Origin of the sequence: Actinomadura sp. NPDC048394 (assembly GCF_040651755.1) — a bacterium.
GTDB classification, from domain to species: Bacteria; Actinomycetota; Actinomycetes; order Streptosporangiales; family Streptosporangiaceae; genus Spirillospora; species Spirillospora montaniterrae.
This window is the reverse complement of record NZ_JBEZJL010000020.1, coordinates 1-114782: the sequence shown is the minus strand read 5'-3', so window position 1 is coordinate 114782 and position 114782 is coordinate 1. Positions and strand designations below refer to the sequence as shown.

General features: G+C 70.9%; 101 protein-coding genes and 1 pseudogene (1 of these 102 running past the window's edge). 57 read left to right on the top strand and 45 right to left on the bottom strand.

Annotated elements, in window-relative coordinates; all coding sequences use genetic code 11:
- The 17 genes from AB0C78_RS16735 to AB0C78_RS16655 all read left to right on the top strand — a co-directional run.
- Positions 1-1099: the 3' portion of an ATP-binding protein gene (locus AB0C78_RS16735; protein ID WP_360748086.1), read on the top strand. The gene continues 524 nt to the left of window position 1, outside the view; 1099 of the gene's 1623 nt are visible here — the last part of the coding sequence; its start codon lies off the left edge, out of view; it ends in the stop codon at positions 1097-1099.
- A 76-nt stretch (positions 1100-1175) separates the two neighbouring features.
- Entirely contained in the window at positions 1176-1817 is a 642-nt protein-coding gene (locus tag AB0C78_RS16730) for a roadblock/LC7 domain-containing protein (protein ID WP_360748083.1), read from the top strand.
- On the top strand, positions 1810-2283 hold the full coding sequence (locus AB0C78_RS16725; protein WP_360748080.1) for a DUF742 domain-containing protein: 474 nt from the start codon (positions 1810-1812) through the stop codon (positions 2281-2283). The genes AB0C78_RS16730 and AB0C78_RS16725 overlap by 8 nt, the downstream gene beginning before the upstream one ends.
- Positions 2284-2305: 22 nt before the next feature.
- Complete coding sequence (locus tag AB0C78_RS16720; protein ID WP_360748077.1) at positions 2306-2851, top strand: ATP/GTP-binding protein; 546 nt, start codon at positions 2306-2308, stop codon at positions 2849-2851.
- Positions 2852-2883: 32 nt separating this feature from the next.
- Entirely contained in the window at positions 2884-3471 is a 588-nt protein-coding gene (locus AB0C78_RS16715; RefSeq protein WP_360748074.1) for a GAF domain-containing protein, read from the top strand.
- Between the two features lie 68 nt (positions 3472-3539).
- Complete coding sequence (locus AB0C78_RS16710; RefSeq protein WP_360748071.1) at positions 3540-4757, top strand: acyl-CoA dehydrogenase family protein; 1218 nt, start codon at positions 3540-3542, stop codon at positions 4755-4757.
- Between the two features lie 177 nt (positions 4758-4934).
- Positions 4935-5192 carry a hypothetical protein gene (locus AB0C78_RS16705; RefSeq protein WP_360748068.1) on the top strand — a complete coding sequence of 86 codons (258 nt, stop codon included), beginning with the start codon at positions 4935-4937 and terminating at the stop codon, positions 5190-5192.
- 133 nt (positions 5193-5325) lie between these two features.
- Positions 5326-6180, top strand: a complete 855-nt coding sequence (locus AB0C78_RS16700; RefSeq protein ID WP_360748065.1) for an endonuclease/exonuclease/phosphatase family protein — start codon at positions 5326-5328, stop codon at positions 6178-6180.
- Entirely contained in the window at positions 6177-6815 is a 639-nt protein-coding gene (locus tag AB0C78_RS16695) for a hypothetical protein (RefSeq protein WP_360748062.1), read from the top strand. Before AB0C78_RS16700 ends, AB0C78_RS16695 begins: the two co-directional genes overlap by 4 nt.
- 131 nt (positions 6816-6946) lie before the next feature.
- Positions 6947-8407, top strand: coding sequence for a S53 family peptidase (locus tag AB0C78_RS16690; RefSeq protein ID WP_360748059.1), 1461 nt, complete (start codon positions 6947-6949; stop codon positions 8405-8407).
- Between the two features lie 87 nt (positions 8408-8494).
- On the top strand, positions 8495-8932 hold the full coding sequence (locus AB0C78_RS16685; protein WP_360748056.1) for an HIT domain-containing protein: 438 nt from the start codon (positions 8495-8497) through the stop codon (positions 8930-8932).
- Positions 8929-11565 carry a Helicase associated domain protein gene (locus AB0C78_RS16680; RefSeq protein WP_360748053.1) on the top strand — a complete coding sequence of 879 codons (2637 nt, stop codon included), beginning with the start codon at positions 8929-8931 and terminating at the stop codon, positions 11563-11565. The genes AB0C78_RS16685 and AB0C78_RS16680 overlap by 4 nt, the downstream gene beginning before the upstream one ends.
- Positions 11566-11727: 162 nt before the next feature.
- The gene (locus AB0C78_RS16675; protein ID WP_360748050.1) at positions 11728-12249 is read left to right on the top strand and encodes a hypothetical protein; all 522 of its coding nucleotides are present in this window, start codon (positions 11728-11730) and stop codon (positions 12247-12249) included.
- 524 nt (positions 12250-12773) lie between these two features.
- On the top strand, positions 12774-13508 hold the full coding sequence (locus tag AB0C78_RS16670) for a hypothetical protein (RefSeq protein ID WP_360748047.1): 735 nt from the start codon (positions 12774-12776) through the stop codon (positions 13506-13508).
- Positions 13509-13626: 118 nt separating this feature from the next.
- Positions 13627-14331, top strand: a complete 705-nt coding sequence (locus AB0C78_RS16665) for a hypothetical protein (RefSeq protein ID WP_360748044.1) — start codon at positions 13627-13629, stop codon at positions 14329-14331.
- Positions 14332-14417: 86 nt separating this feature from the next.
- Complete coding sequence (locus AB0C78_RS16660; RefSeq protein WP_360748041.1) at positions 14418-14903, top strand: hypothetical protein; 486 nt, start codon at positions 14418-14420, stop codon at positions 14901-14903.
- A gap of 34 nt (positions 14904-14937) precedes the next feature.
- The gene (locus AB0C78_RS16655; RefSeq protein WP_360748038.1) at positions 14938-17169 is read left to right on the top strand and encodes a hypothetical protein; all 2232 of its coding nucleotides are present in this window, start codon (positions 14938-14940) and stop codon (positions 17167-17169) included.
- Between the two features lie 734 nt (positions 17170-17903).
- Here the strand turns inward: AB0C78_RS16655 and AB0C78_RS16650 are convergent.
- The gene (locus AB0C78_RS16650; protein ID WP_360748035.1) at positions 17904-18485 is read right to left on the bottom strand and encodes a hypothetical protein; all 582 of its coding nucleotides are present in this window, start codon (positions 18483-18485) and stop codon (positions 17904-17906) included.
- Positions 18486-18540: 55 nt separating this feature from the next.
- Complete coding sequence (locus AB0C78_RS16645; protein WP_360748032.1) at positions 18541-19617, bottom strand: lytic transglycosylase domain-containing protein; 1077 nt, start codon at positions 19615-19617, stop codon at positions 18541-18543.
- 376 nt (positions 19618-19993) lie between these two features.
- Here AB0C78_RS16645 and AB0C78_RS16640 point away from each other — a divergent pair, with 376 nt between their 5' ends.
- The 12 genes from AB0C78_RS16640 (at position 19994) to AB0C78_RS16585 (ending at position 31101) form a co-directional block, all read left to right on the top strand.
- Positions 19994-20593 (top strand): DUF6668 family protein, encoded by a 600-nt coding sequence (locus AB0C78_RS16640; protein ID WP_360748164.1) that lies wholly within the window; start codon positions 19994-19996, stop codon positions 20591-20593.
- Complete coding sequence (locus tag AB0C78_RS16635) at positions 20586-20906, top strand: hypothetical protein (protein ID WP_360748029.1); 321 nt, start codon at positions 20586-20588, stop codon at positions 20904-20906. Before AB0C78_RS16640 ends, AB0C78_RS16635 begins: the two co-directional genes overlap by 8 nt.
- The gene (locus tag AB0C78_RS16630) at positions 20906-21637 is read left to right on the top strand and encodes a hypothetical protein (RefSeq protein ID WP_360748027.1); all 732 of its coding nucleotides are present in this window, start codon (positions 20906-20908) and stop codon (positions 21635-21637) included. The genes AB0C78_RS16635 and AB0C78_RS16630 overlap by 1 nt, the downstream gene beginning before the upstream one ends.
- Complete coding sequence (locus AB0C78_RS16625; protein ID WP_360748024.1) at positions 21634-23082, top strand: hypothetical protein; 1449 nt, start codon at positions 21634-21636, stop codon at positions 23080-23082. Before AB0C78_RS16630 ends, AB0C78_RS16625 begins: the two co-directional genes overlap by 4 nt.
- Positions 23069-24562: an SCO6880 family protein gene (locus tag AB0C78_RS16620; protein ID WP_360748021.1), complete on the top strand. Its 1494-nt coding sequence runs from the start codon at positions 23069-23071 to the stop codon at positions 24560-24562. Before AB0C78_RS16625 ends, AB0C78_RS16620 begins: the two co-directional genes overlap by 14 nt.
- Positions 24559-26229 carry an ATP/GTP-binding protein gene (locus AB0C78_RS16615; RefSeq protein ID WP_360748018.1) on the top strand — a complete coding sequence of 557 codons (1671 nt, stop codon included), beginning with the start codon at positions 24559-24561 and terminating at the stop codon, positions 26227-26229. Before AB0C78_RS16620 ends, AB0C78_RS16615 begins: the two co-directional genes overlap by 4 nt.
- A complete protein-coding gene (locus tag AB0C78_RS16610) occupies positions 26226-28013 on the top strand; it encodes a TraM recognition domain-containing protein (protein WP_360748015.1) in 1788 nt (595 codons plus the stop codon). The genes AB0C78_RS16615 and AB0C78_RS16610 overlap by 4 nt, the downstream gene beginning before the upstream one ends.
- Positions 28003-28488 carry a DUF4913 domain-containing protein gene (locus tag AB0C78_RS16605; protein ID WP_360748012.1) on the top strand — a complete coding sequence of 162 codons (486 nt, stop codon included), beginning with the start codon at positions 28003-28005 and terminating at the stop codon, positions 28486-28488. The genes AB0C78_RS16610 and AB0C78_RS16605 overlap by 11 nt, the downstream gene beginning before the upstream one ends.
- A gap of 78 nt (positions 28489-28566) precedes the next feature.
- Positions 28567-28854 (top strand): hypothetical protein, encoded by a 288-nt coding sequence (locus AB0C78_RS16600; RefSeq protein ID WP_360748009.1) that lies wholly within the window; start codon positions 28567-28569, stop codon positions 28852-28854.
- 564 nt (positions 28855-29418) lie between these two features.
- On the top strand, positions 29419-29661 hold the full coding sequence (locus tag AB0C78_RS16595) for a hypothetical protein (RefSeq protein ID WP_360748006.1): 243 nt from the start codon (positions 29419-29421) through the stop codon (positions 29659-29661).
- A complete protein-coding gene (locus AB0C78_RS16590) occupies positions 29658-30086 on the top strand; it encodes a hypothetical protein (RefSeq protein WP_360748003.1) in 429 nt (142 codons plus the stop codon). The genes AB0C78_RS16595 and AB0C78_RS16590 overlap by 4 nt, the downstream gene beginning before the upstream one ends.
- Before the next feature lie 376 nt (positions 30087-30462).
- Positions 30463-31101, top strand: coding sequence for a hypothetical protein (locus AB0C78_RS16585; RefSeq protein ID WP_360748000.1), 639 nt, complete (start codon positions 30463-30465; stop codon positions 31099-31101).
- A 193-nt stretch (positions 31102-31294) separates the two neighbouring features.
- On the opposite strand, the gene AB0C78_RS16580 is transcribed toward AB0C78_RS16585, so the two are convergent.
- The 7 genes from AB0C78_RS16580 to mobC all read right to left on the bottom strand — a co-directional run bounded on the left by AB0C78_RS16580 (position 31295) and on the right by mobC (position 55803).
- On the bottom strand, positions 31295-32689 hold the full coding sequence (locus AB0C78_RS16580; protein WP_360747997.1) for a toprim domain-containing protein: 1395 nt from the start codon (positions 32687-32689) through the stop codon (positions 31295-31297).
- A complete protein-coding gene (locus AB0C78_RS16575) occupies positions 32689-32925 on the bottom strand; it encodes a hypothetical protein (RefSeq protein WP_360747994.1) in 237 nt (78 codons plus the stop codon). The genes AB0C78_RS16580 and AB0C78_RS16575 overlap by 1 nt, the downstream gene beginning before the upstream one ends.
- Positions 32925-37589, bottom strand: coding sequence for an AAA family ATPase (locus AB0C78_RS16570; protein WP_360747991.1), 4665 nt, complete (start codon positions 37587-37589; stop codon positions 32925-32927). Before AB0C78_RS16570 ends, AB0C78_RS16575 begins: the two co-directional genes overlap by 1 nt.
- Before the next feature lie 76 nt (positions 37590-37665).
- Positions 37666-51573 (bottom strand): hypothetical protein, encoded by a 13908-nt coding sequence (locus AB0C78_RS16565; protein WP_360747988.1) that lies wholly within the window; start codon positions 51571-51573, stop codon positions 37666-37668.
- Between the two features lie 145 nt (positions 51574-51718).
- Entirely contained in the window at positions 51719-53701 is a 1983-nt protein-coding gene (locus tag AB0C78_RS16560; RefSeq protein ID WP_360747985.1) for a hypothetical protein, read from the bottom strand.
- A 54-nt stretch (positions 53702-53755) separates the two neighbouring features.
- A complete protein-coding gene (locus AB0C78_RS16555; RefSeq protein ID WP_360747982.1) occupies positions 53756-55396 on the bottom strand; it encodes a hypothetical protein in 1641 nt (546 codons plus the stop codon).
- On the bottom strand, positions 55393-55803 hold the full coding sequence (gene mobC, locus AB0C78_RS16550) for a plasmid mobilization relaxosome protein MobC (RefSeq protein ID WP_360747979.1): 411 nt from the start codon (positions 55801-55803) through the stop codon (positions 55393-55395). The genes AB0C78_RS16555 and mobC overlap by 4 nt, the downstream gene beginning before the upstream one ends.
- A gap of 591 nt (positions 55804-56394) precedes the next feature.
- Between mobC and AB0C78_RS16545 the strand changes: the two genes are divergently transcribed.
- A complete protein-coding gene (locus tag AB0C78_RS16545) occupies positions 56395-56835 on the top strand; it encodes a hypothetical protein (protein ID WP_360747976.1) in 441 nt (146 codons plus the stop codon).
- A 124-nt stretch (positions 56836-56959) separates the two neighbouring features.
- On the opposite strand, the gene AB0C78_RS16540 is transcribed toward AB0C78_RS16545, so the two are convergent.
- From AB0C78_RS16540 to AB0C78_RS16505, 8 genes are all read right to left on the bottom strand, one after another.
- Positions 56960-57544, bottom strand: coding sequence for a Gfo/Idh/MocA family oxidoreductase (locus AB0C78_RS16540; RefSeq protein ID WP_360747973.1), 585 nt, complete (start codon positions 57542-57544; stop codon positions 56960-56962).
- A 419-nt stretch (positions 57545-57963) separates the two neighbouring features.
- Positions 57964-58455 carry a hypothetical protein gene (locus AB0C78_RS16535; RefSeq protein WP_360747970.1) on the bottom strand — a complete coding sequence of 164 codons (492 nt, stop codon included), beginning with the start codon at positions 58453-58455 and terminating at the stop codon, positions 57964-57966.
- A 152-nt stretch (positions 58456-58607) separates the two neighbouring features.
- On the bottom strand, positions 58608-59339 hold the full coding sequence (locus AB0C78_RS16530) for a hypothetical protein (RefSeq protein WP_360747967.1): 732 nt from the start codon (positions 59337-59339) through the stop codon (positions 58608-58610).
- A 151-nt stretch (positions 59340-59490) separates the two neighbouring features.
- Entirely contained in the window at positions 59491-59904 is a 414-nt protein-coding gene (locus AB0C78_RS16525) for a hypothetical protein (protein WP_360747964.1), read from the bottom strand.
- A complete protein-coding gene (locus tag AB0C78_RS16520; RefSeq protein ID WP_360747961.1) occupies positions 59901-61712 on the bottom strand; it encodes a 3'-5' exonuclease in 1812 nt (603 codons plus the stop codon). Before AB0C78_RS16520 ends, AB0C78_RS16525 begins: the two co-directional genes overlap by 4 nt.
- A gap of 226 nt (positions 61713-61938) precedes the next feature.
- Entirely contained in the window at positions 61939-62928 is a 990-nt protein-coding gene (locus tag AB0C78_RS16515) for a hypothetical protein (protein ID WP_360747958.1), read from the bottom strand.
- Positions 62929-63479: 551 nt separating this feature from the next.
- Entirely contained in the window at positions 63480-63866 is a 387-nt protein-coding gene (locus tag AB0C78_RS16510) for a hypothetical protein (protein ID WP_360747955.1), read from the bottom strand.
- A gap of 486 nt (positions 63867-64352) precedes the next feature.
- Positions 64353-64721, bottom strand: a complete 369-nt coding sequence (locus AB0C78_RS16505; RefSeq protein ID WP_360747952.1) for a hypothetical protein — start codon at positions 64719-64721, stop codon at positions 64353-64355.
- A gap of 215 nt (positions 64722-64936) precedes the next feature.
- Here AB0C78_RS16505 and AB0C78_RS16500 point away from each other — a divergent pair, with 215 nt between their 5' ends.
- The 3 genes from AB0C78_RS16500 (at position 64937) to AB0C78_RS16490 (ending at position 66260) form a co-directional block, all read left to right on the top strand.
- A complete protein-coding gene (locus AB0C78_RS16500) occupies positions 64937-65470 on the top strand; it encodes a hypothetical protein (RefSeq protein WP_360747949.1) in 534 nt (177 codons plus the stop codon).
- A gap of 137 nt (positions 65471-65607) precedes the next feature.
- Positions 65608-65874, top strand: coding sequence for a hypothetical protein (locus tag AB0C78_RS16495; protein WP_360747946.1), 267 nt, complete (start codon positions 65608-65610; stop codon positions 65872-65874).
- A complete protein-coding gene (locus AB0C78_RS16490; RefSeq protein ID WP_360747943.1) occupies positions 65871-66260 on the top strand; it encodes a hypothetical protein in 390 nt (129 codons plus the stop codon). The genes AB0C78_RS16495 and AB0C78_RS16490 overlap by 4 nt, the downstream gene beginning before the upstream one ends.
- A 46-nt stretch (positions 66261-66306) precedes the next feature.
- Here AB0C78_RS16490 and AB0C78_RS16485 read toward each other — a convergent pair whose 3' ends face one another.
- On the bottom strand, positions 66307-66543 hold the full coding sequence (locus tag AB0C78_RS16485) for a hypothetical protein (RefSeq protein ID WP_360747940.1): 237 nt from the start codon (positions 66541-66543) through the stop codon (positions 66307-66309).
- Positions 66544-67020: 477 nt separating this feature from the next.
- Between AB0C78_RS16485 and AB0C78_RS16480 the strand changes: the two genes are divergently transcribed.
- From AB0C78_RS16480 to AB0C78_RS16470, 3 genes and pseudogenes are all read left to right on the top strand, one after another.
- Positions 67021-67746: a hypothetical protein gene (locus AB0C78_RS16480; RefSeq protein WP_360747937.1), complete on the top strand. Its 726-nt coding sequence runs from the start codon at positions 67021-67023 to the stop codon at positions 67744-67746.
- A pseudogene (locus AB0C78_RS16475) lies at positions 67743-67802 on the top strand (hypothetical protein); the annotation flags it as partial. The gene AB0C78_RS16480 and the pseudogene AB0C78_RS16475, both read left to right, overlap by 4 nt.
- A 75-nt stretch (positions 67803-67877) precedes the next feature.
- Positions 67878-68378 (top strand): hypothetical protein, encoded by a 501-nt coding sequence (locus AB0C78_RS16470; RefSeq protein WP_360747934.1) that lies wholly within the window; start codon positions 67878-67880, stop codon positions 68376-68378.
- 49 nt (positions 68379-68427) lie between these two features.
- Here the strand turns inward: AB0C78_RS16470 and AB0C78_RS16465 are convergent, their stop codons facing one another.
- Positions 68428-69114, bottom strand: a complete 687-nt coding sequence (locus tag AB0C78_RS16465; RefSeq protein ID WP_360747931.1) for a hypothetical protein — start codon at positions 69112-69114, stop codon at positions 68428-68430.
- Positions 69115-69261: 147 nt separating this feature from the next.
- On the opposite strand from AB0C78_RS16465, the gene AB0C78_RS16460 reads away from it, so the two are divergent.
- On the top strand, positions 69262-72426 hold the full coding sequence (locus AB0C78_RS16460; protein WP_138637869.1) for a Tn3 family transposase: 3165 nt from the start codon (positions 69262-69264) through the stop codon (positions 72424-72426).
- Between the two features lie 209 nt (positions 72427-72635).
- Here the strand turns inward: AB0C78_RS16460 and AB0C78_RS16455 are convergent, their stop codons facing one another.
- Complete coding sequence (locus AB0C78_RS16455) at positions 72636-72845, bottom strand: sigma factor-like helix-turn-helix DNA-binding protein (RefSeq protein WP_240807865.1); 210 nt, start codon at positions 72843-72845, stop codon at positions 72636-72638.
- 628 nt (positions 72846-73473) lie between these two features.
- Between AB0C78_RS16455 and AB0C78_RS16450 the strand changes: the two genes are divergently transcribed.
- Positions 73474-73887: a hypothetical protein gene (locus AB0C78_RS16450; protein WP_301175878.1), complete on the top strand. Its 414-nt coding sequence runs from the start codon at positions 73474-73476 to the stop codon at positions 73885-73887.
- A 55-nt stretch (positions 73888-73942) separates the two neighbouring features.
- Here AB0C78_RS16450 and AB0C78_RS16445 read toward each other — a convergent pair whose 3' ends face one another.
- The 3 genes from AB0C78_RS16445 to AB0C78_RS16435 all read right to left on the bottom strand — a co-directional run bounded on the left by AB0C78_RS16445 (position 73943) and on the right by AB0C78_RS16435 (position 76310).
- Positions 73943-74161: a histidine kinase dimerization/phosphoacceptor domain-containing protein gene (locus AB0C78_RS16445; protein ID WP_171069410.1), complete on the bottom strand. Its 219-nt coding sequence runs from the start codon at positions 74159-74161 to the stop codon at positions 73943-73945.
- 239 nt (positions 74162-74400) lie between these two features.
- Positions 74401-74856 (bottom strand): pyridoxamine 5'-phosphate oxidase family protein, encoded by a 456-nt coding sequence (locus AB0C78_RS16440; protein ID WP_171069411.1) that lies wholly within the window; start codon positions 74854-74856, stop codon positions 74401-74403.
- A gap of 191 nt (positions 74857-75047) precedes the next feature.
- Entirely contained in the window at positions 75048-76310 is a 1263-nt protein-coding gene (locus AB0C78_RS16435; protein WP_360747924.1) for a GAF domain-containing SpoIIE family protein phosphatase, read from the bottom strand.
- 576 nt (positions 76311-76886) lie between these two features.
- Here AB0C78_RS16435 and AB0C78_RS16430 point away from each other — a divergent pair.
- Together AB0C78_RS16430 and AB0C78_RS16425 are read left to right on the top strand one after the other, a co-directional pair.
- Entirely contained in the window at positions 76887-79910 is a 3024-nt protein-coding gene (locus AB0C78_RS16430) for a Tn3 family transposase (RefSeq protein ID WP_138641310.1), read from the top strand.
- A gap of 285 nt (positions 79911-80195) precedes the next feature.
- Positions 80196-81536 carry an IS256 family transposase gene (locus AB0C78_RS16425; protein ID WP_138642364.1) on the top strand — a complete coding sequence of 447 codons (1341 nt, stop codon included), beginning with the start codon at positions 80196-80198 and terminating at the stop codon, positions 81534-81536.
- A gap of 139 nt (positions 81537-81675) precedes the next feature.
- Here AB0C78_RS16425 and AB0C78_RS16420 read toward each other — a convergent pair whose 3' ends face one another.
- Positions 81676-82272, bottom strand: coding sequence for a TetR family transcriptional regulator (locus tag AB0C78_RS16420; protein WP_138641309.1), 597 nt, complete (start codon positions 82270-82272; stop codon positions 81676-81678).
- Positions 82273-82394: 122 nt separating this feature from the next.
- Here AB0C78_RS16420 and AB0C78_RS16415 point away from each other — a divergent pair, with 122 nt between their 5' ends.
- The 4 genes from AB0C78_RS16415 (at position 82395) to AB0C78_RS16400 (ending at position 85504) form a co-directional block, all read left to right on the top strand.
- A complete protein-coding gene (locus AB0C78_RS16415; RefSeq protein WP_138641308.1) occupies positions 82395-83066 on the top strand; it encodes a DUF6230 family protein in 672 nt (223 codons plus the stop codon).
- Positions 83057-83542: a DUF6114 domain-containing protein gene (locus tag AB0C78_RS16410; protein ID WP_138641307.1), complete on the top strand. Its 486-nt coding sequence runs from the start codon at positions 83057-83059 to the stop codon at positions 83540-83542. The genes AB0C78_RS16415 and AB0C78_RS16410 overlap by 10 nt, the downstream gene beginning before the upstream one ends.
- 316 nt (positions 83543-83858) lie before the next feature.
- Positions 83859-84257, top strand: coding sequence for a hypothetical protein (locus tag AB0C78_RS16405; RefSeq protein ID WP_171069428.1), 399 nt, complete (start codon positions 83859-83861; stop codon positions 84255-84257).
- A complete protein-coding gene (locus AB0C78_RS16400) occupies positions 84254-85504 on the top strand; it encodes a cytochrome P450 (protein ID WP_301175875.1) in 1251 nt (416 codons plus the stop codon). The genes AB0C78_RS16405 and AB0C78_RS16400 overlap by 4 nt, the downstream gene beginning before the upstream one ends.
- Before the next feature lie 190 nt (positions 85505-85694).
- Here AB0C78_RS16400 and AB0C78_RS16395 read toward each other — a convergent pair whose 3' ends face one another.
- The 3 genes from AB0C78_RS16395 to AB0C78_RS16385 form a co-directional block, all read right to left on the bottom strand.
- Positions 85695-86303 (bottom strand): recombinase family protein, encoded by a 609-nt coding sequence (locus AB0C78_RS16395; protein WP_240808530.1) that lies wholly within the window; start codon positions 86301-86303, stop codon positions 85695-85697.
- A 360-nt stretch (positions 86304-86663) separates the two neighbouring features.
- On the bottom strand, positions 86664-86963 hold the full coding sequence (locus tag AB0C78_RS16390; protein WP_360747917.1) for a hypothetical protein: 300 nt from the start codon (positions 86961-86963) through the stop codon (positions 86664-86666).
- Positions 86964-87031: 68 nt separating this feature from the next.
- Positions 87032-88222, bottom strand: a complete 1191-nt coding sequence (locus AB0C78_RS16385; protein WP_360747914.1) for a hypothetical protein — start codon at positions 88220-88222, stop codon at positions 87032-87034.
- Positions 88223-88488: 266 nt separating this feature from the next.
- On the opposite strand from AB0C78_RS16385, the gene AB0C78_RS16380 reads away from it, so the two are divergent.
- The 5 genes from AB0C78_RS16380 to AB0C78_RS16360 all read left to right on the top strand — a co-directional run bounded on the left by AB0C78_RS16380 (position 88489) and on the right by AB0C78_RS16360 (position 92229).
- A complete protein-coding gene (locus AB0C78_RS16380; RefSeq protein WP_360747911.1) occupies positions 88489-88725 on the top strand; it encodes a hypothetical protein in 237 nt (78 codons plus the stop codon).
- Positions 88722-89126: a hypothetical protein gene (locus AB0C78_RS16375; RefSeq protein ID WP_360747908.1), complete on the top strand. Its 405-nt coding sequence runs from the start codon at positions 88722-88724 to the stop codon at positions 89124-89126. The genes AB0C78_RS16380 and AB0C78_RS16375 overlap by 4 nt, the downstream gene beginning before the upstream one ends.
- Positions 89123-90481 carry a tyrosine-type recombinase/integrase gene (locus AB0C78_RS16370; RefSeq protein ID WP_360747905.1) on the top strand — a complete coding sequence of 453 codons (1359 nt, stop codon included), beginning with the start codon at positions 89123-89125 and terminating at the stop codon, positions 90479-90481. Before AB0C78_RS16375 ends, AB0C78_RS16370 begins: the two co-directional genes overlap by 4 nt.
- A 108-nt stretch (positions 90482-90589) precedes the next feature.
- Entirely contained in the window at positions 90590-91120 is a 531-nt protein-coding gene (locus tag AB0C78_RS16365) for a hypothetical protein (RefSeq protein ID WP_360747902.1), read from the top strand.
- Positions 91121-91386: 266 nt separating this feature from the next.
- Positions 91387-92229, top strand: a complete 843-nt coding sequence (locus tag AB0C78_RS16360; protein ID WP_360747899.1) for a TIGR02391 family protein — start codon at positions 91387-91389, stop codon at positions 92227-92229.
- A gap of 22 nt (positions 92230-92251) precedes the next feature.
- Here the strand turns inward: AB0C78_RS16360 and AB0C78_RS16355 are convergent, their stop codons facing one another.
- Both AB0C78_RS16355 and AB0C78_RS16350 read right to left on the bottom strand, forming a co-directional pair.
- Complete coding sequence (locus tag AB0C78_RS16355; RefSeq protein ID WP_360747896.1) at positions 92252-93367, bottom strand: hypothetical protein; 1116 nt, start codon at positions 93365-93367, stop codon at positions 92252-92254.
- Positions 93368-93564: 197 nt separating this feature from the next.
- Positions 93565-94047 carry a hypothetical protein gene (locus AB0C78_RS16350; RefSeq protein WP_360747893.1) on the bottom strand — a complete coding sequence of 161 codons (483 nt, stop codon included), beginning with the start codon at positions 94045-94047 and terminating at the stop codon, positions 93565-93567.
- A 312-nt stretch (positions 94048-94359) separates the two neighbouring features.
- Between AB0C78_RS16350 and AB0C78_RS16345 the strand changes: the two genes are divergently transcribed.
- The 3 genes from AB0C78_RS16345 (at position 94360) to AB0C78_RS16335 (ending at position 96589) form a co-directional block, all read left to right on the top strand.
- On the top strand, positions 94360-94668 hold the full coding sequence (locus tag AB0C78_RS16345; protein WP_360747890.1) for a hypothetical protein: 309 nt from the start codon (positions 94360-94362) through the stop codon (positions 94666-94668).
- 189 nt (positions 94669-94857) lie between these two features.
- The gene (locus AB0C78_RS16340; RefSeq protein WP_360747887.1) at positions 94858-95295 is read left to right on the top strand and encodes a DUF4406 domain-containing protein; all 438 of its coding nucleotides are present in this window, start codon (positions 94858-94860) and stop codon (positions 95293-95295) included.
- Between the two features lie 922 nt (positions 95296-96217).
- Positions 96218-96589 (top strand): hypothetical protein, encoded by a 372-nt coding sequence (locus tag AB0C78_RS16335; RefSeq protein WP_360747884.1) that lies wholly within the window; start codon positions 96218-96220, stop codon positions 96587-96589.
- Between the two features lie 114 nt (positions 96590-96703).
- Here AB0C78_RS16335 and AB0C78_RS16330 read toward each other — a convergent pair whose 3' ends face one another.
- A complete protein-coding gene (locus AB0C78_RS16330) occupies positions 96704-97225 on the bottom strand; it encodes a helix-turn-helix domain-containing protein (protein WP_360747881.1) in 522 nt (173 codons plus the stop codon).
- Positions 97226-97689: 464 nt separating this feature from the next.
- The gene (locus AB0C78_RS16325; protein ID WP_360747878.1) at positions 97690-98211 is read right to left on the bottom strand and encodes a hypothetical protein; all 522 of its coding nucleotides are present in this window, start codon (positions 98209-98211) and stop codon (positions 97690-97692) included.
- 400 nt (positions 98212-98611) lie between these two features.
- On the opposite strand from AB0C78_RS16325, the gene AB0C78_RS16320 reads away from it, so the two are divergent.
- On the top strand, positions 98612-99448 hold the full coding sequence (locus AB0C78_RS16320) for a hypothetical protein (protein ID WP_360747875.1): 837 nt from the start codon (positions 98612-98614) through the stop codon (positions 99446-99448).
- A gap of 131 nt (positions 99449-99579) precedes the next feature.
- Here the strand turns inward: AB0C78_RS16320 and AB0C78_RS16315 are convergent, their stop codons facing one another.
- Positions 99580-99945, bottom strand: coding sequence for a helix-turn-helix transcriptional regulator (locus AB0C78_RS16315; protein WP_360747872.1), 366 nt, complete (start codon positions 99943-99945; stop codon positions 99580-99582).
- A gap of 205 nt (positions 99946-100150) precedes the next feature.
- On the opposite strand from AB0C78_RS16315, the gene AB0C78_RS16310 reads away from it, so the two are divergent.
- Both AB0C78_RS16310 and AB0C78_RS16305 read left to right on the top strand, forming a co-directional pair.
- Entirely contained in the window at positions 100151-101431 is a 1281-nt protein-coding gene (locus AB0C78_RS16310; protein WP_360747869.1) for an IS110 family transposase, read from the top strand.
- Positions 101432-101863: 432 nt separating this feature from the next.
- Complete coding sequence (locus tag AB0C78_RS16305; RefSeq protein WP_360747866.1) at positions 101864-101998, top strand: hypothetical protein; 135 nt, start codon at positions 101864-101866, stop codon at positions 101996-101998.
- A 172-nt stretch (positions 101999-102170) separates the two neighbouring features.
- On the opposite strand, the gene AB0C78_RS16300 is transcribed toward AB0C78_RS16305, so the two are convergent.
- Together AB0C78_RS16300 and AB0C78_RS16295 are read right to left on the bottom strand one after the other, a co-directional pair.
- Positions 102171-102404 carry a hypothetical protein gene (locus AB0C78_RS16300; protein ID WP_360747863.1) on the bottom strand — a complete coding sequence of 78 codons (234 nt, stop codon included), beginning with the start codon at positions 102402-102404 and terminating at the stop codon, positions 102171-102173.
- 211 nt (positions 102405-102615) lie between these two features.
- A complete protein-coding gene (locus AB0C78_RS16295) occupies positions 102616-102888 on the bottom strand; it encodes a hypothetical protein (RefSeq protein WP_360747860.1) in 273 nt (90 codons plus the stop codon).
- A 346-nt stretch (positions 102889-103234) separates the two neighbouring features.
- Here AB0C78_RS16295 and AB0C78_RS16290 point away from each other — a divergent pair, with 346 nt between their 5' ends.
- On the top strand, positions 103235-103501 hold the full coding sequence (locus AB0C78_RS16290; RefSeq protein ID WP_360747857.1) for a hypothetical protein: 267 nt from the start codon (positions 103235-103237) through the stop codon (positions 103499-103501).
- 167 nt (positions 103502-103668) lie between these two features.
- Here AB0C78_RS16290 and AB0C78_RS16285 read toward each other — a convergent pair whose 3' ends face one another.
- The 6 genes from AB0C78_RS16285 to AB0C78_RS16260 all read right to left on the bottom strand — a co-directional run bounded on the left by AB0C78_RS16285 (position 103669) and on the right by AB0C78_RS16260 (position 108367).
- On the bottom strand, positions 103669-104109 hold the full coding sequence (locus AB0C78_RS16285) for a hypothetical protein (RefSeq protein ID WP_360747854.1): 441 nt from the start codon (positions 104107-104109) through the stop codon (positions 103669-103671).
- Positions 104110-104283: 174 nt separating this feature from the next.
- Complete coding sequence (locus tag AB0C78_RS16280) at positions 104284-104754, bottom strand: hypothetical protein (RefSeq protein ID WP_360747851.1); 471 nt, start codon at positions 104752-104754, stop codon at positions 104284-104286.
- Between the two features lie 18 nt (positions 104755-104772).
- Positions 104773-105210: a hypothetical protein gene (locus AB0C78_RS16275; protein WP_360747848.1), complete on the bottom strand. Its 438-nt coding sequence runs from the start codon at positions 105208-105210 to the stop codon at positions 104773-104775.
- Between the two features lie 88 nt (positions 105211-105298).
- The gene (locus AB0C78_RS16270) at positions 105299-105688 is read right to left on the bottom strand and encodes a hypothetical protein (protein ID WP_360747846.1); all 390 of its coding nucleotides are present in this window, start codon (positions 105686-105688) and stop codon (positions 105299-105301) included.
- Positions 105689-105788: 100 nt separating this feature from the next.
- On the bottom strand, positions 105789-106442 hold the full coding sequence (locus tag AB0C78_RS16265) for a hypothetical protein (protein WP_360747843.1): 654 nt from the start codon (positions 106440-106442) through the stop codon (positions 105789-105791).
- A gap of 203 nt (positions 106443-106645) precedes the next feature.
- The gene (locus tag AB0C78_RS16260; protein ID WP_360747840.1) at positions 106646-108367 is read right to left on the bottom strand and encodes a hypothetical protein; all 1722 of its coding nucleotides are present in this window, start codon (positions 108365-108367) and stop codon (positions 106646-106648) included.
- Positions 108368-108848: 481 nt separating this feature from the next.
- Between AB0C78_RS16260 and AB0C78_RS16255 the strand changes: the two genes are divergently transcribed.
- A complete protein-coding gene (locus AB0C78_RS16255) occupies positions 108849-109895 on the top strand; it encodes a YaaC family protein (RefSeq protein ID WP_360747837.1) in 1047 nt (348 codons plus the stop codon).
- A 558-nt stretch (positions 109896-110453) separates the two neighbouring features.
- Here AB0C78_RS16255 and AB0C78_RS16250 read toward each other — a convergent pair.
- The 5 genes from AB0C78_RS16250 to AB0C78_RS16230 all read right to left on the bottom strand — a co-directional run bounded on the left by AB0C78_RS16250 (position 110454) and on the right by AB0C78_RS16230 (position 114665).
- Complete coding sequence (locus tag AB0C78_RS16250) at positions 110454-110828, bottom strand: hypothetical protein (protein WP_360747835.1); 375 nt, start codon at positions 110826-110828, stop codon at positions 110454-110456.
- Positions 110829-110858: 30 nt separating this feature from the next.
- Positions 110859-112544: a PadR family transcriptional regulator gene (locus AB0C78_RS16245; RefSeq protein WP_360747832.1), complete on the bottom strand. Its 1686-nt coding sequence runs from the start codon at positions 112542-112544 to the stop codon at positions 110859-110861.
- Between the two features lie 124 nt (positions 112545-112668).
- Positions 112669-113106 (bottom strand): hypothetical protein, encoded by a 438-nt coding sequence (locus tag AB0C78_RS16240; protein ID WP_360747829.1) that lies wholly within the window; start codon positions 113104-113106, stop codon positions 112669-112671.
- Positions 113107-113235: 129 nt separating this feature from the next.
- Positions 113236-113691: a hypothetical protein gene (locus AB0C78_RS16235; protein ID WP_360747826.1), complete on the bottom strand. Its 456-nt coding sequence runs from the start codon at positions 113689-113691 to the stop codon at positions 113236-113238.
- Positions 113688-114665 carry a hypothetical protein gene (locus AB0C78_RS16230; protein WP_360747823.1) on the bottom strand — a complete coding sequence of 326 codons (978 nt, stop codon included), beginning with the start codon at positions 114663-114665 and terminating at the stop codon, positions 113688-113690. The genes AB0C78_RS16235 and AB0C78_RS16230 overlap by 4 nt, the downstream gene beginning before the upstream one ends.
- Positions 114666-114782 lie beyond the last annotated feature (117 nt).

Sequence of the window (114782 nt, the reverse complement as noted above, 5' to 3'; positions counted from 1 at the left end):
GGAAGACACCTACCTCCTGCACGAGTTGCTCAAGATCGACCATTTGACGACGCGGGTGCTCCGGGGGCTGGAACGGCAGGCTGCGCTGGGCGGCGCGACGGCGCGGAGGGTGAACGAGCCGCTGACGCTGGCCAAGGTGATGCGCCAGGCGGTGACGCAGGTCGAGCAGTACCGGAAGGTGCGAGTTCAGGTGCCGCCCCCTGATGAGGATGCGGATCTGCCCGGCTACGCGGGACCGGAGATCACGCTGCTGCTGGCCGAGCTGGTGGAGAACGCCACCAAGTTTTCCCCGCACGACACCGAGGTGCAGATGGCGGCGGTCCCGGTGCCCGGAGGGGTGAACATCGAGATCACCGACCGGGGCCTGCCGATGACGTCTGACCTCTACACGTCGCTGAACCGGCTGCTGGCCGACCCGGACGGTGTCAGCCTCCGCGAGCAGATCCTTGCGGGCCCGATCGGGCTGCTGGTGGTGTCCGCTCTCGCCCGCCGCCACGGAATCCAGGTCACGCTGCAGCCGGCCGAGCCCGAGGGGACACGGGCCGTGGTCGCTCTGCCCGCCGCTCTGCTCACCGCACCCCGGCCCGCCGGGCGGCGGTCGCTTCCGGACGCTTCGGCCCGGCGTGCCGCTTCCGGCACCGACGCGCAGTTTGCCCATGGCGGCGCCCCCGGACCGGCAGTCCCACCCCAGCAAGCGCCGCCGCAGGATGCGGTCAACCCGTCGGATGCGTCCCCGGACACCGGCAGCCTCGACGCTCCCCCTGGCGTCGACAGCGAGGGGCGGCCCGCTCTTCCCCAGCGCCGTCGAAAGTGCGGTCCGGAGGGCGCGGCACCCGCCGTCGCGGCAGATGCCGAGGGCGGCCATCCAACCGCCGCGAGTCAGGTGGCCACGAGTCAGGCTGGCGGGCGGAGTGGGGAGCCAGGACAAGGGACCAAGCGGGGACCGGCCGCTGGCCTGCTGAGCGACTTTGCCGGTGCGGCCCGTCCCCGCCCCCAGACCGGCGGCTCTGCCGACCAGGGACCCGAGGGCTCCAAGCCCCCGAGCATCGAGCCCGCCATCCCGCCGAGCGACCCGGCCGCCGGGCCCGCGCCGCAATGACCACGCCAGCATCCCGTTCCAAGGCCGATCGGCCGCTCCCAGCCGCATCCGCCGACCTCTACCAGGAGATTGTGTAATGACGATCCCCCCGGCCTCTGCCGTGTCGTCTTCCGCCGCGCCCGTCGGCCCGCCCGTGTCCCGTACGCCGGCGGGTGAACCGGGCCAGGACCTGGGATGGCTGCTGGACAACTTCCGCGTCGAGGTGCCCGGTATCCAGGCCGCGTTCCTGCTGACGCGGGACGGGCTGGTGCTCGCGGCCTCTGGCCTGACCACCGACGAGGCCGACCACGCCGCCGCGGTGGCCGCAGCGTTGTACTCCCCCGCCGCCGCTGCGGGAAAGATCACTTCTCCGCATCGCGGTGACGTTCAGCAGGTCATCGTCGAGCACGACGACGGATTCACGATCTTGATGAACACCCCCGGCCAGGACCTCGGGCTTCCCGCGGATCGTGGTCCCACCGTCGTCTCGAACCTGCCGACGCCGCAGGCCGGGCCTGCGGTGGTCGGGTGCGTGCTGGGCGTGCTGGCGGGACCGGATGCGCAGACCGGGCTGGTCGCGGACGGGATGGCCATGCTGATCGAGAGCGTCGCCCGGCACATGGTCGCCGCAACCCGCACCAGCACGCCCGGCGCAGACGCCGCCGCTGCAGCCATCCCCACCCCGAACGCCCCCGGGGAGGGCTCCGGGCGGGGAGAGGGAGGCCGCGGCGATGAATAGTCCCCAACGTGACCGCGCCCACGGCCCTCACGGCGACCAGGCCGACGCCGCCTCCGGCTCCCCGTGGGTCGATGAGGACGTCCAACCGGTCCGGCCCTACCTGGTGGTGCCCGACATCCGCGCCTGCCCCCGGCACGAGATGCGGCTGGACACGGTCCTAACCGCCACCACCGCCGGTATCGCCGGTACGGCTGCGAACACCGCTGGGGCGGGGGCCTTGCCGCCCGAGGCCGCGCACGCCCTCGAACTGTGCCACGGGGCCGGCTGCTCGGTTGCCGAGATCGCCGCCACCATCGACCAGCCCATCCTGGTCGCCAAGACCCTCCTGACCGCTCTGATCGACACCGGCGCGCTGGTCATCGAGCCGCCCGCCGTACGGCCTGACCCCTCCACCGAAGGACCGGACGAGCGCCTGCTAAAGGCACTGCTGGAAGGGCTGGAAGCTCTTGACTTCGCCGCCGCCTGAACTCGATCACACGGCTCGCCGGGTGGCCCTGAAGATCCTGATCGCCGGCGGGTTCGGCGCCGGGAAGACGACCATGGTCGGCGCGATCAGCGAGATCCCGCCGCTGTCCACCGAGGAACGCCTGACCGCCGCCGGCGCGCAGGTCGACTCGCTGACCGGGGTGGGCGGCAAGACCACCACCACGGTGTCGCTGGACTTCGGCCGCCGCACCTTCACCCGGCCGCTGCCGATGACGCTATTCCTGTTCGGCACCCCCGGCCAGGGCCGGTTCGAGTTCATGTGGGAGGAACTGGCTCTGGGCGCGGTCGGCGGCGTCGTCCTGGCCGACACCCGCCGCCTCCCCGACGCTTTCCCCGCGCTGGACTTCTTCGAGCAGCACGGCGTCCCGTTCGTCGTGGCGGTCAACCAGTTCGACGACGCCGCCTACCGCTACCCCGGCGACGCGGTCAGCGAAGCCCTCGACCTGCCCGTCGGCGTTCCGGTGGTGGACTGCGACGCCCGCGATCCCCACTCGGTCATCACCGTACTGACCACCCTGGTCCGCCACGCCTTGACCGCGCGCACCTGACCACCGAACCCCTCTTCACCGGGAGCCCGCCCGTGCCTTACGACCTCCCCTCCGGCGACGACGACGCCGAGCTCCAACAGCGGATCCAACTGCTGACCGACCGGGGCCTCGGCGAGGCCACCGAGCAATTCGACGCCTTCGCCGCCGACCTGGCCACCGCCTTCGCCGCCCAGCTCGGCGCAGGCGCCGAGGTCCCCTACGCCATGGTCAACCTGGTCACCCACCAGCAGCAGTACTTCGTTGGCCTGCACTGCCCGGCCGACAAAGACCAGGTCGGGCGGACCATGTCCCGCGACCACGGCTACTGCCCCGAGGTCGTCCGCCGCGGCAAGGCCCTGGTGCTGCCGGATGTGTACGCCCACCCCCGCTTCGCCGCAAACCCCGTGGCCGACAAGATCGGGATCCGCACCTACGCCGGCGCCCCGCTCATCTGCGACGGCGCCCTGCTGGGGACCGTCTGCATCGTCGGCACCACGCGCCTGCCGCTGTCCACCGGCGAGCCCTCCCGCGCGCTGATCAAAGACCACGCGGCCCGGCTGATGAGCCTCATCGCCAACGACACCAGCCGCGGCCGCCACGCCAGCAGCAGTACCGGCGACCCCGCTCGCGCTCCCGGATAGCGGCCGCCACGGGGGGTGATGGATGTCTGCCGGACCGACCACCGGCAGCAGCTCCACGAGGAAAGGGGATGTTCGTGTTCGAGACCGACGACCACCGACAACTTCGCCGGACCGTCCGCGACTTCGCGCTCGCCGAGGTCGCGCCCCGGGTTGCTGAGATGGAATCCTCCGCCGACGTCGACACCGTCCTTCCCGACCTCATCGCCCGGCGGGGATGGATCGGGGTGACCATCCCCCGCCGATACGGCGGCATGGCCGCCGGCCATGTCGCCAAGACGATCATCATCGAGGAGCTGTCCCGGGTGAGCGGGGCGGCGGGCGCGATCGCCCAGGCGTCCCAGCTCGGCGTCGCCAAGATCATCCACTTCGGGAGCGAGCAGCAAAAGCAGCAGTGGCTGCCGCCCATCGCCGCCGGTGCCTGCCTGCCCACCATCGCGACCACCGAAGAGGGCTCGGGCGGGCACGTGCTGGCGATGCAGGCCACCGCCACCCGTGACGGCGACCACTACATCCTCAACGGACGCAAGAAGTACATCGGCAACAGCCACGTCGGCGACGTGCACGGCGCGGTGTTCCGCGCCGTGCCCGAATCCGAGGCGCCCCGGAGCTTAACGGCGTTCCTGGTGGAGGCGAACCGGCCCGGCGTCCGGGTCGAGCCTTACCAGCCCGCGCTGGGTCTGCGCGGGTTCTCTTTCGGCGACGTGGTGTTCGAGGACGTGCGGGTCCCGGCCGCCAACCGGCTCGGCGCCGAGGGCGACGGCCTGGACGTCGCCTACTCCTCCAGCGTCCTGTACGGGCGCCTCAACCTGGCCGCGGTCGCCCTGGGCATCCTGGCCGCAGCCGTCGAAGACACCGTCGCCTTCGCCAAGGAACGGCACCGCTACGGTCGGGAACTGGGCCGCCACCCGGTCATCGGCGGGCGGATCGGGCAGCTCGAACACCGGCTGCGGTCCGCGCGCACGGCGGTCTACCAGGCCGCGCACCTGCTCGACCACGGCAAGCCGTGCGACGCCGACCTTTTCGACGCCAAGTACGGCGCCGTCGAAGCCGCCATCGCCTCCGCCGCCGACGCGGTTCGCATCCACGGCGGAGCCGGGCTGCGCGCCGACCGCAGGGTCGGGCGCTACTACCGGGACGCCATCTGCATCGACGCGCCCGCCGGCACCGCCGACATCCAGCTCCACCGCTTGGCCGAGCACGCCCTCGGCATCGACCACGGACCCCAGTGGTCGCAGCGGTTCGCGCACCTGACCGCCCTGTCCACCGCCAAGGAGACCGCCGCATAACCCCAGCCCTCCAGGCCCGCTCCTGCTCCGCGTGGCGCGGAGCAGGAGCGGCCCCTCCACTCGCACGCCGAGCCGCCGCGCGGCCCGCAGGCCCGGTCTCCACGGCCCCTGGCCGGTCCCGGGCCGCACGGCCCCCGACTCGATACCGCCTTCGCAGCCTCGCCCACCGGAGTTTTGATGCCCAACGTCTCGCTCAACATCGTCGACCCAGACACCGGCCACATGCGCACGGTGGTCGACGCCATCCAGGACGCCTCGGTCGGTGACCTGCTCGCCAAGGCGCGTGCGGCGGAGGACGCGGGGCGCGGTCCTCTGCGCATCGTGTTGATCGTTCCCCGCCAACACAACACTCCCCACATCATCGCCCGCTGGGCGAATCAGCAGGTCATCGACTCTATAGAGCACATGATCACCGGGATCCCCGTGAACGTCTGATAGCCCCGGCCCGCCCTGCTCTTCTGCCATGACGCTGCCCTGTCCGCGGACCTCACTGAACCGAGATGACCACTCACTTCCCAAGAAATCCATCGCGACCGGAGCACCCGGCCGGCGTCTGCTGGGAATCACGATGACCGCGCCAGCGATCCGAGCCGACGACGAGCCGCTGGTGATCGGTGTGGGCTACCAGAACCTTCGCGAGGGCGGAGTCGACGGCGCTGACGACGCCCGGCTCCGGCAGATGGTGGACCGGCTCGCCGATGCCGACCTCGACGCCGTGCTGCTGGGTGAGGCCAGGTGGCTGGACCGGGGCGATCGGCAGCTCCACCAGATCGCTCAGCGGCTCGGGGCGAGTTTCCGGTGCCGGGTGCGCTCCAACTACTACGGGTGCGACATGGCCGTCTTCATCTGTGAAGACAAGCTGTGGGTCGCCGAAGAGCGCCACGAGAACGGGTCGATGAAACCGTGGTTTCACGGGCTGGGCCGGGTCGAGACCCGCGTGCCCGGCTTCGGGCGGCTCGACATCGCCGTCACTCATTTCGCGCCGTCCATGCCCATGCAGCGCCTCTTGGAGGCCGAGGCGTTCCATCTGCTCGGCAAGGCGCCGATGATCGCCGCAGGCGACTTCAACGCCGTCGCCGTCAACGATCCGGCCGACCGTGCCGCCTTCGGGCCCGACAAGGAGCACAAGCTCAGGGACGAGCCCGCCCAGACCATCGCCTCCGCCGGGTTCCGCGACGCCGGCGCCGCCTACGGCGACCTGTCCCCCACCGTCGGCATCGGGGACGGCCAACCCGCCTACCGGTGCGATCGGATCTACTGCAACGTGCCCGGAGTCCGGGTCGCCGACTTCACAGTGCTTCCGCCGTTCTCCTCCGGCCCAGGCCGGATGCGCCTTTCCGATCACGCCGCAGTCATCGCCCGGTTCATCCTCCCCACGATCCCCGGGGCGACGGACCCATCGGTATCCAGAGGTGGCCGGTGAGCGGGCTCTGGCCGGACCACTACCAGCGGCTCCTGCGGGCATTGGCGGCCGCGGCCATCACCCTGGTGCGCCGTGAACCGCGATGCGGCGACCTGCCCGCCGGTGAATGGCCCTATGTCGCCCAGCCGGCACTGGCCGCGCGCGAGCTGCTGGAAGAAGTGCTGCTCGCTGACGCCCGCTTCACCGGCGACCCCGCATTGGCGTGCCCGCCGCTCCCGCAGCACGTCGTCCTCGCGCGAGCAGCACGGTCGGCATCGGAGCTGATCGAGGCCGCCGCGCACTCCACCTCACCCACGCATTGGGCAGGCGAGGCGACCACGCCCGACCTCTACGGCCACCGAGACCGCGCCGACCAGGTGTTACGCGCCGCCGCGTCCCTCTACCGGACCGAACATGCACGATCCCAGCGGCCGGGCCTCTCCCAGTCCCAGACCCGGCTGGCCTCGGCCTACCTAGACGGGCTCGATGCGGCCGTCGACGCGCTCGCCGCGTCGCTGGCCGGCACCAGCGGTTTCCAGCACACCCTGGCCGCCCTGGACCGCCTGCGGGAACGCCCCCGCGCTCCCCATGGCGAGCCGGCGCCCGGTGCCCGCGACGGCCCCAATCCCGGACGAGCCGATCCCGGACGAGCCTGACCGGGCACCGCCGCCCGCCGCGGCCGCGCCCATGGGTCCCCACTCGGGCGCGGTATCCCGCGCACCCCCCGATCTCCGGGACATCCCGGTCCCGGTTGTTCCACCCCTCCTTCAACCTGGAAAGAACCCACGTGACCCCTCAATCGACTTCTGGACGGCTGGCGGCCGGCGTCGCGGCCGCAGCCCTGCTGGCGGCCGGTGCCGCCATGGCGATCGGCACCGCCGCGCCGGCCCACGGCGAACCGGCCCGCGCCACCCTGGTCGGCGAAACCCTGATCAAGGGCGCCTCACCGGCCATGCTGGGCCGCGGGGTGGTCTCCACGCTGGACATCGCCCCGGCGCCGAGCGCGCCGCGCGAAGGCGCCCGCACCATGCAGGGAACGGCCACTCCCCCGGCCGGCCCGGTCGTGCCGGTGCCGCCGTCGCAGTGCCCGCAGCTCTACAACACCACCGGCTGCTACGGGCCCCCGCAGATCAACCACGCCTACGGCGTCGACCGCCTCCACCGGCGAGGGCTGACCGGCAAGGGCCGCACCGTGGCCATTCCGATCTGCCTCCACAACCCCCACCTGCGCAAGGACGTGGCCACCTACTCCCGGCACTGGGGACTGCCCCCGGCCGACCTGGAGGTCCTGCAGTACGGGCAGGTGCCGACCGCCGACCCCGGCGACCCGGGCCAGGCGGGGTGTGCCGCCGAGGCCGCCGTCGACGTCCAGTCCGTGCACGCCATCGCCCCCGCCGCGAAGATCATCGTGGTCGAGACCGGCGGCGGTCTGGACGAGATGGTCAGCGCGATCGGGTGGGTCACCCGCCACCGCCGCGTCGACGCCATCACCGCGAGCTGGGGCATCTCCGAGGCCAACTTCCCCGAGCAGGCCGGGCGTGAGGGCGACTACCGGCCACTCACCCGGCTGCGCGGCCCGCTCAAGGCCGCGCACCGGCGCGGGACGACGCTGATCGCCTCGTCGGGGAACTGGGGCCCGACCGGCCCGAACCTGGCCGGGACCGCGTTCTACGACTTCCCCACGGTGGCGTGGCCGGCGTCTGACCCGCTGGTCACCGCCGTGGGCGGCACCCGCGTCCACCTGACCGACACCGGCCGCCGGACCGCACCCGACCAGGTATGGGACGACGAGGGCGGAGTCGCCACCGGTGCCGGCCTGTCGGCCGCCTTCCGCCGCCCGGCCTACCAGCGCCACGTCGCCAGCGTCGTCGGTGACCGGCGCGGCAGCGTCGACATCGCGCTGAACGGCGCCGGCACGGCCCGCGAATGGTTCAACAGCACCTACAACCCCCTCGCGGGGCAGCAGCCGGGCTGGATCCGGGTCGCCGGGACCTCGATCGCCGCGCCCAAGATGGCCGGGATCGTCGCGCTCGCCGCGCAGCGCGCCGGGCGGCCGCTCGGCGACATCCACCGGGTGCTGTACTCCGCGCCGGGCTCGGCCCGGCTGGGGCTGACCGACCTGACCACCGGCACCAACACCGCCAACGGCGTCACCGGCTACGGAGCCCGCCGCGGCTACGACCTGCCGTCGGGGGTCGGGACCGTCCGGGATGCCGGACGCCTGGTCAACGCCCTCGCCGCCCGCTAGGGCAGCCCGAACTCTTCGCCCCTTGTGCCGCCGAGCCCACGGAACCCGTGGCTCGGCGGCACGAACCCCATGCTCGGAGGCCTGGCAGTGATCGACTGCCTGTTCTGTGATCCGGCCCTCTCCCGCATCCTGGCCAGGAGCGGCGGCTGGTATGTCCGCTTCGACAACTACCCGGCCACGAAGGGCCACGTGGAGGTCGTGCCGTTCAAGCACGTGGGCTCGTGGTTCAGTCTGTCTCCGGTTGAGCAATTGGAGGCGTTCAGCCTGCTCGCCGAGGCGGCCGACGTCATCGCGTCCAGGCGGCAGGTTGACGGCTGGAACATCTTCATCAACGACGGCCCGGCCGCTGGCCGCACCATCGGACACCTGCACGTCCACCTGGTCCCACGCCAGTTCGGTGACCAGAAGGACCCTCGCGGCGGCTGCCGCCGAGGGCTGCCCAATGGAGATCCTACGAAATGGGTCACCCCCCAGGTGCAGGCAACAGCCGTAGCGCGAGACGGCTCCACCGGGAGCGGCACGTGACCAGCGAGCAGGTGAGCGCGGCGGTGTCGAATGCCGATCGTTGGGCGCACCAGCCCGTCGCGGTCGAGGCGATCGTCCGGCAGCTGGGCGGCGGGGGCCGCGCCACGCTGGGGTCGCCGTGCGGGTCGGGGAAATCGGTGATCGCGGCGAAGTCCGCTCGGGCGCTGGTGCCCGATGGGCCGGTGCTGGTCACGGTGCCGACCCTGGAGGTGGCCGAGCAGATGCTCACCACGTTCCGCACCGTCGGCGGGGCGGGGCGGCTGGTGGCGGTGTGCTCGGACGCCGAGGTGCTGGAGGCGGCGGGGGCACGGCAGCCGGGCGACCCCGACGAGCTGGAGAACGTGATCACGACCAGGCCCGACCAGGTCGCCGCCGCGGTGGCGGCCCCGGGCCGGGTGACCGCGGTGTGCACCTACGCCAGCGTCCCGATCGTGGCGGCCGCGCACGCCCGGCACGCGATGGGCCCCTGGCAGCTCGTGGTGTGCGATGAGGCCCACCGGCTCGCCGGACGTGCCGGCAACGCCTGGCAGCAGATCCACGACGACGTGGTCATCCCCGCGAAGCGGCGGCTGTACATGACCGCCACCCTGCGGATCTTCACCGGCGACGACGGCCAGACCATCAGCATGGACGACGAGAAGGTCTTCGGCCCGGTGGTGTTCCGGCTGACCGTCGCCGAGGCGATCAAGCGGGGGCTGCTGGCCGACTACCTGGTCCTGATGGCCGTATGCGACCCCGAGCTGCTCACGGTCGCCGAGCACCTGCAGGTCGGGCGCGCGGCGCTGGCACCGGAGGTACTGGCCCAGCAGATAGCCGTGCTGCGTGCGGCCGCAGAACACGACATCACCGCCATGGTGACCTACCACCACCGGGTCGCCGCGGCGCGCACTTGGGCCAACACGCTGCCGCAGACCTGGAAGACGATGCCCGAAACCCTGCGGCCGGGGTCGCTGTGGACGCGATGCGTGCACGGCGACCAAGACCTGTGGCTGCGGCGTTCCCTGCTCCGGTCGCTGGCCGGGGCCCCCGCCCCCGACGTCGGCGACAGCGACGGCGACGGTGGGCTGCGCGTGGTGACCAACGCGCGGGTGCTGACCGAAGGGGTGGACGTCCCGGCGGTGGACGGGATCGCGATGATCGACCCGCGGTCATCGGTGGTCGACATCATCCAGATGATCGGCCGGGCGCTGCGGATCGGAGACCGCCCCGGCAAGGTCGCCAAACTCGTCGTGCCGCTGCTGCTGAGCCCCGGCGAATCCGCAGGCCAGGCGCTGGCCGGATCGCAGTACCAGCACCTGTGGAGAGTCCTGCTGGCCTTGCGCGCCCAAGACGAGCGCCTGGAGCAGTCGCTCGACCAGGCCCGCGCCCGCAACGGCGCGGCCGCCGCGTTCCCCGTCCTCGGCGGGGAAGGCCCCGACTCCGACCTCGTGCGGGAAGCCGCGAACCCGATGCCGCAGTGGCTGAGCTGGACCGGCGCGAAGATCCCCGCCGGGTTCGCCGAGGCGGTCTGGGTCAAGGCACTGGAGAAGACGACCTCGTCATGGATGGATTATTACGGCGCGGCCCTGGCCTACAAACAAGCCCTCGGCCATATCCAGGTCCCCGCGAAATACCACACGCCCGGCAGCAATCTCCCGCTGGGCTGGTGGCTGCCCAGACAGTACGGCTTTCTCCACTCGACGCTGACCCAGCAGCAGCAACGGCTTCTGGCCGAACTGGGCCCCTACGAAAACGCCCATGAGAGGTCCTGGCGCAAGGGAACGGCGGCAGCCGATGCCTGGCTATCGCGCCACCCCGAAGGCCTGTACGGATTCTCCGCGACCTGGACCCATGACGGCACCAACCTGCACCGCTTCCTACGCGGCCAGGGCGACAGGCGCCGCGCGGGAAAGATGACCGCCGCAGAGGACGCCGAACTGACCGCCCGGGACCCGAACTGGTACCTGACCCTCACCCAACGGCACCTGCGAGCAGCCCGCGCGTTCTACCGCGCGCACGGCCACCTGCTCCCCGAACCCGGCTACCGCACCGCCGACGGCCTTGACCTGCACACCTGGCTGGACCGCTGCCTGCGGCGCCACCGCGACAACGACCTACCCGAACCGCTGCGCCGCGGCCTCGCGCGAGCCGGCATGTGCTTCGCCAAGATCGGCGCCCGCCGACGGCGCGGAATCATCGCCGCCCGCCGGCACGCCCGCACCCACGGGAACCTCCAAGTCCCCGCCGATCACGTCTGCAGCGACGGATACGCGCTCGGGGCTTTTCTCGCGGCACTCAAAGAGCAGATCAGAAAAGGAACCCATCCTCGCTGGGTCGTCGACAACATCGCAGCCATCGACCCGGATTTCTACAAGAGCAAACACGACCGCCGCGCCCACAAAATAGCCCTCGCCAAAGCCTACTTCGACGCTCACGGGCATCTGCCCGCCCCAAGAAGGTCATGGCGGCCCGCCGACCCCAAACCCGACGGCGAGGACTTCCGCCCCTGGCTGGCCGAAATGCGGCAGCACGCCCGCCAGAACGCCGTCTCCCCCGAGATACGGGCGTGCATCGACCAACTCGACGCGATGGACCCCAACTGGCGCGACCGCTCCCCCGACCAGGCGACCCCCGGCCGGGAGCACACGCGATGACCCGGTATCGGCGACGGCCCCGACCGGCCGCCACACCCACCCCGGCCGCAGCGGCAGCGGATGCCCGACGGCTCGAACCCCGCCCGCCCTGCCAGCCCCAGGCCTCGGCGCCGCACCCCGACCCAAATCCCACACAGCCCTCATGGAGCAGGGACCCGCGATATGACCAGATCACGTTCCACCAGCAAAGCCGACATCCGCGCCCAGTGCCAGAAGGTCATCTCCGTCAGCATCAATGATCACTTCGGAGGGTACGAGGCCTTCGCCGCGCTGCGGAACTCGCCCGACCTCCCCAGGATCGGGCCGGTGATGGCCGAAGTCTTCGCCGAATCCATCCAGAAAGGCTGCCGCGTGCTCGGCGCCGTCACCGCCGGCGACCTGCCCAACGTCGAGGCGTTCCTGCCCGACGAGCGCAAGAGCATCGCCCGCGCCCGCGAGGCGGTGCCCGGCATCACGGCGCAGACCATGCTCGGGGCCCGCCGGATCCACCGCACCAACGCCCGCGCCGTCCAGGACCTCATCGAGACCTACGCCACGCACGGCCCCGAGAAGGCCCGCGCGTTCTACCAGCAGCAGACCGCGACCGAGGGCAGCGCCAGCAACCTGCTGATGATGCTGTGGGCGACCGCGATCACCGTGCAGCGCCAGGTCCAAGGAGCCAGACCCGACGGCAAGCAGGGCTAGCGGCCCGATGCGCCAAGCAGACCGAGGCACAGATTCTGCGAACGCGGACACCGCCGCCCATCCCGTTCGGGCATCCGGCAGGCCAACGCGCAGCCGGTCCCGGTGAACCTGTCCCGGCGCACCTCCGACGGCAACCCGCTACCAGCAACAACAGCCCACTGATGACGCTGTGCGGCCGGCCATCCCCCTAGCTCGGTACCCCCGGGCTGACCGGCCGCACCGCCAGACCGTACCGGATACTCTCTGATGAAACGCACCAAACACAGGGTGAACACCCTCGCCGCATCCGGCCATTCACCAGCAGCGCGTCTGCCTGCCCCCAGAGCCCAACCCCTGCCAGGCCCTTCGCTGAGCCCGGCCCTCGACCTGCTGCTGGTGCCCGACGACGGCCCTCGCCTCCTCCGCTCGGGCCGCGCCCTCCCCGTGGAAGTCCGGGGCTCGGCGCGGGTACGGCGCAGGACCGGCGTACTGCGCCAGGTGCGGCGCCCGCTGGCCAGGTGGCTGCGGCGGCGGGGGTGCTCGCGGTGACCGCCGATCAGAGCGCCGCCGCCCCGCTGTTCGTCCGCCTGACCGCCGCACGCCTGACCGCCGCGACCGGTCATCCGGCCGACCTGGAACCCCTCGGCACGACCAAGTGGCGGCTCAGCATGCACCCTCACCCGGGGTCGACGGGAGCCCGGCTGCAGCTGGACTACTCGCCCAACGGACGCGGCATCATCCGCGATCCCAAGGCCCGCCTCACCACCGCCGACGGCACCCTGTGCAAGCCGCCCAAGACCTTCTATGAGTTCCTCAAGGTCTACTACGACCTCGACAAGGACGGCGCATTCCCCCGCTCCGCGCCGACGGCCATGCCCGACCAGCAGGCGCCCGATCAGGCACCGCCGGCCCTGCGGCTCTTCCACACCACCCTGGCTCAACGGCTGCCCGACGAGGTGAGGATCAGCCTCGGATTCTCCCCCGACAGCGGCTGGGCCATCGGCGTCGACGGTGCCCGCGGCGGGCTGCGCTTGTACTTCGTCCCCACGCCGTACGGATCGTCCTGGGCCCTCGATCCGCTCTACGGCATCCAGGTGGTCGCCGACGGCCGTGACCTGTCGGCCCAGGCCGCCGGGAACATGGCCAAAGCGGTCAGGCTCATGAACCCCCGCACCCGCACCGCGCCCCCGCCCGACTCCGCATCCGCGATCGGCGCACCCAGCGGCCCGGCCGCCACCACCTCGACCCAGGTCCGCGACACCGTCGTCATGCGCAACTGACCCGCACCGGTACCGCCCGCCCGGCGCGCCCCCGACACCAGGCACGCCCTCACGGGCCGCACCGCCATATCCCCGACCGCCACTGGCCACGCGCTTCCGTCCAGGAAGGGAACCAGCATTGCGACTCATCGGGCCAGACGCCCCGACCAGCACAGACAAGCGCGTCCCGCTCGGGGACGACCAAGCCCGGCTGCTGCTGGCCAAGGCGATGACCGACCCGGCGCGGGTCTGGGCCTACGCCTGCGCGGTGCCCGGACCGGGCACCACGCCGGGCGATGAGATCCTCTACACCGAAACCGGCGGCGACACCTTGGTCGCGGTGTGGCTGCGCCACCCCGGCTCGTTCACCGGCAGCACCGAGCACCTGCTCGCCGGCACCGGCTACCACAGCTCCAGCCTGCTGCTGCACTGGGCGGGCCTGGTCTACGACCTGGCCGACCTGGTCGAGCAGCGCGCCGAACCGGGCACCGCGAGCGTGGCGAGCGCCGCACCGGGCGATCGGCCGGGACCGGGTGCGGCTGATCTCGTACAGGCCGGAATCCTGCGATGGACCGCCTCGTACGCCCTGACCACGATGTTCCGCCAAACCGTCAGCGACATCGCCTACGACGAGTACGGCTCCGCGACACCCCCGCACGATCTCGGGGAACTCACCGCCGCCCAGGTCGCCCGGATCGCCACCAGGCCGGACAGCCCGGAACCCGACGGGCTGGTCCCGCCCGGCTGGAATCGGGACGGCTGGGACCACGCCCGCCCTCGCGCCCATCCCATCCTGGCCGCGCTGCGCCCGCCCATCGGCCCCGGGCGGCGAGCGGGGCGATGACTGACGAACCCCGCCCCGGCGGCCGACGCGCCGACCCCAACCGCGCCCTGCCCGGACGCCGCCCATCCGACCTCACTGGAGCCGCAATGACCTGGCCGTCCCCTCGGCCCGGCCCCCGCCCGGAGCCGACCGCACCAGTCACTCCTTCCGTCGCAGACGACCTGCTGGCGGCGGCCATCCAACGGTGGGAGCAGACCGACGACATCGCAATCGAGCTGCACCCGCTACTCATCCCCGCGATCGGGAAGGGCTTGCCCGAGTTCGCCCACGCCTCGTCGATCCCCGCGCAGCTGCGGGAACTGCTGACCGCCGAAGGGAATCGGCTAGAGCAGTTCTCACCTCCGGCGGGGTCTGGGCCGCTGGGGCTGCCCCCGGTCTCCGTCACCGTTCCGCGGACGGTCGCCCTTCTGATCGTGGGTGTCCTGCAGATCCTTTCCTCTCTCCCCACCCAGCCCACGGACGTTCGGGTGCTCGCCCGGATCGACGGGCGGCGGCTGCAGGACCACGTCTGCGACACCGACAGCCTGCGCGCTCTAGTCGACACCGGATGGCGATCCAGCGAGCACACCTGACGACTCCTCGCTCCCTCGACCACTGGGACCGCTTGTGACCATTCCCCCATCCCCGCCACCGGGCCCGAGCGGGTACGGGCACCGCAACGACTTCACCGGCGACGCCCACACCGCGCTGCAGGCCGGAACGGTCTACGGCGGGCTGCACCTGACCACCACAGCCGAGCCCACCTGTGCGCCGGTTCCGGCCCAGTTGCGCGCCGCCCCCGCCTGCTGGGCCGACCGCGTCGCCGAACTGCATGCACTCACCGGCTTCACCGCGCCGCCTGCCACCCGCGCCCACGATGGCCGCACCGACAACGGCGACGGCGTCCCTGATGACGATCAGGACGCTGACGCGCGGGCCCTGATCGTGATCACGGGCCAGGGCGGGGTCGGGAAGACGGCGCTGGCGCTGCGGTGGCTGCACCAGCTCCGTGCCCGGTACCGCGACGGGCAGTTGTTCGCCGACCTGCGCGCCTTCTCCGGCTATGCCCCTCGTGACCCCGCCCAGGTCCTGGAAGGTTTCCTGCGTGCCTTGGGGATCGCGGTCGTCCCCCCGCACATCGAGGAGCAGAGCGCACTGTTTAGGTCGGCCGCCGCAGGGCGGCGGCTGATCATCCTGCTCGACAACGCCGCCTCCGCCGCGCAGGTCCGGCCGCTGCTGCCCGGCGCGGGCCACTGCCTGGTCGTGGTGACCTCCCGACGGACTCTCCCCGGTCTGCGGATCGAGGGCGCCCAGTACCTGGAGCTCGCGCCGCTGGACGAGACCGGCGCCTTGGACCTGCTCACCGCCGTGGGCGGACACGGCCGCACCTCCGACGCGCCCGCCGCGCGCGCTCTGGTCGCCCAGTGCGGCCGGCTGCCGCTGGCGCTGACCGCCTGCGCGGCGCACCTGGCCACCCGCCCCCACACGACCGTGGCCCAGCTCGTCGACCGCCTCGCCGACGAACGCACCCGCCTGACCCAACTACACGCCCTGCTGGAGGACGACGACATGAACGACCCCACCAACGGCGGCACCGGCGCCGACCCGTCGGTCACCGCGGCACTCACCACCTCCTACAACGCCCTGCCCAGCGGCGGCGCGCAGCGGATGTACCGGCTCCTGGGCCTGCACCCCGGCCCCGACATCAGCGTCGACCTGGCCGCTGCCGCCGCCGCAGTGCAGCACCGGGAGGCCGAACGGCTGCTGGAGACCCTCACCCGCGCCCGCCTCCTGGCCGAGGACCCGCCGGGCCGGTTCCGCTTCCACGACCTGGCCCGCCTGCACGCGCGCAGCACCAGCGAAGACGTCGACTCCGACATCATCCGGCGCAACGCCGTCGACCGCATCACCACCCGGATGCTGCAGGTCGCCGTCGCCGCCCAGCAGACGATCAATCCCGGCCGCTGGTACCTGGGGACGCTCTTCAACGAGCCTCCGGTGATCGGCTTCTCCGATCCCGCCTCGGCGCTGGACTGGCTGGATACCGAGCGCAGCAACCTGATGGCCGCCCTCCAGCAGGCGCACGACCAGGGCGACCACACCAGCGCGTGGGAACTGGCCGAGGCGATGTGGGGGCTGTTCACCCACCACAAGCGCTACACGCTGTTCCTGAAGGCGCACCAGATCGGGCTGGCCGCCGCCGAAGCCATCGGTGACCTGCGCGCGCAGGCCCGGATGCTCGAAGGACTGGCCAGCTACTACAGCAACGTCCACGACTTCACCGAGGCCGCCGCGTCCGCTCAGCAAGCCCTGGAATTGGAGCGCCGCGCCGGGCACCGGATCGGTGAGGCTTCCGCCTACGACATGCTCGGCATCGCGCAGCTGGCCCTCGGCCAGCTCGACCTCGCCGGCGACTCCTTCGGCCGGGCGCGCGACATCCACGACCAGCTCGGCCGGCCACGCGGCGCGGCGCTCATGACCCGCCACCTCGGCGAAGTCGCCGCCCGCGCCGGGGACCACGAACGCGCCGTCGAGCACTACACGCAGGCCGCGGACTACTTCGGTACGCACGACGGCGAGCACTACCTGCACGCGCGGGCCCTTAGCCACCGGGCCCTCAGCCTCCTCGAACTCGGGCGCTTCGACGACGCTCGCGCCGACCTGCTCCAGGCCATGGACCTCGCCCAGCAGGTCGACGCCCCTCACGAGCAGGCCAACATCCACACTGCTCTGGCTCGCCTCGCGAAACTACGCCGCGATCCCGCAGCCCGAGACCGTCACCTGCGGCAGGCGCTCGACCTCTACCGCCAGATCGGCGCTCCCCAGGCCGACCTCATCGCCGAACAACTCTCCGAATAGGTCGCTGGCCGGGCCCCAGAGCCCGGTCGGTCCTCAACGGGGAGTCTCGGGCGGGAGACCCCGCCGTGCGGCGGGCCGCGTTGTCGGGGCTGATCACTGTTGGTAGTCAATTGGGGATGGGAGAGGAAGAAGCCCAGACGATCGCCGGCGTTCTCGGGGATGAGCCTTGGCTCATCCCCAGAGATCGGCGAAGGCGCACCCGACGTGGCGTCATGCTGGGCGCCGCTGGTGCGTTGGCGGCCGGCGCGCTCGTCACCGTCGGCGCAGTCGTTACGTTCTCCAGTAGCGGCCCGGTGAGTCGGACCACCCGGCATCCAAGCACGGTGAGTAGTCCCGCTCCGGGTGTCCAGGGGGATCAAGGGCGGCTCGTGACTCCTCCTTCGATGGAGGGCTCACCATCGCGGCAGCCGCCGCGCCCTCGGTCTGGTGACGCCAAGCGCGGGGGCGGTCCTGGCCGGATCCAGAGCAGCCAGTCGGAGCCGGCTCCTGCTCCCACTCGTACTCGACGCCATCCTCGGGGCGGGAAGAAGCAGGGGCATCGCGCTCCCGAGCATTCCCGTCCGGAGACTGGGGCCCCGCGGCGGCCGCAGCGTCCCCCGGGATGGGTCAGGGCCGAGTGCCGCCGCCGCTTCCCGCATGATGCGACCCGGCAGGCTGCTTGTGTGGCTGCGGTGCGCGGATACCTGTGGTGAGGCGGCTCATCGCCCGCCGGGGCGCTGTGCTGGCCTTGATCATCAGTTGGTGCCCACGTGGGAGATACGCCAGGGCGTTGAGGCGTTGGGGCGTTTCAGCGCGACGAAGGCGATCGCATGGACGGGAGTCCCTGTCCAGCCGTCGCGTCCGGTGGGGGTGACGGTGATGGCCCAGCCGCGGTAGGCGGTGGTGGGGGTGTCCTCATCGACGTCGCCCTCCGGGGTGCGAGGAGCCAGATCGACCTTGGCGTAGGCGCGGTGGTCCGTCCAGGCTGTCGGGATGGCCCCTGCGGCCGCGTCGGCGGCGAGGGCGGCGGCGTACTCGCTGGTGCAGAGGGGGCGGGCCCGCAGGTAGGCATCGCGCTGGCTGCGATCGGTTGCGGCGTCAACGGTCCACATCACCCGTACAGCCGCCCGGGAGACGGCGGTGGCGTCGCGCTGGTCGATCTTGCGCAATTCGAGGGGCCCGCCGTATGGCGTGCCGGTGGGGGCCGCCTTTTCCGTCGGGGTGCTCGACGCCGATGGTGCGATTGCGGCAGGTTGCTGCGCCGTGTTCGGCCCGCACGCGGCGATCGCTGGCGCGAGCGCTATGAGCAGCGGCAGAATGCGGCGGCATCTGGTCATGAGGCCTCACACCCTTTCATCGCAGGTGAACACAATAGCGCGGTCGGCTGGGCTGCTAGTTCACGACCGAAATATGTACGTGATCGAAATGGTTTTGGGTGATGCTGCCGCGGTCTTCCATTTTCCGCCAGCGCTTGTCCCCCAGTGTGATGTTCCAGATGTGTTGCTTCCAGATGATGTATTTGATGCCGAGGCGCTTGCCGTTGGCGATGGCGTAGGCGGCCACAGAGTCGCCGTGGGCCAGGGCGCTGGGGCTGGGCATCCGGCCGGTTGTGGTCTCCATGAAATCGCAGGCCTGGCCGAGGCCGTGATCTTGGGCTCCGGCGCCGCCGCGAGTGCAGCCGATGGTGGGAAATGGACCGAACTTTCCGTCGATGTCGAGCATGACCTTGCGCATGGTGTCGGTCATGTTGGTTCCGGTGACCGGTGATTTGGCGCCCGCGCCGTCCGGGCGTCCATGGGCGCCGCCCGCGCCGGGCAGGCATGCCGAGGTTCCGGCGTTGTTGGCGTCGGAGACGGAGAAGTCTCCGTCGGCGTATTTCTTGGCCCAGCTCAGCACAAGGTCGACGTAGTCCCACGAGTGGTTGTAGAACCAGATCGCTTTGCGGAGTTTGTTGCCGCCCTCGTTACCGTGGTTGTGGCGCAGGTAGTTGGCCGCTGCGGGGATCGCGTCGGCCGGGTCGTAGCGGTCTTTCTTTCCGTCGCCGTTTCCGTCAACGCCGAACTGGTTCCATGTCCCTTGCAGGAACTGCATGGGACCGCCCGCTCCGGCGAAATTCTCTCCGGATTGCACGCCTGGCAGTTTGGAGGTGCCGTGCCCGCTCTCCACCTTTCCGATGCCTGCCAGGACGTTCCAGGGGATTCCGTAGTCTTCCCCGGCCTTCTTGTAAAGCGCCAGATAGTTGGCCGGGATGCCGTTGGCGGCATCGGAGGCGCCGGGTTGCCGGCCTCCGACCTGGACACACGCCATGGACCGCCCGCCAGCGAACAGGACGACCAGCAGGACGACCAAGAGCACGATCCCCAAGAGCCCGGCAACGACCATGACCCCGGCCTGCGCCGCGCCCCCGTCCGGGCGTGCGGACAGATGCTCCCACCGCTCCCGCAACCACAGCGGCCGCCCGCCGCTCATGCTCCCTGCCCACAGCAGCCCGCCTCCGGACGGCCCAGGCACCCGGTCGCACAGGCACGCCGTTGCGTGCCGCCGACTCGCCCGTTGCCCCAGGTCCGCCGAGGGGACGGCCAGCGTCGCCCAGGCAGGCCCGGTCCGGCGATGGAACGCGCGGCGGCGGCGGAATGGTGCAGGTGAAGCGGGTGGAAACGCATCGCGTCCATGGCTCGGCCCCGTTGATCATGTCGGCGGTTCGTCAATTTACTCGGTGCTGATCGGTGTGTGACAGATGTGGTTGTCGGGACTGGTGCGGCAGTCTTAATGCTCTACCATGTCACCTTGACTTTGCTTGTGGATCTTGCTGGGGGCTGCTCTGACCGCGAATCCAGTTGCCGGTATGCCGGGCCCGCCGAAGCCATCGGGGGCAGCTTCCCCACGTCCACAAACCCGCCAGCAATACCGACAGCCGCAGGTCAGCGCATCACCGGGCTCGCCCACCGCCCAACGAGGCGGTCTGCCCGCCTGGCCGCTTGGCACGTTCCTGCACGGCCGCAGCGGACCGCCTTGGTGGTTCCTGGGCTGCCACGGCGGCGCCGGCGCTACAACGCTGAACTCAGTGATCACCGGCGGGGTGGACGCGGGACGGTACTGGCCGGTTCCGGACGCACCGGCCGTCGCCAACGTCGTGCTGGTGACGCGTTCGCACGCCAACGGCCTGCGTCAAGCGCAGGCCGCGGCCTGGCAGTGGGCGTCGGGGGCGCTGCCGACCGTGCGGTTGCTGGGGTTGGCGGTGATCGCCGATGCGCCCGGCCGACGCCCCAAGCCGCTGCGGGATCTGCTGCAACTGATCGCGGGCGGGGTGCCGCAGGTCTGGGATCTGCCCTGGGTCGAAGAGCTGCGGCTGGGTGATCCCCCCGAGCAAATCCAGTTCCCGGCCGCCTTCTCCTCGATGGCCGCCGATCTAGAGAAAACCGTGACCGGAGGAACCCATGCTTGAGGCATTCGTGATCGCGGCCAGCGGTGCGGCGGATCACGTTGCCGCTCACCTCTCCGCGCTGGTGGCGGCCATCCCCAACCCCGGCCAGGGCGAGAAGCCCCCTGGCGCGGACAAGCTAGAGCTGATGCTCAAGTGGGTGGCGTGGGTGGTGTTCGGCCTCTGCGTGACGGGGATCTTGATCGTGGCGGGGCGCATGGCGGTCTCCCACCGGCGTGGCGAGGGCGGTGAGCACGCCTCCGGCCTGGCCTGGGTCTTCGCCTCATGCATCCTGGCCGGGTCAGCTTCGGCCATCGTCGGGGTGCTGGTGAAGTGATGTCCGACGACGGGTCCGACAACGCCCCCAGCCCGTTCCGGCGTCCGATGTTCATCCTGTCCGCCGGGTTCCTCGCGGTGATCGTCGTGCTGGCCGCCTTCATGGTCCGGTCGAGCCTGGGCGACGATTCCGGCACGCCGGAGGCCACACCACCGGCGACCGCGGCCGCGCCCCCGAGCGGGGACGGGGCGTGCCGCCCGACCGACACCAACCAGCAGATCCCCACGTCCTCGCCACCAGGGGTGAGCTGGCAGGTCTTCAAGGGCCTGGCGCTGCCCGTCTCTGCGGCGGCCGGGCCGCTGGTCACCGACGGCGACGTCGTGCGCTGCTTCGCCCGCACCCCCGCCGGCGCGCTGATCGCGGCAACCCAGATCAGCGCCCGGGTGGAATTCGCCGACGGCTGGCAGCAGGTAGCGGCCCAGTCCGTCATCGCCGGGCCGGGCCGAAGCGCCTTCCTGCGCGAGCACGCCAAGGCCACCGCCAGCCAGCCCACCGGGCCGGGCAGCCTCGCCCAGGTGACCGGGTACAAGTTCGTCACCTACACCACCGACGTCGCGGTGATCGACACCGTGGTGCGCGCGCCGACCTCCGGCAGCCTCGCCTCCAGCATCACCACCGTGAAATGGGTGGACGGCGACTGGAAGCTGGAGCTCCAACCGGACGGCTCGGTCAACTCCCCGCCCCGCCTCATCCAGACCCTGGACGGCTACGTCCCCTGGGGCGGCGTGTGATCGTCGCAGAGACCGCCCAGCTCACCGCCCCCACGGGGACGGGCTGCTCCAAGTTCAACCCCACCTGCTGGGACGACAAGTTCGGGGAGTGGCTCGGCAAGGTCGGCGGCAACGTGGTGGACGAGGTCGCCCAGTCGTTCGCCAAGGCCTCGATCGAGGTGCTGAAGACGCTGATGACCTGGTGGGTCCAGGTCCCCTCCCCCGGCATCAGCGACAACCCCGACGACCCGGTCTACTTCATGCACGCCTACACCGGGTGGCTGGTGACGTGGGTCGCGGTACTGGGGCTGCTGCTGGCCGCCGGCCGGATGGCCTGGCAACGCCGCGGCGAGCCGTTCCGCGAGGCGGTCTCGGGGCTGCTGACCATGGTGATCGCGGTGGGCTGCGGCGTGGCGGCGGTGAACCTGGCGGTCAAGGCCGGGGACAGCTACTCCAAGTGGATCCTCGACGCCGCCACCAACGGCGACGTCAAAGGCAACCTCGGCAAGATCGGCGCTCTGTACAGCGCCGGGCTGCTGCCGACGATGTCCGGCGTCATCCTGATCGTCTCGCTGCTGGCCATCCTGTCCGCGGTGGTCCAGCTGGCCATGATGGTCGTGCGAAGCGCGATGCTCGTGCTGCTCGCGGGCGCGCTGCCGCTGGCGGCCGGGGCCGCGATCACCCCCGAAGGCCGCCAATGGTTCAAGAAGATGGTCGGCTGGCTGATCGCGTTCGTGCTGTACAAGCCAGTCGCCGCCACCATCTACGCCGTCGCGTTCCGCGCCATGATGGGCGACTCGATGTCGCAACTGCAGGGCATCATCTTGATCATTTTCGCGGTGGTCGCGCTCCCCGCTCTGATGCGCTTCACCGTCCCCATGGTGTCGGCCGTCGGCGGCGGCGGCGCCGGAGCGATGGCCGGTGCCGTGGGCGCCGCCGCACTCGGCGCCCGCATGGTCCCCAGCCTGGGCAGCGGAGGCCGCGGCGGGGGCACCCCCGCATCTTCTACCCAAGACTCGCCCGACGACGGTCCCGGCGGTGCAGGAACCGCCGGGACCGCCGGGCAAGGCGTACCCGGCGGCGGCCCCGCCGATCGGAGCAGCCCAGGAGGCACGGGAGGCGATGAGTCCGCCTGCCCGCGCTGCGGGCAACGCTGGAGCCAATGCCGCTGCGAGCCCTGGCAGGGCGGAAGTTCCGGCGGCTCGGGAACCAGCACCGGCGGTCCGGGCGGCGCCGGCGGCGTCGGTTCCGCCACCGGCGGTGGTATCGGAGGTGGCACGGGCTCGGCCGGCGCGGGAACCGGTGGCGTGAGCGGCGCGGCCGGTGGTGCCGCCGCAGGAGCCACCGGCGGTGCCGCGGCCGCGGCCACCGTGGTCAAGGACACCTACGACAAGGCCAAGGGCGCCGCCCAAGACGCGGCGCAAGAGGCGACCGGCGACGAGGGAGGCCCACGTGGCAGCACCTAACCGTGCCGACCGTACCTACGGGAACTGGCGCAAGCCGAGGTCCCCGGGGCTGGGAAAGCTGGGGCTGCTCGGCACGATGATCCTGCTGGGCGGTCTGGTGGCCGTGGTGCTGTCGATGATGTTCGCCGGCCTGATCGCCGCCGGGGTGGTCGCCCTGGTCCTGGCGGTCGTGCTGACGCCGCTGCTCATCCAGGATCGTCACGGCCGCACCGCCTTGCAGGCGGCCACGGCGCGGATCGCGTGGTGGCGGGGGCGGTCGGCGGGACAGCACCTGTATCGCTCGGGTCCGCTGGGCGTGGTCCCGAGGGGGACCCACCGGCTGCCGGGGCTGCTGGCGGCCTCGCGGGTCGTCGACGCGCACGACTCCTACGGTCGGCCGTTCGCGTTGATCGTGCTGCCGCAGGTCGGTCACTACACCGTGGTGTTCGAGTGCGGAGCCGACGGCGCCTCCCTGGTCGACCAGGACCAGATCGACACCTGGGTCGCCTACTGGGCACAGTGGCTGTCGGCGCTGTCGTTCGAGCCGGGTCTGGTGGCGGCGTCGGTCACCGTGGAGACCGCGCCCGACCTGGGGCACCGGCTCAACCGCGAGGTCCGCGGCAACCTCGACCCCGGCGCCCCGGCCCTGGCCAAGAAGGTCCTGGAGCAGATCGTCCATAAGTATCCGGCCGGGTCGGCGCAGGTCAGCACCAGGGTGGCGCTCACCTACGCGGCCGCGCCCCGGCCCGGGGCCAAGAAGCGGTCGCAGGAGGAGATGGCCCGCGAGATCGGGGCGCGGTTGCCCGGCCTGGCCCGCAACCTGGCCATGACCGGCGCGGGGACCGCCCGCGCCCTGTCGGCCGCCCAACTGTCCGAGGCGGTCCGGGTCGCCTACGATCCCGCCGCGCAAGCGCTGCTGGAGGACTCCCACGCCGCGGGCGAACAGCTGGACTGGAACGACGCCGGGCCCGCCGCGACGCAGGAGGCGTGGGACCACCTGGTGCACGACTCCGGGGTCTCGATCACCTGGGCGATGTCGGAGGCGCCGCGCGGCGAGGTGCTGTCCAACGTCATGACGGGCCTGGTGGCCCCTCACCAGGACATCTCCCGCAAACGGGTGACCTTCCTGTACCGCCCGTATGACCCGGGCACGGCGGCCACGCTCGTCGAGCGGGATCGCAAGGACGCGCGGTTCCGCATCACCAACAACAACGCCGCCGCTCGTGACACGGTCGCCGTGGCGGCGGCCGACCAGTCCGCCCGCGAGGAAGCCAAGGGCGCCGGGCTGATCCGGTTCGCCATGCTGGTGACAGCGACGGTCCGCTCCAAGGAAGAACTGCCAGCGGCGGCCGCGGCGATCGACACCCTGGCTCCACCCGCCCGGGTGCAGCTGCGGCGCGTCTACGGAGCACAAGCTTCGGCGTTCGCCGCTGCGCTGCCGCTGGGCATCGTGCTCCCCGACCATCTGCAGGTCCCCGCTCTGGTGCGGGAGGCGATGTGAACGCTCCGCCCGAGACCCCGCAGGCCGGACAGCCGTCCGCCTCCCCCGCCGAGTCAACCGCCGAGGCCTCGGGGGCGCCGACGCTCAAACGGCAGGCGGCGCCGAGCAGCGCCCGCGCCCGCAAGGCCGCCAAGGCCCGCGCCGCCGCCGAACGCCGGGAGCGGCGGGCCGAGCAGCGGCGGCAGAACAAGGAACGCGCGGCGGCCCGCAAGAGCAGGCTTCGCCCTGGGCCTCGCGGGTTCCCCGGCAGGGGCGCAGGCCGCGCGTCCTACGTGGAGGCTCCCCAGGAATGGCGCGGGACGACCGTTCAGGTCTGCGGACTGTGGCCGTTCGGGGCCGGGTCGGGCACCCCCATGGTGGGGGTTCCGGTCGGCCGGGAGTTGGGGGGCGGCGCGGCGCTGTGCTGCGACCCCATCAGCTGGTTCCAGCGCGCCGGCTTGATCCACAACCCGAGCGTGCTGGTGCTGGGCAAGCCCGGCCTGGGCAAGAGCACGCTGATCCGCCGGATGGTGGTCGGGCTGGCCGGGTACGGGGTATTTCCCATGGTCCTGGGCGACCTGAAACCGGACTACGTTGACCTGGTCCGCGCCATGGACGGCCAGATCATCAAACTCGGCCGGGGGCTGGGCTCGCTCAACGTGCTGGACCCGGGCGAGACCGCCGCCGCAGCGGCCAAGCTGTCGGGCCGGGCCCGCGAGAAACTCGCCGCCGACGCGCACGGCCGCAGGCTGAACATGGTCGCGGCGTTGATGACCGTGCTACGCGGCGCGCCGATCGCCGACACCGAACGCACGATCCTCAACGCCGCACTGCGAGTCCTGGACGACCGCCACGACGGCGTGCCGATCCTGCCCGATCTGATCAAGGTCGTCGACGAGGGCCCCGACCCGGTCCGCGCGGTCACCCTGGCACGCGGTTCCGAGGACCGCTACCGCACCGCCGTCGACCCGCTGCACGCCTCGCTGCTCGGCCTGCTGGACGGGCCGATGGGCGAAACGTTCGCCCGGCACACCACCACCCCGATCAGGTTGGACGCCCCCGGCGGGGTGTGCATCGACATCAGCGGAATTGACGACGCCGATGCCGAACTCCAGGCCGCGGTGCTGCTGGCCTGCTGGTCGGACGGGTTCGGCGCGGTGGAGGCGGCGCACGCCCTGGCCGACGAAGGCCTGGGGCCGCAGCGGCACTTCTTCGTGGTTCTGGACGAACTGTGGCGCGTACTTCGCGCCGGGCGCGGCCTGGTGGACCGGGTCGACGCCCTCACCCGTCTCAACCGCCAGCGCGGGCTGGGCCAAGCGATGATCACCCACACCATGGCCGACCTGCTCGCACTGCCCGACGAGGCCGACCGGATGAAGGCCAAGGGCTTCGCCGAGCGGTCCGGGATGGTGATCTGCGGCGGGCTGCCGATGGCGGAGATGGCGACGCTGAACGAGGTCGTGCGGATGTCCTCGGCCGAGCAACACATGATCGTGGACTGGTCCACTCCCCCGAGCTGGGATCCCACCCTCAACCGCGACGGCGAACCCCCCGGCCGCGGCAAGTTCCTGGTGAAGGTGGGCGGCCGCCCCGGCATCCCCTTCCACGTGGATCTCACGCCCGCAGAGTCCGCCGTGAACGACACCAACAAGCGGTGGTCCAACTCCACCACGCGGATCCAGACATGAGCGCACCCCGCCGCCGCAGCGGCCCTCCGGACATCACCCCGTACCTGGTGCTGGCGGGGCTGGCCGCGCTGGTCCTGATCGCCTTCTCGGTATGGGGCGCCGCGGTCCTCGCCCACACCGTCACCAGTACCTCGCGGGCGCCGGCGGACAACCCGGTCGCCTACCTCATCCGCGTCATCAGCGGGCAGACACCCTGGCCGGGGACGGCCGCCACCGTGGCCCTGGCCATCGAGCTGACGGTCCTGGCGGTCGTCGCGGCCGGGGCGGGCAGCTGGTGGTGGCGGCGCGACAGCCGCCGGACCCGCGTCGACGTGGCCGCCAAACATCTGGCCGGACGCCGCGACCTGGAGCCGTTCTCCCGCGACGGCGCGGCCGCGACCGCGCAACGCCTCGGAGCCCAGACCCCCTCGCCCGGCGTCCGCGTCGGCCGTGTCATCGGCACCGGCCGCGAGTTCTTCGGGTCCTGGGAGGACATGCAGGTCGACATCTGGGGCCCGCGCACGGGCAAGACCACCTCCCGGGCGATCCCGGCGATCCTGGAGGCTCCCGGCGCCGTCCTGGTCACCAGCAACAAGAGAGACGTGGTCGACGCCACCCGGCTGCCGCGAGAAGCGGCCGGGGACGTGTGGGTCTTCGACCCACAGAACGTCGCCGGCGAGGCCCCCGGCTGGTGGTGGGATCCGCTGTCCTACGTCACCGACGTGGACCGGGCGACCCGGATGGCCTCGGTGTTCGCCGCCTACTCCCGAGACCCCGGCGCCAAGACCGACTCCTATTTCGACCCGGAAGGCGAGGCGCTGCTGAGCTGGATGTTGCTCGCGGCGGCCGAGGCCAACGAACCGATCACCACGGTCTACCGGTGGCTGAGCGATGTCACCGAGGCCGCCCCCGTCGACATCCTGGAGAACGCCGGCCACAGCCTGCCCGCCGAACACGTGCAGGGCGTGATCAACTATCCGGATAAGCAAAGGGGCGGAATCTACGGTACGGCGCGCAAGTCCGTCGGCTGTCTGGTGAACCCGGCGGTGACGCGCTGGGTCACCCCCGACCCCCGAAACCTGGACCGGCCGCAGTTCGATCCGCGCGCATTCGTCCGCCAGGGCGGCACCCTGTACAGCCTGTCGCGCGAGGGACGGGGGACCGCCGGTCCCCTGGTCACCGGCCTCACCGTCGCCACCATCGAGGCCGCCGAGGAATACGCCACCCAGTCCCCGTCCGGGCGGCTGCCGGTGCCCATGATCGGCGTCCTGGACGAGGCCGCCAACGTGTGCCGCTGGAAGGACCTGCCGGACCTGTACTCCCACTACGGCTCGCGCGGGATCGTGCTGATGACCATCCTGCAGTCGTGGGCCCAAGGCGTCGAAGTGTGGGGCGAACACGGCATGCCCAAGCTCTGGAGTGCGGCCAACGTCCGCGTCTACGGCGGCGGCGTCTCCGACCCCAAGTTCCTGTCCGACCTGGTCCAGCTGATCGGCGAGTACGAGCCCACGACCTACTCCACCACCGTGCAGAGCGGCCGGGGCCAGCACTCCCGCAGCACCAGCGCATCCACCCGCCAGGAGAAGATCCTGGAGGTCGCCGACCTGTTCGCGATGCCCCGCGGCCGGGCGCTCGTCCTGCCCTCCGGATCTCCTCCGGTGCTGATCCGCACCCTCCCCTGGCAGACTGGTGATCACGCCGATGCGGTCAAGGCCTCGCTCAAGGCCTACGCCCCGCCGACCCAGTTGGCTCACCACGAACTGCAGGAGGTCCCTGACGCGATGAACCCGGACGATGAGCGCTGACCTGGACAGCAGCTGGACCCCGCCCGACCTGGAGGACGACGCCGACGGCCTCGACGACGGCCAGCCGGCCCAGGAGGAAGAAGAGCGCACTCCGGCGTTCAGCACCCCCGAGGAGTTCTTCACCGAGTTCCTCTCCCCGCACATCCAGCGGCGGCTGGGCGGTAGCTACACCTGGTGCCCGGAGTGGTGGAACCATCCCGAGGGCATCAGCAGGATCGTGGCGATGTGGACCGCGTTCGAGCACCTTCGGTGGGAGGGCGCGCTGGGCATGTCCACCTGGTGGCTCCATCACGCCGACCCGCATCTGGCGGTGCTGATGTCCAAGGACGGGGGCCCCTTCGCCGCCTGCAAGAAGGACGGGCACAACGGCACCGCGCTGCCGCCGCTGCCGCACCATCCGGCGCCTGCGGGGCTTTGGGAGGCGGCCGGCTATGCCGAGCCCGGCCCGGAGGCCTCCCCCGAAGCCGATTCGTAGAGCCTTCGGCCACGTCCTCGCCATCACGCACCGTCTACCCCCGATGTTCACTCGAACACATGTGCGACCATGAGGGTTATGCGCGGGCGGCACGTCATCGTGGCGATGGAGGGGTGGCACAAGGCCCCGTCCCTGATCAGCGGTCATGACGGACTGCAGTGGAGCGTGCTGGAAATCGTGGACTTCTGGGAGCATCCCCGGTACCGCGAGCACGGCCGCGTACCCGATCGGCCCGGAGCCGAGGGCCGCCGCTACCGGCTGCTGGTGCGAGGGCCGCTGCCCGGCCGCATCCGCCAGATCGCCGAACAACACGTCGTGATCAGCCAGTTCGGCGACGGGCGCGGCTGGTACATGCGCCCCGGCTAAAGCAAGGCCGGCATGCGGCTCGCCGCGAATCGGGGTGTCGGTAGATGCGTCCGGGGTCCCGCACCACCCCCGGCCCCAGGCAGGAGAGTCCTTGCCCGAGGCGCAGTACGCGCGTTCACCGGCCCGCGAGGAGGCTGGGTGCAAGACGACCGCGAAGTGCCCGTTCTCCCGCCCTGCGAGGCGGGAGAGCGGGCACTCGCGTCTCATTTCGTGTTGCGAACCCTCATTAGGGGCGATGAAGGACGAGTCTGCGGACGCGTATCCGGCGAGAAACTCGATCAGTTGCGAATCCTCAGAGGCAGTCGTCGTGGCGCTACCTCCCCCGATCACGGCCGGGGTAAGAACGATGAGGTCATCGTAGCATCGGCCGCGCTGGCGCTACGGGATTCAGGCTAAAAGGCCTGTCTACGGCGCCCCACTGGATTCGCTCCCCGACGACCTCGCCGACGCCGACCAGATCTTAAGCGCGCCGAGGCGCGAGAGACCTGCTTGGTGACGACCTTCCTTTCGGAAGAGAGATCGGACGCTCCTGCGGGAGATGGAGGGGCAGCGTAGACTCGCGTCATGGCCGACGTGAGTGAGGTCCTGAGCCAGGTGATGCCGGGGCGGATGTCCCGTGAGGAGGGCTTGGCTGCGCTTGAAGATCTGTGGGGCGCGCCGCCGCAGTCTGCGGAGCAGGCCCGCGCCGACGCCTGGGCTCGACGCGCGACCGGTCAGAGCGCAGAGCCCGGCGATGAGCGGCTGCTCTCCGAGGTGGACACGGAGCTCGCCGCGAAGTATGGCCGTTCGGTGCGCCGCGCTTCATGACCGCTGATTCTCCTCGAAGGCTTCCCTCCGGCGTCCACGGCCGCGTACTCGACACCTCCGCGCTGGTCGATCTTGCATCGGGGCGCACCCTGTACGCTCAGGCGTTCGCTCGGCATTCCACCGTTACGGGTCTGGTGTGGGCGATCCCCACCACCGCTGTCACCGAAGCCTGGTCACGTCTTCCAGATAAGGGGCGGCTTGGGCTCGCAGTGCTGGTCCAACTCGGCCACAGCGTGATCGAGCCGCTTGGGCTGGATCAGTCGGGTCCGGTGGGCGAGGTTTTGGAGGGCGCCGAAGCAGGCGCCGACGTCTGCGCGGCGCACGTGGCAGAAGTCGCCACCCGCCGCGGCTGGCCGGTCCTCACTGATCGGGGTGTTCGGCTCCGTTCGATCATCCCTGGTCTGGAGATCGAGCCCCTTCCGTAAGGAGGTCCCGGTAGCAATATCCGCTCTAAGTGATAGTGGCCCTGACCTGGGATTGCAGCCTCGCCGGTCGGTTTCGAGTCTCGGCAGGGACCCGAATCACTCAAGGGCCAGCGCCAATGCATTGGCCTGGGGTTGATGCCCCGCCAGGGACGGGCCAGAGCCCGCAGAGCGGCGCGCGGCCGCCGACACGGGCCCGAGGCTCCGTGCAGCGGACGCTCGGGAGCAGGTCGGCGAGCCCAGCACAACTCCACCAGGAACGCACCGAACAGCTCTGCTCTGCAGCGCGACGGGCCAAAGTTTGCTTGCGGTGGTGGGCGCCCCTCTCAGGCTCTAAGCTGGAATTGTTCCGATCACCTCTAGCAGAGGAGCGGCCTAAATGGCAGACTCCGAATCTCGGGAACCTTATTCGGAAAGCATCGATGCCCGCTTGGGCGTGATCTGGATAGGGCGATCGCACGTCGAGCAGTTCCTGCGGGAGACGCTCCAGGACGATTCAATCGCTGTTACGCATTCCGTCGATACGGGATGGTCGGTCCATGGAGGCCGCCGTGGCGGGAACATGGCTACCGCCACCTGGGGGACCCCGCAGATGTGCGCCGAAGACATCGCGCAGCTTCTTCTCCAGCAACGCCCCATCAGAGTAGGGGACGATCGGTTCGGCCTCGACGGCCCGGCCACCGCTGCCGCGCAACAGAAGGCGAACGAGCTTAACGTTCGTTTTTCTGAGTGGGCCTGGGAAGACCCAGAGCGCGGCGCCGAGTTGGCACGTCAATACAACGAACTTTTTAACATCGAACCAACTCCGCACTCTTATGAGGGTGTGGAAATATCGATGTCAACTGTTGTCCCTCTTTCCAAGCCCGATCCTCAGATGATCGAAGCAGCCAAGGCGGCGCTTACTGCAGCCCATGCTTTCCCGGGCCGCCCCACCAGCCGCCGGAACTCAAGTCAGCAGGAACTCGGAGCCCCACCACCGGGCGTGGCGCGCCCAGCAGACCGGGGTGTTGAACGCTAGCTGCACCGTTCAGCTGCGCACTGCTTGGGCAGCTCGTTGGGGAATTGCCCCGTCGGCCGCTGGCAAAGACGACAGCATCGGCCACGTCTACGGACTCGCGTTGTAGTACGGCACGGGCCACAGGACCTACAAGCCGTAATGGGTGACAGCGGAAAGCCACCCAGGTAACACCTGTAGCGCTCCTGGTGCGGGTTCAGCGTTCGGGCGCGGGGCCGCGAGGCGCCCTGCGGGTGGGTGGCGCGGGTGCTGTGTGGCTGCTGCCGCGCTGCTGGGTGGTGGTGGCTGTGATCGGCTTTGGGAAGGCCGTGCGTATGGCGGTGACGGCGGGATGGGTCTGCGGGCTGGTGGGGTTTGGGCCTGGCCCGCCGTCCAGATCACGAGCAAGGCGGGCGACCCGTTTTGGGGCGTTGTCGGCGTTGGTGATGGTGTCGACGATGGTTTCGGCGACGAGTTGGTAGGGCATTTCCAGCCGTTCGGCCAGCCGTGAGGTTTGCCGGAGGACCTCGTGGCGGGGCATGTCGATCAGTGCCTCTGCGCTCGCCCGCAGGCCGGCGAGTTTGCCTTCGGTGAATCCGTTGTCCCATCGTTCGAGGACATCGTTGATTACCAGGTCGGCGAGGGGGCGGGTCTGATCGAGGACGTCGGCGAGGGCGGCGGGGCTCTGGGTCCGGAGGATCTCGGCGGGGTCGACGCCGGCGGGCAGGCTGGCGGCGTCGATGGTTCCTTGACCGCTCGTGCGAGTCAGCGCGGCTAGGAGCGGGTAGGCGGCGATCATTCCCGCGCGTCCGGCGTTGTCGCTGTCCAAAGCCGTGAGCACCCCCGCGCCTGGAGGTGCTGTCCGGGCGAGCGCGGCGACGTGATGGGTGGAGAGCCGGGTTCCGCACAGCGCCATTCCCGCGTAGCGCAATGGGGCGGCCCTGCTTACCGCGATGGCGTCCAGCGGGCCTTCGACGATGACGGGCCGGGCCCCGGCGGCGAGCGCGGCGCGCGCTTCGGCGAGCCCGAACAGCAGTTGGTCCTTGTGGAAGATCGGCCCGTCGGGGGTGTTGAGGTACTTGTCGGTCTGGGCCTCTTTGGATCGGGGCGCGGCCCGGCCGATGAAACCGCGGGTGCGGCCGTTCTCGTCGCGGATCGGGAAGATCGCGCGGTCGCGGAACAGGTCGAAGATGTCGGTGCCGTCGCGGCGGGCTTTGGCCAGTCCGCCCGCCACGATCGCCTCGTCGGGGTAGCCGCGGCTGCGCAGATGGTCAGTGAGGGTGCGCCAGCCGCCGGGGGCATAGCCGATGCTCCAGCGCTGTTGGGTCGCGGGGTCGATGCCGCGTTCGGCCAGGTACCGCTGGGCTCCCCCGCGCGGCAACTGGGCTTGGAAGAAGTCCTCGGCCTCGGCGTGCATCTCCAGGAGTTGTTTGACCAGGTTCGGGTCGGCCTGCTGCTCGGGGTCGGTGAGGGTGGCTTGGAAGGTCTCGGCGCCGGCGCGCAGGGCGGCGGCGCGGTGCCGGGCGGTGTCGGCTTGGCGGCGCAGATCGCCCGGCGGTCCATCGGTGTCGCCGACGCGCCGCCATCCCGGTTCGACGGGGACGTCCGTCATCAGGTCTCCCCCGGGTCGTTCCTCACCTGGGTGGAGGGGCTCGGCGAGGGGGAGCCGGGTGAGGGGTCGTGTCGGCGTTCGAGTGTCTCGATCCGCTGGGTCAGGCCGCCGACGGCGTTCTGCATGGCCGCCAGTGCGGAGACCAGGTCGTTGATGGTGGCCTGCTGGTCGGCGACGATGCGGAGGAGCTCGTCACGGTCAGGGCCGGGCGGGTTGTTGTCCGGTGGCGTGTCCATCACTCTCCCCGCCCTTGGGGTGCCCGGTCGCCCGGCGCTCTGCGGGGGGCGGGAGCACTCCGCAGTGAGGCCGCGGGCGCTTGGGGTCCCTTGCTGTTGAGCTGCTGGGCGACGCGTTTCGGGAAGGCAGCCGCGGCGATGGCCGCTGCGCTGCTCGGCCGGCTGGTGGACGGATTGGCCTGGGGCTCTCGCTCGGGCGTCGTCGGTCCTTCGGCGCCGTTGCCTTGCTGTTGGCCGACCCATTGGGTCCAGGTCAGCGGCCCGGTGTAGGCGTCGTATGCCTCCAGTTTGGCGATGATCGGCCCAAGCACCTTGGGGTCGGTGGGGCGCACCAGTTCCCGCTCCCACTGCGGGTACATCTGCGCGACGTGCTCGTTGCGCGGCGGTCGACCGACCAGGAACTCGGTCCGCGCCCAGTTGCGGTCGACGGGGCGGGCGTCGTTCTCCGGCCCGGGAGGCTCTGCCGCTGCAGCGACGGCCGGGAGCTCCGGGAGCGGAGGTGCGGCCTCGGGTTCTGGCTGCACGGGGACAGTTCGCTCCGGTGCGGCTGGGAGCTGCTCGCCGGTCTCGCGCGGTTCCGGCGGGGTCGGGGGCCGCGAGCGTTCGGCCGCCGGTCGTGGTGGCGGAGCGGTCGCCGGAACGTCCTGGTCGGTTGCCGTCCCGTGGGCCGCGGCGGGGACGGGCGCGGGGGCGGTCACGATGCTGGTGGTCTGAGGGTCGTAGGTTCCCAGCGGGGCCCGCTGCCCGGGGGGCAGGTCGCCGCGCAGGTGCGCAAGGTTCTGCTCGGCGACGTGGTGGAGAAGACGCATGGCGTGCCATCCCGCGCCTACGTCATCGGGAGAGGCCGTCTCCAGGCGGTTCATGCCGTGCCGGGCGGTGGCCGAGGCCAGTTCGCAGGTGCGTGACCATGCGGTCTTCAGGAGTCCGAGGTCGGCGGCGTCCTCTTCGAAGCGCAGCACTTCTCGGTGGATCTGGGCCATAACGGGAAGGGCGCTGTTCCAGATGCCGGAGAGCCGTTGCCACGCGCGGCCTTCGGTCACCCGTTCGCCGGCGGCGCGGCCGCCGGCGGCGAGCGCTGTGCGCAGCTCGGCAATGGCGGTGCGGCTGACCGGGGCGGCCTGCGTGGCGTCCTGGGCGGGACCGGTCGGGCGGATCCGTCCGCGCAGGGACGCCCAGTCCTGGCGCAGCCCATCGAGGGTTTCCAGGGTCCATCCGGGCGGCAGATGCCCCATGAGCTGGTCGGCGAAGTCGGCGGAGCGGGTGTGGAGGGTTTGCGCGGCCAGCCACGCCGGGGTGTCCCTGTATCCCGCTTTCTCTATCACCGCGGCGATGCCGCGGCATGCCTGGGAGATCACCCGGGAGACCCGCGCGGTCACCATCCGCAGGAAACCGCGGGTCCGGACGTCCCGCGCGACTCCCTCCAGGTAGCTGCCAGGCGCCGCGGTGATCGCGTCAGTGAGATCGCGCAGGGCGGTGGTGACCGCCCTCACCTGCTGCCATTGCGGGGTGCCGTAGTACCAACTGGAGTGGGCTTGGGCATCGCTCAGTGGCGCCCGCAAGGGCTCCAGGCCGGGCGGCATGCTCAGGGGCGCATTCCGTGCGGGTCCGGAGCCGTTCTCCTGCGCCGCCGCGGCGTTGATCGCGGCGATGAGCGGGTTGTTCGGGTTCTCGTCCGCCAGCGCCCGCTTGAGCTGCTCGAAGGCCCGCGTGAGACGTTCGGCGTGTGGTGAGGAGTACGGGCCACTCGGAACCGGATCGTCGCTGGACAGGTCGCGGTCGGCGTGTTCGGCGAAGACCGCGAGCACGTCCTCATAGCCGCGCTGCAACTCGTCGGTGGACGGCGCGTCTTCGACCGTCTCGACGCCGGTGTCGTGTGCAGGTGGCGAAGGCTCGGTCTCCGGGGAGCGCTCAGCGGTAGCGCTGGAGCCGATGTCTGCCAGGGTCTCCCGGTCGAAGTAGGGGTAGCCGACGTCCGGGTCGGAGGCACGCCACAGCAGTTCGCGGTGCGCATCGAGCATCCAGGCGCGAGAGCTGCTCGACAGCAGCCTGGGGTAGGTGCGGTCTACCGCTTGTTGCAGTTCCTGGAACACCAGGGCCGCCCGGCCGATGTCCTCTGGTGACGGCCGCCCCGTCGCGGTTTCGATCATCGAGAACGCACCGGCGGCGGCCAGGCCGACGTTGCGGGCCCCGATGCGGTGCAGTCCTTCGGTGATCTCGGCGGAGGTGAGTTCGCTGGTGTCGGGCAACACCATGAAATCCGGTGAAGCCGGCTGGAGATCGGGGGTTCCCTGCTCCACGGCAGAGGGGGCCAGTTCCTCGTGCGCAGGCACTTGCGGGGTGAGCGCGGAAGGGACCCGGTCGTGGTTGCCTTCGGGCTCGGGCTCTTCGGGTTCGGGGCTGGACTCGACGCCGGCGTCGCCGGACGGGGCGCTGTACGCCGACTCGCTGGCCTCGGCGGCCCCGGTGGCCGGGGTTGCGGCGCGGCCGTTGGAAGCGGCGAGGGGCGGCTCGGTTTCCGCCGGTCGCGGCGGAACGTCTTCCGCGGCCGGGACGTCGAGCAGCGGATCGGGTGGCAGATCGGGTTCGGGGGGAAGATCCGGCTCCGCGGGGGCGGGGACCGGCTCGTGGGACGCGGGCGCCGCGGTGGGCGTTGATGAAGCAGCGGCTGCTGGTGCGGGGACCGGCTCGGGACGATCCTGCTCGACTTGCGGCTGCTCGACTTGCGGCTGCTCGACTTGCGGCTGCTCGACTTGCGGCTGCTCGGCAGGTGACTGCTCGGCAGGTGACTGCTCGGGCGGCGGCGCGGCGGGCCGCTCGGCGAGCAGGATGTCGCCGGTCTGCGAGGTTTCCGCGGCCTGGGCCACGGCAGGACGGGCGCCGGCGTGTTCGGCTGCGGCTGCGACCGGGTCCTGGATCCATGCGAGCGAGCCGAGCTCCACCTGCTGCTGGCCGCGGGTGACGGCGACGTAGGCCAGCCGGATCTGCTCGGCGGGAGGCAAAACCATCTCGCCCTCGTCATCGAGGGTGGGCGGAGTGAAGTCGGGGCCGATCCGAACCTTGTCCCACTCGCGCCCCTTGGCCTTGTGCGCGGTGGACACCACGAGTTCGGGTGCGCGATCGGGGTCGGTGCTGGTCTCGGGGACCAGGTCGGAGACCATCCGGATCAGCCCGTCGGGGGTGTAACGCTCGATGAGCCGCACTAGCGTCTGCAGGGATTCGGCATCCGGGTCGTTCTCGGCGGCGTAGACGACCGCGTTCCAGTCGGCGAAGCGTGAGAGTTCGGGGTGTCTGGTGGTCTTGCCGTTCTGCAGGTCTTTGGCGGCCTCGGCGATCTCTTCGATCTCGCGGCCGCCGCCGACCAGGGCAACGCGTTTGCCCTGGTTCATTCCCTCGATCACTGCGGCGACCGCGCTGGCGTTGGTGCGGGTCAGCACGGCGTCGGGGTCGTCCACCGGCCCGAGGCGGGTGTCGAGCGCCGGGTTGCCCTGCAGTTCCAGGTCGGCGTTGAGCAGTTGCAGGAAATCATTGCCGACGGCGGCGACGGCGGGTCCGAACCGCCAGGACTGGGTGAGCGGCAGCACTGTATCGGCGGGCCAGGTGGGCAGCGCGTCGACCGCGCCGGTGAACCCGTAGATGGACTGGTAGGAGTCTCCGACCACGATGGTCTGGGTGGGCTGGCTCTGCACGAACTTGGCCAGGACGGGGTTGATGTCCTGGGCCTCGTCGAAAATGATCAGGTCGGTGGGCAGGACCGGGCGCGCGTTTTGCCCGATGCCCTCGATCCAGATCTTGCGGTAGTCGTCGTGCTCGAAGATGAGCCGGCCGTTGGGTGAGCAGATGTCCTCCCACGCGGCTCGCGCGTGCTGAAGGACGACCTGGGCCAGGTCACGGTTCTGCTGGACTGCTTGCGGCAGGCTGTCGTGGTCGATCTCGTCGGCGGCGCTGATCCGGTAGCTCTCCACCGTGGCCATGGCCAGCCGCGCCAGGTCCTCGGGTTCGTAGGAGTCATGGCCGATCTTGACCGGGCGGGTGATGCCCAGGATGGGCGCGATGTCCTCAGGCCAGCGTGCACCCTGGCCGATCTTGCCGATCTTCCTGGCCAGCGGCCCGCCGCTGAGCGCTCGCCTGGCCATGGCGTGTGATGTCATCGCGGTGACGTTGCGGGGCATGACGTCGCCCGCCTCGTCGGCGATGGACCGGTTGAAGGCGATGTAGGTGATCCGCTTGTCGGGGAACTCCTCGGCGACGAGCCGCATCGTGGTCGTCTTCCCGGTTCCGGCCAGCGCGAGTACCGCCACGTCCTGTCCGGCGCGGACGGCGTCGATGATGGCGGCCTGCTGCGCGGTTGGTGGGAAGCGCGGTTTGCTTGGCGCGACCGTGAGGCCCTGGGCCGCCGCGCGCTCATCAAGGTCGGCCAGGACCTGGCGGATGGCGTCGGCGGCTTCCTGGAAACGGGTGGGGTTCCGGTCGTACACCCACACCTGCTCGGGCCTGTCCCAGCGGAACTTGCGGCCCCGCGTCGTGAGGGCTGCCTTGATCTCGGGCGGGTCGCCTTTGTACCTGGTTCCGCTGACGCGGACACCGGTGGCGGTCTGCTCGATGTGGATGCGGCTGCTCCAGTACCCGGTCGGCTCGGAGGCGTCGCTGGAGGGGTCGACGGTCATCGTGTCTTCACCTTCCTTGAGGGCGTGACGCGCGCTGGCTCCACCACGGCCCGCCGGGTCCGTTCCACTCGAACGATCATCGCTGGTTCTCCGGCTCCGGGACGGCCGGGGCATGCCTGCTGGGCGCGGCGTCCGGTCCGGTGCCGGGCTGGCCCTTCTTGGCGGCTGTCTTGAGTTGATCGGGCAGACGGCGCGGTTGCGCCGCGCTGGCGACCCTCACGGCCGCGAAGGCCGGGGATTCGGCTGGCGTGTCCGAGGTTGCCTGATCGCCGGATGCAGCCGGGGCGGGACTTGATGCGGGCGGCTGGGGTGCAGACTCAGCCGGGTGGCCACCGACGGTTGTCGCCGCCGTGGCGCTCTGCTGATCAGTACCTACGGGCTCAGGGCCCGGTTCGCCTGGCCTGTTGGACGACGGGTCGGGCGACGGGTCGGTGGATTCGGCGTCGGCCTCGGGGTCGGTCTTGGTGTTGTCGGTGGTGAGTTCGCGCTTGAGCTCGTTGAGGCGGGTACGGACCTCGTTGATCCGATCTTGATGAGGGTACGGTTCCCCGAGCAGGGGCTGCGCTCGCTCGATCTCCAGGTGGCATGCGGGAATGCGGTCCACGTGCCATTGCCGGTCGGTTTCGAGGTTGGCCAGCCGGTTCTCCAGCCTGGTGATCAGTCCGTGGCCGCCGGGGACCGTCTTGTGGTTGAGCCCGATCTCGCCGCCGTACACGCCCTTGAGAGTCAGCAGGATGGTGGTGGGCCGCCGTTCGCGGTCCAGGTTGGCCTCGATGGGGAAGCCGCCCAGCGTGCCGATCTCGATCGTGCGCGGCACGCCGCGCTGGGTGGCGTCGATGGCTTTGGACAGCACGCTGCGCAGGTGGGCGCCTGCGTCGTTGCGTTTGGTGTGCCGGATCCCGGCGATGGTCATGGTGAAGGCGTCCCCGGCGGTGGGCTGCCGCTGCGCGATGGCGCGGTCGATGTCGACGATGGCCTGCTGGGAGCTGGCGATGCCGTGCTCGGCCTGCCGGATGGACATCTTCAGGCCGTTCTGTTTGCGGGCGTGGGCGCGCTGGCCGCGCACCAGCGACTTGAGTTCCTGGTCGAGTTTGGCCTTCTCGATCAGCCGCATGTCACCGGCGCCCAGGGCGGCCACTTCGGCGTAGCCGAGGGTGTCCTCGTCGGGGACCTCGATCGTGCGGACGTTGGGGTCGCGGTGCTTGAGGTGGGCCAGGAACGCGGCCTTCATCTCGCACCGTTGGGCGCGGATGACGTCGTAGGAGCCTTCAGTGATGAACTTGCGAATGAAGATCTCGCTGTTCTGGTTGCCGGGGCGTCGGCCGCGGGCGTCTTCCTGATCGTCGTAGTCGGGCCGCCAGTGCGGGTGCATCTTGTAGATGCCGACTACGCGGCGTTGGAAGTTCGTCCCCACGCCCATCTTCTCGGTCGAGCCGATGAGGACGGAGACATGGCCGTCGTTGCAGTCGGCGGTGAGTTCCCGCTTCTTTCGGGAATCGCTGCCCGTCTCGTGGATGAACCGGATCTTTTTCCGGGGCATCCCGCCCTTAACGAGCAGGTCGCGCAACTCGTCGTAGAGGTTCCACCTCTCGCTGGGCACGCCTTCGTTGCAGAACACGACCAGGAGGCTGCCGCGTACCGGGTCGGGGTTTCCGTCGGCGTCCAGGTAAACGTCGTCGCGGTGCTTTTTCCATTCGTCCAGGATGTCGGCGGCGAGCGCGTCGACCTTTTGCGGGTCGTCAGGGATGTCGGGGAGCGGGCCGTGGTTGGGGTCAAGAAGCCGCAGGTCTTGACCGGCGCGGAATCCGTCCCCGATGACGGCGACGCAGGTGTCCTCGCCCTTGCGGCCGCGGTTTCTCCGTGCTGCCGCGTACCGGTCGGCTAGGACTTTCTGGTAGTCGGTGAGTTCGCCGGTGGCGGGGATCACGCGAACTTCTGGTTTTCCGCCGACGATCGCGGGTCGCGGCAGGTCGATGTCGTCGGCGGTTTTGAAGTCGCCGAAGTGGTGGATGTCCAGCAGCAGGTCGGCGACGTTGATGAGGTCGCTGGTGCGGCTGACCGGCCCCCAACTGTTGTCGCCCTTGAGTTCCAGCCGGGTCTTCTGCACGGCGAAGGTCGCCAGCCAGGAGTCCGCGGAATAGAACCCGGCATCTTTGAGTCGGTCGGGCCGCAGGTAGCGCATCAGCACGTGGTACTGCACGATGCGGTTAGTGATCGGGGTGCCGGTCGCGAACGTGGTAACGCGTTCACCGAACCGTTTGCGGGTGGAGTGCAGCTTCATTTCCAGGTCGACGCACCGGCGAACGAAGTCGATCTCCATGCCTTCGACATTGGATGGGGTCCACAGGTTGTTGTAGTCCTGTGACTCGTCGATCACCACATAGTCGAACCCTGCATGCTCCCAGGTGAGTGCCGGGTCCTTGTCGATCCCCTTGCGCTTTTTTTTCTTCTTGCCGTCACCCTCGTCTTCGTCCTCGTCGTCTTCTTTCTCCTTGTCTCCTTCGATGAAGGCTTCGATCTTCTCTTTGAAGTTCAGCAGGACGCTCTCTTCGTCCTTGACGCTTTCTGATTCATCTTGGTGGGCGCTGAAGAAGTCTTCGGCGAAAGCCAGGTAGTCGCGGACTCCGTCGGGGCTGAGGTTGATGCTCTCGAACGCGGTGCGCGTCAAGATGACCGCGTCGGGGTTCTCCTGCATGCACCGGGCGAGGAACCGGCGTTTTCCCTCGCCGGTGAGTTCGCTGCTGTCGGCGCACAGGACCCGGGCGGAGGGGTAGGCCCACATGAACTCGTCTCGGACTTGGTCCAGAATGTGGTTCTTCACGCACATCACCGGCTTGTTGATCAGCCCGAGGCGGCGCAGTTCCATCATCCCGATGATCTGTTCCAGGGTTTTGCCTGCGCCCATCTCGTGAGCCAGCAATACTGACGGTTCGTTGATCATGCGGGCGACCGCGGCCTTCTGCCACCATTTCAGCGAGATGTTGCGGTTGAAGCCGGGCAGCGACAGCTGCGCATCGTCGTAGCTGCGCAGGACGATCGCGTTGAAGCGGTCGTTGTAGCGGCGGGCGATCAGCGCGCCGCGGTCCAGGTCTTCCCAGATCCACTCGCCGAACCGCTCGTTGAGCTCTAGTGCCTTCTCCTGGGCCGCCTCGGTGGCCTCGGCGTCGACGACCTTCTTGCCTTCGCCGACCTCCCGGAGGATCTTGATGGCCTTCTGGTTGAGCAGGCGGCTGGCCAGGTAGGTGGCGTTGGCGTCTTCGGTGCCCCAGATGGAGTTGGCCAGCACGCCGGTAGCCTTGCCGGTGACTTTCCATTCGCCGGAGGGCGACAGGGACACCTTGATGCGGGGGTTGTCCAGGGTCTCGCGAAGGAACTGCTGGACGTGCTCGGGGTCGACGATGACCGAGCCGAGCCGCACTTCGATCTCAGCCGGCCCCAGGTCCTCGGGGATGACGGCGGTGAGCGCCTCGACGTTGGTCCGCAGGGCCGGGTCGTCGGCCGCCGCCTCGGTGGCCTGCTTGAGTTTGAGGCGGACGTCGCCCGACAAGTACTCGGCCGCCGGGACGAGCCGGTCCAGGGCCGGGTCGTGGAACACCAGGTCGCCCAGCTCCGCGCGGGCCTGCTGCTCATCGTCCAGGCTCAGCAGGTCGGCGATGACGTCCAGGCGCACCTGGGCGTGCTGGTCCATGCAGATCGCCAGCGCGTCGGCAGGGCTGTCGGCGATGTCGAGCGGTACCCGGGCCGGCATGACCGGTTCCCGGAAGATGTCGGTCTTGGCGGCCTTCTGGGTCTGGATCGAGTAGCGCTCCAGGCCTTGGACGCGGACCGCGAACGGGTCGGTGCGGAACCCGCCTTGGGGCGGCCGTCGGCGGGTCAGCGAGACCGCCTCGGGCCCGGCCTCCATCGCGATCGCGCGGCCCTGGGCGGTCAACTCGAGCTTGCCGCCCTCGACGTGGGCGAGACCGGTGGCCACCAGCCGGTCGCGTTCGGCGCGCGCGGCCTTGGTCTGCCGCATCTTCAACTGACCGTCGTCGCCGACGGTGGCCAACCCGCGGGCGGTCAGGCGGTCCCGGAGCGCGCGGGTCTGCTCCGCATCCCCGGTCAGCGTGATGGTGCCGCCGGCGAGGCGGGCGTGCCCGGCGGCGAGCAGTTCGGCCCGCAGTGCCTCCCCTTCTGGGGTCTTGAGGAGCCGCGGCGTCACGTGGACCCGGTTGATGGGCCCGTACTGGGCGGCGTAGGCGTCGTAGCGGTCGTTGAGCTGGGCGCGGAGCCGGTCCATCTCCGGCTGGTTGTTGCGCTCCTCGGCGGCCAGCAACTCCAGGGTGGTGTCGCGCAGACCGCACAAGGCCCGCAGTTCCTCGGCCTCGGCCGCCGACATCCGCGGCTCGTAGGGTTCGGCGATCCCGTCGACCATCTGGGTGAATCCGTCGGCGCTCGGGGAGATGAATCCCTCGGTCCAGGCCAGGCGCCCGCCCGATCCTTCCAGCTGGTCCAGCGAGATCGGATCTGGCGCCAGCACCTGGTCGCGGTCCACCGCCGTGGTGGGAGCCGCGAGCAGATCATGGTCACGGGCATGCTCGATGATCTGCTGCAGCGCCTGCGTCAATGCAGGGGCGGCGTCACGGTCGCCACGCACGGTCAGGTCGCCTTGGCGGCGCCCGGTGACGCCCAACTCCCCCAGAACCATGTCGGGGTGGTTGACGAAGTACTCGTTGATGGCGATGTCGTCGCCTTCGATCTGCTGGACGGGCGCCTGCATCCAGGCCACCTGGCTGGGGGCGCGGCCGGGTTCACGGCGCCGCAGCACCAGCAGGTCGGTCACCACATCGGTGCCGGCGGCCCGCTGGTGGGCGCTGGTGGGCAACCGCACGGCCCCGACGAGATCGGCCAGTGCTCCCATCTTCTGCCGCGCTTCCAGAGCCGGGCCATCGGTGCCGTCCAGGGTGTATCGCGAGGTGATCAGAGCGACCAGGCCGCCGGGGGCGACCAGGCGCACGCTCTTGGAGACGAAGTGCGTGTGGATCGGCATGCGGCGTCCCGGGTTGTACCGGGTGTCGCGCAGCCGGGGCTTGCCGAAGGGGACGTTGCCGACCACTGCGTTGAACGAGGCCTCGGGCAGCCGGGTGGTGGCGAAGCTCTCCGAGCGGACGGTGGCGTCGGGGTACAGCGCCGCGGCGATCGCGGCGGTGGTGGGGTCCCATTCCACGCCGACCATGGTGGTGTCGGCGGGGGCCAGGCCGATGAAGTTGCCGCTCCCGCATCCGGGCTCCAGCACCAGCCCGCCGGAGAATCCGAGCTGCTCCAGCCCGGCCCAGATCGCCTGCACCATCCCGGCATCGGTGAAGTGCGCATTGATGGTGTTGCGACGAGCGCTGGCGTACTCGTCCTCGCTCAGCAGCTCATGCAGCCGCTCTCGCGCCCAGGCGTACTTGACGCCCGGACCCGGCTTGCCATCGACCACCTCACGGGTGTCGAACACGGCCGGAACCGCGCCCCACCCCGACCAGCGCGCCAGAACCTGCTGTTCCTCGACGGTCGCTGGCCGCCGCTCCTTCTGCAGCACGCGCACCAGTTCGACGGCGGCAAGGTTGGCGCGGATCCGCGCCACCGGGCCCGAGGGCGCCAGGTCGTCCTGGCCGGCCGGCACGAACCGGGGCGCCGACGGCCCTGCGGGCTCAGCGGGACTCGCCCCTTCGTCACGGTCGACGTCACGGTCGGCGTTGGGCTCTGCATCGGGCTCAGCTTCGGCTTCGGGGCCGGCCCCAGAGGATGGGGCGGTGCCAGCCGGTGCGCTGTCAGAACGCCCGCCCGTACCGTCGGAGCGGTCGGTGCTCAGCCCATCAGCTGGGCGATCTTCTCCTCGTCCTCCGGATCCACCAGCAGCAGGTCCCGCGCGATCTGGTTCTCGGCCAGTTGCCGCGCTGTCGCCAGCCGGGCCGTCTTCTGGCTGTAGGTCTCCCCCGGAGGGTCCTCCCCCGCCAGAGCGTCCGCCAGGGCGTCGACCTCCATCTCGGCCGTCTCCCCCAGGTTCTGGAAGAACTCCTCCGGATCGCTCAGCTGCTCCAGCTGACTCGGCAGGAACGTCTCCCAGTGCCGTCTCGCCTTGATCCCGTACTTGTTCACCGGCTCGCCCCAGTCCTTGCTCGTCCTGCTGCTGGTCATCTTGCCCGGCCACGAGGCCCGGCTGCTGCATTCCACCGCCGTGCTCGCCACCGCCCGGGGCCTCCGGCGCCGGGTCCTGGCCGTTGACGGCACCGTCGTCCATGGTGGCGTCCGAGGCGGGCGGGGGATTCTCTTCACCGACCGAGCTGGCTTCCCGCCCGTTCCGCCCCGGGGCGGCTGGATCCTCGTGCGCCGCCGCAGGGGCGGCAGGCTCACGGTCAGGCTCGGCCGGCGCGTCGAGCGCAGGCTGGTGATGGGCGTCTGCCGCTCCCAGATCAGGCGGCGGGCTCGCTTCCGCAGCGGCGCCTACTCCTGTGGTCTCGCCCGGAGGCAGGCCGGTCTCCTGCTCGGCCTGGGTGTGGGCGGCGGCGTAGCGTTCCAGTAGGGCGCCGAGGGCGGCGACCTGCTGGCCGTAGCTCTCGCGCAGTTCTTGAAGCCAGGCCTGCTCTTCGGCCCGATCCTCCCCCACTTCGTGGTGAAGCTGCCGCAATGCGGCGTCCGCCCTCGTCCACACATCGGCAAGATCGGCTGCGGCCTGCCCGTAGTCGAAGCCGTCGCGGAGGGTGGTTCTGGCTCGTTCGAACGAGGCCCGGCGATGATCACGTATCGGCGGCTGCGCGGGAATGCGGCGCGCGAGGGCTCGGGCCAGCCGTCGTCTGAGGGCGGGATCCCTCTCGGTGCGGAGCCGCGCCGCCACATCGCCACCGGAGAGCTGGTGGCCGTCGACGCGGATGGGACCGCCAGAGGCCAGATGGTGGATGGCGGACGCGGCATGGGACAGCCCGTCGGGGTCACGAGCGTCGGGGAACTCGTTCTCGATCAGGTCAAAGCATTCGCGGACCAGGAAACCGGCGGTGGTGTCGCCGAAGTGGTGCAGCAGCACCAGCGTGGCTTCGATGCCCTGGTCGGCGAGTTCACCGACCTCCGGCAGCGGTTCATCCTGGCTGCTCTGGAGGGCTCGACGGTCGGCGTCCATACGCCGGAGCTCGCGTCTAACCGTGCCGAAGCGGTCGGCCAAGCCAGGCGCGTCCCAGTCGAACGGGGCACCGTCGGGCCCGGCCAGCGCGCCGATCCGCGATGCCCAGTTCAGGGCGTGCTGCCGATCGTCCAGGCCGATCCCCAGCGTGGTACCGGTAGCGGCATGCCAGACCGCCCAGGGAGCGCCGTCGCGTTGTTCGGCTGGTCCGACCAGGAACGATCCGTCCTCGCTCAGTTCTAGGTCGGTGCGTTCGGCCAGATCACGCGCCGCTTGCTGAGCGTCGCGGTCGGAGCCGACAAGTGCCCGCCCTTCGAGGCTGCGGGGGTCTCCACCGCCGCGAAGGTGCTGGCGGGCCTGCTCGATATCGGTGAAGCGTGGTGTCGGCGCGGCCTCGGAGACGCTTGCCTCGGTCACGCCTACGTCGGTCAAGCCGTCGGGCACCGGGACCCGTTCAAGCCCGGTGCGGGAGTCCACGACGACAGCGGTGTCCTCGCCGGCGCCGTCGGGTGCGGCACCGTCCGGTGCGGGTTGCAGGAAGCCGTGGGTGACGGCCTTGGTGATCAGCGCTTTTCGGCTGCCCTGCCACAGTTCGACGAGCCGACCGTCGAAGCCGCCGGGCTCTGCCGGGTTGACGATGTGGAGTGAATGGCTGGCGCCGTTTCGGGGGGCAGGATCGTATCGCTGAAGGGTCAGGGAGTATCTGCCGGTCGCCTGGTAGCCGTCCAGCCCGCGCACGCTCCCGGTGGCCGTGGCAGGCGCCGGGGGCGCGGCCTCGGCAACGTCGCCGGGCGTCTCAGCCAAGGTCGTCGCGCCGGGCTCTTGCTCGGACGCGCTCCCGGCTGGGGCGGCCGCCGGTGGACCAGGGTCTGCTGCGGGTGCGGCGCCGCTGCCCGCGGGGCCGTCCAAGTCGAACAGGCTGCCCTGGCCCGCGTCGGCGACACCGGCGTCGTGCTCGGCACGCGCCGCCGGTGCCGCCGGGGCGCTGAGGTCGTCACCGGGTTCGGCTTGTTCCGGGAAGACGGCGATTTCGGGTGCCCGGCCGTTGAAGACCATCGGCCACCGGTTCTCGGTGGCGGCGGTGGCCAGCGTGCGGGCGGTGAAGTTGGCGCTGGCGCGGGCCAGGTCCTCCAGTTGCGGCAGCAGCAGGGGCGCGTTGGTGCGGCGCTCGGCGTGCAGGTTCTCCAGCAGGAGATGCGCGTGCCGGGCCAGGGCGGTGAGCCGGTCCAGGAGTTCGTCACCGTCGGCGCTGCGGACGGTGCGCACCACGGGGAAGGTCGCCGCGAGTTCCTGGGCGTCGGGCCGGGCGTCCGCGGCGGTGGAAATCATGCGCCGCCAGGCTGCGCTGCGGTTCAGCCGGCTGATGGCGTCGGCGACCGGTCGCAGGTGCGTCCGCGCCTCGGCCCAGTTGCCGAACGGCTCCCCCTCGGGCAGGCGGAACGCAGGAGCGGGCTCGGGTGCGGCGTCAGCCGGTTGGCTGGGGGCGTGCTCGTGGAGTTGGAAGGGGCGCTCGGCCAGCGCGAGCCCGCGCGCCAGGGCGCGGACGCGTTCATCACGTCGGCCATGGCTCCAGCGTTCGTTGGCCTTCCAGTGGTCGCGCGAGGGTACGCGCAGGAAGTCGCCGTCTTTGAGTAGAACGTGGACAGCATCGCCCTCGGTGATGCGGCCATGAACGACGGTGCGCTGGCTGTTGTGCTCGATCCAGATCGGATCCGCTGCCGGACCAGATGACGGGCTCGGCGGGACCAGCGCGTTGTCCGCTTCCGGGTCGTCGGCTTCGATCAGCAGTTCCCGCAACCGGGCGCCGTCGCTGCGCAGACCAGCGCGCAGTTGGGCTTCATGCCTGACGGCATGGGACCACACGGTGTAGGCGGCGACGGCGACCTGGCCGTGCTCGGATCCGGTGAGGTCGGCCAAGCGGGCTGCCTGGTCGGCCAGGAGCCGGTAGCGGTTGATGTACCCGGCGGGCCCTCCGTCGGTCTCGGTGGCGGCCAGATCGACGGTCTCAGCCAGATCGTCGTAGGCAGCGCGGAACTCATCGTGCAGGTCCGAGTCCCCCACGAGCCCGTGCAGATCCCAGTACGCATGGTGCAGCGCGTACTGGGCGGTCAAGAGGTCCGAGACGTTGTCGAGCGGTTGCGCGGTTGATGTCAGATCCGCGGCGGGGCCCCGGGCCGGTGCCAGCAGCGCATCACGGTGAGCGATGAGCATGCTCTGCAAAGACCGGGCATGCCGTTCCAGCTGGAACCCGGACCTGTCCTGTTCCGGCGGCACCACCTCGACCAACTGGTTGAGGGGCCCTTCCAGCGCCGCCGCGTGTTGGGCCCAGTCCTCCGTGGCCGGGACGGCACCGAGCTGATCGGCAACGGCCTGGAGGGCGCCGACGTTGCGGTCACCCGCGTCGTGCGCGGCGAGGACCTCTGCGAGCAGCGCCGCATGCCGCGCGACCAGGTCCGTGCTTTGGCCGACCTGTTCGGCGGTCGTGTAGGCGATGCCGAACCACCACGGCAGCCTGTCGGTGAGGGCGCGCCATTCGCCCTGCAGCGCTTCGAGGTCGGCGTCAAACTCGGGCAGAATCCGTACCGTCGGCCGTTTCGGCTCGGCAGGCTCCACGGCATCGGGAGTCGCGGCAAGCGGCGGCCCGGCGGGGATGTCGAACAGGGCGCCGTCCGCTGGTTCCGGCGCATCTCCGGGGGCGGCATCCTGCTCCGTGGGGTGCGCGGTTCCCAGGGAGTCGGGCTGAGCGATAGAGGGGTCGGGCCCCAGATCGCTGTCTGCCTGCTGAGGCGTTTCGGGGGCCGGCGGAGAGGAGCCGTCACGCTCTTGCAGTAGCGCCGAGGGAGCGGCCTCGGCGGCGTCCGAGGGCGCCTGTTCCCCTTCGGTGGGGCGCTCGTGCGAGGTCTGCTGCGCGGCCTCCGCGCGTTGGGCGGGTTCGGCCGCATCAGCGCTGGCGTGCGCACGGATCAGGTTCCACGCCGCCCGACCGGCGGCCTGGTTCAGTCCCCGGCGGAAGGCCTCCTCACCGAAGTACCGGCGGCACAAAGGAGCAACCTCATCGTCCTGCCGGTCGACCATCGCCGCTTCAAAGACGGCATTGAACACGACCGCGAAGTTGCTCTCGTCGTTCACCGGAGCAGCGAGCCCTACCCGGCGATCGGTCACGGCGTCCACAAAGGGGCCGCGCAAGTCCTCCTCGGCGGTGATGTCCCTCCAACGGATCTCGGACTCGTCGATGCCGTGCAGGTCACCGCCGAGCCGGTCGAAGGCGCTTCCGGGTCCTTCGGCGGCGGAGAGGATCACGGCGAGCAGTGCCGCATCAGCGGCGGCCTCGTCCAGCGGCGGCCGTTGAGGCTCCGCTCCGCCTTGGCCGTGCTCGTCCTGGCCGTGCTCATCTCGGTTGCGCTCGTCGGTGCGGTCGGCGGCTGCAGCCGCGGCCTGCTCCTGCTCGGCGGCGGTTTGGAGGACTTGGACCTGCGCCGGTCCGTATCGGTTATCCGCCAGCCAGACTTGGTCCGGACGGGCCGGCCCACCGGAGCCTTCGATCTCGCCCTCGACCAGCCACTGGTTGTCGCTGCGCTGGACGACCGTCCCGGTCACAACGCCATGCAGGCCATTCACCCGCACCAGCGCGCCAGCCATGGCGGGATCGAACGGAACGGCGTCCGAGAGACCGTGACCGCTGCCGGGAGCCGGGGCGCCGAACTCATCGAACCCTCGCCGCTCCAGCATCTCTGCCAGCAGGTCGAAGCGGTCGTGGTCTTCGGAGACGTGGCGGAGCTCCGCGCGCAGGTCCTCGTCGCTCATCGCGGCGTAGCGGCGGCGGTCGTAGAGGTCTTCCCGGTCCAGATATGGGAAGCCGCTGCGGCGTGCCAGCGCTCCCAGTTCGTCCTCCAGGGTGACCAGCCACCAGCGCGCACCAGCGCGCCCCTGGGCTGGCGGCAATTGCGGCAGGAGCTGCTCTGCGGCGGTCTGGAACGCGGTGAAGGCTTCGACGGCGCGGTCGACGTCGGCGAACCACGTCTCTTCTCGGGGCGGATCGTTCAGCGCTGCGAAGACCGCTGGCAAGGTGGCGGCAACGTCCGCGGCGTCCAAGCTCTGTAGCGCCTCGGTGAGGCGTTCCAGGGTCAGATTGGTGGAGTTCAGAGGCGGCAGTTCGCTCGGCGCGAGATCGGCCGCCTGCGGTTCCTCCGACGCCTGCGGAGCCTGCGGCGCAGGCGCCGCTGAAGCACTCGGTACCGCTGGGTGATCCTGCCCCCGGTCAGGAGGCTGCAGGTTCCCTACAGGTGGTACGGGCGGGCCCCCGTCCTGCGGGAGGGGACCGGGCGACGAGCCCTCCGCTGGCGTCGGCGCGCCGTCGGCAGCCACCTCCGGCCCAGGCGCGGGCGCCTCAAGCAATGTCTGTTCGCCCGGGTACTCCTCTTGGGCGGTTCCGCGTTCGTTGGCGACCTGTTCCGTCAGGCCGGAAGAGGCGGCGGCATCGATCCGCCGGAGGCTTGCCTCCAGCTCAGCGGTCACCCCTTCACCCGACATACCTCGAAGTTGCGGGGCGGTGAACAGAGCACGGGGGACCGTTGGCAGTTCGTCGAATCCAACGAGGACCCCGGTGCCCTCGATGTTGAACCCGACGTAGAGGTTCACACCGTGCAGGGACCCCACCCGGAATCGGGCATCGGGATCGACGTTCCGCTGCGCGGGCGGCAGATCGGCTGCCTCTTCGAGCGCGGTCAGCCAGGTGCTGCGCAGGACCTCGCCGGCCTCCGACCGATCGGTGTAGGTCGTATTCCTCAGCTCTGCGCTGAACTGGCCGTCCGACATTCGCGCGAGGGCGTCCTCAGCGAGTTCACGACGTCGCTGCTGCGCCTGCATCTCGGCCTCTGGTGAGGGGCCGAAGACTCCTCGGGCAGCGATCGTGGTCTCTAGCCGTTCACCGACCGTCTGAGCGAGTCCGGCGAGTCGCCGCAGGGCCTGCTTCTGCGTCCCGGCAGAGGCCGGTAGGGCGGCGGCGATCTCGTTGCTGATCCCGGCAAGTCGCACGAACCTGTCTGCGACGCTCCGTCCCGCGGTTGGTCCACCGGTGCTGGCGGCGGCGAGGGCCTGCCAGCCGGCATCCTCGATCGCCGCCCCGGCGTCGGCGGGCGGACTTGTGCTCTCCCAGGCCATGTAGGCCTGATGGACGGCTTCAACCTGATCCCAGAAATCTTGCTGGGTGGCGAACGGACCGGGGTCGGGCCTGGTAGCGACCCAGCCGGGTATTCCCGCGGCGAAGTCGTGCTCGATCAGGGCCACCTCGGCCGGATCACGTTGCGCAGCAGCGCTCGGTTGATCGAGTTCGCCGCCGGGCTGCGCTGCGATTACGGATGTGCCGGTGCCGATGTCCTCACTGTCGCCAGGGGCTGTGGGTGCCTCGCTGCGGGCGGACGTGTCGCGAGGGTTCTCGGTGCCGGTGGTGTCGCCGACGGTCTCCGCCGGGTCGGGTGTCTCCTCCCTCGACGTCGGCGCCGGGGTACCCGAAAGGTCCCCGGGCTCCCCCCATGCGTCATCTTGGTCGAGTCCTTGGCTGGGAGATGCGGCCGGTGAAATGGGAGGCGCGGCGTTCGGCTGGGCGGGAAAGGCATCAGGGCTGGGCATCGCCGCGGGCTGGAGCACTGGCTCGGAGCTGGCTGCGGCGCCTTCGGCGGTGGTGAGCGCCACCGCCACGTCCCGAGGGTCGGCGTCCAGATCGAGGGCCACGCCGAAACGGGCCTGGATCTGGTCTTGGAGATGCGCGGTCATCCACAGCTTGGCCGAGCCTTCGCTCCAGCCCGCGACATACCGCCAAAGGGTGGCCGACTCGGCTGGGGTGGCCTCGGCCCACCAGGCATCGTCGTAGCGGGCCCGTAGGGATGCTTGCTGGAAGACGTGCGTTCCGTTCTCGCCGCGCAAGTCCGCCTCGGCGGCCTGGATCCGCAGCCGGATGCCGTCAATTCGTTCGCCGAGGACCGCGGCCCGGTCGGCGTGCATCACGATGCCCTCGGCCGTCGCGAAGTCCAGAGCGGTGATGTGGTCGGCGAGTTCTTGGGACAGCCGCTGCTCTTCCACCAGCAGCGCGTCCAAGACCGCGTCGGGCTCGGCTGGCACGGTCCCGTTCAGAACCTGTTGCCGGAACTCTTCCACTCCGCGGACGGCGTCTACGGCGTGGTCGCCGCTGACGGTCATGGCGGGTTCGACGGTGACGTCCCCGCCTGCGTAGGCCTCGACCACGAACCGGCCGGTGCGGCCGCCGGCGGGCTCCCCGGCTTGCTGGTCCAGCCGGTCGGCGAAGGCCAGGAGTTGGCGGGCGGCGAACTCACCGCGGCTCATGCCCGGCGGCGGGACGACCTGGAGCCGCTGGGCGGCCACCGTCCCGGTGAGGGTGTCGCGGATGACGAAGCTGGCCGTGCGGGCATCGGCGGCCGGTGCCGGGGAGCTGGCGCCGCGGGCGCGGGCCAGGAGGGCGATCACGTCGCGGCCCTGCAGCTGTACGTCTCGCACGTCGATGCCGTACCGGCGGCTGAGCTGTTCCCGCAGGTGCGTCATGGTGGCCTGGGCGAAGCCCTCCCCGACGGCGGCCCAACTCGCGGTGGCCTCCCAGACGGCGCCGATCTCTTCGGGACTGGCGCGCGACCACCAGTCATCGAGGTAGGGCTGCCGCATGATCGGCGTGGCCAGGGCGAGTTCGGCGTCCAGGTGCCGGGCGTAGGCCAGCGCGACGGCGTCACCTGCGCCCTGCGCCCTGCGCGCTTCGGTGGTCCTATGGGCGGCCCGGCGTTCCCCCGAACGAAGCGCCCCCCGGACGGCCTTGCGTACCCTGCCGCGCAGCGTTGCCACCCGCACCAACCTCCCGCATTGGATGCACCCGGATGATCGACAACCATTCTGATCATTACTGGGCCTGTTAAGGCCAGTCCTTTGGGACGAAAACTCGACCGGAAGGCGGCCGCGCAGGCACGTGACGGTTGATCATCCGGCCAAGTCAGTCCCCGCGGCCGGTGCCCTTCTCGTTGTGCATACGCTGCCACGACCGTGGTCTGCGCTCGCCGCGTTTACCCAGCCCTTGCCTTTTAGCGCGGCTGCGGCGGATTCCGCCGCTTGCGGGCGGCTCATGCTGGGGCCACCCCTTGCGCGACGTCGTCGCCGCCTGCACCGATTCCCCGGCCCCCGGGTCGCTGTCGGCGATGCGCTGCAGCGCATCGGCGTCCAGCAGATCGCGGTCGGCGTTCACCCGCTCGTCGGCCGCTGCCTCGCGCATTTCACCGGACGTCGGCGGGCCAGATGCTCCCTCTCGGGCAACGGCGCCCTCGTCGTCGCGTTGGGCTTGAGCGTCGGAGTGGCGTGCACGCTCGCGGCGGCGCTCCGCCTCCCGCTCGTCGGCTCCCTTGCTGTGATCGGCGGCACCGGCCGCGTCGAACCGGCCGAGCCTGGCGCCGGAATGGTCGGAGACGGTGATGACCAGTCGGCGCTCTCGGGCGGCATCCATGCCTCCGGCCTCCGTGCTGAGCGTACGCGCGGCGAACTCGGCCAGCGGCTCGCTGGTGGGGACGCTCGCGGTGCCGCTGGAGACGATCGTGGCCGCCGGCACCGCGATCGAGCCGTCGACGGGGGTGCCCAATCCAGGACCCTCGATGCGGAACCGGAGCAGGCGTTCACCGCGGCGCTCAGCCTGGACGCGCTGGAGGTCTCCCGACACCTTCTCAAACGAGGCGCCGACGCCGACGTCAACGCCGTAGCGGTCCAGGATCTGCGTCTGCAGATCCGCGCGCATGCCCCGTTTGGCCGCGCCCTCCGACCACCCGTCCACGTGTGACCACACACCGGCGACCTCTTCGGGAGCCGCGGTGTCCCACCACTCGGGGTCCAGGTCGCGGCGCAGGATCTCGGCCTCGGTCACCAACGCCACATCCTCGCCCAACAGGTCGGCGTTGAGCTGATCGATACGCACCTGGAGCTTCGACAGTTGCTCGTCCAGTTCGGCCATCCTCGCGGAGTGCTCCTCGGCCGAGAGCCGGCCCTCGGCACGGGCGGGCGCACTGGTGCGAGGATCCGTTCCCTGCCGCAACCCGACCTCATCAGCGAGCGTCTCCTTAGCCGCCTCCAGCCGCGGGTCCCTCTCTTTGAGACGCTGGAGTTCGCGACGCAGTCGGTTGCGCTCCACCAGGTGTGCGTCACGGACGGCCTCGACGGGGGCCTCGACGGATCCGGTCAGGACTTCGCGTGCCCAATGGTCATACTCGGCGCGCGTCTCAGCGGCCTGGTCGTCGCGGACGGTCTGCCGCCGTTCGCCTCCGGGCCGGCTGCCGTCGTAGACGTCGATGACGTAGCGGCCGGAACGCGCGCCGCCCTCACCACGTGCGGCGCCGAACTCGGTGAGCCGGTCTGCCGCGATCACTCTCAGCGGCCTCCGGTCGTCGACGTCGAGTGTGACCGTTCCCTGGTCCGCGACGGCATCGGCCTCGGTGTCGCGGATGACGAAGGAGACCGACCGTTCGGCGTCCGGGGACGCGAGGATCTCGGCGACTAGCGTGCTGTCCACTGGCTCGTCGGCGAGGTCGACATTGAACCGCTCGTTGATCAGTTGCCGCAGCCGCTTCTGGGTGCGCCGTCCCATCGGATCACCGTTGCGAGCCCAGCCGCCCGCGACTTCCCATGCCATGCCGATCTCGGCCAGTCCGCCCGCGCCGGCGTCCTCGGCGGAGACACGGTCCCACCAGCGCCCGTCCCAGACCTGCCGCATGATGGGCATGTCGCCGTCCCGCAGCGCCTTGATCCGGTCGCGGTCAGCGCGCTCGGCGGCCTCAGCCTCGGCTTGAAGTGCGCGTGCCTTCTCCGCTGATCTCTGCGACCAGGCCGTCGCCAGCTCGGCCACAAGCGAAGTGATCGTCTGCACCTTCTGCCCGACGTTTTCCAGCACGCCGTCGCCGGGCTCGGATGCCGCCTGGATGAAGCTGGGCTCACTCACGTGCTGCGCTCCCTCGTGTCGCCGGTAAGTCCGCTGCGAAGTGAAGTCTGAGGCCTACCCTCGGCCGAAGTCCGTTCCGCCGCGCCCCGGTGTCGGTGGCCGCCGCGAGGGCTTTCCTGGGGTCGGCGTGTGCGGGGTTGGCGTGGGCGGCGCCGGTCGGGCCGCGGCGCCAGGTCGAGTGATGCCCGGAAAGACGGCGACCCGAGCCGTCAGGTTGCTCTGCACGTTGGTGAGATCACGGCGCGAGGCCTGAGCCAAAGCCATCGCCTGCTGCGCTTGCCCGCGTGCACGGTGTGCCTCTTGAAGCGCCTCAACCATCTGGATCATCTGCCGCAGCAGCACCAGCTGGCCGGTCACGCCACGCCCTCCATCGGAGGCGGCGAAGCAGACCATCGCCACGCCCCGCAGATCCTTGATGTGCCCCTCGCGACGGGCCCGCGGCTGGTACCGGATCGTCTGCGCCGAACGCGCCAAAGCGTCAGCCGCAGCCGACAAAGGACCTGGCCGATCCGGCTCCAACTGCGCCGACCATGCCGCCAGGATCCCCGCGGCCTCGCGTGCCGCGCCCGCCCACGTCGCTATGTCGTCAGGGGGGACCGCCGAGAGTTGCTGCCGCACCCTCCCGACCGCCTGGGCCGCCTCCTGCCACACCTCCGGCCCGTACGCGCGCGGCCGCCGCCTGACCGCCGAAGCAGACCGTCCGGACCGACGGACTCCGGTGCGGTCCCACTCGTTCAATGCGGCCCGCCGTTCGGTCTCGGTGTCCCAGTCGGTCCAGTGCTCGCGCAGGCGGGTCAGCGACAGATCGGGGGCCAGCCTTCCGCCGCCGAACCACAGCATCGGCTGCCGGCCTCCGGTCTCGGTGCGGCGCTGGGCCGTCCGTTCAGCGGGCCGTCTGGTGTCGGGACGCAGCGCGACCGAGTACCCCACGACCTTGCGTCGGTCGCCCTTCTCGTAGCGCGGTCGAGGGATAACGCCGACGCTGCGGAGTCTGCGAACGAAGTCGGCCTCGTTGGACGCTGACGTGGCCGCTGCTCGCACCGTGCGGGCCAGCCTGATGCGGTCCGGCTCTGGGCTGCCGGGGGCGCGCTTCGACTGCTCGATCTCCGCGCGGGTGAGTCCCGGCATCCCGCCGCCCTTTCGCCCCGGCACCGCCTTCAGTCCGAACCTGCGCTCCAGGTCGGCGGCGATGGTGCTCATCCGCACGAAGTCTCGGAAGATGCTGGCGCAGGTGCCGTCTTCGCGGACCAGATTCACGGCCAGGTGGACATGCTCATTGCCGCCGACGGACTTGCCGTGATGGACCGCTGCCCATCGGCACGGCGCACGTCCCGAGTCGTCGTCGAACCCCATCTCGCGGACGACGTAGCGGACGGCCTCCGCCCATTGCTCGTCGCTCAGCTTCCGCTCGTCGGTTGACTCCTCTGGAGACAGCGACAGCGAGAGATGCCATACGTGACCGCCCCGCATCTCAATCCCCATGGCCCGGCGATGGGAGTCCATTTCCCGGCCGAGCGCTACGACCTCGTCTCGCTGGGCGGCGATGTCGAGCCGGGTGCCATCCTCGAAGCCGAGCGTGTCCGATGCCGCGATCACGCGCTGCCCGGTGTGCTCGTTATGGCGGCCGGGCCCGAACAGGTAGAGCATGAGCCCGACCGTGTCCTTGCCGCGCTGCTCCGACACCTTGGGGATCACTGCCCGGTCCCGTCCAGTCGTTCAGTCGCAGCGTTCAACCGCGCTAGCGCCTGAGCAGTCGCGTGCATGGTGGCTGACAACTCCGGTGGAAGCTCCCCTGTCGCGTTGGCTGCCCGGGTCAGCTGGTTGAGATTGCGGCCGATCGCCGCGACGAGACGGCGGGCTCCGGTGAACTCGTCGACCAGGCCGCGCCGTTCGCTCGCGGTCTGCTCGTCGCCGGCGAGCGCGGCTTCGATCATCAGCCGCTGCACGGACACTCCGGCGACCTTTGCGCGGGCGGCGATCCGCACCTTCTCTTCGTCGGTCAGTAGCACCTTCACCACGTTCTGGCGACCGCCGGGGGCACGGGTGAGGCGTGCGGTCTTGCGTGGCTTTCCGGTGCCGCCCGGCTTCGCGGCCGCGGTCATCGCCCTCCCCCCTCTCCCCAGCGGAGCGACCCCATGATCCATGGGGACATCACCCGACACGTTAGGGAGGGTGATCGGCGGGGCGCTAGCCCGAATCCGCGATCAGGTAACCTGATCGCCTATCTTGCTCCTGCGTAGTGCTGTGGATGGTGCTCCGCTGGTTGTTGTTCGGTGTCCCGTCCAGATGCAGCTGTCGGTGTCCGCGTGAACCTGTCGGCTGGTCGCTTCGGCGCATGCGAGTACGGTCCTGGCGAGTGTTCGCGTCTCTCTCGTGTCGGGGTCCGCGCAAAGCTGTCGAATGGCGGGTCATCGGAGGGTTCGTCGCGGGCATCCGACACACCGTTCTCGGGGTCGCAGGAACGAGGTGGCGGAGTTCGCGCGCCGATAGCCGACGGTGGCTAGGGTGTGCGGCTCGCGCCGCCCTGGCATCGAGGAGCTGAGCGCGTCTCGCCGGCCCCCACTAGTGCCTCCAGGAGGCGGGAGCGCGAGGGCTATGGCCCCGTTCCGGCCCCACTTCTGGGTTCGGGTGCGGCGGCACTTCAACGTCGATGCCTTTCGCTCAGGGGCGGGAGATCACTACGATTCAGCTGCATGAGCACCGGACAGACCAACCACGTTCAGGACGCAGCGCGAGCCATGTTGGAAGGCAAGATGGCGGAGCGCTTGGCGGTCATCGACCGGCTGATCGAAAAGCAGGAGACCGAGAAGCGGCTCGATGACGAACTCGCTGAGGTGCGTCAGGGCTGGCAGCACGACTGGGCCGAGGCTGTCCGGCTGGGCTGGACCAAGCAGGAGCTCCAGAAGCTGAAGCTGCGCACGCCGCCCGACATCTCTGGGAAGCCCGCGCGCAAGCCCAGGGGCTCGTCTCGGGCCGGTGCCACTCGTACGGTACGGAACAACGTCCCGTCGGCACGGGATGGAGCCGCCGGCGAGGCTGCTGGCGCGGCTGTCGCAGACGGCTCCGGCGAGTCGGCGGCCGCCTCTGAGGGCGGTCCCGTCCCGGCCGCTGACGCCTCCTCCTCCGGTCTTTGAGCCTCGCGCACAATCGCCGGCTCCAGGCATAGCAATGCGCCCACAGCCTCCCTCTGAGGAGGCTGTGGGCGCTCTGCGCTTTCGGTGGTTCTCGCGGGCTCGCCCCTCTATCCGGGGTCCGTTGCTAGCTCCACCCGTCCCACCAATCCCGGACCTCGTTCGGGTCGGTGTCGTACTTGGCGCGGACCATGGCGTCGAATGAGGCCTCGGGCTGCTCGCTCACGTGGCACGCGGCGTTCACGACAAGGTTGATCAGGTCAGTGTCCCGGTCGCCGAGATCGAGGGCGTCGATGACCAGGTCGGCCCCTGCGTTGGCGTGCTCTTGAATCGCCTCCTCGGCCTCGGTCTTCGCCGTCGGTCCATCGGCAGCCTGGCCGCTGTGGAACGCGAACCACTCTTCGCGCCACACGGGGATTCCGTACTCGGCCAGTCGGAGCGCGATCGTGTGGTGCTGGTCGTTGGGCTGGGTCAGTACCGCCATGTCGTAAGGACCCGCGTCGAGCGCTTGGTCCAGGTCGGTGAACACGGGCGTCTCGGGGTTCACAAGGCCGTCGTTCGTCAGGGCGGTGATGCGCTGATCGGACGGCCCGAGGTCACAGATGGCGGTCACCCGGACGGGCGCGGACACGGTGCTGAGTGCGGGCAGCAGAACACGCTCGATGCGGTCGCCGGTCCCGACGACGAGGGTTTGAAGCTGGGCGGCAGGCATTGCTCTCCCATCGGTAGAGGCAGGTGGTGGATGTCGTCCCGGTTACCACCCCGTTTCGACATAAAAAACAATACAGGACTTATCTGCCTTCGCCAAGGATGACGCCCTCGTTGAAGCCATCTCGGTCCCGCCGGAGCAGGGTCCGTTCTCCTGCCGTTGGAAGCAGCGATTCAGTGCCGCAACGCCCGTCGTTCGGCCCGGCCTCCTGATGCCGGATGGGCACGCCCAGTCCCCCGCCCCGCTCCCCCCTCGTCGAGGTCTTGGCCTCAACGATCGCGCGCGATCACCGTCCGCGACACCGGCAAGGCGCTGGCCCGCTGCGCGACCCCGTTCAAGGGTGAGTGCTCGCGATGCCCGGAAAGCAGTCGGCCGCCTCCCGCGCGGGAGGCGGCCGAGCTGGTCAGGCCGGATTCGGTGGCCTACAGGATGTCGGACTCGACGTCGGCCAGCAGCTTGCGCACCTCCTCGACCAGCAGGTCGCCCTTGTCCGCCATATCCATCGCCGCGTCGTACTCTCCATCGAACGTCCCCGACTCGCTGTCGGCGATGGCGCGGAACGCCGCCGCTGCCTGCTCGCACGCGTCCGCGAGCCGCGTCAGGCTGTCCGCGTGGCGGGTGCGGGCGTAGGTGACCGGGACGTCGGCTCCGTCCCGGTCGTAGGCGTAGGCGATGCCCGAGGCGTGCCGGACCGAGAGCTCGGTGGCGGTGACGCCGTCCGGAAGGATGACGCCGTCCATGGACGCACCCTGGACGCCGAGGACCTTCTGCAGCGCCTCCTCCTCCGAGGGTGCGAGGGCGTGCAGGCACACCATCGCGATGACGTCGATGGCGTAGTCGGTCAGCCCAGCCGAGGGGGCGGCGCTGGCCGCGCCAGTGCCGGCCGCCCTCTCGTCCTCTGTGAACTGTTCCATCGCGCTTCCCTTCGTTCGGTACACGTGTGGTGGTGTGACCGGATGCCACTCCGATCAACAAGAAGAACAATACATGAAACATCTAGATTCGGTGTGGTGGGAGTCGCCCGGCGGTCACCGCTGACTCGGGCAGGCGGGGCGGCGGTTCGCGGTCAGGGCGGGGGCTGGATGATGACGGCTGTAGCGTCGTCGCGGTATCCGCGGGCGTCGGACTCGGTCTGGTTCACGAGGGCATCGGCGAGGGCCTGGACGTTGTCGGCGTGGGTCCGGACGAGGTCGTCCAAGCGTCCGTGTGGGAGCCCGTCGACGACGCCGTCGGAGCAGAGCACGACCAACTCGTCTTCGGGGATCAGCGCGGTGTAGGTGTTGCCGATGGTGGCACGCGCCAGGCTCGCGCGGAGCCAGTTGTCGTGCTCGGCTGCCAGCTCTAGCGCAACGCCGTTGCAGCGGAGTTGCTCGCCCACCGTCGCATCGGTGGAGTACTGCCGGATCCTCTCACCGTTGAACCCGTACACCCGGCTGTCGCCGCACCAGGCGACGCGGGTGTCGTCACCTGCGCGGGCGGCGGCGACCACTGCGACCGCGTCCGGGGTGTCATCGTCCGGGCCGGGGTCGGCGACGACCTCGCCGGCGGTGAGCAGCGCGGCGAGGACGCCGCGGCGCAGCGCGGTCCGGACGATGACGGTGGCCAGCACGGTGGACATGGCGGAGATCTCGGAACTGTTGCCGATGCCGTCGACCACTGCCGCCGTGGTCGTGGCGTCGGCGCTCACGGCGATGGCGGCGGCATCGCAGTTGAACTCGCGGACACCGCGACGGGTTGCGGTGGCGACCACGGCCTTGGCCGAAAAAGGTGTGGTGTAGGGGCCGGTGGGTGCGGTCACGGGCTGCTCCGGTTCGTGTTCGTCAGGCAGGGCGGGTGCGGGCTTACGCGAAGAACGGGACCGGCGCTTGGCCACACGGGACGCGGGGGCCGGCCATCGGGTGAGGTTCCCGCTCGATGCGCGCCGCGTGTGCCTGGCCGCAGGTGCCCGCTCAGGTCGCTCTGGGCGGTTCTGCCGCCCGTCTGGCGCGGTTGCGGGCGGCGAGGGCCTCGGTGTCGGCGAGTGCGGCGTCCATGTCGGCGAGAGCCGCGCGCAGGGCGGTCAGCGCGGCCCCAAGTTCGGGGGCCATGGTGGCGTCGATGACGGCGGCCAGGAACCGGCGTGCGGCTTCGGCGGTGTATTCGTAGGTCGCGCTGTGGACGCAACGGTCGAGGTAGTCCAGCGCCGCGGCGTAGTCGTCGGAGACAGCCACCCCGGCGGGACCAACGGGCGGCCCGGTGCCTGCTGCGCTCGGAGCCCCGCCGGTCGCTGCGGTGCACGCTGCGGCGGCGGCGTCGACCATGGCGTAGGACGCCGCTTTGGCACGCAGGAGTTCGGGCGGGAGCTCCCAGCCGGGCGTGCTCATCGGGTGCCTTCGATCGGGGTGGCGAGGGTCTGCAGGACGGTGCGGGCCGCCATCGCATCGGCGCGGGCGCGGTGTCCGCCGCCCAGCGGGGTCCAGCGCCCTACGCGCGCCCAGATCCTGCGGGCTTCCATCAGGCACTCCCAGCGGTCGGCGGCGGGAAGCAGAGCGGGATCGAGGCCGGCGTGGTGGTGAGTCGCCGCGATCCGCGCGCAGTCGAAGGAGGCGTTGAAGGCCAGCAGCCGGCGCTCGCCGACGGCGGCGGTGAACTGTGGGAGGACCTGCTCCCAGCGGGGTGCGGCGGCCAGGGACTCATCGTCGATGCGGTGCACCGCGCGGGCCTCTGAGCAGACCGCGATCCCGGCCGGATTGACCAGGGTGTCCAGCAGTACCGTGCCGTCGCAGGCGTCCACGACGGCCAGTTCGATGACCACGCCGTCCAGGTCACTGGTCTCGGTGTCGACCACTACGGCCACGCCGGGCTGCAGGCAGTCCCGGGCCATGCGGATCACTTCGCCGACCCGGGTCGACAAGGCGATGCTGGAGCGATGGGCGCCGACGCCGTGGTGCGCGGTCAGCGCCGCTTGCACCTCCTGCAGGGTGGGGTGGCCGTCGGCGCGGTACTCCCAGTCGATTTCCCAGCGGTCACCGGCGTTGAAGAAGTGCGGCCATACCTCCACGCCCCACTCCTCGCCGAGTTGTCCGCAGAAGGCGCGAACGACGTCGGCGCGCTGGGCGGGCAGCCGGGCCCACTCGCGCAGCGGGGACGGCTCGCCGGGCCGCACCGCGCGTACCGCCTCCCAATCGACGCCCGGTGTGTCCAGGACGTCCTCCAGGTCGCCGACCCTGTAGAGAGGAATCGTCACGCTCTTGCGGACGCCGACCCGGCGCTCCACGCTGTCCGCCGGGGACACCCACCCCGCCGCAAGCACGTACTCGAAATCGCGGCGGCGCATCTCCAGATGCGTCGCGGCTTGCTCTGGTCCCAGCAGCCGTTCCCGCCGGACCTGCTCGACCAGTTTCTCGTCCTCGGTCAGCGCCGCGATGTCGACACGCGCCCACCGGCCGAACCGGCCCGCTGAGATCCCGCGCTCTCGCGCCACCCGAGGCAGATCCTCCTCGCGCCAATCCAGCCAGGTCGCAGCATCGGCGGTTGTCATCGACGCCGCCAACCACGCCTGCCGCTCGCCCACCACCTCGACCAACGGCCCGCGTCGGCGTTCGTCGGCCAGCGCCTTGAGCGCGTCCACGTCGTACAGGTCGCAGCCCTTGTAGTCGCCGACCACACGGGTCGCCCCACGCTCGGCGAGGACGGCGATGTCATCGGCGGCCACCTCCAGGCCGGTCAGCTCGGTCAGTAGCTCCGCGCACCGGCGCTCGCCCAGCGGCTGGGACGGGATCGCCGCGACGATCTGGTCGCGGCGGGCCACCAGCTCCTCGACCAGTTCCCGCGACCACCAGGCCCCGCCGCGATCGGGCCCGGGGATCACTGCGGCGTCGCTGCCGCGCCGCCACTGCCCGAAATCCACGTCGAGCCGGGCCCGCACCTGGTCCCGGTCGGCCCAGTCCGGCAGCGCGGCCGTCAGTTCGTCGCGCCGCGCCAACAGCTCGTTCACCACGCCTCCTGACCAGCGCGGGGTCTTCATGTCGCAGGGCGGGATCAACCCGGCGGCCTGCCCCCGAGCCCACTGGTCTGCGGTCCACTCCAGCGCCTGGCGCAGTTGCGTGGCCGAGTGCGCCCTGGTCTTCGGCATGGTCTTCGGCGACCTGCTCGTCGCCCGCGGTGCCGGGGCGGATTGCTGGTCAGACATGCAGCTCCTCGTCGTCATGCTCCACACGGCGCCGCGCCGGCCGGGGACCCATCGGAGCGGGCCCACCGCCAGCAGGGCGGAAGCGTTTGGGGGATGATTCGATTCTCCGGTCGGCGGCGGCCGCCGCGCAGCGGAGCAGCGCGGCGGCCGCCAAGGTGCACGGCCTCTGGTGCAAGCAGCGGCAGCATCACGGGCGGCGTCGCCGACCGGTGTCAGCGCGGCGCTGTCACCAGAAGGAGACGCGCGCGGTGACCGCGCCGAACCGGTCGCCGCGTGCGGCGGCCTGCAACGCCTCTTCGCCGGGTGCCGAGGGGCCGCACAGCACCACGTGTTGCGCCCGGTCCAGCAGGTCGAACCATTCCTGCGGCAGCGGCACCGCCTGCCCGGCATCCCAGATGATCAGATCATCGACGCCGTCCGCCGCGACCCGGGCGACCTGGACCAGGGAGCGGGTGGCGATCTGGACCCGTAGTCGCCAGTCCGTCCGCACCGCGGGGAGGCCGTCCAAGTTCCACTGCGGCCAGTCGCACCGCGCGCGCAGATCCTCGGCCTCGGCCGCCGCTGTTTCGGGCTCGAAGACCAGGGCCGGCACCGGACGGTCGCCGGGGCCGGGCACCACTGCTGGGCACAGTGCGTACGACACCAGACCGGTCGGCGGGCTGCTCGCGGGACCGGTCGGCGGCTCGGTGCCGGGCGCGTCGCCGAGGAGGGTGGCCGGGTCGGTAAGGCTGATCATGCCGGGGTCCATGCCGCCCACGGCCCAGTGGTCGAGCGCGTCGTCGAGCAGTTCCGCCACCTGCTCGCTGGTCATCGCCTCCAGCGCCTCCAGCGCCGGAGCGGCCTGCCCCGACCGGTGCGCCCGCTGCGCCAGCGGCTGCCAGGTCCGGGTTGCCGCAGCCGCCAGCGGCCCCGCCGAGGGCAGCAGCCCGTAGACCGCGCCCGCGATCGTGGCGACGGTGGCACGGTCGGGTAGGCCCAGCACCTGGGAGATCAGCGAGCCCTGGCACGGGCCGCACCCGGCCCGGCAGGCTCCGATGAGGCGGGCGGCTAGGTCGAGATCCACTGACCGGCCGGTCCCATACGGAAGCTCGGCCAGCATCGGCAGGTCCGGGGCCGGATGCTGATGGTCGGTACCGGCGTGGGCGGAGGTGTATCGGGCGCCGGTCTGAGCCTGGCGCTGGCGGGTCCGGTTCTTGCGGGCGTGGTCCTTCGGCATGGCATCTCCAGCACGCAACCCCGTGAATCGCGCGCTCGATATCCGTTGGACGCGCTCTCGCATTCCGTCTCTCGGGGACTTCACGCCCCGGCGGACGGCTCTCTCAACATCCCCCAGATGGTGCAGCCATGCCGGGCGTACCGGGCACCTTCGCCGTGATGCCGTCCGGTCACGGGCCGGGCGGTGGGCTTGGGCCGATGGGAGCGGCCCGTGCCCGGCACTGTATCCCAGCGTCCTCCGCCACGACAGCTGTCCGCACGGATCTGTGGCACGTCTTCCTCGCGGTATGCCTTCCCTCCGGGCCGCTTGCGGCCACTGATCCGCCCGCGCGCCGGTCGAGGAGACCGCCGCGTACAGCTCATGATGGGAGGTAGTGGGACCGGGTCGTCGCCCCTGCGGCGGACCCCGCACGGCCCGGTCCCCGACACGAGGCCCTTGCAGAAGGTCTTCCGGAACTCGCTCAGCAAATCAGGACTGCGAAACGGCCAAAGCGCCCACAGCGTTCCGGTAGGAGGGGCTGTGGGCGCTCTGTTTGCGCTGCCGCCGCGCGGTCAGAAGAGCGTTTGGTCGTCCGCCGGTCCGCCGTCGCTCTGGTCGTCGTAGCCGGAGGGGAGCAGGTGCCGGTGGAGCGATTCGGTGTGGAACTGGCAGCAGTCTTTCAGCCCCCCGGTGGTGCGGCGGGTAAACCAGCCGCGCGTCCTCGCTGCGAACTCCCTGGCCTGGGCGATGGTGGTGGCGTACGCGAAGTGCAATCGAGTCGGGCACTGCCCCACCTCACAGTCGATGATCACCTCGGCGGCGAGCGGTGGCGCGTCGGGGTAGCTCGCCTTAGCGATGCTCAGCGCTTTGGAGACCGACTCGACGTCAATGCGATGGCTCCAGCAGGCCATGTCGTAGCAGTCGCGAGCGGCGTCGCGGACAAGAATGAATGCGGTCATTACGCGCTTCCAATCATGTGGTGGGTTGAGGCCGAAACCACTCCGGCCGACATGAAAAATATTACATTATTTATTAGCGAAAGTCGCGTGGCGACTGCCCTCCGGAGCGGGGCGAAGAGATGGTCCGACGCAGTTCGGGAGCGCGGGGCTCTCGGCTTCCGGCTACGCGATCCCCGTAGCGACCACCAGGGAGCATCGCCCATGCCGGGGCATGGGGGCCTACTTGCAGTCGCAGAGCAGCCTTCCGGCAGCGGCCGGGGGGCTGCTGCGCCGGTTTCACAGCCGTCGGCCGGACGGTTCGTGGCACGATCGCCCGCGGCCGCCTAGTCTGGTGGATGACTCTCTGTTGAGTGTCAATCTGCGATGGGGCCGACGGTGTCTCACCAGGCGTTCGCGTCTGTTTGCCGTCGGCCCCGTTCCGTTCCCCGCTGGCTTCTCCGTCGAGCGGGGACGCCGCCCCGGCTGGATGCCGGGGCGGCGAGGTGGTCACTTCCGGTCGTGCATGGCCTTCACGAGGTGCCAGCTGGCGGTGATGCGGTCGGCCTGGATCCGAGCGAAGTCGGTCTTCCAGTCCGCGAATTCCTCCTGCGCGTCGAACAGGACGTCGGAGCCGGTGATCCAGTCGATGAGAATCAGCCTGACCTGCGCCCGGAACGGCTCCTCCATGGGGAGGTCGTTCAGGAGTTCGCAGGTGCGGACGAGGCTCTCGCGGATCTCGGCGGTCCAGACGTTGCTGTCCAGCACGGCGGGAACCTCGATCGGGAGGGGCAGCAGCTTCAGCGCCTTGACCACCAGCCCGTAGGCGGCGATGAGGCGGAGGGTCGCGACCTCCAAGGGTCGGTTGCGGTCGTCCATCGTTCTCGCTTTCTGGAGTTTTCAATCTGCGGAACCGGTCCGGGGGTCTCACTCCCCGTTCCGACACTGAAAACAATACCACAGTTCTGTTTATGCATCCAGACGAGAGAAGGCTTTAGGTCATCACCTCTAAACAGAAGTGTGGTACATTAGGGATGTCAGGGAGAAGGAGTGAGACCCGGACCCCCGGCATCGCAGATTGAAAACTCAACAGTGTGGAGGATCCCGTGGGGAACCAGACATCTCACCACGTCGCGTCCCTGACGGTCCGGTTCGCCGGACCGCACGACGGAATCGTCGAGATCGTCGGATCGCTCGTCCAGGTAATGATCCCGGGCGCGGTCATCACGATCACCGACCACGAAGCGGCACGCGAGTTGTTCAAGACGTGGGTCGAGGCGCGAATCATCGCCCGGCGCACGATGAGCGACCGCGATGCGGCCAGGCTGTTCCGGATCGGCGCTCCATCGGTCCACGCAGCCGTCCGCTTCGAGAGCAAGCGGCTCGCGCCGATGATCTTGGGGAAGGCACCCGGCCAGAGCCCCAGCGGCTGCGGCCAAGTCATCGTCAAGATCGGGCAACTCGCGATCGTCTGCGACGACCGCGAAGCCTTCGAATCGCAGTACCGGCTCTGGCGTTCGGCCTTCGACATCGGCCGCGAGATCTGGCCGCTGATGCCGGTCGGGTGGTTCGAGCCGATCGCCGAATCCCGGATCACCGAACGGCTGTTCCAGCAGGGACGCCTCTGACGGCAAGCCGGGACGGGCATCCAGCCCGTCCCGGCTTCCGGCAGCACGGACTTATCCACACAGCCGCATTTCCGCCCCGCCGCCGGGCGGGACCGCACACCATGACGACCACCAGCGCCACTAGGAGGAGGTCCCCGATGTTCGAGCTTTGGCAGACCAATGAACCGGCCGCGAGACTCGCGGACGCACAGACCCTCGACGGTGCCCTCGACCATCTCGACACCGCCTGCCGGGTCCGGCACGAGCAGGCCGCTGCCAACGGCGAGGGCGCCTGCCACATGCGGCAACGTTTCGAGATCCGTGACGCCGCGGACCCGATCGTCTTCCTCACCTACACGCCGGACGCCGACCGCCCCTTCGAGAGCGTCGCCTCGGTGTTCCGTTCCGCCGGAGCAACGCCATGATCCCGCGCAAGCGGCCGGTGGTCGACGCGGCCGGCGCGGCATCCATGCTCGGCATGGCCTACCAGACGTTCCGGACCAAAGGCGTCGCGCACGAGCCCGGTTTTCCCGCTCCGGTGAACCCTGGGCGCCGGAAGCTGCTCTACGACCGCCAGCAGGTGGAGGCATTCCGGGACGGCCAGCCACTACCGGAACTGCCCGCGCCGGGGCACCCCGACGACCTCCTCGATGAGAAGGAGGCGGCTCAGGAGTTAGGGCTGGCGTACGCGACCGTCCGCAAAGACCGCAACGACGGCCGAATGCCACCGCACATCGAACTATGCGGGCTCCCCCACTGGCCCCGCCACGTGCTGCAGGGCATTACACGAGAACCACGCCGCTCACCGTGATCCCACACAGAACGGAGAAGCGACGACCATCGCCCGTGGCACCTGATCACACCCGCGGGTCGTGAACCAGCTCAAAACCAGACAAGGCACCGTCCGGGGCCCGCCAGGCGAAGAACTCTCGACCGGGCAGTTCAACGGGGGGCAGACCAGCTCCCTCCGCGATAGCGGCTGCGGGCATGCGGAGCGGGTCGCGGTGGTCGTGGAGCGGCGTGACAAGTTCTGCAGTATCACCGACGGTGAGCAGCACCCGGACGATGATTCGCTCAGGTTCAGTGGAGTCCATGGGGGTCCCTTCGCGGGCCTGGCAAGTGACGCTCGGTGATCGCAATATCGGAGTCTAGGGGCCCGGAGCGTCGTCTTTGTCCACCGAGACGATGGCCCTGGTGAGGTGCTCACGGCGCGGACACCCCGGCCCCGCGCCCGGCCCGGCTCTTGACACTCGGCCACCGACAGCTTTGTGCTCCGCTCAGCCTGGCTGCCCCTCCCCCCTCGTTGACTCTGTTCGTCGCCAACAGCCGGCAGGCGACCAGAGCACCGATCGTGCCGACCTGAGTGGGTGGTTCGAGCGCACTGCCCTTCCACCGCGCCTGCGGCCCACGCCAGAGATTGAGACGACATCGCAACGACGCGGAAAAGAGGCCGGGGGCCGTTGTGGCGCGTCTGAATTGGCGTGAGTGGACTGGACGAGGCACCCGCAGCTGCGCCGGACGCGTCGGCTGGGCGGGTACAGGGGCAGCGATGGCTGTGGTGGGTGGCGGCCGTGGCTGCGGTCGTGCTGCTGGTCGCCGTGCTGCTGGTTCTGTTGTGGCCGGCCACGACGTGGTGGGTCGAGCACGTTGACGGTGTGAGGCTGCACGGCAAGGGTGCGCTCACCGGCGCCGACCGGCAGGAGGCTCTTGACAAGGCCCGGGGCCGGATCACCGCGGTGGCGACCGGGCTGCTGGCGGCGGTCGCGATCTACTACACCGCCTCCAACGCCAGCTCGGCCCGGCAGACCGCCAGAGCGGCGCAGGAGAGCGTGCAGGCCGCGCTGCGGGCGGCCGACCACACCGACAAGGCCCAGCGCCGTACTCATGAGCTGACCGAGCGCGGCCAGCTCACCGACCGCTTCACCGCCGCCGTCGCCCAGTTGGGCGACACCAACCCCGCCATCCAGCTCGGCGGCGTTCACGCCCTGGCCGGGATCGCCGACGACGCCCCCGCACGTTCCGCCAGACGTGCATCGACGTCCTGTGCGCCTATCTGCGCCTCCCGTACGCTCCCGACCCCGGACCTCTGCCTCTGGACCAGCGCCCTGGCTTCCCCACCGACGCGGAGCGCGATGCCCATGACCAGCAGCGCATCGCCTACCGCGGCCTCCGCGAGGTACGCCACACCATCATCCGGCTCATCGGCAACCACCTGCGCCTGCCCACCGGAGACCCGCGCTCCTGGCAGGCCCACGACTTCGACTTCACCGACGTCGTCTTCGACGGCGGCGACCTGAGCGGCGCTCGCTTCACCGGCGGAACCGCGGCCTTCACCAACACCACCTTCACTCGCGACTTCAGCTTCCGGGATGCGGAGTTCTCCGGCGGCCATACCAGCTTCGAGCGGGCGACGTTCTGCGGCGGTCAGATGGATTTCAGGGGCGCCGCGTTCTCCGGCGGCTTGGTGGACTTCGGATACGCGACACTCACCGACGGCCACATCAACTTCGGGCAAGCGGAACTGTCGGGCGGCGTGATCAACTTCGAGCGGGCGGAGCTCTCCGGCGGACTGGTCAACTTCGTGGACGCGGAACTGTCCGGCGGCGTGGTCGACTTCGGGCAAGCGGAACTGTCCGGCGGACTGGTCAACTTCGTGAACGCGACACTCAGCGGAGGCCAGGTCAGTTTCGTGAACGCGAAACTCACCGACGGTGAGATCAATTTCGGGGGCACGACGTTCGCCAACGGCAAGGTCGACTTCGGGCTTGCATGGTTCTCCGGCACCGATGTTCACTTCCGGCGCGCGACCTTCTCCGGCGGCCAAGTCGGCTTCGCAACACCAATGGCATGGGAGCGTCCTCCCACAGGAATCCCAACCGATGCCGGGGGGCGGCCTCCTGCAGGTGTGTCACTGCCAGAGCCGAGCTGAGTTGTGGAGCCGGCGAGGATAACCGCGCCGCATGCCGGACACGGGGGTGTCAGCGCGGGACGCGTTGCGCGTCGCCGCGGCGGTGCCGACCGAACATGAGCCATGCCGTCTTGATGGTCTGCGGAAGCGGCCAGGGAAAGCCCAGACGGGCCGCCAGCCCTTTCCAGTCGGCCGCGCCAACGAGAGGTCGGCACGCATCACACGCGTACCAGCGGTCGCCGAACACCGCAGGCGAATCCCTGCCGGGGTGCGGCAGCTCGAAGGGCTCGGCCCGGAAGTACCACGTCGGCCTGGCGGCGCCGCAGAAGTCGCACGGCGCGACGTCAGGATCGTCGGTCAGCGTGGGGAGCGCGATCGCCGCGGGGCCTTCGCCGGCGCGGCTGTCGTCCAGGATGCGGAGCTGCCCGCGCATCATCATGAGCGCGCCCAGGAACGCCAGATCGGTTTCGGTGATGCCCGGCCGCCGCAGGTCGTTGGGGCCGACGGTGATGGCGGTCGTCATCTCCCGTGCCGCCGCCTCGATGCGGTCGAGCGCGCCCAACTCCAGGGCGGCATCGAGCTGGTTGGTCAGGGCGGCGAAGTCGTCGGCAGCGATGCCGAGCGCCTGGCAGTTGACCGCCGGCGTTCCCCGCAGCGCTTCGCGCAGCGCGGCCTCGCAGAAGCGGCCGAGGTCCTCCCAGACCTTCGCGATCGCGCGGAACGCGGAGTCGTTCGCGAGCGGGTCGGTGTCGGCCATGCGCCGACACTACCGGGGTTGAGGAACCTACGGACAGCCGTTAGCGCTGAGAATGATCTTGAGAGTTGGCCACTTGGAACGTTCGCTTCGTAACGTATTGGTCACTATGAGTTAGTCGCTGGTGGGCCGGGCCTACTTTGCGGGGCTATGCCTGCGGAGTTTCTGTCAGATGAGCAAAGAGCGGCGTATACGTCGTTCGTGGAGCTGCCGACACAGTCGGAGCTGGAGAAGTTCTTCTTCCTGGACGCGTTCGACCGGGATGTGATCGCTCGGTCGCGGGCCGATTCGCATCGCCTGGGTGTTGCCGTGCAGATCGCGACGGTTCGCTACAAGGGGCTGTTCCTGGCCGACCCTCTGGACGTGCCGTGGCCGGTGGTGGACTACCTGGCCGAGCAACTGGAGATCGGTGATCCATCCCAGGTCAAGAGGTACACGGTGCGTGCGCAGACGGCGTATGAGCACACGTGGATGATCAGGGACGCCTACGGCTTCCACGTCTTTGAGGACCGGGAGAGCTGGGAGGCGCGCCAGGTGTCGAAGCGGTTCCTGGCGTTTCTGCACGGGCGTGCGTGGACGCACGCGGAAGGCCCGACGGCGTTGTTCGATCAGTCGGTGGCGTGGCTGCGTCGGCATCGGGTGCTGTTGCCGGGGGTGACGGTGCTGGAGCGGCTGGTGGGTGGGGTGCGCGAACGCGCGGATGAGCGCATGTACGCGGTGGTGGCCCGCCAGGCCGAGCGGGCGGGAGCAGGGTTGCCGCTGGCGTTGGCGGGGCTGCTGGAGGTCCCCGACGGGGCGCGGGTCTCGGAGCTGGAGCGGTTACGGCAGGCGCCCAAGCGGCAGTCGGGGACCGAGATGGTGCGGGCGCTTCGACGGGTCGATGATCTGGCCGGGTTGGAGTTGGGCCGGGTGCAGGTGGGCAAGGTGCCGGTCCGGCGGATGAAGACGCTCGCCCGGTACGGGGCGGGGAGCAAGGCGCCGGCGCTGGCTCGCCTGGGCGAGCCGCGCAAGACCGCGACGCTGCTGGCGGTGACCCGGAGCCTGGAGGCTGAGGCGATCGATGACGCCCTGGACCTGTTCACCCTGCTGATGGCCACCCGGTTGATCTCTCCGGCGCGCCGCAAGTCGGCGGGCGAGCGGCTGGCGATGCTGCCGAGGCTGGAGCGGGCGTCCCGGCTGCTGTCGAAGGCGGGGCGGGTGCTGGTGGAGCAGCTCGACCTGGCCGCCGAGGTCGGCGCCGAGGTGGACGTGGCGGCGTTGTGGGCGGCGGTGACCGATCAGGCCGGCACCACCCGGCAGCAGGTGATGGCCGCGTTTGCGTCGGTGGAGGAACTCGTCCCGGTCGAGGAGGGCGCCGCGGAGGCGGCGCTGCGCGCGGCGCTGGTGGACAAGTACAGCACCGTGCGGCCGTTCTTGAAGCTGCTGGGCGAGTCGCAGGCCCTGGGCGCGGCGGCGGGCGGCCGCAAGGTCCTGGCGGCGGTGCGGCGGCTGCCGGAGCTGGCGCGCCGCCAGGTGTCGCGCAAGCCGCTGCTGCCGGGGGAGATCGACGCCTCGCTGGTGACCGCGGCGTGGAGGCGCCCGGTGTACGCCAATCCCGACCTGCCGGTCAGGGCGGTCGACCGCGACGCCTACGTGGTGTGCGTGCTGGAGGCGCTGTTTCGTGCGCTGCAGGTCCGGGACGTGTTCGCGGCGCCGTCCAACCGGTGGGCCGACCCGCGCGCGCACCTGCTGGACGGGCGCCAGTGGGAGGCGATCAGCGAGGACGTGCTGGCGTCGCTGTCGCTCACCGACCCGGTCGGCGACCATCTGGACGGCCGGGTCCTGGCACTGGACGCGGCCTGGCGGCAGATGGCCACCCGCCTGGAAGAGGCCGGCGATGACGCCCTGGTCCGCGTGGTCGCCCCACCAGAGGGCGCCGGCGGGCACGCCCGGCTGTCGGTGGAGAAACTCGGCGCGCTCGGCGAGAGCCCGTCGCTGAGGTGGCTGCGCGGCGCGTGCCAGGCGATGCTGCCGCGGGTCGATCTGCCCGAGCTGCTGCTGGAGGTGCACGCCTGGACCGGGTTCCTGGACGCCTACGTGCACCTGGCCGACATCTCCACCGGTATGAAAGACCTTCCCAGATCGCTGGTGGCGCTGCTGATCGCCGAGGCGTGCAACGTCGGGCTGACACCGGTGATCAAGGAAGGGGACCAGGCGCTGACCCGCGGTCGGCTCTCCCACGTGGACCAGAACTATGTACGGGCCGAGACCCACGCTGCGGCCAACGCGGTCCTGGTCCAGGCGCAGCGCGAGGTGCCGATCGTGGCGCTGTGGGGCGGCGGGCTGCTGGCCTCGGTCGACGGGCTGCGGTTCGTGGTCCCCGTGCAGACCATCAACGCCGGGCCCTCCCCCAAGTACTTCGGCTACAAGCGCGGGATCACGCTGCTGAACGCCGTCAACGACCAGGTGATGGGCATCGGGCAGATGGTCGTGCCCGGCACCCCGCGCGACTCGCTGTTCATCCTGGACACCCTCATCAACATCGACGCCGGCCCCAAACCCGAGGTGGTCACCACCGACCAGGCCAGCGACTCGGACATGGTGTTCGGGATCTTCTCCATGCTCGGCTACCGATTCGCGCCCCGCTTCGCCGACCTGGGCGACCAGCGGTTCTGGCGCGCCGACCTGCCTGATGGCACCACCCCCGGATACGGCCCGCTGGAGGCGATCGCCCGCAACAAGATCAACCGGCACAGGATCTGCACCCAGTGGTCGGACATGACCCGGGTCGCCGGCTCGCTGGTCACCAACCAGGTCCGCGCCTACGACCTGCTGCGGATGTTCTCCCGGGGCGGCCGCCCCACCCCGCTCGGGCAGGCGTTCGCCGAGTACGGCCGCATCGACAAGACCCTGCACCTGCTGGACATCCTGGACCCGATCGACGACGGCTACCGCCGCACGCTGAACAAGCAGCTCACCGTCCAGGAATCCCGGCACCGCCTGGCCCGCAAGATCTGCCACGCCGGAGGCGGCCAGATCCGCCAGCCCTACCGAGAAGGCCAAGAAGATCAACTAGCGGCGCTGGGCCTGGTCGTCAACGCCGTGGCGCTGTGGAACTCCCGCTACCTTTCCGCCGCCGTCGACCGGCTGCGCGCCCAGGGGATCCCGGTCAACGACGCCGACGCCGCCCGGCTCAGCCCGCTCGGCCACGCCCACCTCAACTGCCTGGGCCGCTACTCCATCGCGCCCTCGGCGCCCGCCGAGGGCCTGCGCGAACTCGGCGACATCCCCGCGGCCCCCGACCCCGGCGACCCGGCCGCCGGGGTCGGGCCGTAGGGCCCGTAGGGCCGGGCAGCCCAGGCCACGGGCGGCCCTCAGTCGTGGTCCGCGGCTTCGGCGGCCCGGGCCAGATACTCGCCCGTCACCGTTTTGCGCATGCTCCGCGAGCACCCAGGAGGCCCTGGGGCAGCAGCCGGCCGGCCATGGGCGGTAGCGGGGCCGGGGCGCGTGGAGTTCCCGGCAGGTCCCTCCTTCGCGCAACCCCTCTAGTTCTGCGGGAGACCCGCGCAGTGCCGAAGAACCTGAGCAAGGTTGCTCAGCGCCCGCACCGATGCGGTGTGCACAGCCGCTGCGCTGGTGCCCATGACCCGCGCGGCCGCGGTCGCGTCCAGCCCGAGCACCACCCGGAGCAGCAGCGCTTCGGCCTGGTCACCAGGCAGCGCCGCGATCAGCGCGATGGCCTGGTCGGTCGACACCTCACCCTCCGCCGCCCTAGGCGCCGGCCGCGGTCGTGAAGTACCCAGCCCTGCGGGCTGTAGCGGCCTTCGACCGCCGCCCGCATGGCCCGCGATCGCGGCGTCACCGGTCCCGGCGCCCCCCGGAACCGCCGGGACCGGAGCCCCTGTGGACAACCCCGAACGCGTCCTGCCACACCGGCCGGTTCACCAAGGTTCCCCGGCTGGCGAGGCTGCTGCGGGTGGCGGCCCCGGCCGACCGTGCGCCCGCAACCCCGTGGCGGCCCGGCACTCCGCCGCCGGCACCGGTTACCGACGACCGGCCGTCGGCCGACATCCGGATCGGGGTACGCCCGCTGCTCCTCACTCACCCAGGAAGTCCAGTCACATCTGGACGCGGGGCCCGGATGTCTTTCATGTGCCCCCTCCGAGTCGGCGCGGGCTCGTCCCCGCTCTTGCGGATCGGCCATTGTGTGGATATTGGGGGCGGGGCGGCATATGCCCGCGCCGCCCGGGTATCGGCGCCCGGCAAGAGCGGGGCTCCGGTCCTGTCTGAGCCGGAGGCGATCGCCGGCGCGTCCGGGGCGCCGCCTGGGAGGCTCCCATGGATGTGTCGGTCGTGGATGGGTTGAGGGCGGAAAGTGAACGGTTGGCCCGGGAGAACGCCTGGTTGCGCGGCCAGTTGGCGGCGCTCGGGGCGGGGAACCCGCCGCCTGAGTTGGAGCGGGCGTTCGGCTGGGTGGGCGGATGGCAGTGCCTGCGGGTTCCGGTGCCCGGCCGGTCGGCGCTGATCCTCATCGCCGCCGACCCGGTCGCTGCCGGCCCCGCCGGTGGGGTGCGGGGGGACGCGGCGGGGGAGGTGTGGCGGTACTTGCAGGCGGCGGAGCCGCCGGGCGGCCGGATCGGCCCGTTCGCGCGCGCCCGGATGCCCGGCCCGCTGCTGGGCTACCGGTGGGACCAGGACGGCGGTACGGCCATCGTCCTCAATCAGGACCTGTGTCGCGGCCGGCTGTCCCGGGCGGCGCGGATGCTGCGGTCCTTCGGGCGGAACTCCCCGCCCTGACCGGAGCCGGTCGGTCCGCGGCGCGAGCCGGCGTCGTCGGCTTCATGGCGGACGCTCACCCTGGCCCGCCGGGGGTGGCGTGCAGGTCGAAGATGACGTGGCGCAGTTCGGTGAGGGTGTCGTCCAGGCCCGCCAGCGCGGTGTGGACGCGTTGGGCGGCGTGCGGGTCGTGGATGCGGGCCAGCGCGCCGTGCAGTTCCAGGCTGACTGCGAACAGCCGGTGGGTGATCTGGTCGGCCAGTTCGTGAGCGACGCGGTGCGGGTCAGCGCTCAACTGCCGGGCCACCTCCCGTGCTGCGGCGTGGACCGCGGCGGGGTCGGGCCGGCCCCCCGCGCCGTCCTCGCTCCGAGCACGCCCAGGTTCGGGTGACGGGTACGCCATAGTCCTTTCAGCCCCTCTTGTCGGGAGGTGCGTGGATCATCCGGCATGGTGTACCCCGGGACGGCGGTACAACCACGCCCGCAATGCCCGGTTTGCGGTACCTGTACCGGGTGGCCCGGCGGGGAGGGTGGTCACACGGCCCTGAGGTGACGCCGCGGCTGGCCGGGCGGCTCCGGCCGGCGGGGAACCCGGCGGCCGGACAGGTGCCGGACATCGATGAGCAGCGACCCGTCCCCGCTGCGGCCGTGGGGCGCATCCCGATGGGCGCCGGCTGGGCCGATGCGGTCGCCGGTGTCGCCGGTCCGGACGGTGCCGACTGCGGTGACCTCCCAGCCGCCGCCCGGATCGTCCAGCCGGTCGGCGTGCACCGCGACCACCGCGCCGATGGCGTGCCGCATCGTGCGGGCCAGCCCGGCGCCGGGGGGCAGCTCGATGCGGATCACCGTGCCTTCGACGGTGAAGGGCACCGTCCGCACCGCGGGCAGCCCCTGCTCGGTGAACACCAGCCGGCCCACGCCCGCCGAGGCCAGCAGCTCTCTGGCCCGCCACCACCCGAGCGGTGCCGGGGACGACCCCGTTTCCTCCACGGGCGTCCGCGTGGCGGGCCGTGCTCTTGGCCACCGGTCGCCTGAACACATGCCTCCAGGCTCGCAGCTCCCACCAGGCCCTTTGAAGGGAAGAAGGTCCCTGCGGCCGGGCTCCCAACGGCCCCGGCAAGGGTCGATGCCCGCCCCCCGCTCCGACCGGCCCCTCCGCCCCGGGCTCGACGAGCTGCCGCTCAGGGTTTCAGCCGGGCGGCGAGCAGGGCGACGTCGTCTTCGAAGAGGTCGTGCTCACCGCCCTGCCGGCAGCGGGCCAGCAGGGCGTCGCACAGCTGCGGCAGGGGCCGGTCGGCGTGGCCGGTGGCGATACGAGCGGCTCCCCGCATGCCCTCGTCCAGCGTGTGGGCCCGGTCCTCGATCAGTCCGTCGGTGTGCAGGAGCACGGTCGCGCCGACGGGCAGCCGATGCTCGTGGTCGGGGCGGACGACGTCGGGATCGACCCCCAGCGGCGGCCCGACATCGGCCTCCAGGTATCGGGCGGGCTCGCCGGGGACGGCCAGCAGCGGCGGCAGGTGCCCGGCGCTGGCCCACCGCAGCTGCCGCCCTGCACCGTCGCCTTCCAGCCGCACCACGATCACTGTGGCCATCGGCCCGCCGTGCAACTCGTGCAGCGCCCGGTCCAGGCGCTGCAGGATCCGGCTGGGCGGCTCGCGCTGGTCGAAGGCGATCACTCGGAGCATGTTGCTGATCTGGCTCATCACCGTGGCCGCCCGCAGGTCGTGGCCCATCACGTCCCCGACCATCACGCACGGCACCCTGTCGGGCAGGTGGATGACGTCGTACCAGTCGCCGCCGACACTCGGCGCCTGGCTGGACGGCTGGTACCGGGCCTGCAGCTCCCACTCGTGCAGCTGAGGCATCTGCGGCAGCAGCCGCCGCTGGAAGTCCTCAGTGGCCGCGCGCAGCCGCGCGTACAGCCGGGCGTTCTCGATGCTCACTCCGGCCGCGCTGGCCAATGCGGACACCACCTCCTCATCCCGGTCGGTGAACGGCCCGTCAGCCTTGTCAGCCAGGTACAGGTTGCCGTAGACGGTGTCGCGGACCCGGATCGGCACGCCCAGCAGCGTGGTCATCACCGGATGTCCGGCAGGGAACCCCGCAGCGCGGGGATGGGAGGGCAGATCCTCCACCCGCAGCGGCCGCGGATCGCGTACCAGATCTCCCAGCAGCCCCGTCCCGTGCGGCAACTCGCCCACCCGTTCGGCGAACTGGTCGACCCCGAACCCCGAAGTGATCAACTCTGTGAACTGGCCCTGGTCGTCCAACACCCCCACCGCGGCGTACTGGGCCCGCACCAGCTCCCGCGCCGCCTCGACGATGGTGTGCAGCACCTCCTCCAGCTCCAGATGGCCGCTGATCGCCAGCACCGCGTTCAACAACTCCTGCAACCGGCCGTGCTCGGCCGCCAGCCGCTGCAGCCCGGCCTGAATCTCGTCCAAGTCGTCGCCGCCCAGATCCGGCAACCGCCCATCCCGCCCCGGCGGCCCTTCCCCACCCCGACCCGGCCCGGGCCCACCCGAAACCGACCGCCCAGCCACGCCCTCACCCCCCGATCACGACACCAACGGAAACAACGATCACCAAGGCCTACCCCAGACAGCGCCCCACACCCCCACCCGCCGGCCCCCCACCACCGCAAACACGCCACCGGAGGGGTTTCGCCAGAGATGTTACGCAGAGCTACCTTTCATCTGGTCGCGCGGACCCGAGTGGAGGGCCGACTGGTGGAGCACCCCTCCGGATCTCCCGGAGCCCTGTCGTCAGGGCGCCCGTCTACAGGGGACGGGAGAGAGAAAGGGGTGATGATCCGGTGAAGCATCGTCGTTCTCACCGCTTCTGGGAGAGGGTTTCGGCCCTCGCCAGCCTGGGGCGGTTCGCGGTGTCGCTCGCACGATTCGGCGTCCTACTCCCGAAGCTGACCCCAGCCCCAAAGTAGGGGTGTCGGTAAGAAACGCGTCATGAGCCCCAAACGGCGTTGATCTTGTTGTGATTTGGCTGGTCGATGCTGGGCGGCTATGGCGCACCCCCCGATGCACATCGACGAGCTTGTCGAGCACTGGACGGTTCTGGACGAGGAGCGTGAGCTGATCGCCGGGAAGCGTGGCGCCACGCGCCTCGGATTCGCGGTCTTGCTGAAGTTCTATACGCAGCACGGGCGCTTCCCGCGAGGACGTTCGGAGTTGGCCGACGAGGCTGTCGAGCATGTGGCTAAGCAGGTCCAGGTGCCCGCCTCGGAGTTCGGCTTCTACGAGTGGTCTGGTTCCACGATCGAGTATCACCGTGGTCAGATCCGTACCCACCTGGACTTTCGCGTCTGCACGACCGTGGACGCGGAGAAGGTCACGGTGTGGCTGGCCGAGAATGTCGCCCACGCCGAGCGCCGGCCCGAGCGGGTTCGTGAGGAGCTGCTCAAGTATCTGCGTGAGGAGCGGATCGAACCGCCGACCTCGGGGCGGATCTCTCGGATCGTGGCCTCGGCCTTGCACAACGCGGAGGTCACCTGGTCGGTGCGGATCGCTTCTCGGCTGAGTGCGGAGACCACCGGGCGCATCTGCGCCCTGGCCGGCATCGACGATGGCGTCGACGACGAGGACAGCGAGGATGAGGCGGCCGAGGCGACGGCGGAGGAGGACGACGGCGTTTCTGGGCTGCTGGCGCTGATCAAGTCGGCTCCGGGCAACGTGAGCCTGGAGTCGATGATGACCGAGATCCGCAAGCTGGAGGCGGTGCGTTCGATCGGGTTGCCGCTGGGGTTGTTCGCCGATGTGGCGCCCAAGGTGCTGGCGGCCTGGCGGGCTCGGGCGGCGGTGGAGGCTCCCTCTCACATGCGCACGCACCCGCGTGAGCTGACGGTGCTGTTGTTGGCGGCGCTGGTCTGCGAGCGGGAGCGGGAGGTCACCGACACGTTGGTGGAGTTGCTGATCGCGACCGTGCATCGGATCAAGGCGCGGGCCGACAGCAAGGTGACCAAGGAGCTGATCAACGCTTTCAAACGGGTGACCGGGAAGGAGAACATCCTGTTCAGGGTCGCCGACGCCGCGCTCGGTCGTCCCGACGATCCGGTCCGCGCGGTCATCTTCCCGGCCGTGACCGGCGGCGAGCAGACGCTGAAGGACCTGGTGCACGAGTTCAAGACCAAGGGCCCGGCGTACCGCACCACGGTGCAGACCACGCTGCGCGCCTCCTACACCAACCACTACCGGCGCGGGTTGATCGCGTTGCTGGACACCTTGGAGTTCAAGAGCAACAACACCGCCTACCAGCCGGTGATCGAGGCGCTGGAGTTGGTCCGCCGCTACGCCAAGGCGGGCAACACCACCTACTACCCGCGCGGCGAGCGGGTGCCTGAGCATCGCGGCACCGCCGGCGCCTGGGAGGACCTGGTGTTCAAGAGCGACAAGCGCGGCCGTCGGCGGGTGGTGCGGATGGTGTACGAGATCGTCACCTTCCAGGCACTGCGCGAGGCACTGCGCTGCAAAGAGATCTGGGTGGTCGGCGCGGACTCCTTCCGCGACCCGGAGGAGGACCTGCCCGCCGACTTCGCCGCCCGCCGCGCCGCCAACTACGCCGAGCTGCGCAAGCCGCTGGACCCCAAGGAGTTCATCGCCGAACTGAAGGCCGAGATGCGCGCCGAGTTGGAGGCCTTGGACACCGCGCTGCCCAAGCTGGACTGGGTGGAGATCTCCGGCCGCAAGTCCGGCGCGATCAAGCTGACGAAGATCGGCCCGGCGGAGGAGCCGCGGAACTTACGCAAGATCAAGAACGAGGTGAGCCGCCGCTGGGGCGCGGTCCCGCTGATCGACATGCTCAAGGAGGCGGTGCTGCGCACCGGCTGCCTGAACGCCGTCACCTCGGTGGCGGGCAACTCCACCCTGGGGCCCGAGGTCCTGGCCGAGCGCCTGATGCTGGCGATCTTCGGGTACGGCACCAACACCGGGATCCGGGCGGTCGCCGCCGGCGGCCACGCCCACAGCGAGGACGACATCCGCTACGTGCGGCGCCGCTACCTGACCCCGCAGGTCGCCGCCGACATCGCGATCGCCATCGCGAACGCGACCTTCACCGCCCGCGACACCGCGCTGTGGGGCGAGGCGACCACCACCGTCGCCTCCGACTCCACGCACGTGCGCGCCTACGACCAGAACATCTTCACCGAGTGGCACTCCCGCTACGGGGGCCGCGGCATCCTCATCTACTGGCACATCGAGCGCGGGTCGATGGTCGTGCACTCCCAGACCCTGCGCGCTTCGGCCTCGGAGGTCCACGCGATGATCGAGGGCGCGGTCCGGCACGGCACCGCCATGAAGGTCGAGGGCAACTACGTCGACTCGCACGGCCAGACCGAGATCGGGTTCGGCGTGACCCGGCTGCTGGGCTTCGACCTGCTGCCGCGCATCAAGCAGATCAACAAGGTCAAGCTCTACCGCGTCGAGAGCGGCGAAAGCGACCTGTACCCGCGGCTGGCACCGGCGATGACCCGGCCGGTCCGCTGGGAGGTGATCGAGCAGAACTACGACCAGATGATCAAGTACGCGACTGCGATCAAACAGGGCACCGCCTCCACCGAGGCGATCCTGCGCCGGTTCACCGAGGCCGCCTCCCACCCGGTCTACCAGGCCATGCTGGAGGTCGGCCGCGCGCAGAAGACCATCTTCATCGCCCGCTACCTGCGCCTGCGCGAACTCCAGCGGGAGATCCAGGAAGGTCTCAACGTGGTGGAGTCCTCCAACGGCGCCAACTCGGTCATCCTCTACGGCAAGGGCGGCGACATCGCCACCAACCGGCGCGAGGAACTGGAGATGACCGTCCTGTGCCTGCGCATCCTGCAGGCCGCGCTCGTCTACATCAACACCCTGATGCTGCAAGACGTCCTCGCCGACCCCCAATGGTCCAAACTGCTCAAGCCCGCCGACCGGCGCGGGCTGACTCCGCTGTTCTGGCAGCACGTCCAGCCCTACGGCGAGGTACGGCTGGACGTGGCCAAGCGCCTGCCGCTCGGCGGCCGGGCGCAGACCGCGCAAGCAGGCGCCGCCCAGTAGCGCCGAGACCACCCGCGGGGGCGGAATCGAGTGATTGCGCCCCTTGGCCGATCCAATCAGAATCCCGTGCTCGACCTGGCGGGGGGGTATTCCCTCAGGTGTGGAAAGTGATCTTGCTGGGGAGCAAGTGATCAGTGGGTGAAGCGCCCACGTTCTTCGGGGGGAGAACCACACGTCATGTCCGTGATCGACCGTGTCGACGACACCACTTCAACTACCGTAAGTGATCTTTCGGCTACCGTGACGGAGGTGAGTGGGCCCGAGCAGGACAGCACGCGCCGCCCGATCCGGGAACTGCTGGACGACCGGCTGCTGGACCAGCTGCTGGCCCGGTCCCGGGACGAGGCCGGCGGGCTGCGGCTGACCGGCGAGGGCTCGATGCTCGGCGACCTGGTCAAGGCCGTGCTGGAGCGGGCGCTGGAGGCCGAGCTGACCGCGCACCTGGGCTATGACAAGCACGCCAGCGACGGGTACGGGACCGGCAACTCACGCAACGGCAAGATCTCCAAGACGGTGCAGACCGGGGTCGGTCCGGTCCGCCTGGCGGTGCCGCGCGACCGGAAGGGGTCGTTCGAGCCGGTGCTGGTGCCCAAACGCGCCGGGCGGGTGTCGGGCGGCCTGGACGACATGGTCATCAGCCTGTACGCGCACGGCATGACGGTGCGCGACATCGTCCACCACCTCGACCAGGTCTACGGCACCCAACTGTCACCCGAGACCGTCTCCCGCATCACCGAGCAGGTGATGGACGAGGTCAAAGCCTGGCAGCGCCGCCCCCTGGACCCCGTCTACCCGGTGGTGTTCTTCGACGCGCTGATGGTGAAGGTGCGAGACAACCACGTCGTGCACAACAAGCCCGCCTACCTGGCGGTCGGGATCGACACCGACGGCGACAAACACGTCCTGGGCATCTGGGTCCCCAAAGCCGGCGACGGCCCGGCCGGCCCGCCCGGCACCAACCGGATCGGGGAGGGCGCCGCGTTCTGGCGCGGCGTGGTCGCCGACCTGCGCAACCGCGGCGTCCACGACATCCTCATCGCCTGCGTCGACGGCCTGACCGGGTTCGAGGACGCCATCTGCGCCGCGTTCCCGCACACCACCGTCCAATCATGCGTGGTGCACCTGATCAGAAACAGCCTGCGCCCCGTCCCGCGCAAGCACCGCGCCGCCGTCGCCGCCGAACTGAAGAAGGTCTACACCGCGCCCGACGCCGACGCCGCCCTGGACGCCCTCGCGGCCTTCGCCGACACCGACCTGGGCAGACGCTACCCGCAGGCAGTGAAGGCCTGGGAAACCGCCTGGGAACGGTTCATCCCGTTCCTGGCCTTCACCCCCGCCGTCCGCAAACTCCTCTACACCACCAATGCCATCGAGTCCCTGAACTACCAGCTCCGCAAGGTCACCAAGGCCCGCGGCCACTTCCCGACCGACGACGCGGTGGTCAAGCTGCTCTGGCTGGCCATCCTCAACATCGAGGACAAACGCGCACGCGAACGCGCCGCCAGAGCCGACCTGGACGGTGTCCGCGCCGGCTATCCGGCACGGCTCATCGAGGGCCAGAAGACCTACGGGTGGGCCGAAGCCCTCAACGAACTCGCCGACGCCTACCCAGACCGCATCCAGTAAAGACAACCAGACCCACAACAAGATCATCTTTACACACTTCGAGTTACAGGCTCCCTGGCGGAACGGGCCACCGATCTCGTCGGCGACCTGAACGCCGCCGGAGATGACGCCGTCCGCTCCCTCGTCGGGGATCGGGGTTTTAGGGGAGGCCGAGGCCTCGGGTGGCCAGGCGGGTGAGCCGGGTGACGGTGGTGCCGGTGTCGTCCAGGGGTTGCAGGAGGTGGCTGACGGTGAGGCGGACCAGTGCGTCGGCGGTCGCGGCGATGTCTTCGTCGTCCAGGCCGGGGGCGCGGGCGGTGATGTGCTGGCTGAGGACCTGGCCGGCCAGTGCGATGAGGGGCTGGGAGTCGGTGGTGACCAGGGGCAGCAGGGTGTCGCCGCCGCGGTCGCCGGACAGGATCGTGCGTAGCAGCGGGTTGGTGGCGCCCTGGTCGAGGGTGTAGCGGACGGCGGCCTCGATCGCGGAAGCGACGTCGTCGTGCGCGGCGACGTGTGCGGCGACGCCGTCGATGAAGCGTTCGGCTTCGCGGATGAGCAGGGCTTGGCCGATCTGGTCCTTGGAGGAGAACTCTTTGTAGAGGGTTTGGCGGCTGACGCCGACGGCCGCGGCGACCGCGGTCATGGTGACCGCCGACCAGCCCTGGTCGGTCATCAGGGCGAACGCGGCGTCCAGGGCGTCGCTGCGGAGTTGGTGGCGCACGCGGGTCTGGAAGTCGGCCGGGACGTGAGTGTTCACGCCGCCGACAGTAACAAGCCGGGTGTCCAGTGGCCGGACACCCCTCGACCCCCGCCGAGGACATTCCAACCAATGATGTGCGTGGCATTGACAAGTCGCGACTGATTGTCAAAGGTGGCGGGGTGAGATTCATCGACCGGCTGTGGCGGCGCCGCCACGCTCCGCTGGACACCCCGCCCAGTCTCCCCACCGTTGCGGGGCGGACCCGGTGGAGGAGGTTCGCCGCGGTCCTGGTTCCGGTCCTGGGTGTGGTCGCGGTGATGGTCGTCGGGGTGCTGCGCGGCGCGCTACCGGTCTCGGCCGGGTTGAAGGGCAAGACCAACATCAAACTGACCATCCAGCGGCTGTCCACCAACGCCGGCGGGTCCTTCCCCCGGTTCTTCCAGACCCGCGACGGCGACCGGCGCACCGTGGTCGCCCTGGCGCTGCGCGACACCTGGGCCGAGGGCATCTGCGCCTCCGGCAAGGTCTCCAGCCCGCTGGGCTCGCGGGTGCTGCGCATCACCACTCAACCCGGGCAGCGGCTCCAGCTCGATGAACTCCAGTTGGCCCTGGAGTCCATCGATGACGTCGAGGTCGTCGGGGGCGGGATCGCCCTGGGCCGCGGCGGCACCACTCCCGTCAAGGGCCTGGGCGACATCCCCGTCCAGACCGGCCCGCCCGGCACCCTGCCCATCACCGGCACCGACCTCAAACTGCGCATCCACGGCCAGGTCCGCTGGGTCACCGCCAGCGGACTCAAACTCGCCGGGATCGACATGACCATGGGAGGCGACGTCAAAGAATGCTTCTGAACGCCGCGACCCCGCTCACCGGCCGCCTGCGCAACCACTGGCGGCGCTGGCGGTCCTGGCGCCGCAGCCGGCCCTTCTGGGGCGGCCTGCTCACCACCACCGGCGGCGCGGCCATCCTGCTGCTGCCCGCCGACCTGTACACCGTGCTGTCGCTGCCCGGCACCGCGGGCCTGGCCGGGTTCCTGCTCGGCGGCATCATCACCCTCACCGGCCTGCTGCTGTGGTACCAGCCCCGCCACCACACCCTGCTCAGCGTCATCGTCCTCCTGGCCGCCCTGGCCTCCTTCCTCTACACCAACTTCGGCGGCTTCCTGATCGGCATGCTCCTCGCCCTCACCGGCGGCTCCCTCGCCTTCGCCTGGACCCCCGCCACCGAAGACGCCACCGAAGACGCCACTCGGCCTTCCACCGGAGACACCGAGCCGCCCTCCGGTGAACTTTCCACCCCGCAGCCGCACCACCCCCGCACCCCATAGGCCCCTGGTCCCGGCGGAGGCGCCCGCCGGGACCAGGTTCACACCACACAGCCCGCCAGGCCCCCGCAGACCGAACCCGGGGGCAGACCGAACCCGGGGGCGAACACGCCCGTGACGCGGTTCTGACCGGTACCCCTTGTGGCCGGAGGGGGTGCCCGGCATCCAGCCGCGCGCCTGCACGGCTTGCCGGGGTGCTCACACCGATGACCGCAACAACCCCGGTGTCCGCAAACCCCGGGCAATGGACTGGTTGACAGTCAGAACAATCGTGTTCTCTTCATTGACATAGAGGGCTTGAGTGTCAAATGGTGGGGGTATGGATGGGATACAGAGTCTGGTCTGGCGCGAACCGCTTCCCCCATCGGATCCACCCCACGCACCCCGATCACTGGCATGGAGGGCGGTCGGCGGCGAGGTCTGGGCGCTGGCCGTGCTGCCCGGCGGCCCGGCCGACCAACCGCAGCCCAGCGCGGTGATGAGCGTGTGCGCGGTGACGCTGACGCACCTGGGGTCGCTGATCGAAGCGCCGCTGCGGCTGCGGGGCATCTGGCTGACCTGGACGCAGTGTCCGGCCGCGGGCCCGCCCTACCTGCTGGTGGCGCGGCTGGCCTCCGTGGAGGCCGGACAGAGCTGGGCACGGCTCACCGCGACCAGCCCAGCGGAAGACTGCGTCTGGGAGGCCATCGGCCAATTCGACGACGGGACCCCCTCATGACATCCCCGAACGGCACGGCCCTGGGCACGGCGACCAGCGATCCGGCCGCCGAGCAGCTGTTCTTCGAGATCTTCCTGACCCCCCGCGACGACCCCTACCCGGCCTACCGGCGGCTGCGCGAGACCGCGCCGGTACTGCTCACCGGTGACGGCACCCTGGTCCTGACCCGGTTCGCCGAGTGCGACGCGGCGCTGCGGCACCGCTCGTTCGGCAAGGGCAACGAACTGGCGGGCTTCGGACTCCCCGGCGGCGCCGGCGAACAACAGCGCCAGGCCCAAGGGCGGCTCGGGCACAGCATGCTGTTCGCCAACCCGCCCGAGCACACCCGGCTGCGCCGCTCGGTCGGCTCGGTGTTCACCACCCGGCACATCCAGGACCTGCGGGCCTCCATCGAAGACCGCACCCGCAAACACCTCGGCCAACTCGCCCGCCGGTCCGGCGGCGACTTCGTCGACACCCTCGCCCTGCCGCTGCCGGTCAACGTGATCGCCGACCTGCTCGGCGTCCCCGAAGCCGACCGGATGGTGTTCACCCCGAAAGTCCGCCAGATGGTCGCGCTCCTGGAACCCGCCGCCGACCCCGAGGCCATCACCGCCGCCGCGGCGGCCGAAGCCGACCTCGTCGCCTACTTCACCGATCTCCTCGCCGCCAAACGAGCCGACCCGCACGAGGACCTGCTGTCGCGGATGGCCACCGCACCCGAGCAGGCACGCCTGTCGCAACAGGAGATGATCTCCACGTCGCTGCTGCTGTTCGGCGCCGGGTTCGAGACCACCACCAACCTGCTCAGCAACACCCTGCACGCCCTCCTGGACCACCCCGACCAGCAAGCCGCCCTGCGCGCCGACCCCGCCCTCATCCCCACAGCGGTCGAGGAGTTCCTGCGCTACGACTCACCCGTCCAGGTCGACGCCCGCACCGTCCTGCACGACACCGACTTCGCCGGCACCCACCTCAAAGCCGGGCAGGTCATCGTGATGCTCCTCGGAGCGGCCAACCACGACCCCGACCTCGTCGAACAACCCGACACCCTCGACGTCACCCGCCCCGAACCCGCCCACCTGTCCTTCGCCTCCGGCATCCACTTCTGCCTCGGCGCACACCTGGCCCGCCTGGAAACCCAGATCGTCCTGGAACACCTCCTCAGCCCCGCATACGCCGCCATCACCCGGCCGACGCAACCCCAACGACGCCCCGGCATCGCCCTGCGCGGCCTGGCCCACCTCCCCCTCACCCTCCACCCGTGACCCGGGCCGCGCCCTCCGCAACCCCGCGCAACGGCGCGGCCAGCCCCTGCGCTGCCCGCCCAAAATCCAGCAACCTGCTCACCATCCGCGCCAAGGCCGGCCACCCACGACCGGCCCGGCCCGCCGTCTCCGGCATCAGCGGCCGGCATCAACAGTGAGGGCGGAGCGGAGTGCGGGTGTGAACCGTGTTCTACCCGGGGGTTCCCTGCCCGTGGATGACGCGGTGGATGGTGGAGCGGCCGACGCTGTACTCGGTCGCCAGGTCGGCCAGTGACACCTCGCCCTCGGCGTAGCGGCGGCGGATCGACCGCCGCGCGGACTCGGGCAGTTTGGGCTGCTTGCCTTTGAGCTTGCCGTTCTTTTTGGCCAGCGCCATGCCCTCGCGGGTGCGCAGGTGGCCCAGGTTCGCCTCGAACTCGGCGACCATCGCCAGGGTCTGCAGGAACAGCCGGCCGAACGGGTCCCTCCAGTCGTAGACCGACCCGCCCAGCCCGAACAGCACGCCGCGGTCGGACAGGTCGGTGAGGATCTGGTTGGCCTCGGCCATGTTGCGGGCGAACCGGTCGAACTTGGTCACGGTGAACACGCTGGCCGGCCACACCGCGGCGAGGGCCTGGTCCAGACCTCCGCGGTTGCGGCGGGTCGTCCCGGAGAAGCCCCGATCGATGTAGATCCGATCGGCCGGGACACCGAGCGCGAGCAGCTGCTCGGTCTGGACGACGACGTCCTGCTCGTCGGTGGAACAGCGGGCGTACCCGACCCGGATCGTGCCGGGAGCCGTAGCGTTCGCGGCGTTCACGCGCTCAAGTGTTCCGGATAGGGCCCCGTCACCGGGACAGTTCGCGGAACACTCTTACGGAACACCTCGACCTGGGGCACCGCCCCGGCTGGCCGGTGTTCCGGTGAGGGATCCCCTAACGGAACACTCACCCCAAAGATCATTCTCAGCGCTAACGGCTGTCCGCAGGTTCCTCAACCCCGACTACGCGACATCGGGCGCCCCCCCGTCGGCGCGGTTGCGTACCGATCGCGGGCGGCCGCGCCGAGGCGCTCGACGGCGCCCACCCGCACGTCTGCGGATCAGCGGCCTGCTGCCGGGCGATGGCGCCCCCGCCCCGTCCCGCGCGGGGGCGCGCCTCGCTGGTGGCGAGCAGGCCCGTCAGGTGCGGCTGTACTCCGCGCGCAGCTGCGCGAGCGCGGCGTCGACGCGGTAGGCGGCCTCGTGCAGGCCGGTGAGGTAGCGGTTCCTGTCGTCGGCCTGCCGGAACTCGTGGTCGGGGTCCCAGGCGCCGGACGCGTGGTTGAAGACCGTCTCGCCGCTGGTGAGGTACCAGGACTCGGAGTCGACGCCGAACCGCTGGATCCTCACCACCAGCGCGGAGTTGTAGCCGCGGCCGCCGCGTGCGGTGGTGTTGCCGTCGACCGTGTACTGGGTGATGTGCTGCTCGGTGAGGTCCATCGCTGGTCTCCCCTACTGGGTGTTGTGTCCATCGTCTCTGGCCTGGGGCGCGCCGGTCGCCCGGCGGCTCACTCGTCCGGCTGGTCCTGCTGCCGGGCGAGGCGCTCGGCGCGTTCGGCGTCGGCGCGCTCTTCAGCCCGCTGCACCTGATCGCGCAGCTCGGCGATCCGCGCGTCGGTCTGGGCGCGCAGCGCGTCTAGGTCGGCGCGGGCCCGGTCGGCCTGGTCGTCGGCGGCCTGCCGGGCGGTCTGCGCGGCGGCGGCCTGGGCGCGGTGCTCGGCGACCTGCCCGGCCAGCTCCCGCGCGCGCTCGTCGGCCCGCCGGCGGTCCTGCTCGGCGGCCTCGACCTGCTGCTCGGCCCGCCGCGCGGCGGCGGCCGCGCGCTCGTCCGCAGCGGCGGCGGCGCGCTGCTCGGCGTCCCGCTCGGCGGCGGCGGTGGCGGCGGTCTCGGCCAGCTCCCGGTTCCGCCGGACGAGGTCCTTGTTCTCCTCGCGCAGCTCCCGGTTGTTCTTGGCGATCTCCTCGGCCTTGACGCGTGCCTCGCGCTCCTTGTCCTTGAAGTAGGCCTCCGAGGTCTCCGCGCGGGCGGCGCGCGCCTCGGCCGCGACCGCGCGCTCGGCGGCCGCGTCGGCGCGGTCCTGGGCGGCCTCGACGTCGCGGCGGCGCCGGTCCTCGGCGTCGCGGGCGTCCCGCTCGGCCCTGCGCTGGGCGTCCAGCGCGTCCTGCCGCGCGGTGATGGCCGCGTTCATGCGCTGTTCGGCGGCGTCCCGGGCGGCGACGGCTTCCCCGCGCTGGCGGTGGGCCTCGGCGGCGTCCGCGTCGGCCTTGTCGGCGCGCTCCTGCGCGGCCTGGACGCGGCCGTCGGCGACCTGCGCCACCTTCTCGGCGGCCTGGGCATGGGCGCGCAGTTGGTCGAGCAGCGCGTCGATGGCCTCGACCACCGGCTCGGCCAGCGCCCCGTACTGGTCGAACCGCGCGGCCAGCTCGGCGTCGGCGGCCGCCAGCGTCGCGGTGCGTTCGGCCATGGCGAGCTGCTGGCAGGTCTTGTTGCCCTGCTTGGGCCAGCGGCGCGGGGTATCGGCGGTGCCGCAGTACTGCCGGCGGCGGCCGCGGCCGCCCTGCACGACGGGACGGCCGCAGGGACGGTAGGCGCACCGCTGCCCGTCGGCGACGGCTGACGGGTCGGCGGGCTGCCCGGCGGGCGCGCTGATGTCGGACGCGGGCTCGGACGCGGCGGGCCCGGAATCGGAGGTCGTCATGGCTCACCACCCTACCGAATTTTTCACAAGAGAACTACGCATCTCATTTTTCTTTTTAAAAAAGAAAAGATCATGATGTGACGAAGTCTCAAGATCGCAACTCGCGGCGCTCAGAGCGATCCTGACGGGCGTTCGCGGCCCGAGGATGCATGTAACTACCTCGGGCGTGCGTGCGGGGCCGGTCCCGGCGGCCGGGGCCGGGGGCGCGGCCGGGCGAGCGGCGGGTTCCCCGGACGGGCCGCCGATCTTCGGTCATAATCGGGGTTATGACTCAAGATCGGGAATCGGCCGGGGCGGTCCCCGGGCTGGACCACCCCTACGACGAGGAGCACCTGGAGCAGGAGGTCCTGCCGCGGGTGCGCGAGGTGATGGGGAACGACTGGCCGCGCCGCGCCAAGCTCGGCGAGCTGGCCTCGTCCCTCACGCCCGGCGAACTGCTGGACCTGGTGATGCTCCTCGACGCCCAGCGCACCACCCAGCGCACCACGGGCCGGGCGTCATGAGCACGACCAGGGAACCGGCCGCCAGGGAACCCGCCGGGGCGGGCGACCCGCACTGGCACGTCGAGATCACCGCCGCGGTGGACGGCGCCGCCGCGATCGCCGCCGCCGACACCTCCTCCGGCACCTCCTCCGACAGCGGCGCCGACGCCGCGGCGGAGGCGGTGCGGACGCTGCGCGACGCGCTCGACTACACCCTGCGGCTGCGCGGCCCGGTGGAGCTGACCGCGCCGGGCCTGGACCGGCTGCGGCTGCGGCTGACCGTCGCCGCGCCCAGCCTGATCGCCGCCATCGGCGGCGCCAACAACGGCGCGGTCAGCGCGCTGGGGGTAGCCGAGCTGCGGCCCGGCGAGCTGGTGACCATCACCGGCCGCGCGCCCGGCGAACCGGCACCGGCGGCATGACCGGCGGCACCTCCCCCGCGGCGCCCGCCGCCCCGGGCTCCGCGCTGACCGGCGAGGAAGGCCCCGGCGCCCCCTCCCCCGCGCCGTCCCCCTCCCCGGACTCCACGGCAGGCGCGGCGGGCACCACGGCGCTCGCGCGGCTCGACTCGATGCCGGCGACCGGCTCGGGCAGCGGCCTGAGCGGCGAGCCGGGCGGGGGCACGGCGGACCCGCCCGTGCTGGAAGGCCGCATCGTCACGCCCCCCGGCCCGCCGCCTCCCCGGTCGGCTGCCCCGCCGGCGGGGGGCGGGCGGCGCGGGCCGCTGGACAGCGTGCCGGTCACCACGGTGCTGGAGCGCGCCGAGGAGGGGGGCGGGCCGGAGCTGACGCACCTGGTGGCGGGCTGGCTGCTGGCCTACTCCTCACCGCACACCCGCGATGCCTACGCCCGTGACCTGGCCGAGTGGCTGGACTTCCTGGCCGCGCCCGGCGGCCGCGACGGCGCCGCGCGCCGCGACCCCCTCGGCGTCAAGCGCGGCGACGCCGACGCCTACGCCCGCACGCTGGAGCAGCGCGGCGCCTCCTCCGCCACGGTGCGCCGCAAGCTGGCCGCGGTGTCGTCGTTCTACACCTACGCCGAGGAAGAGGAGGCGGTCCAGCGCAACCGGGTCCGCCGCGCCACCAAGCCGCCGCGCTCGGACGGCGGCAAGACCGGCGCGCTGTCGCAGGCGCAGACGAAGGCGCTGCTGCGCGCGGCCGACCGGATGGTCGCCGACGCCAGCGCCGCGCTGGCCGCGCGGCCGGACTCGCGGCGGCGGGCCAACCGGCTGCTGTACGCGCTGCGCGCCCGGGCGCTGGTCTACCTGCTGGCCGGGCTGGGCATCCGCGCGTCCGAGGCCCGCACCCTGCGGCTGAGCGACCTGGACGAGCACGACGGGCACCGCCGCGCGCGCGTCACGGTCAAGGGCGGAAAGGAGCACTTCCGTCCCGTCCCCGCCCGGCTGGAGCAGGTGCTGGGCGAGTACCTGGCCGTCAGCGGGCACCACCGCCGCCCGGGCGGTCCGCTGCTGGCCACCGCGACCGGCCGCCCGCTGGCCCGCTCCGAGACCGGACGCATCCTCAACCAGGTCGCCGAGCTGGCCCGGCTGAAGGTCCACCCGCACAAGCTGCGCGCCACCTTCGTCACCCTCGCCCTCGCCCAGGGCGAGGAGATCGAGACCGTCCGCCGCGCCGTCGCCCACGCCACCCGCGCGCAGACCGAGGCCTACAACGACACCGACCGGGATCTGCAGAACGACCCGGCCACCCTCATCGTCGAGCTGGTCAGCCCGCGGCGGCCGCAGACCGCCCGAGCCCAGCGGGGAGAGAGCGTCTGATCCCCTGCCGAGCGAAAGGCAGCACGGGCAGCCGGCGCCCTGCCGTGGCAGCCACGTAAGGCCCGTGAGCGTGCGCTTGGCGCCAGGGCTAAAGCATGATGGGTGCTCATGACGCCGCTGTCTCCCGATCGAGCCCTGGAGTTCCTCAGTAAGGTGCTGGGGACCTTCGCATCCACTGGCGGGCTACCGACCTTGGGACTCCTCCACACTGAGGATGGGACTCAGCCGTTCGCCGAGGTGCTCAGGACACTCGATGTCGAAGGCGTTGACCCGCGGAGCGTCGATGCGGCCTTGGGTTCAGCCATCGACACCGGCGCGCTGCTCACGCTGGCCGAGGGCAGGGTCCACCTCGCCGTCCTGGCGTACAGAGTCGTTGAAGTCGAGCTGCCTGAACACGCCAGCATCGGCCAACTGGACCAGGCCCAGGCGCACGCCGATCACGCAGATCTCGCGTCCTACCCCGGAGCCGTCGATGTGATCAGGGTCTACGCGTCGGCGCGCGACGGTCGACGATGGGCAGCGCGCTGGAGCACCGGGGATGACGCACCCCCGGTGCTTCTGGATCCGGCATCCAGAACCGCAGCCGACGAAGGCGTTCTCGCCGCGCACGTGCGGGCCGCCGTCGATCTGGATTGGTAAGGCCGCCCGCACCGGGGGCGCCCTGTCCTGTTCCACTCATGACGGAAGGTGTTTCGGCCGAAACACTTCCGGGCGCTCGCCGTGCCTTACGTGGCGGACGTGCCTTCAGACCTCCAGATAACCCGTCAGCCACGGGCCAGCGACGCGATGTGCCTTACATGCCTGGCGGCGTAGCGGCACCCCAGATAACTGCCCTGGCGAAGGCCGCATGCGGTCGATGGCGGATGGGAAAACCGGATGCGGAGGCACGGTAGGTCGCCATCATCATGGGATCTGTGCCTGCGAAGAAGCTGCATCCGCCGTGGTCGTCGGACGTTGTCCAGGCGGTCGCCGACGTCTTGGCCAGCACCGATTGGCCGGGGCTGAGCAACTCAGAGATCACCCGGCTGCTGGGGATGATGCGGATCGCCGACGTGGAGGCGTCCAACAAGCGCTCCCGGCTGGGAACCGCTCTGCTCAATCGGCAGCACCGCGACCAGGCGAGCAACTGCATCATCCGGTTCATCTGTGAGGCGATGGCGCCGGGCCGGTTCCTCCAGGACCAGCCTCGGTTCGACGCGCTTCGCGATGGCCTGTCCGAGGCGTTGTCGCTGGTCGGCCTTCGGGTCAACGAACAGGGCAAGGTGGCCAGGGCGGCGGCGACGGCGACCACGCTGGACGAGGTGGCCCGGCTGGCCGGTCGGCTGCGGACCGAGTTGGCGCGCCGCGGCGTTCACCCCGAGGTCCTGCGCTACTGCGAGGAGGAACTGCTGCGCAAGTCGCTGTTCCACGCGGTGTTCGAGGCGACCAAGGGCGTCAGCGAACGGCTGCGGCAGATGAGCGGGCTGTCCGGCGACGGCGCCGGGCTGGTCGACCAGTGCTTCGGCGCCGGCGCCGGCGTGCCGGTCGTGCGGATCAACGGCTACGGCACCGAGTCGCAGATCAGCGAGCATCGCGGGTTCGCCAACCTGCTCAGGGGCATCTTCGGGACGTTCCGCAACCCGCCGGCGCACACGCCGCGGGCGACGGCGGGCTGGGCGCTGACCGAACCGGACGCGCTCGACCTGTTCTCGATGCTGTCGCTGGTGCACCGCCGTCTGGACGCCGCGACCGCGCGGACCGGACCATGACGCGGGTTCGCAGGCTCGTGGTTCATGTGAGGTAGCGCCGGTGCAGGCGGTCGAAGAACGCGTCGAGCATGCGGTGCGTCGCCCGGGGGTCGGTGAGTTCGGCGCCGCCGAACCGGTACACCTCATACCCCTTCAGGCGCAGGTCGCGGTCTTCGGCCATCATCGCGGCGTACCGGCGGGGGTCGGCGCGGCCGTCGTCGCCGGCGTAGTGCTGGCGGCCGTCGCACTCGATGACGACGCGGGCGCGGTGCGGCAGGAGCAGCAGGAAGTCCATGCGCTGGCGCGCCAGCGGGCCAGGGGTGCGCCGCTCGGCGGCGGTGTAGGGGTCGTAGTGCAGGTAGACCTGCGGGATCAGCGCGGGGATGTCGGGGCCGAGCCGGACGTAGCGGTCGGCGTAGGAACGGAGGATACGGCGTTCGGCGTCGTTGTCGCCGAGTGAGCGGTCCAGCCTGCGGGAGATGTCGGGGTCCGGCTCGCCGGTCATGCCCTGCCGGTCGGCCCACCAGTCGCTCAGTTCGGCCCAGGTCAGCCCGTGCGCGGCCAGGGCCCGGTCGTAGACCAGGCAGTTGTGGGCGTTGCGGACGATGCGCAGGTCGTTGTTGACGGCGTCGTCGAGCACGATGTCGGGCTTGGGGCCGATGGCGGCGAAGATGAGGTTCTTCAGTGCCCCGGGCACCCCTGACCCGATGAGGCGGTGGTCGAAGACCGGCGCGCCGCTGATGACGTCGACTTGGACGATCTCGTAGCCGTCGTGGACCAGCACACCGTTGAGGAACTCCTGCAGCCGTTTGATCTCGGCGAGGTCGGTCCGCACCGATGGATGCAGCATCTCGGCCAGGAACCGCAGGAGCTTGTCGTCCTGGTCGACCAGGCCGAACCGGGTGTCGTGAAAGATCCAGTCGTCGTTCCAGTCGTCGTTGAGCCAGCGGTGCTGGCCGATGTCCTGGGCGGCGGTGGCGAAGCGGGGGTCACGGCTGGGCAGGTTGTCCAGGTCGTAGAGGCGGCTGAGGAAGTCGACCTCGTCCAGGACGCCGCTCCAGTTCGGCTGGATCTCCAGGAGTCCGTCGATGATGCGGCGCCGGGTGACCTCGGTGACCCGACCGCGTCGATCACCGCCGGTGCGGTTGGAGCCGGTCATGCGGTGGTGCTCGCGTCGAGCTGCGCGGCGTTGAGATGGGCGGCGGCGCGCAGCTCGCGCAGGTCGGGGATGTGGTCGTCCAGCGTGCCCGGCGACCACGTCGGCGACAAGGTCGCCCACCAGCAGCACCGAATCGACGCCCTACTACGCCGGGAACTGCACGTGCACCGGTTCCCGCTGATCAACCTCCCCACCGTTCAGCCCAGGTGCCGCTCGACCGTGCCGGTGAACGCCTCGACCTCGTGCGCGGAGAAGGTGTGCTGGTTGGCCTCGGTCACCATGTAGCCGCACTCGGCGAACGCCAGCAGGTACGCCCGCATCTGCGGGTCGGTCATCCGCTCGGCCTCCTGGCGGATCTCGGCCATCATCTTGCCCGCATCGACCGGGGCCGGCTCGTCGGCGTCCGGGTCGAAGAACACCGGATCGCCCGGTCCCATCTCTCGGCCGAACTTGGCGCGGAACAACTCCGCCTGCTGCCGCAACGCATCAGTGATCTGCGGCCCCTCCGACTCCGCGGGCGTCACCGTGACCCGCCCTTGCGCATCGGTCACCCGTTGCACGAACCGCCGATCACCAGCACGCTGGTTCACCAACGCCGCATGGCGCTCGAACCGCTCCGCACGCTCCGCCAACCGCTTGGCCCGACGCCGCTGCTTGGCATCCTTCTTCTTCCCCGCCACACCCACCAGCCTCCACCGCCGCCAGCCGCCAGATCAAGACAGAGCTGCGGAGATCCTCACGGCCGTTCCGCCTCCGCCGACTCCACGCCGACATACCTCCGGTCCCGGACAAGCCATCGAGAAGGTACCGCCTCGGGTGTTGCCGGCGGCAACCAGCATCGACGGTCGGGACCGAAGCCGTAAGGGCACGCCGTGCAGGCGGACCTGTCGAAGCCTGGTGCAGTTGGGCGCTCCGACTGTCACGCTGTCCCTATCGCCCCGTTGAACAGGAGACCCTCGATGGCTGGACGACGCCGCGCTCCGGAGCCAGCCATGCTCTCTGCCTCGGCGCGACAGCAGATCCCCGCCATGTTCGCGGCCGCCCCGTCGCTGGACGGCGCCCGCGGCCGCGAGATCTTGCACGTGTCCATGTCGATCACGCTCCGCGCCGGCGGCAGTGAGTGGTACGACGGCCCCAAGAACCGAACCGCTCGCGTGGCGCTGCGCGACGACGAGCGGGACGCCTTCATCGCACACGTCGAAGCGGGCCGCTTCGTCGATGCCGTCCTCATGGTCTTCAACGGCTACTGGCCCGGCCCCGAGACAGCCGATATTGAGAGCATCGGCAGCATTACCTGGTGACCATCCCCGCTCTTGCGGACACAGGCGCGCCGGGTTCGCGTTCGAAAGCCCGACTCCCCCTGGAGAACAGAGCATGACCGACCACCCACCCCGCCGCGCGCGCGACCACGACCGGCGAGCAGACGACCCGGCGCCCGGCCCGTATGAGATCACGTCGCCGGGCGTTCGGAGCGTGGCGGAGGGATGCTCATGAGGATCTACCTTTCCGGGCCGATGCGCGGCCTGCCGGACATGGGACGTGCGGAGTTCGCGCGCGGCGCAGAGGCCCTGCGCGCCCGCGACCACGAGGTCTACGTGCCAACCGAGCAGCCCGGCGGCAAGGCACGCGTCGGCGCCGCAGTGCGCATGGCCCTCGCCGACAACCTCAACTGGATCTGTGAACGCGCCGAAGGCGTGGTCGTCCTGCCCGGCTGGCGTCATTCGCGCGGCGCGCGGGCGGAAGTCGCAGCGGCTCGGGCGCTCAACATCCCGGTGTGGCCGCTCCCGGATCTTCTGCTTCACGGCGAGGCCGCGCCCCAGGTCACTGAGGAAGCCGGGATGGGCGCCTGCTCCTGTCCGGACGCAGCCGCCTCGCGGTTGCCTGTCGTCGCGGGCGGCGAGGGCGCGGAGGAACCGGGCCAACCGTGAAACTCGCCGTCGCTCGCCGTCGACGCGCTGATCATGTAACGCTCACGCGCGACGCGGGGGCCCCGGCGGTCAGCGGGCGAGACGGTCCTGACGAACTCGGCGGCATCGAGCAGATGTCCCCAGGCCGCGCGTCTATGGACCGCGGGAGTTACATGAGGCGGTCGTGCGGGCGCCGTGGCTGGGGCCATCGGGATAGCTCCGCTGCTGACGTCACAGCCGCGCGCACCGACGCCGCCGCGCAGCCGAACCACCGGCTCCGGCGGGGCCCCGGCTGGGCGCGGAGGGACCGGGCAAGCTCCCTCGCCGGTCAGCGGAACGGCGCGGCCGGGCAACGTGCTCGCACGGGCGCCTCAACCGAGGGCCGATGATGGGAACCTGCACAGGTCAGAGCGCTACTGCCACAGACGACTGCAGAAACTGAGGGGCCCGCTGGCAGAGGCTGAGAAGTCGTCACCGAAGCCTGCCGGAGCCGCCGCTGGCGCATGCTGCGGCCCAGCCGCACCTGGGAGCGCAGCAGCGAGTGCCACCGGCCTGGCGTCGCTCAACCCGCATTAATGCGGGTAGCGGTCTACGAAATGCTCCCTGACTTAGCATCCCGGCTTCAGCCGGAGACGCGATCGGGGCCGGCGGTGCGAGGGCGAACGTTCGAGTTCCGGTCCTGTCGGCTGAGTGCCGAGCCGCAGGTACGCTCACGCCGCGTGCGGGGCGGCCAGGGGCTCTGGGATACCGGCCCGCCGCCGCGCCTCCCCGCCTCCCCGGCGCGGCCCCCGAACATGTGGGGGAACCGGAAGGCCTCCCGCGACTCCAACGCCGGAGGCCTTCGGCGCGGTCGGGCTAGGCGGTTTCCTCGTCTGTCTCCAGGGCCAGGCGGTATTGCTCCACTGACGACAGCGGCGTTAGGGAGGCGTCCAGCACGCGACGGATGACGCTGGCGGTGGCCCCTGCGGCGGCCGGGGATGCGGCGCGCGGCGGTCAAAGCGGGGGGATGCTTTGCCAGGCGTTGCCCCCACTGCGGGCCCTGCCGGGGAAGGTCGATCATGTGAAGGACGAAGACGAGCGGGTGCACTTCACCCGGGCGGCCTCCTACGCCAACGACGGGGCGTGGAGCGTACTGCTGGGACGGCGCCGCATCGGTAGCGCCATGCCCAACCCGGCCAGCAGTGGTGGCCCATCGCGCCGCTGGCTAGCGCACCACGCAAACGGCCTGTTCCTGAACTACGCGCGGACCCGCCGCCACGCAGCCCGCATCATCCTTCAGGCAGAGATCACGTTCACCGAGCCTGCTGTCAGCTGACCAACGGCAGATGTCGTCAGTCCTGGTTCGTGGCGTCGACAGCGGCACCAAACGCCGAATTGCCGCACGTTGCGGACTGACCGCTTGGGGCCAGCAGAATCGGGGCCGCCGTGCTCATGGACTAGGAGGTGACGGTGGGGAAGGCCGACGATGCTGGGCGCGGGTCAGCAGGCGGCTCACCGTCGACGCCGCGACCCCCAGGTCGGCCGCGATCGTGCGGATCCCTTCCCCCGCTTCGGCGCGTCGCCTGATCTCCGGTTCGCGCGCCGCGATCATGCTGCTGATACCTGGCTCACCCGGCGGGACCGGTGGGGCGGACACGTGCTGCCAGCTGCGGCCGTGCACAGCCGCGCTGATCGTGGTCTCGGACACACCGTAGCGGCGCGCCAGCTCGGCCAAGGTGGCCGTTCCCCTGCCGAAGGCGCGGCGGGCGGCGGCGACCTTTCGGGCGGTCAACACGCTGCGCCGCGGGGCGGACGCCGCGGGCTCAGCGGGCCCGACTGGAGGCTCGGTGAGCGCGGTCCAAGTCGTTCCCCGAACCGCTGCGTACAGCGTGTTGTAGGGAACCTCCAGTTCGGCGGCAAGGTCGGCGATCGTGTCGCCCTCGCGTGCACGGCGTCGCGCGTCGGTGACCATGCGGGGCGACAGTGTCTTTCGGGACCGTTCACCAGGCACCGTGGCGGGCGCCGCTCCAGGAAGATGGGCATGCGTGCGGCCGGCCACCGCGTGCTTGAGCGCCGAGTAGGACACACCCCAGTCCACCGCTAGGGCGGCTGCCGTGGTCTTGTTCCCACTGACAAGCTCTCGCGCCTCGGTCACCTGTTCGTCCCGGAGCGCACGTCGAGCATCGTTTGTCATCGCATACCGTCCCATCGCTGTGCTGTGCCGAATGCGAACCCTCACAGGGACGATGACGGGGGCTGCGCCGTGTGGCCGACCCGCCCGACCGATCCTAACGCGGCACCATTCCCGGCATGCCACATTGCGCGCGCTGTATCGCATTCGCCAACGGGGGCTCCCTGACGGCGCGCGCGCCCGAGAACCGGCGGCGGGCCGGGCCGGACTCCGGCCAGGGGCCTGCCCCGACCGCAGCACCTGGATCATGCACCAGTGTCGCGATGCTCCCGGTGTCGTTCGGTGCCCGAGCGCAGGAGTTGCATCAGGGCGAGTTCGCGGCGGCATTCGGGGCAGGTGGGTTCGCCCGTAATGGTCTTGCCTTCCTCGGCCGCGTACCCCAAGCCGCACAGCGCCCGGAGCTCCGGGCCGAGCAGATCGGCGACGTAGTGCGAGCCGTACCCGACGACCCGAACCGCGGTGACCCGCCCGGCGTCGTAGGGCGCGTCCTCGGGCCAGACGTAGGCCGCCGCCAGGCTGCACCGCATCCGGTAGTCCGGTCCCCTCCACTCCGGCCCGGAGAGGGTCTGGTTGGCGGCGTCGACGGCGTCGGCCAGGCGCTCGAAGGAGATGTCGTAGTCGAGCATGTGCGACCAGGTGCGCGGGGCCTGCCGTTCGGTCAGGTCGCGGAAGGCCAGCAGGAGCCGCCACAGGTCGTAGCGCCTCACCCGGACGGTGTCGGTCCCCGGGTCGTATCCGTGCGGGTGGCCGCCGGTCGTGTTCGGCACGCGTCGTTCCCCCTTCGAGCGCAGGTGACGCCCCTCATCGTCGGGCCGGCCACCGCCCGCGCGCAGGTGACGCGCCGGGCCGGACGGCATCACGCCACGGCGCGACCGTGCAGAGCGGCTGCATGAAGGGGAGCTGGCGGCCGCCGCTCAACGGGTCGATGGGCTGCGCTGAGCCGCGCGCGTCGGACATAGTCGACGTCATGTCCGACGAAGTCGATCGCGGAAGAGAACCGGCCCCCAGCCGGGCCGTCGCCCTGCCCGTCGTGGCCGGGGTGCTACCGACCCGCCGACCGGATACCAACTCGCGCGACACTGCCGCGGTCCACGGCGCCCCTGGTAGGACGCGGACGGCGTTCCTGCCCGAGAACTCGCGCGGGGCACACCTGCGAGGATCCCTCTGATGGCCGAACCCGCCGAGGGGGACTTGATCGAGCGCGCGATCCAAGACCCCGGAAGCGAACTGATCCTGGAGCCGGCCGTCCTGGTCGATGCCGCCGCCGTACTGGACCGGGCAATCCCCGCCTCACCGCGTCCCCCAGGGGGCGAACCTTCCTTCGCCGATCAGACGCGCACCGAAGCCGTGCGTATCGACACGGACGCGGTGGAGCGGGTGGCGCTGGTGCATCAGGGCCGCGCGCAGGCGCAGCACGCCTCAAACGCCCTCGCCGACCACTTTGCGTGCCTCCACCTGTTCATCCTGCTCAGACTGATCTCCCCTGATCGGGCCCTGCCGTCGTCGGTACAGGAGCAGGTGGACCGGAACCTGAGCCTGCGCCCGGCGGCCGAACAACGGGTCGACGACGCCGTGGGAGAAGCGCTGTGCGGCCACGCCGAGGTCCTCGGCAACGCCGCGCGCGAGACCGAGGACCGCCATCTGGTCGAGGCGGCGGTCCGCATGCAGCATCGGGCGCTGGGTTCTCTCCCGGAGAGCTCCCCCCGGACCGCGTTGGCCTGGTTCGATCTGGCCGCCCTGTATTCCCGCCAGGCGGTGCTGACGGGCCGGGCCGTCGACCGGGATCGCGCCGTCGACGTCGCCCGCCAGGCTGCCTCCCGGTCCCGTGGCACTCACCAGCAGGCCCGCGCCCACGAGTTGCTGGCGGCGGTCCTTGGCCTGCGCGCCGACCTGTCCCGGGTCCGCCATCCGCTGCGCAGCCGCGCCGATCGACGCGAGGCCGCCACCGCGACCGCGATCGCCGCAGAGCCCCCGACAGGGCCCGCCGCCGAGGTGGAAGGCTGACGGCGGCGGGCACCTCTCCGAGCCGCCGCACCTCCGCCCTGGGCCGGCACCGTCACGACGAACGCGGCTGCCCGCTTCTCGGAGTCGCCGACCGGCAACCGCATGGGCCCGAGGGACGGTCAAGGGAAAGCTCAGGCTGGACGGGCTGGACCGCTGTTCGGGGACTGCTGGATCCGCTGGTGAAGTCCGGTCGGGTAGAGGTCGCTGACATTCAGCGCCGTCTCCAGACGGGCCAGGGTTGCCAGGTCGGGGTAGACGTCACCGCGCAGGACCCGGCCGACGGTGTTGTGGTGCACACCGGACAGTTCGGCCAGGCCGCGCTGGCTCAGCCCGCGCTGGTCCATCTCCCGCTTGAGGATCTGGGCGACGTGGCGGCCGTAGTGCGCCCCGATGGGCGCGTCGGCCGCGAGCGCTCCGTCCGGCCAGGTCCCCGAGACCGTGAAGGCGCTGGGGATCGCGTCGTTCCTCAAGTCCTCCCCGCCCCATCCATCGATCATCGCTGACCTCCCATCTTCTCGGCTCTTGGAGGGATCGGGTATACCTCCCACCTGTGGACCATATATGGTCCACCTGTTGGCGTTCCGGCCGACGCCGACCGGGCCGGGCACGCCTATTGCGATCCCGGGCGTCCCCCGCGAGCAGCCCTCAGTGCGAGAACGGCGGCCCGGCCCACCCCATCCCCGGACGAGACGGAGACCCTCGATGGCCAAGCCGCGGTGGTGGGCAGGCGTGGACTGGAGCGAGCAGCACGGCCACGAGGTCGCCGTGGTGGACGCCACCGGCACGCCGGTCGCCCGCGCTCGCATCGACGACACCCCGGACGGAGTCCGAGAGTTGCTGCGGCTGCTGGCCGGGCTGAGCAGCAGCCACCGGCACTCCCGCAAGCAGGTGCCGGTCGCGATCGAGACCACCCGCGGGCTGCTGGTGGAGGCGCTGCGCCGGGCCGGGCAGCCGATGATCCCGCTCAACACCGCGATGGTCGCCCGCTACCGGGGGCGCCTCACCCCGACCCGGCGCCGCAAATCCGACTCCGGAGACGCGCTGCTGCTGGCCAACATCATCCGCACCGACGGCGAGCTGCACCGCCCGATGGCCCAACCGTCGCCGACCGCGGAGGCGCTGAAGACGTTGGTGCTGGCGCACTGGCACGCGCGCCGCGACCAGCGGCTGTACGACAACCGGCTGCGCAGCGCGCTGCGGGAGTACTTCCCCGCCGCGATCCAGGCATGGGCGAAGCTGCCCGGCCGGACCCTGCGGCCCGAAGCGCGCGCGCTGCTGCGGGTGGCGCCCACCCCGCAGGCCGCCGCCCAGCTGCGATGGTCGCGGATCTCCCGGACGCTGACCGACGCCGGACGCACCCGCCAGGTCATCGAGCACACCGACCGGCTCCACGCGCTGTTCCGCGAGCCGGCGCTACGGCAGCCGGCCGAGGTCGAGCAGGCGATGGGCGAGCGGATGCTGGCCATCCTCGCCCAGCTCGACCAGGTGTGCCGAGTCGCGGACGATCTGACCGCCCGGATCACCGAGATGTTCGCCAGCCACCCGCACGCGCCGATCTACGCCAGCATGCCCGGCGTCGGACCGATCATCGGCGCGCGGCTGCTCGCCGAGATCGGCGACGCCCCTGACCGGTTCGGCACCGCGCGGGGTCTACGCGCATACGCCGGTGCCGCACCACTGACCTGGGCCAGCGGCGGCACTTCGAGCGTCACCATGCGCACCGCCTGCAACCGCCGCCTCAAAGTGACCGGGCACCAGTGGGCCTTCGCCACCCTGACCCGCTCCCCCGGCGCCCGCGCCCATTACGACCGGCGCCGCGAGGCCGGCGACCGGTACGCCGCCGCACTCCGCAACCTGTACGGGCGGCTGCTGACCTGCCTGCACCACTGCCTCACCGAGGGGGAGCTGTATCGGGAGGAGGTCGCCTTCCCCGCGGCTAGTGCTCTCCCAGCAATTCCCGAGCCCGCGATCGCCGCGCCCTGAGACCGGGCGGCCGGGACGTCCAGGACCATCCCGGGCCCCGAGCCCTCACGCGGGAACGACGCCCGGCCGCCCTCCATACCACGCTGTTCACGCTCTACTGCGCGAATGGCAGCACGTTGGCCGAACACGGGCAAGCCCGCCCGGCAGGAGTCGACGTCGGCTCTAGGATCGAGAGCCGTGACACCGCCAGCCACCAGCCGCCCCGAGGGCCATCTCGATCATCTACGCGAGGCTGCACCTAGGCCAGCACAGCGCCTCCGGTTCACCCTGCGCAGCCCTGGCCCGGAGGGTGGCTTCGACTACGAGGGGCTGACGTTCTACACCGATGGCACGGCAGGCCCCGGCGCCGAGTTCAGCGCTGACGTCAACTGGCCTTGGTGCTGCCCGCCCGCCGTCGGCGATGTCGTCTGGCTGGGCGGCACGATGTACCGCGTGGCTGAGCGGTCCTGGCAGCCGCCCCAGTGGCCTACGCCCGGCAACCCGTCCTCCGACTGGTCGGGGTCGCCACTGGTCGCCCTGATCGTCGACCGCCTCACCGCTCCGGCGCCGGGCCCGGCCGCCTCGTAGTAGACCCTCCGCCGGCGGTGCCGAGCTTCCGGGAGGACCGCTGCGCCGGGTCACGCTGTAGACGACAGCGAGCAGCAGAGCCGACCCCCGTGGCGCAGGCGGCGCGACATGCTCGCACACGAGGAAAGGAGGGGGCGCCGCGCTGCGCGGCTCCCCCTCCCTTCCCGTTACGTCAGCGGCGTCGGAACGCCTGCTGGCCGATCCGCACGAGGCGGGGCAGGCGGCGGCACACCAGCGCGACGTCCACCAGGACGATGCCGAGCAGCACGAGGCTGCTCGCCTGGTCGTGCTGACCGGTGTCACCAAGGATGTAGAACGCGACCGCCATGCCGACGGCCAGGATGGTGTATTCGGCGATCACGCGGCGCAGGAAACGCACGTTCGTGTCCCTCTTCGGACTGGTCATCTTCTCTCCTCCATGCGGCTGTGTGGTGGGTTGACCCGGAGCGCCACCTCCGGCGACATTTAGAATAATACATGTTTTAGACGCAGAGGGCGAGCAGGCGAACATGTGCGCCGTGCTCGCGCATGGGGATCACGGAAGGGCCACCGCAACGGGAAAGCGGTCCGGCCCCGCCAGAGATGGCGGGGCCGGACCGGGCGGGACATGGAAGCCGTCAGTAGGAGACGACGATGTCGGTGATGCTGACGTTGTTGGTCTCGACGTAGGCGTAGGCGTTGGCGTCGTTGTCCCGGTCGTATCCGACCTCGAAGCCCAGCCCTTCGAGGTGCATCCGCGCCTCGTCTTCGAGGGAGTCCTGCAGTTCGTCCTGCTCCAGCCCGTCGAGGTCGATGGCCTCGTCAACCTCCAGGTCGAGGGTGACCCTCATGGTCACGCTCATGGTCCGTTTGCCGTCCTCGGCGGCCGCAGGCGCGTTCTGGCTGTCCATCACCGGCTCCGTTCTGGTGGGGTGTGGTGGGCGCGGGGCCGGGCACCACACCCAGCCCCACATATAAAACTATACATGAAATACTGATGCCGCAGTGGCGCGGACGTGTGAGGTGCGATCGTGGACTGCGCACCGTCAGCCAGCAGAGCCCGGAGGAAGTCACCATGGCCGCACAGCGCTCCGCACAGCACCTCGCCGAGCTCCTCACGGCGGGGAGCGGGAAGGAGGGGCCGGATGCCGCCGCCGTCCATCTGCTGGTGTTCACCGACGTGCACGCCCGCGCAGAGATGGCTTCCTTCATCGAGGACGGCGAGAACGGCGAGCACGCCTTTGTCACCCGGGAGGGGTGGCGGTCGCTGCCGCGCTGGAGTTCTCGCCGCCGCTCGCCTCGTCCACGGCGCGGTTGCTGCGGCTGGCCGCCGGCCTGGCGACCGGGGAGCCGGTGGACGTGCGGGACGCCATGCGTTCGCTCGGCCGGGCGCACGCGCGTCGCGTCGCCGAGGCCGTCCTGATGGTCAGCGGGGTCTACCGGTCCTTCGACCTGGTGGAGACGCCGGAGGCCCGCAAGCCCGAGGAACTGATTGCCTCGTTCTCGGCCGCGCCGCCTGCATGAGGCGACACCGGCGGGCTACCGCTGCGGCGGCGTCATCGCCTCGGCCCCGCCTGGTCTGTTCGGGCCAGCTGCGGGCCATCTCGCCGCCCCCCGCGAGCGCGGACGGGGCCCGCGGCGACGCATCGAGGCGTCGCCGCGGGCCCCTTCGCTGCTGGTGGCCGGTTCGTCTAGCTGCAGTTCTCCACCGGTCCGGGCAGTGTGACGTCATGGCCGCACTCCTTGCACCAGGTGCGGCGCGGCGTGAACGTCCAGTCGTCGTTCTGGCTCCCGAACAGCACGCCGTTCTCCACGTACAGGTCGGTGATGCGCACAGCCTCGGCCTCCTGCGCTATCTCGTCAGCCGCCCCGCAGTTGGGGCAGACCAGGGCGATGTACGCGGCCGGGGCGGGGCGGCGGTCTTCCTGCCGGTCGGCGTGCGCCAGGCAGACCGGGAACGGGCCGGGGTTGTCCCGGTTGGGCATCCACAGGGCTCGTTCGGCGGTGCGCTCGCAGGACAGCTCGCCAGCGCTCTGGGCGACGCACCGGTTGCCGGACAGGAACGCGGGCAGCTCGCTGGACTCGCCGTAGCGGGGGGAGCCGGGGTCGTCGGTGGTGAAGTCGAGGATCACGCCGGATGGTCCCTTCTGGAATCGGACTCGTGTGATGGGCGCCGACTCGGAGTGCCACCCCCAAGCCAACGTTAAAAACAATACATGATAAATTGCGCCAAGTCATGGGGAGGCCCCCGGACGATGGCGGCGCAGACGAGCGCCTTCCGGGGGCCTTCCTTGGTCGGCGGTGTTCTAGTCGTCTTCGATCAGCATCTGCCCATGCTCGGCAACGGGGTCGTCGTCCGCCTCGTCCTCGTCTCCCTCGCCTTCTTCGTCGTTGACGACGACGCGGCCGTCGATCACCTCGATGCTCCACTCTTCGCCGCATTCGCCCTCGAAGAGCAGGCAGCCGCCGAAGCGCCGGCCGGTGCCGTACTCGGCGACGACGTCCTCCACCTGGCGCACAGGTGCGCCGAGCTTGTGGCCGACCGGGGAGCCGGGGACGATGGCCACAGCCTGCCCGTCGGCGATCTCGAACATCAGGTCGGGAGCGCACACGCACTCGGCGTGGCCGTACACGTCCGGCTGGACCCGCTCGCCGGTGTACCGGCTGCTGCACACGGGGTGGTGGTTGGGGTGGAGCGGGTGAATGGAGGGGATCTGGGAGGCCGGTATCGGCGGGTCGATGCTGATCGCCTCGCTGATCCAGTGGTCGTAGCCCATCGTGCGTGTCCTTCCTGATCAGGTGTCCAGGCAGCTGGGCCGGGGCAGGTGTCCCTCGTCGCCGCAGACCCAGCAGAAGGCGTCGGTGGGGGCGTCCGCGAGGTCGTCGGACGCGGCGATGGCGAGCAGGACGGTCTCGTGCTCGACGGTCAGGGCGATGTGCCTCCATCCCTCGTGGTCAACGCCGCCGTCCTTGACCTCGACGCGGTAGACCGCGTCTCCGGCGATCAGGTGGTCGGACAGGCTGGTCAGGTCGCCGAGGAGGGCTTGCTCCCAGTGCCGGGCGTAGTCGGCCAGAGTGCCGATGTGCTCCTCCCCCGCGACCGTGAACAGGTAGCGGCGGGGCCCTCGGTTCGGGCAGGTCGGGGTGTGGCCGGTGACGACCAGGTCGCCGGAGGTGGCCTGTGCGTCCGCCGGGCACCGGCAGGGCCGGGCGGGTGGGGTGCGATTGTTCACGCTGCTCCTGGTGTGGTGGGTGCTGGCTGGCCGTGGTCCGGGGCGCCACCCCCGGACCACGGCCCGAACCGGTCGGGTCAGCGGGCGCTCACGGCGCCGGGCTCACACGGTCGGCGCGGTTGGTGGCGCAGGTCCCGCACTCGCTGACGGCCACCGTCGCGTTGTCGTGCACCGCCTCTCCTTCGAGGTAGCCGCAGCCCGGCGAGTCGAAGAGCTGGCGCGGGTTCTCGGCGTTCTTGAGGTGCGTGAGCACGTCGGCGGGCCGCGCGTACTCGTCGTAGGGACGGTCGTAGCCGCTGCCGGTGTCGGTGCGGCTGGCGTATTCGCAGACGATCCAGAAGCCGTCCCGCGAGATCCCGACGATGACTCCGCTGGCCAGCGTGACGAACAGGACCATGACGTTCCCGCCGGTGTTCTCGATGCGGAAGGCGATGCCCGCCCGGTCGAGCTGCTGGGTCATCGGGGTGAGCTCGTCCATCTGATGCTCCCTTGTCGGTCGTGTGGTGGGTGGTCGGGTCCGGGTGCCACTCCCGGCCCCCGACCTACTGACTATACAAAAAACAATACATTATAAAACGTCAACACGCTAGGGCGACCGTGCCGAAGAGGCACTCCTGCATGGTGTCGACCTGCTCGGCCCAGTCGAGGACCGTGGGCAGGTTCCGGTCGGGGCCGTAGGTCAGGTACGTCCCGTCGACCGAGTCGCACCAGCACTCGGTTGCGGCGTAGCGGTAGCGCCGGGCGCTGTTGACGCGACCCATGTGCACCCACTTGCCCATGTCACTGGCGGCGCGGGCGATCTGGGCGGCCTCGCGGCCCAACTTCCATTCCGTCGACCCTCCGAGGAAGAGGCAGTCGAACTCCTCCCAGATCCAGGCGGAGTGCTCGCGCTCCGCGCCGTCCTGGGCGACGAACGCGGCGGGGAAGCCGAGGGAGCGGATCACCGGGAGCAGGTCGCGGGATCGGCTCCAGGACCCGGCGTGGTCGCCGACGACGTCGGGCGCCACCACGAACAGGCAGCGGTCGGCGTGGCGCCGCAGCGATGCCAGCCAGCGCAGGTATGCCTCGTCGCCGGGGTACGCACCGCCGAACACTCCGTTGTCGGCGCACCACCAGTACCCCGATTCGATCCGGTTGCCCTGCGCGGGGGTGGCGATCATGCCGAGGCCGCCGGAGCGGATGCACTCGCGGATCGGTCCGGTGGACGGCGGGGTCATGTAGAGCGGGGCCATGGTGCGCTCCTGGCGGTCGATGGGCTTGTGGTGGGGTGGTGCGCGCCGCGCCGCAGGGGTGCCACTCCCCCGTGGCAGGCGCGGTGGCGGACGGCGGGTCGGTCAGGCCGTCGGGCGGTCCACGCCGGGTGATGCCGAAGTCGGCGGGCGTTTCGCGGTGAGGTCGGGCCCGGTCACAGCGACCGGGCCCGATGAATAAAACATTACATGAACAATTCGCACTGAGCGAAGGAGGTGCCGTCGGAGGCCGCCGCCGCAGCCTCGGCGGCGTCCGGGGCGGCGTCCGGGGTGGCGTCCGGGGTGGCGTCCGGGGTGGCGGGCTCGGCGGGCTGGTCGTACAGCTCGTGCACGTAGGCCCGGGTCTGCGGCTCCCACTCTCGGCCGAGCGCGCGCCCCACCACCGCCGCGGCCGTCATCGGCGCCACGACGTCCGCTGCCAGCTGTGCCTTGTTCCGCACGCCCTCCCCCCGGCCGACGTGCGTCCAGGGGTAGTGGGCCGGGAAACCGACCGCCCGGCCGATGTCCGGTTGGGTCATGCGCGCGCCGGTCTGGGCGCTCTTCCATCCGTACGAGGTGGCGGTGATGCAGGTGGACACCTGGGATGCGGAGAACGAGCCGCCGCCCTTGGGCTTACCGGTCAAGGGGTTGATGCCTCGCTGCCCGCGCGTCATCACGGTGTCGGACTCGTCCCAGCCGGTCAGCTTCGCGAAGCTGGTGACGGGCATGGGGTGCGCGGGGGTCGACGGCACGATCGGGGCGACGTCCCCCAGGTAGGCGGTCACGAACAGCCGCTTGCGGTGCGAGGCCGCGCCGTGCACCACGGAGTCCAACGTCTCGGTCTCGATGGTCTTGAAGCCCAGGGCGCGCAGCACCGCGCACAGCTCGCGCAGGATCGGGGCGGGGAGCCGGTCGCTCTGCTCCATGGCGATCCAGCGGAGGTCTCCGCCGCACCGGTGCAGCGCGGCGGCGGCCCAGATGAGCACCTCCACCATGAGCCCGGGGCGGTCGTCCGCCAGCGCTTGGAGGTCCTCGCGCACCTCGGCCCACGACTGGCCGGAGCGCTGCAGCCCGGCGAACGTGCCGTCGAGGTGGTTGGAAGGGTGCACGCCGACGGCCGCCGGGACGGTCCGCATCACGTCGGTGATGATCCTCACCGCGTCCGAGCTGCGCCCCAGGCCCAGCCCCGCGCCCGAGAATCCCTGGCACGGCGGGGAGGGGAGCTGACCCGTGACGTAGACCAGGGCGGGGTGGTCGGGGCGCAGGTCCAGCACGGAGGCGTGGACGACCTCGAACCCGGCCGCGCGCGCGGTCTGCACCGCCGCCGCTTCGACGTCGACCCCCACCATGTCCACGTCGGAGGCGCGCAGCACCTCGCGGATGCCCCAGGCCCATCCGCCGGGGCCGTGGAACTTGATCAGGACGCGCTCGGACTCGGCGGTCGGCCGTGGGAACAGCCACCGCACCGGGTAGGGGGCGGCGTACTCGGTGAGCAGGGCCCGCGTGTCGGCGTCCAGGGCGGCGAACGCGGCCGGGGCGTAGACGAACCCCCGCTGGTCGACCAGCTCGTCGGTGATCATCGCGGCCCGGTCCGCCCGCGCGTCCTTCGCGTGCGCGGCCGCCTCCTGCTGCGCGCCGTCGGCGAGCGCCAGCGCGCACGCGTCGATTCGCTCGTCCGCCAGGAACGCCCAGTCCTGCGCCTGCTCGTCCTGCGGGTGGGCTTCAAGGTGTGCGGCCAGGACCGCCGCCGCGCGGCGGCACTCCACCACATGCGGGTGCTCGGCGAACCGTTCGAGAGCGTCCTCCCCCTCGCTGCCCTGTCCGCCTGCGAGGCGCGGCGACGGCGCTGTGTCGCGCGGGAGGGCGCCGACGAGAGCGGCGAGGCCGTCCTCGGTGCATTCGGCGAGGGGCAGTACTGCCTGTGACATCTGGTCTTCCTTCCGGGCGGTGTGTGGTGGGGTGCCGGGCGCTGGAGTGCCACCCCCAAACCAGCCCGACACATAAAATAATACATGTTTAAACTGCCACAAGGTAGAGCGGTCTCGTAGAACCGCCTGCTCAGTGCCGGTTCTCGTCGCCTTTGAAGGACGCCGGGGCTGCTTTCACTCGTGCTGCGTCTGGCGCGGCCCGAGGTCCGGCGACCGGGCGGTCGCGGTCGGCCCGGCCCCGCTCCCTCCCCTCGCCGCGCTTTTGAAGGCCCTCGCCGACGTCCTGGCCGAAGTCGCGCATCCAGCTCCAGCGGCGCTCATGATCCCCCTGCGGCAACCGCCGAGATCCAATGCGGCCACCTGCGATCTGGGCCGATCACAGGGCCGACACCGCACGGCGTGTCCTGCGGAGATCTCCCTGCCCCGGGGGGCTGGGACCGAAGGACGCCAGGATGCCGGTCTGGGTGGTTAGGGTCGGCACGTGGCTGAGGATTTCGACCTGATCTGGCAAGGGCTGCGGGCGACGCGGTGGGACCCGCCGGCGGCCGCAGCGGCCGACAAGGCCCGGCGCCGGACATATGTGGCGGCGCTGGAGCAGGCCGAGCAGCTGATGCGCGCGGCCGGGCGCGTGGGTCCGGCGTCGAGTCCGCTACTGCTGTTCTATGCGCTGAGTCAGGCGGGGCGGGCGATCGCGGCGGCCGCGAAGGGTTTGAAGGGCCCGGACTGGCTGCTGGACGGGCACGGGATCAACGTGACGCCCGGGGTGCTGAAGTCCGCGGACCTGGCCCAGATCACGACGGTGACCGACGCGCCGGGGCGCAAGGGGAGCTTCGCCCGGTTGTCGGAGCTGCTGGGGTCTCCGTTGTGGCCGAAGGACGAGCGCGGGCCCGTGCCGCTCGCACCGCTGTGGGACTGCATCCCCGAGTGCCGCGACCTGGCGTTGAGCGATGACCTGGTGGCCCGGCGGACACCGCTGCAGATCGAGACGCAAATGTACAGCGGGCTGGAGGGGAATCCGCTCGTGCCTACGCCGCTGTGGCCGTTGCCGGATTGGGTGCTGGACGCGCAGGACGGGCACGCCGCGCTCGCGGAGTACCTGTCGGCGTTCGTGCTCGGGAAGCGCGCCGCTGTGCCATACGTGCTGACCTCGGCGGAGGGCCCGCCGGAGTTCGTGCGGCACGTGGGCGGTGGGGGCGAGGTCACGATGAACTGGGAGCCGCCGCCGGACTGGCCGGGCGGAGATGCGGGCAAGGTCGCCTATCTGGAGTCGTTCACCCGCGCCTACTGCGGGGGCCGCTACCTGTTCCCGACGGTCGCCGGCGAGGACAGGACGATGCATCCGCTGATGGCGTGGTGGGCGGTGCTGTTCGTGCTGTCGATGCTGGCCAGATACGAGCCCGCTCGATGGGGCGCCTATATCGCGGTGGACTCCAGCCGCCATGCGGTGACGTTGGAACGGATCTTGGGGCAGGCGCGGGAGGTTGTTCCGCGCGTGGTCGCCGAGACAATTCAGGAGGTCGGAGGCTAGCCGCCGGCGTCCTGCGGCAGGCAGCATCCTGCCGCTGCTCGCCAACCTCGCGCGAGGTCGCTGTGATGTCGCCCTGCTGATGTCGCCCGGCAGATGTCGCACGATGTCGCCCCCGCACGTCCATGTCCGGCCCTGCTGCGGGCGCAGCAGGGCCGGGACGACCATCCGGACGCCGCACCGCACCGTTCGAGACGGCAAGGGACCGGCGGCGACATCGTGGTGCCGCCGCGCGGTTCGCGCTCGCGGCCTTGCGTCAGCCGCCCCCACCCCTTGCGCCAACCCGCCGCGACCTGGCCAGTGTCGCCGACACGCGTCGGCGACGCCGCGCACGCGGCCAGAACCGCGCTTCGGTACCGCCGCCGATGTCGCGACGGCGATGACGGGTGGTGTGCCAGCGTCCGGCTGAAGGGACGGCGCCGCCGGGTGGCGCGTCGCCGGACGTGGGCGGCAGCGGCGCGCGCCGCCGAGCTGGGCGACGTCGCCCAAGCCGACGTCGCGACGCGTCGCCGCAGCGGGCGCGCCCCGGCGAGGACTGGATATGCGCGGTGCTCCGCCGGGTCAGGGCTCTTGGCGGGAGTGCCCGGTGGGAGGTCTGGCGATGCCGGGAGCTGGCTTCCCGGCCGCGTCGTGGTCGATGAAATCGAGCACTTCCATGCCGATCATGCCGTGCCTCTTACACCAGATGACCTCACAGAACACATCGTGGAAGACGCGCAGCCGGATCACCTCGACCAAGCCGGGCCGATTGTCGCAGGTGGCCGTGCCGGCGGGGCCGTCACCTGCGCAGAACAACTGCGTCGGGTCACCGTACTCGGCCGGGTCGACAACCCAGCCGCGCAGACGGCACGGCAGCTTCTCACCGTCGGGGGTGATCCTCTCGATGTAGGCCAGCTGCGCATCGTCCGGGACGGCGAAGGGGATCGGCTTTGGCATCTCTGCCCCCTTCCCTGGAGGTTGGTGACGTTAGGGCTGGGCCGCCTCGATGAGCCGACGCGCGTGGTCCAGATCCACGCCGACCTCGGCAGCGACTTTCGTAGCCGTAACCTTCCTGCGTCTGTCGCGGGCGGCGGCGGCGACCATCTCGACAACCCTGTCCATCCGGATCTCCTCGATGAGGCGGCGCGCGTGGTCGGGGTGCACGCCGAGGTCATCGGCGACCTCCTGCGCCGTGATCTCCCTGTCTTCTGAAAGTGCCGTCTCCAGCAATGCCTCGACCCGTGCGCGGCGGGCCTCGCCCGGCAGGGACTCCCATGCGGGCTTGCTGCGCCCGGCCTCGGTGAGTTCGTAGATGCGGGCGCGGCCGACCTTCTCGCTGTCCACGAGCCCGATGTCCTGCAGCTTGCGGAGTGCGAGGTGCAGGTTGGTCGGCTTGGGCCCGCCGGTGCGCTCGGCGATCGCCTCGGCGATCTGGTAGCCGTTGCGCGGCCCTTCGGCCAGGACGTCCAGGATGTGGAGCTGGACTTCGCCGCGGCGGCGGCGCGGTGCGCTGTCGGTGGCTCCGGCAGCCCGCCCGCCCCCACTCCCCCGGCCGGGCCGGACGAAGGCCGCCAGGTCACCGCGGCGCCAGTGCAGCACTCCGCCGACCTGGACCGGCTCGGGGATCAGGTGCGGCTTGTTGTTCAGGTAGGACTGGAAAGTGATGTGCGAGATGCCCCAGAACGCGGCGGCTTCCCGCAGGTCCAGCAGGTCGTCGGGGTGGTCGTCGGCGGGCAGGTCCGGAATCGGATCGCCGGCGGCGTGCGCGTGGATCTGCGCGGCGTCGTACAGCAGCTTGTTGCCGCGTTTCTCGCCGCCCCGCTGGTTGATCGGCTTGGGCAGCGTGGGGTTGTCGAACAGCCCGGCGCGTTTGGCCGCGCGCAGGGAGACAAAGCCATGGGCGCTGGCGACATCGTCGACGGTGAGGGCCTTGCGGCCTGCGCGGATCACGTGTCCGGTCCTTCCTGCCTGGTCGTTGATGAGCCTAGAGCGTTGGCGACTGGGCGGGGGTGCGGCGGCGTCCGCGCGTGCGGCGGCCGGTTCGATCAGCGGGGCGAAGCGCAGGCACCGCTGGCAGGTCGCGGGCTGGTCGGTGGGCGCGGCCAGCCGCATCGGCTTGGCGCGGTGGGGCGTCTCGCACAGCGCTCGCCCGGCCAGGTGGCGGCGCCGCCGGGTGGGCGGGCCTGACTCGGCGTCCCGGAGGGGAACGACGTGCCGGAGCGCGTCGCGTCCTCCAGCTCTGCGGCCGCGCGGGTTCGGCCGCACCTCCACGGGCGCGGCGCATGCGGCCAGCGTGCTGCGCCACCGCTGACGGTCGCGGTGGTGCGCCTGGTCGGCGGCGGCGCGGCGGGCGTCGGCGTCGGCCTGGTCGCGGGTTCGGGCGGCCGCCACGGGCGCGGGCTCGGGCGGGTCCAGGCCGCGTTCGTCGGCCAGGACCAGCATGCGCGCCTCCTGGGTGGTGATGCCGCGAAGCCCGGTCGGCGGCATCCAGAAGCCGAGGACGGCGGTGCACCAGTCGTGGCCGCGCCGCGCGATGGCGGCCTGCATGCGCGGGAGTTCCCTCGGGTCGATGAGCGGGCCGCCGGCCTGGGCGGCCTCGCGAAGCTCCTGGTATTGGGGGTAGGTGGGCGCTGGGCAGGCCCGGAGTCGGTCGATCTCGGCAAGGGTCGGCATTGCTCTCCCAGGTCTCGAACGAGGCGGCAGCCGCGGGGCTGTCGCCGTGCGGGCCGCCGCCCGCGCGGGGCGCGGGCGGCGTGGAGCGGCGGGGTGGCAGGTCGGTTCCGGCCGCCCCGCCGGGTCAGGCGAGCAGCCCGTTGGCCTCGGCCGTGGCGTCGGTGAGCCGGACCAGGGCGATGCGTTCGCGGACGCCGCTGGTCTGTTCGGTGGGCGTCGGCGTGTCGAACACGATGTACCAGCAGGTGTCCGGCTCGGTGATGGTGGCGTTGAGCGCGAACAGCACCTGCTCCAGGGCCTCGTCGGTGTCGGTGCTGTGGGCGGCCTCCTGGGGCTGGATGGGGTCCTCGCAGTTGTCGCAGCGGACGACGTCGTCCCCGGCGTCCAGGTCGGCGGGGCTGTAGGCCACGCGCAGGTCGCCGGTGCGGTCGCGCAGCAGGACGCTGGTCCGCTGGAAGGCCGCGTAGGTCATGCAGCGGCCGGCGCACAGCCAAGCGCCCTGGAGGCGGAAGGCGATCGGCCGGACTGCTCCGCCCGGACGGGGCGGAATGCTGGTGTCCACGAGTGCTCTCCTTCTTCTGGTCGTGCGGTGGGTGGCGGCTGGCCGGGCGCCACACCCGGCCAGACGTAAAGAATAATACACAAATCATTTTCGCCTGCTGCTGTCGAGACCCCGGTTCTCCGGCCGGACTCACGCTCTGGGGAACGGCCGCATCCGGATCTGGGGGGTGTAGGTGGCGGTATAGGGCTTCAGGACCCGCATCACCGCGTCGGTCTCGCAGATCTGCGGGAGCCCGTACAGCTCGCGAGCGGTGTAGGTGGCCAGGTCCAGGTGTGCGCGGTCCAGGGTCGGCACCTCGGCGATGGACCGGCGCTCCTGGCGGATGCGCCGCCAGTCCTCGGCGGTCGTCTCGATGAGCCAGCCCAGCTCGAACCGGACCCGGCCGTCCAGTTGGTCGGGCAGCGCCTGGGCGGTCGTTCCGTCGCGGGCGACGATGGCCTGGTTGTCGGTGTAGAGCTCCAAGTCGCCGATCGACGCGCTGAGGTAGTGCATCAGCTCGCGGGCGCACACGCGTTCGTCCGCGCCCAGGGCCTCGGCCCATCCCTGCGGGTCGAGGTCCCAGGCGGTGTCCAGCCGGACGATCACGATCGGGGCCCCCCGGCCGGGGCGAGCCGTTTGGGGTAGGGCTGGGCCGTCCCGGCGATCGTGACCCGGCGGCGGTTGCGGCGGGAGGTGGCGATGGCGTAGCGCAGGCAGCCGCGGTGCCGCATCCGGACGGCGCCGAGGTCGTTGAGGGCATCGGTCAGCCAATCGGCGGGGCGGGCCCCGGCGCGCGGCGGCCGGGCGCCCAGCCCCACCAGGCGCCGCTCGACGTACTCGCCTTCGCCCTTGCGCACCTTCTGCATGGCGCGATCGGACAGGATGCTCCCGTCGGGCAGCAGCGTGAGGGTGCGCGGTGTCCCCCGTCCGGTGAACACCGCGTTGGACGCCTGGTAGATCGTCCCGATGTGCCCGGGGTGGACGATGCGCGGTCCGACCTGCCTGGGCACCGGGTCGGCGAACATGACGACGCCGCGCACGTCGGCGGCGGCCAGGTGCTCCAGGCACCGGGCCAGGAACCAGGACTCGGCGTTGCCGGGAGCGCGGCCGGGGCGGGGCGGCGGGGTGTGCCGCCCGCCGGAGCCGCTCAGCGGCGGGTCGGCGGCGTCGCCCTCCAGGACGAAGCGCGACAACTCCAAGCTCTGCACGTACGGCTCCAGGTCGGGGAAGACGTTGGTGAGCACGGCGGCGCTGGGCGGGATGCCGAAGACGGCGACGCCGACCAGGTCCAGACCCTCGCCGGTGTCCAGGAACAGGCCGAAGCGGCGGGCCGCTGCGGGGTAGGTTCCCGAGTAGTGGTGGGCCAGGATGTAGGGCTTGGCGACGCGTTCCTCGATCGCGAGTACCTGGTAGTTCTCGGCGGTGAACCCGCCGGCCGAGCGCGGCGTCCAGCTGTGGCGCCGGTAGCGCCAGCGCTGGCACAGCTCGGACTCGGGGGAGAGTTCGGCGAACTCCCCGTGCACGGGGAGTTCGGGCCCGGCCGGGCTGGTCGGAGGCGGAAACGCCAGTTGCTGGTGCATGCGGTGGTCTCCCTCGGTCGTGCGGTGTGGTGGGCCGCGCCCCCCCCCCGCGCCCCCCCGCGGGGGGGGGGGGGAGGGGGGGGCCGGCGGCGGCGGGGGGCGGGGGGCCGCGGGGTC

Excerpts from the sequence above, each read along its gene's own strand:
- AB0C78_RS16510 (WP_360747955.1), bottom strand. The coding sequence starts at position 63,866 with ATGACCGCATTCATTCTTGTCCGCGACGCCGCTCGCGACTGCTACGAC.
- AB0C78_RS16380 (WP_360747911.1), top strand. The coding sequence starts at position 88,489 with ATGACTCAAGATCGGGAATCGGCCGGGGCGGTCCCCGGGCTGGACCAC.
- AB0C78_RS16390 (WP_360747917.1), bottom strand. The coding sequence starts at position 86,963 with ATGGACCTCACCGAGCAGCACATCACCCAGTACACGGTCGACGGCAAC.
- AB0C78_RS16465 (WP_360747931.1), bottom strand. The coding sequence starts at position 69,114 with ATGGCCGACACCGACCCGCTCGCGAACGACTCCGCGTTCCGCGCGATC.
- AB0C78_RS16495 (WP_360747946.1), top strand. The coding sequence starts at position 65,608 with ATGTTCGAGCTTTGGCAGACCAATGAACCGGCCGCGAGACTCGCGGAC.
- AB0C78_RS16535 (WP_360747970.1), bottom strand. The coding sequence starts at position 58,455 with ATGGAACAGTTCACAGAGGACGAGAGGGCGGCCGGCACTGGCGCGGCC.
- AB0C78_RS16585 (WP_360748000.1), top strand. The coding sequence starts at position 30,463 with ATGGCAGACTCCGAATCTCGGGAACCTTATTCGGAAAGCATCGATGCC.
- AB0C78_RS16600 (WP_360748009.1), top strand. The coding sequence starts at position 28,567 with ATGCGCGGGCGGCACGTCATCGTGGCGATGGAGGGGTGGCACAAGGCC.
- AB0C78_RS16345 (WP_360747890.1), top strand. The coding sequence starts at position 94,360 with ATGCTCTCTGCCTCGGCGCGACAGCAGATCCCCGCCATGTTCGCGGCC.
- AB0C78_RS16575 (WP_360747994.1), bottom strand. The coding sequence starts at position 32,925 with ATGGACACGCCACCGGACAACAACCCGCCCGGCCCTGACCGTGACGAG.
- AB0C78_RS16265 (WP_360747843.1), bottom strand. The coding sequence starts at position 106,442 with ATGGCCCCGCTCTACATGACCCCGCCGTCCACCGGACCGATCCGCGAG.
- AB0C78_RS16310 (WP_360747869.1), top strand. The coding sequence starts at position 100,151 with ATGGCCAAGCCGCGGTGGTGGGCAGGCGTGGACTGGAGCGAGCAGCAC.
- AB0C78_RS16375 (WP_360747908.1), top strand. The coding sequence starts at position 88,722 with ATGAGCACGACCAGGGAACCGGCCGCCAGGGAACCCGCCGGGGCGGGC.
- AB0C78_RS16730 (WP_360748083.1), top strand. The coding sequence starts at position 1,176 with ATGACGATCCCCCCGGCCTCTGCCGTGTCGTCTTCCGCCGCGCCCGTC.
- AB0C78_RS16700 (WP_360748065.1), top strand. The coding sequence starts at position 5,326 with ATGACCGCGCCAGCGATCCGAGCCGACGACGAGCCGCTGGTGATCGGT.
- AB0C78_RS16260 (WP_360747840.1), bottom strand. The coding sequence starts at position 108,367 with ATGTCACAGGCAGTACTGCCCCTCGCCGAATGCACCGAGGACGGCCTC.
- AB0C78_RS16650 (WP_360748035.1), bottom strand. The coding sequence starts at position 18,485 with ATGACCAGATGCCGCCGCATTCTGCCGCTGCTCATAGCGCTCGCGCCA.
- AB0C78_RS16365 (WP_360747902.1), top strand. The coding sequence starts at position 90,590 with ATGACGCCGCTGTCTCCCGATCGAGCCCTGGAGTTCCTCAGTAAGGTG.
- AB0C78_RS16580 (WP_360747997.1), bottom strand. The coding sequence starts at position 32,689 with ATGACGGACGTCCCCGTCGAACCGGGATGGCGGCGCGTCGGCGACACC.
- AB0C78_RS16545 (WP_360747976.1), top strand. The coding sequence starts at position 56,395 with ATGAGCACCGGACAGACCAACCACGTTCAGGACGCAGCGCGAGCCATG.
- AB0C78_RS16610 (WP_360748015.1), top strand. The coding sequence starts at position 26,226 with ATGAGCGCACCCCGCCGCCGCAGCGGCCCTCCGGACATCACCCCGTAC.
- AB0C78_RS16630 (WP_360748027.1), top strand. The coding sequence starts at position 20,906 with ATGTCCGACGACGGGTCCGACAACGCCCCCAGCCCGTTCCGGCGTCCG.
- AB0C78_RS16645 (WP_360748032.1), bottom strand. The coding sequence starts at position 19,617 with ATGAGCGGCGGGCGGCCGCTGTGGTTGCGGGAGCGGTGGGAGCATCTG.
- AB0C78_RS16660 (WP_360748041.1), top strand. The coding sequence starts at position 14,418 with ATGACCTGGCCGTCCCCTCGGCCCGGCCCCCGCCCGGAGCCGACCGCA.
- AB0C78_RS16370 (WP_360747905.1), top strand. The coding sequence starts at position 89,123 with ATGACCGGCGGCACCTCCCCCGCGGCGCCCGCCGCCCCGGGCTCCGCG.
- AB0C78_RS16355 (WP_360747896.1), bottom strand. The coding sequence starts at position 93,367 with ATGACCGGCTCCAACCGCACCGGCGGTGATCGACGCGGTCGGGTCACC.
- AB0C78_RS16520 (WP_360747961.1), bottom strand. The coding sequence starts at position 61,712 with ATGTCTGACCAGCAATCCGCCCCGGCACCGCGGGCGACGAGCAGGTCG.
- AB0C78_RS16460 (WP_138637869.1), top strand. The coding sequence starts at position 69,262 with ATGCCTGCGGAGTTTCTGTCAGATGAGCAAAGAGCGGCGTATACGTCG.
- AB0C78_RS16640 (WP_360748164.1), top strand. The coding sequence starts at position 19,994 with ATGCCGGGCCCGCCGAAGCCATCGGGGGCAGCTTCCCCACGTCCACAA.
- AB0C78_RS16300 (WP_360747863.1), bottom strand. The coding sequence starts at position 102,404 with ATGACCAGTCCGAAGAGGGACACGAACGTGCGTTTCCTGCGCCGCGTG.
- AB0C78_RS16340 (WP_360747887.1), top strand. The coding sequence starts at position 94,858 with ATGAGGATCTACCTTTCCGGGCCGATGCGCGGCCTGCCGGACATGGGA.
- AB0C78_RS16230 (WP_360747823.1), bottom strand. The coding sequence starts at position 114,665 with ATGCACCAGCAACTGGCGTTTCCGCCTCCGACCAGCCCGGCCGGGCCC.
- AB0C78_RS16570 (WP_360747991.1), bottom strand. The coding sequence starts at position 37,589 with ATGACCGTCGACCCCTCCAGCGACGCCTCCGAGCCGACCGGGTACTGG.
- AB0C78_RS16605 (WP_360748012.1), top strand. The coding sequence starts at position 28,003 with ATGAGCGCTGACCTGGACAGCAGCTGGACCCCGCCCGACCTGGAGGAC.
- AB0C78_RS16250 (WP_360747835.1), bottom strand. The coding sequence starts at position 110,828 with ATGCCAAAGCCGATCCCCTTCGCCGTCCCGGACGATGCGCAGCTGGCC.
- AB0C78_RS16515 (WP_360747958.1), bottom strand. The coding sequence starts at position 62,928 with ATGCCGAAGGACCACGCCCGCAAGAACCGGACCCGCCAGCGCCAGGCT.
- AB0C78_RS16400 (WP_301175875.1), top strand. The coding sequence starts at position 84,254 with ATGACATCCCCGAACGGCACGGCCCTGGGCACGGCGACCAGCGATCCG.
- AB0C78_RS16525 (WP_360747964.1), bottom strand. The coding sequence starts at position 59,904 with ATGAGCACGCCCGGCTGGGAGCTCCCGCCCGAACTCCTGCGTGCCAAA.
- AB0C78_RS16330 (WP_360747881.1), bottom strand. The coding sequence starts at position 97,225 with ATGGTCACCGACGCGCGACGCCGTGCACGCGAGGGCGACACGATCGCC.
- AB0C78_RS16485 (WP_360747940.1), bottom strand. The coding sequence starts at position 66,543 with ATGGACTCCACTGAACCTGAGCGAATCATCGTCCGGGTGCTGCTCACC.
- AB0C78_RS16675 (WP_360748050.1), top strand. The coding sequence starts at position 11,728 with ATGACCAGATCACGTTCCACCAGCAAAGCCGACATCCGCGCCCAGTGC.
- AB0C78_RS16315 (WP_360747872.1), bottom strand. The coding sequence starts at position 99,945 with ATGATCGATGGATGGGGCGGGGAGGACTTGAGGAACGACGCGATCCCC.
- AB0C78_RS16335 (WP_360747884.1), top strand. The coding sequence starts at position 96,218 with ATGACGCTGGCGGTGGCCCCTGCGGCGGCCGGGGATGCGGCGCGCGGC.
- AB0C78_RS16270 (WP_360747846.1), bottom strand. The coding sequence starts at position 105,688 with ATGGACGAGCTCACCCCGATGACCCAGCAGCTCGACCGGGCGGGCATC.
- AB0C78_RS16430 (WP_138641310.1), top strand. The coding sequence starts at position 76,887 with ATGGCGCACCCCCCGATGCACATCGACGAGCTTGTCGAGCACTGGACG.
- AB0C78_RS16360 (WP_360747899.1), top strand. The coding sequence starts at position 91,387 with ATGGGATCTGTGCCTGCGAAGAAGCTGCATCCGCCGTGGTCGTCGGAC.
- AB0C78_RS16245 (WP_360747832.1), bottom strand. The coding sequence starts at position 112,544 with ATGCCGACCCTTGCCGAGATCGACCGACTCCGGGCCTGCCCAGCGCCC.
- AB0C78_RS16490 (WP_360747943.1), top strand. The coding sequence starts at position 65,871 with ATGATCCCGCGCAAGCGGCCGGTGGTCGACGCGGCCGGCGCGGCATCC.
- AB0C78_RS16470 (WP_360747934.1), top strand. The coding sequence starts at position 67,878 with ATGGATTTCAGGGGCGCCGCGTTCTCCGGCGGCTTGGTGGACTTCGGA.
- AB0C78_RS16505 (WP_360747952.1), bottom strand. The coding sequence starts at position 64,721 with ATGGACGACCGCAACCGACCCTTGGAGGTCGCGACCCTCCGCCTCATC.
- AB0C78_RS16590 (WP_360748003.1), top strand. The coding sequence starts at position 29,658 with ATGACCGCTGATTCTCCTCGAAGGCTTCCCTCCGGCGTCCACGGCCGC.
- AB0C78_RS16410 (WP_138641307.1), top strand. The coding sequence starts at position 83,057 with ATGCTTCTGAACGCCGCGACCCCGCTCACCGGCCGCCTGCGCAACCAC.
- AB0C78_RS16385 (WP_360747914.1), bottom strand. The coding sequence starts at position 88,222 with ATGACGACCTCCGATTCCGGGCCCGCCGCGTCCGAGCCCGCGTCCGAC.
- AB0C78_RS16710 (WP_360748071.1), top strand. The coding sequence starts at position 3,540 with ATGTTCGTGTTCGAGACCGACGACCACCGACAACTTCGCCGGACCGTC.
- AB0C78_RS16725 (WP_360748080.1), top strand. The coding sequence starts at position 1,810 with ATGAATAGTCCCCAACGTGACCGCGCCCACGGCCCTCACGGCGACCAG.
- AB0C78_RS16705 (WP_360748068.1), top strand. The coding sequence starts at position 4,935 with ATGCCCAACGTCTCGCTCAACATCGTCGACCCAGACACCGGCCACATG.
- AB0C78_RS16405 (WP_171069428.1), top strand. The coding sequence starts at position 83,859 with ATGGATGGGATACAGAGTCTGGTCTGGCGCGAACCGCTTCCCCCATCG.
- AB0C78_RS16635 (WP_360748029.1), top strand. The coding sequence starts at position 20,586 with ATGCTTGAGGCATTCGTGATCGCGGCCAGCGGTGCGGCGGATCACGTT.
- mobC (WP_360747979.1), bottom strand. The coding sequence starts at position 55,803 with ATGACCGCGGCCGCGAAGCCGGGCGGCACCGGAAAGCCACGCAAGACC.
- AB0C78_RS16540 (WP_360747973.1), bottom strand. The coding sequence starts at position 57,544 with ATGCCTGCCGCCCAGCTTCAAACCCTCGTCGTCGGGACCGGCGACCGC.
- AB0C78_RS16320 (WP_360747875.1), top strand. The coding sequence starts at position 98,612 with ATGGCCGAACCCGCCGAGGGGGACTTGATCGAGCGCGCGATCCAAGAC.
- AB0C78_RS16295 (WP_360747860.1), bottom strand. The coding sequence starts at position 102,888 with ATGGACAGCCAGAACGCGCCTGCGGCCGCCGAGGACGGCAAACGGACC.
- AB0C78_RS16595 (WP_360748006.1), top strand. The coding sequence starts at position 29,419 with ATGGCCGACGTGAGTGAGGTCCTGAGCCAGGTGATGCCGGGGCGGATG.
- AB0C78_RS16280 (WP_360747851.1), bottom strand. The coding sequence starts at position 104,754 with ATGGGCTACGACCACTGGATCAGCGAGGCGATCAGCATCGACCCGCCG.